The sequence below is a fragment of the Lentzea sp. NBRC 102530 genome, from assembly GCF_030269365.1.
Classification (GTDB): Bacteria; Actinomycetota; Actinomycetes; order Mycobacteriales; family Pseudonocardiaceae; genus Lentzea.
Window position 1 is genome coordinate 169,865 of sequence record NZ_BSTF01000009.1, and the last position, 113,187, is coordinate 283,051.

Sequence of the window (113,187 nt, forward strand, 5' to 3'; positions counted from 1 at the left end):
ACGAGTGCCGGAGCGGGCAGGAGCGCGGCCCAGACGAGGACCGCGTGGGGAGCCCGCCGCACCCTCAGGACATCGGTCCACGCCAAGGCGACGACGCGCGACCGCGGACCGGTCAGCCGCGCCGACCTCACCCGCCCCAGGGCACGTGCACGCCGTTCGGCCAGCACGGCGCCCAGCAGGGCGAGGTCGAACCAGCTGACCGACACCCGCGCCACCCCGGCGAGAGCGGCACCGGCGGCGAGGTCGGCCCGCCGCAGCCGTCCCGCGGACACGACCGCCACCGCCGCCAGTCCGAGCGCCAAGCCGCACGCGACCACCGCCGCCCCAAGCCCACCGGCCCCACCGCTCACCCCCAGCGCGCCACCCAGGTCAGCCCCACCCGGCACCCCACCGACCGCGCTCGGCACCCCGTCCGAGCCCAGCACCTCACCCCGCCCGGCGGGCACCAGCAACGCCACCACCGCCAGTCCCACCACCCCGCTCAGCCACCCCTGCGGCGCGACCCCGACCCGTTGCAGCACCACGGCCCCGGCCACCACCGCCACCCCGGCAGCCGCTCCCAGGACCACCGCGACCACCGGCGGCACGACCGCCCCCACGACCCCGAACACCACGGCGGGCCACACCGCACCCACCGCCGCCCCTCCCACCAGCACCAGCCCCAGCCGAGGCCGCAACACCCCACCCCGCGACACCGGCGTGCTCACCACCCAGAACATCCGGTCGGCCCCCACGAACACCGGCCCGAACGCCAACGCCACCTTCATCAGCACGGCGGCACCCACCACTGACAACCAGAGCGCCGTCCACGCGCTCCCCGCCTGGGGTGTCTTGGCCAGCCCGGCGGACACCAGCCCGTACCCGACCGCGCCGATGATCGAGACGTTCACCAGCCGCGCGTACAGCCGGGTCACCCGCAACCGCCACGGCACCGGCACGGCCAGTCGCCGGGCGACGGCGAACGCGCTCACAGCGTGACGGTCCTGCACGCCACCGCCTCCACGAGACCGGCGTCGTGCGACGCGAACACCACGGCCACCCCTGCCGCCTTCTCCGCCAGCAACCGGTCCCTCAGCCACGCGCGGCCGGCGGCGTCGAGGCGTTGCTCGGGTTCGTCGAGCACGAGCACCGATCGCGGCCGCACGAAACAGGAGGCCAGCCCGAGCCGGTGCCGTTGCCCGGACGACAACGTGGGCGGCAGCTGGTCCGCCACACCCTCCAGCCCGAGTTCCGCCAGCACGCCCCCGACCTCCACCGAGGACCCGTGCAGCCACGCGAGCAACCGCAGGTGCTCCACCACGGACACGTCGGGGAAGTAGTCGGCGTCGTCCAGCAGTGAGGCGACCGCACCCCGGAACGCGGCCGACGACTCGTCCAGCTCGGCACCCTCGAACAGCACCGATCCCGTGTCCAGCACCTCGGCCCCCACCAGGCACCGGAGCAGCGTGGACTTGCCCGAACCGTTCGCGCCCACCACCGCGACGGCCTCGCCGGGACCCGCGACGAACGTCAGACCTGCGAAAACGGGGACTCCGCCGTAGCCGAAGCCGGCGTCCCCCACGCCGAGCGACATGTGATCAGGGTAATGGGAATGGATCCGGCCCCCGTGCGTTACAGTAGATGCAGACGCATTAGTCACCAGTGAGTGACCGAAGACAGAAGGAGGCGGGTGCCGTGCAGTTCGGAATCTTCTCGGTGAGCGACATCACCAGGGACCCGGTGAGCGGCGAGACCCCCAGCGAGGCCGAGCGGATCGACGCGATCGTGCAGATCGCCGAGAAGGCCGAGGAGGTCGGGCTCGACGTGTTCGCGATCGGTGAGCACCACAACCCGCCGTTCTTCTCGTCCTCGCCGACCACGCTGCTCAGCCACATCGCGGCGAAGACCAAGAAGCTCACGGTCAGCACCGCGACGACGCTGATCACCACGAACGACCCGGTGCGCATCGCCGAGGAGTACGCGATGCTCCAGCACCTGGCGAAGGGCCGCATGGACCTGATGCTGGGCCGCGGCAACACCGCGCCGGTCTACCCGTGGTTCGGCGCGGACATCCGGCAGAGCCTGCCGCTCGCGCTGGAGAACTACAACCTGCTGCACCGGTTGTGGCGCGAGGACGTCGTGGACTGGGAGGGCAAGTTCCGCACGCCGTTGCAGGGCTTCACCAGCACGCCGCGGCCGTTGGACGACCTGCCGCCGTTCGTGTGGCACGGCTCGATCCGCACGCCGGAGATCGCGGAGCAGGCCGCCTACTACGGTGACGGGTTCTTCGCGAACAACATCTTCTGGCCCAAAGAGCACTACATGCGGCTCATCAAGTTCTACCGCCAGCGGTACGCGCACTACGGCCACGGCACGGAGAAGCAGGCCATCGTCGGTCTCGGCGGCCAGGCGTACATCGCGAAGCGGTCGCAGGACGCGCTGAACGAGTTCCGCCCGTACTTCAACGAGGCCCCCGTTTACGGTCACGGGCCGCGGATGGAGGACTTCATGGAGCAGACGCCGCTGTCGGTCGGCAGCCCGCAGGAGGTCATCGACAAGACGCTGACGTTCCGCGAGCACTTCGGCGACTACCAGCGCCAGATGTTCCTGATGGACCACGCCGGTCTGCCGCTCAAGACCGTGCTGAACCAGCTCGACCTGCTCGGCGAGGAGGTGGTTCCGGTGCTGCGCAAGGAGATCGAGGCGCGTCAGGACCCGGAGACCGCGAAGCCGCCGACGCACGCCAAGCGACTGAAGGACAAGTACGGCGACGGCCCGGCCCGCCAGCCGAAGCCCAACGCCAACCGGGGTGACAACGTCACGGGCGGATCGCCCTACCAGGATTCGGAATGACCAGGGCGAACGAGGCGTGGGAGTCCCTGATGAGGGCGTACTCGGTGTTGATGAAGCAGTTCAACGCCGAGGACATCTGGGGCGACCTGACCATGCGGGAGTACGACGTGCTCTACCAGCTGTCCAAATGCGACGGTCCACTCCGGATGAGCGAGCTGAACCGCCACGTGCTGCTGAGCCAGCCGGCGTTGTCCCGCATGGTCGAACGCCTCGTCGAACGCGGCTACGTGGAACGCTGCCCCGACCTCGGCGACCGCAGGGGTGTGCGCCTGTCGCTCACCCCCGCGGGCCGGGAGACCCAGCGCCGCATCGGCTCTCCACACGCCCGCAGCGTCACGCGCGCCCTGGGCGTGCTGACACCGCAGGAACTAGACCAGCTCGCCGCGATCACCGGCAAGCTCAGCCAGAGCGAGGAGTAATGGGCCAGAACTTCCAGCTGGTGGTGGTGTCCGCCGGCACCAGCGACCCGTCGTCCACCAGGCTGCTCGCCGACCGCGTGGCAGGCCGCGTCACCACCCTCGCCGGCAAGAAGGCGCAGACCGTGGGCACGTCCGTCGTCGAACTGCGCGAACTGGCCTCCGAGATCGCGAACGCGCTGGTGTCCAACCACATCGGCCCCAAGCTGCAGAAGGCGATCGCCACCCTGCAACGCGCGGACGCGATCGTCGCGAGCACCCCGGTCTACAAGGCGGGCGCGAGCGGCCTGTTCACGTCGTTCTTCCAGATCCTCGACAACGACCTGCTGATCGCGAAGCCCGTGGTGCTGGCCGCGACCGCCGGCACCGCCCGGCACGCGCTGGTGGTGGACGACCAGATGCGCGGCCTGTTCGCCTACCTGCGCACCGTGGTCGTCCCGACCTCGCTCTTCGCGTCCACCGAGGACTGGCAGGACAACGGCCTCAACAAGCGCATCGACCGCGCGGCGCTGGAACTCGTGGCGCTGATGACCTCGGGTTTCGAGAAGAGCGTCCGCGACGAGTCGTGGGGCTCCTACCAGCACGAGTACGGCAGCGCGGGCGGCACCGAACTGTCGATCGACCTGGACTCGGACCTGATGAAGCTGGCCGCGGGCGGCTCGGCCGGCCAGAAGTCGGCCGGCTAGCGGTCCGCGCCCGCGAGCACTCCTCGTTCACGCGGCGCCCCTCTGGACGTGCCTGGCCCGCTGACCGGGCCAGGCACGTCCTGCGGGACTACCGGGCCAGGTGGGCCTCGACGTCCTCGAACTCGACGACCTGCCGCACCTCGATCGAGATCTCCTCGACGCCGGCGAAGCAGGTGACGTACTCCTCCGCCACCGCCGTGGCCGCGGCCAGGTCATCGGCGCCGATCAGCAGGAACCCGCCGACGACCTCCTTGGCCTCGGCGAACGGGCCGTCGGTCGACCTGACCGCCGTCCCGCGCCTGCGCACCACCGCGCCCGTCGGCTGGACGCCCTCGGCGCCGAGCATCACCCCGTTCGCGGTGAGCTTCTCGACGAACGCGTTCATCCGTTCGACCAGCTCGGGCGTGGGCTCCCACGAAGCCGGGTCGTCCTGCTGGACCCGGTGGATGAGCATGAACCGCATGGTCTCTCCTCGTTGTCGACTGGCGGCGTGCATCACCGCCACCCCTGCGTCGATCGACGTCACGGAGCTTTCGACATTTTCGCCACGACTGCCACACGAGTTCTTCGCGGCCATTCACGCCCCTGCTCCTGCGTCCCGCGCGTACCCGCTCAGGTGACGAGGTGGTGCGCGGTGCGCAGGGCGAGCGCGGCCATCGTGATCGACGGGTTGGACGTGCCGAGCGACGGCATGCTGCCGCAGCCCACCGCGTACAGGTTCGGGTGGTCCCAGCAGCGTTGCCACTGGTCGACGACGGACGTGCGCGGCGAGGTGCCCATGACGTGCGTGCCGCCGCTGTGGCCCGCACCCCAGTACCGCAGCGGCTCGCCTTCGTGCTCGAAGTACCTCTCGTCGTCCGGTTTGTAGGACGTGTGGTCGTCGGCGTTCAGCAGTTCGAAGAGGCGGTCCGAGGTGCGTTTCGCCGCGCTCAGGCCGTCTTTCACGTAGTCCGACAGTCCGTAGTGGAGGGACGGGCGCGGGTTGCCCAGCGCGTCCCGTTCGGCCGCCAGCGTGACGCGGTTGCGCGGGTCGGCCTCCTGCTCGATCTCGAACTGGAGGGTGAACTGGCGGCTCACGCGCTCCGCCACCGCTTCCCGCAACGCCCTGCCGCGCAGGCCCGCCGCCACGAACTCGGCCGTGTCGGAGTCGGGGCTGCCGGCCGACCAGCCCCAGCCCCAGTTGCCGATCTCGATGCGGAACGGCGCGCGAACAGCGCGTTCCGGACCGCCGCGGAACGCCTCGATGCCCGTCGTGGAGCCGGGCCCGCGGAACGGGCCGATCGCCTGCGGCATCAACGCCCAGGTGAGCAGCACGGGGTGGTCCATGAGGTTGCGGCCGACCTGGTCGCTGCTGTTGGCGAGCCCGGACATGAGCAGCAGCTTGGCGTTCTCGATGGCGTGCGCGGCCAGCACCACCACGTCGGCTTCCGCCACGTGCTCCGTGTGCCGCGCCGACGTGTCGTCCTGGTAGCGCTGGTAGCTGACCTTGGTGACGCGCCCGAACTCGTCCGCGTGCACCCGGTTCACGACGCACCGGGTGCGCAGTTCGACGTTCGCCGGCCAGGTGCTCTGGGTCTTGTGCGGCGTGTACTTGGCGTTCTCGGGACAGATCGGCACGCAGCTCGCGAAGCCGGCACACCGGTGGCCCGCCGGCTCGTAGCCCGCGACCGGGACGCCGTTGCGGGCCTGGGGTGTGCCGGTGACGCGCAGCACCCGCCCGCCGATCCGCTGACCGTCCACAACGGACGCCACGGCGTGGTCGAGGAACGTGCGCGGCAGGGCGTGCATCGGGTAGCGGTAGTCGTCCGGGACGGGCAGGTGCTGCCGCTGCTCGTCGGCGTCGGCCGCGATCCCGATCGCCCACTCGGCCGCGCGGTAGTGCGGTTCCAGCTCGGCGTAGGTGATCGGCCAGCTGCGGCCGCGGCCGAGGTCGCCGGTGTGGAAGTCCTCCGGCAGCATGCGGGGCGTGATGCCGGTCCAGGCCGTGCCGGTGCCGCCGTTGATCCGCAGGTAGGGGCTCGGGTAGTCGAACGGCCCGGTGTTGATCAGGTAGTCGCTCGACGGCGCGGCCGCGGTCGTGCGGTACGGCCGGAGCGGCGTTTTCGCGGTGGCGGTGCGGAACCGGGTGACCGCGTCGGCGTTGACCTCGGTGCCCGCCTCCAGGACCAGCACGGTGAACCCGTTGTCCCCCAGCACTTTCGCGACGAGGGAACCGGCGAACCCCGCGCCGACGACCACGGCCCTCATCGTCTGGGCCTGGGTCTCTGCTCCCAGCTGCCGAAGCCCGGTGGCCGCGTGCCGGGCGGAGCCACGCCCACCGCCTTCCAGGCGAGGCCCTCGGCGTAGGCGCGCTCGTCCGGGATCACCCCGCGCCAGACCCCGGTGTACCAGAGCTGGATGATCTCCTCGTCGGGCGCGCCGTCGGCCAGTGCGCGGTAGGGCTCGACCAGTCCGGTCGACCTCAGCTCCTCCACCGAGAACCCGGTCAGCTCGGCGGACAACTCCACGAAGGCGTCCATCGCGCCATCCTCGGGCGGCGCCACCGCCCGCACCAACCGATGCGGGCGAGGCTCACCCGCGTGGCGCAACGGGTTCAGCCCCGCGGCGGGACCTGCATCTCGCCGAGCTCGGACCAGTCGTCCTGGTCGACCGACTGGCTGACGATGCGCGGGGTCTCGGCCAGGTACTGCGGGAGTTCCCGCTGGGCGGTCTTGAAGTGCTGCGAGTTCACGTGGGCGCCGCCCGCGTCGCCGTCGCGGAACGCCTCCACCAGGACGTACTCGTTCGGGTCGTCGAGGCTGCGGGACCAGTCGAACCAGAGGCAGCCGGGTTCGGCGCGGGTGGCCTCGGTGAACGGCCCGCTGATCCGCGGCCACGCCTCGGCGTGCTCGGGCAGGACGCGGAACTTGGCGGTGATGAAGATCAAGGCAGCCTCCTCGGTGGTGCGTTCGGAGTCGACCCTAGTCCGCGACGACCTGTGGGCCGGGTGCGGTCTCAGGCGCGCGGGACCCACGAGCCGTCCGGTCCCAGGGTGAGGCGTTGCGGGCCCTGCGCCGCCATCTGCGCGACGATCGCCGCCATCTCGGCCTCGCGCTCGGCCTGGTCCGGCCGGATCACCCGGAACCCGTGCATCAGCAGGTCGGGCGACGATTCGGCGGTGAACCCGAACAGGTGGAGGGCGATCGACTCGGCGAGTTCGCCGGAGTCCTGGGACTCGGCGCTGTGCGAGCGGAGCAACGTGCCGTCGGCAGTCCATTCGGCGTAGGCGAGCCAGCCCGAACCCGAGTGCTGGGCGAAGACGGTCAGCGGCCGGTTGTCCGCGTAGTCGAGGACGTGCTCCGGCGCGGGGACCGTGGCCAGGTCCTGGTCGCACACGATCGTGGCATCCGGGAGGACGGCGACGTAGGCGTGGCCGTCGGGCGGGTAGATGTCGTCCGCCAGGTCGCCGTCGTCCACCGGTTCGACGACGCGGTCCGGGTGCAGTGCCCGGATCACGGCTTCCGCCACCGAACGGTCCGGGTCACCGCCGTGCCGCAGTGCTCGTGCGTCACCGAACACCACCATCGCCGCCTTGGCACCCACCTGTGTTCCTCCCCCTGCGAGGTCGTCCAACCTGCGCGATCATCCCCTGCGTGCCCGAGATGATCGACACCCGCAGGCGGAACCTGGTCGTTGCGGCCGTGCTGCTCGCCATGTTGCTGGCCGCCCTTGATCAGACCATCGTGTCCACGGCCCTGCCCACGATGGTGGCCGATCTCGGTGGTGGCGCGCACCTTTCGTGGGTGGTGACGTCGTACCTGCTCGCCGAGACGATCATGACGGTGCTGATCGGCAAGTTCGGCGACCTGTACGGGCGCAAGAACACGTTCGTCATCAGCGTGGCGTTGTTCCTGGTGGGGTCGTTCTTCGCCGGGTGGTCGGAGTCGATGGGGACGCTCATCGCGTTCCGGGCCGTGCAGGGGCTCGGGGCCGGCGGGCTGATGGTGACGTCCACGGCGATCATCGCGGACGTGGTGCCGCTCAAGGAACGCGGGAAGTTCCAGGGGTTCGCCGGGGCCGTGTTCGGCATCGCGACGGTGGCCGGGCCGTTGCTGGGCGGGCTGTTCGTCGACCACCTGAGCTGGCGGTGGGCGTTCTACGTGAACATCCCGCTCGGGATCGCGGTCGTGCTGGTGGCGCTCGCGGCGTTGCCGACGATCAGGACCGACGGCAAACCGAAGATCGACTACGCCGGCATCGCGCTGATCGCGCTGGCGGCCACCGGGTTGACGCTCGTCACGAGCTGGGGCGGGACCGAGTACGCGTGGACCTCGCCGACGATCCTGTGGATGGCGGCCGGGTCGGTGGTGCTGCTCGTGGCGTTCGTGCTGGTGGAACAGCGGGCGGCCGAGCCGATGCTGCCGATGCGGTTGTTCCGCGGCCGGGTGTTCACGGTGTCGGGGATCCTGAGCTTCGTGGTCGGGTTCGCGATGCTCGGCGGCATCACCTACCTGCCGATCTACCTGCAGTACGTGCGCGGCGAGTCGGCCACCGCGTCCGGGTTGTGGATGCTGCCGTTGATCGCCGGGCTGATGGCCACGGCGCTGCTGACGGGCAACACGATCAGCCGGACCGGGCAGTACCGGCTGTTCCCCATCATCGGGTCGGTCGTGCTGACGGCCGGGTTGTTCCTGCTGTCCCTTCTGGACGCCGGGACGAGCTACTGGGAGATGGGCGCGTTCATGGTCGTGCTCGGTGCGGGCATCGGCCTGGTGATGCAGGTGCCGGTGATCGTCGTGCAGAGCACCACGAACTACAGCGACCTCGGCGTGGCCACGTCCGGCATCAGCTTCCTGCGGACGATGGGCAGCTCGTTCGGCGTGGCGATCTTCGGCACGATCTACGCCAACCAGCTCCCGAAGCACTTGGTGGTGCCGCAGGGGGTCGACCCGCGGGCCATCGCGAGCCCCGCCGCGGTGCACGCGCTGCCGGACGCGCTGCGGGCTCCGATCGTCGCCGGGTACGCGGAGACCGTGCAGATGATGTTCCTCATCGCCGCGCCGATCGGGCTGGTGGCGTTGCTGGTGGCGTTCTTCCTGCCGCAGGTGCAGCTGCGTGACACGTCCCGGGCCGCGGCCGCCGGCAACAGCGGGGTCGGCGAGAGCTTCGCGGCACCGCCGTCGAACTCCTACGACGAGCTGCGCAAGCTGGTGTCGACCGTGGTCGCGAGGTCCGGCGAGGACCCCGGACCGGCGGTGCTGCGGCGGTCCGGAGTGGACCTGCCGCTCGAACAGGCGTGGCTGCTGGGCCGCGTGTACAAGGCGTCGACCGACGACGGCGTGGCCACGCTCGACGAGATCGCCGAGATGACGCACGTGCCCGGCGGCATCTTCGCCCCGACCGCGCAGGAGCTGGTGCGGTCCGGGCTGCTCGCGTTCACCGACGACGGGTACCGGTTCACCGACCGGGGCGCCGGGGTGTTCGAGCAGCTCGTGCGGGCGTGGCGGCGCTGGCTGATCGACCAGCTGCGGGACTGGCACGAACCGGACCAGCGCGACTTCGCCCAGGCACTCGACTCCTTCACCGACGAGCTGATCGAGAGCGGCCGGCAGCTCAGCCGGGTCTAACGCCGGGCGAGCAGGGCCGTGGCGTCCGCGTCACGGCCCTGCTCCCGGTACAGCTCCAGCGCCTGGTCCCAGGTCTCCCGCGCCTGCTCCGCCTCCCCCGCCGCCGCGTGCACGTCGCCCAGGTGTTCCAGGACGGTGGCCAGCTCGGCCGAGTTGTCCAGCTCCCGGTACAGCGCCACGGCCTCGCGGTAGTGCGCGACGGCGTCGGCGTGCCGGCCGTCGTGGTGGGCGATGTGCGCGAGACTGTCCAAAGTGGCCGCCGACCCCTCGGCGTGGCCGAGCCTGCGGTTGAGCCGCATGGCGTCCTCGCAGAACGTGCGGGCCTCCGCGTACCGGCCGAGGCAGGCGTAGCGCCAGCCGACCTCGTTCAACGACTCGGCCACGCGGATCTCCTTGTCCACCAGGCGGAACTTCTCCAGCCCCGCGAGCGAGTGCGCCAGCGCCTTCTCCAGGTCGCCCTCGAACTCGGCCGCCCAGGCGATGGCCCGGTGCGCGCCGCCGTGCGCCTCGTGGTCGTCGGTCTCCTCGAACATCTCCAGGCTGCGCTCGAAGTGGCTGTGCCCGAGCGGGGACTGGCCCACCTCGACGTAGTTGGCGCCCAGGCACATGTGGGCGGTGCCCTGCTTGAGCGAGTCACCCAGCGCCTCCGCGGCGCTCAACGCCACCAGCCACGCCTCGGTGTCGTCGTGGGTGCGGCCGCGGCGGAGGTGGTAGTTGTTCAGCGCCCGGCCGATCAGCCAGGCCACGTCGAACTCCTTGCGCTCCAGCGCGTGCCGTTGCTCGGTGAGCAGGCAGGCGTGTTCGGCGTCGAACCACGCCATCGCCGCCGCGTTGCCGCCGAACGCCAGCGCGTGGTCGCTTTCGTGTTCCGGCAACACCTTGTGCGGTTCCAGGGCGAGCGCGGCGGCACGGGTGGTGGCGGCGTAGAAGTCGGCGAGCCGGGTGCCGGCGTCGGCGGGCAGGTCCGCCGCGTACAGGCGGACGAGGTCGTGCATGCGGTAGCGGCCCGGCACGTGCTGCTGCACGAGGTGCGCGTTCTCCAGCTCCCGCACCAGCATCCGGGTGCGTGAGGCCGGCCGGTCCAGCAGGGCGGCCGTGGCGGCGAGGCTCACGTCGGCGGTCCGCACGGTGCCGAGCAGCCCGAACGCCCGCGCCGCCTCGTCCGACAGCGCCGCCACGGACCACGAGAACACCGCGCGCAGGTTCGTGCCGATCTCCCCCGCGTCGAGGGCGTCCAGCGGCTGGTCGCGCAGTTCCTCGGCGAACGCGGCCAGCGGGAAGTCCGGTTCCATCGCGGCGCGGGCGGCGACGATCGACAACGCGAGCGGCAGCCCTCCGCACCAGGTCACCAGGTCGGTGACGACGGCGGGTTCGGCCGTCACCCGGGCGGCACCGAGTCGCGCGACGAGGAACTCGTGGGCCTCGGCGGGGTGCAGGACGTCCAGCGAGACGGATCGGGCGCCGTGCGCGGCGACCAGGCCTGCGAGCTTGAGCCGGCTGGTGACCAGCACCGTCGCGTCCGAGCCCGGCAGCAGCGGCACGACCTGCTCGGTGGACCGGGCGTTGTCGAGCACCACCAGCAGACGCCTGCCCGCGGCGACGCTGCGGAACCGGGCCGCCCGCGCGTCCAGCCCGGCCGGGACCGTCTCCTCCCCCAGCGCCTCCAGGAACTCGCGCAGCACCGTCTCCGGTGCCGTCGGCGGGGCGGACGGGTCGAAGCCGCGCAGGTTCACGTACAGCTGGCCGTCGGGGAACTCGCCGAGGTGCCGGTGGGCCCAGTGCAGTGCCAGGGCGGTCTTGCCCATGCCGCCGGAGCCGCCGATCGCGGTGATCACGACGGTTCCGGACGGGCCGAGCGCGGCCAGTTCACCCGCGCGCCCGGTGAACCACGGGTGCGGCGCGGGCAGCTGACGCGGGCCGGACGGACGTTCCTCCTCGCTGCCCGCGAGGATCCGCTGGTGCAGGTCCTGCAACGGCTTGCTCGGGTCCGCACCGAGTTCGTCGGCGAGGCGGCAGCGCACGACCTCGTAGTGCCGCAACGCCTCCGCGTCGTTGCCCGTGCGGTGCAGCGCCAGCATCAGTTGCGCGGCAAGGCGTTCGTCGTGCGGCAGCTCGTCGGCACGCAGCCGCAACGACGGCAGCAGCTCGGTGTGCCTGCCCCGGGCCAGGGCAGCGTCGTTGCGGTCGAGCTCGGCGGCGAGGCGTTCGGCGTGCAGGCTTTCGCGGTACGCGTCGAACCACGGGGAGTCCAGCCCGTCGAGCGCCTCGCCCCTCCACAACGCGAGCGCGGAGTCGAACTCGCGCTCCCGCACCGATGCCCGGAAGCGGAACAGATCCACCCTCGATGGATCCACCTCGAGGCGATATCCGGCGGGTGAGCGTTCGATGTCCAGGTCGAGCACCTTGCGCAGCTTCGACACGTACCCGTAGAGCGTCTCGCGTGCCCGCAGAGGTGCCCGGTCGCCCCAGACCCGGTCGAGCAACCGGTCGACCGGGACCGGCCGTCCCTCCTCCAGCAGCAGCGCTACCAGCACGGATCGTTGCCGGACGTGGCCGATCTCGACCGACTCGCCCCCGTGGCGCACCTCGACGGCGCCGAGCAGCCCGAACTCCAAGATCACCCCTCAGCCAGTGGATTCAAGGTTCATCCTAGGTTCGTCCTTGATCAAAAGGGCAACGTCGGCGGCGGCGGGCCACCCGGCCCGCCGGGACATCTCCCGGAATTGAAGATCGAGGGGTATTTCGTGAAGTCTCGCAACCTGATCCTGGCCGCCGCGGGTCTGGGGCTCGCGCTCACCGGCATCGCACCGGTGGTGGCCGGCGCGGAGACCTCCGGTGACGTGTCCGTCCAGGCGACCCACCGCAAGTCGGCCGCCTGCGCCTCGCCGAGCGGCCAGAAGATCAACATCTCCTGGGGCGACGGCAGCGTCACCACGACGGTCTACTACAACAACCACTGCAACCAGAACCGCGCGATCGAGCTGGAGTTCGTGCGCGAGAGCGGTGAGCGCTTCAACAAGTGCTTCGTCGCGCCCGCCAAGACGAAGAGCAGCAAGAAGATCGACAACAGCAACCCGAACAAGGTGTCGATCCTGAGCCGCTCCACCTGCCCGTGATCGGCAGGTAGCAGGGGGATGGAGGGCCCCGCGAACAATCCGTTCCGGCAGCCCGGCCACACGGGGCCCTCCACCATCGGCGCAGCGAAAGATCACCCGAGCGGACCAGGGCGAACCCGTTCCTCCACATGCGACCCTGAAGTCGTGAGGACCACGCGAATCGGGTCGTTCAACGTGGAGAACATGTTCGAACGCCCCAAAGTGATGGGCCGCAACGCCACCAAGCACGCGGCTCCGATCCTGGCCGCCCACGCCCGTTTCAACGAACTCATCGCCGCCGAGACCTACACCCCGGAAGTCAAGGAAGAGCTCAAGGAACACCTGGCGACGCTCGAGTTGCTCAGGGGTGACCGGAGCAGGTACGCGATCCTGCGGCGCATCCGCGGCCGGTTCCTCGCGCGCCACCGCACCGGCGAAACCTCAGTCGTGGCAAGCGGTCGCGAGTCCTGGGTCGGCTGGGTGGAGCTGACCACCGAACCCATCAGCGAACTCGCCACCCGCCACACCGCGCAGGTGATGCGCGACGTCGGCGCGGACGTCCTCGGCGTCGTCGAGGCCGAGTCGCGCGAACTGCTGCACATGTTCTCCGCCAGCATGCTCAAGCACGTCGGCTGGACCCCGTACGAGGAGGTCCACCTGATCGACGGCAACGACGAGCGCGGCATCAACGTCGGATTGCTGACCAGGGAAGAACATCAGGTCATCACGATCCGGACGCACGTGTACGCGCGCGACAACTCGGGCGTCATCTTCTCCCGCGACTGCGCCGAGTACCACGTCCGCACGCCCGCGGGCCCCGAGGTCGTCGTGCTCGTGAACCACCTGAAGTCCAAGGGCTACGGCTCCCCCGGCGACCCGATCGGCGCCCGCCGCCGGTTCCGCCAGGCCGTCCGGATCGCCCGCATCGTCAACCGGCTGCGCGACGAGGGCCACGAGCACATCGCTGTCGTCGGCGACCTCAACGACACCGCCGACAGCGAGTGCCTGCGGCCGTTGTTCCAGCGCACCGGCCTGCGCGACATCAGCGAGCACCCGAACTTCGACTGGGACCACCGGCTCGGCACGTACCGGGGCGTGGGCGAGAAGGGCAAGATCGACTACGTCCTGCTCACCCCGGAACTGTTCGCCAAGGCCACCGGCGGCGGTGTCTTCCGCAAGGGCGTGTGGCGCGGCCCGCGCACCAAGAACCGTTGGGACGTCTACGAAACCATGACCGCCGAGGTGCATGCGGCGAGCGACCACGCCGCCATCTACGCCGACATCGACTGGAACCTCTGAGCGCTCGGCCGGAAGCCCTGTCCGTGGTCGCGCTCGCTTCACGAGCACGCTTCACGAGCGCGTTTCACGTTGTTGGAGTGCACGCGGGGAGCTTTCGTTCGCACTGAGCGCACGCGAGGTCCCCGCGTGCGGCCGGAAACGTGAGGGTGGCTCGGGTGGGTGTGCACAGGACTTCCGGGCAGTCGCTCAGAGGAGCTCGACCGTCACCTTGACGGTGTCGCCAGGCCCGACGTCGTTCTTCTTGCGCACGGCGGCTTTCACCGGCAGCACGTAGCAGCCCGACTGCTTGTCCGGGAACACCGACGTCGACCACGTGCTCGCCCCGAGCCCGGCGCGGACCTTCACCGCGCCGAAGCCGGGGCCGGGCGCGGCGACGTCGCGGATCTGGTCCGAGACGTCCTCGGGCAGCGTCACGAACGTCCAGGTCTCGGTGCGGCGCGCGTCCCAGATCCAGAGTTCCGCGTCGAAGACGAACATCGGCCCATTCTTCACAGGGGTGCGCTGATCCGGAACTCGGCGTCGAACCGTGCGGCGAGGCGGTCGCCGAGTCCGTCCGGCGCCCACTGCCGCACGAGGCCGAGGAACCCGGCCAGGTCGCGCTGGACGCCCTCCAGGTGCGCGGGGACATCGGCGAGCGGGATCTCGCAGGCGGGCCCGTCCGTGTGTTCGACGTCCTGCCACAACCGCGCCACGCCGTCGCGGAACTCCAGACCTGGATCCGGGCTGTGCCCGAGCCACGGCTGCTCGCCGTCCACGAGGCACGACCAGCCACGCCACTCCTCGAGCCCCGCGCAGCAGCCGGGCTCCACCTGGACGCCCGCCGCGGTGTCCCGCACGCGCAGTCCTCCCGCCATGATCAGGCATTCCTGCTCCAGCAGCCCGGCGTACGGCTGCGAGGCGCGGTTGTACTCGCCGATGGCCGCGAGCGCCGCGTCGAACGCCGCGCGCGACATCTCTCCGGACAACTCGATGTGACTCCCGGTCACCTCGATCACTGGGCGAAACTCAATCACTCACCCATTATGGTGACGAAGGCCACCGACCATTTCGGTCGGTAAACCTACCGAATCGGTTGGTGAACGCCGTAAAGTCGGTTGCATGCCACGACAGCCCAGGACCGGGGTCGACGAGAAGATCCTCGACGCCGCCGCCGCGCTCTTCGCGCGGCACGGCTTCGAGCAGACCTCGTTGAAGTCCCTCGCGGACGCCGTCGGCCTGTCCAAGGCGGGCCTCCTGCACCACTTCCCGAGCAAGGAAGCTCTCTTCGAAGCGGCGTGGGAGCAGAGCCACATCCTCACGCGACACGTCCTGGACCTGGTCAAAGACATGCCCGCGGGACCGCAGAGGGACCGCAGGGCGCTGGAGTTGCTGACCGACTACGCGCTCGACCGGCCGGGCATGGTCGCCCTGCTGTTCCGGACGATGACGGCACCGGGCGAGGACCCGCAGCAGGCGCAGGACGAGCTGCTCCTCAACGAGATGTTCGTCATCGACCCCGCTCAGGAACTCCCCCGCGCGATCCGCATCGTCGGCGCGCTCAGCTCCATGGCCGTGCTCACCCTCTTGGCCAACCAAGAGGGTGACAAGACGACGTGGCGCCCCTTGATCCTCGCTACCTGTTACGACGCACTCGGGCACCAGGAGGCCTGACCATCATGGCGAAACTGCTCTACAAACTGGGAATGGGCACCCACCGGCGCCGCGTTCCGGTCGTCCTGATCTGGCTGCTCGTGCTGATCGGCTCCGGCGTCGGCGCGTTCACGCTCGGCGGTGAGACGTCCAACTCGATGTCGATCCCCGGCCAGGAGTCCACGACCGCCCTGGAGCGCATCCAGGAGACGTTCGGCTCCGGCGAGACCGCGCAGGCCAAGGTCGTCGTGCAGGCTCCGGACGGCCAGAAGCTGCCGCAGCACGTCAAGGCGATCACCGACCTGGTGGCCGACGAGGCGGCGCTCAAGGGCGTCACGTCCGCGACGAACCCGCTGGACCCGGCCGCGCCGAGCGTCAACCGCGACCTCAACGTCGGCTACAGCACCGTCACCTACGACGTGAAGCCCGGCGAGGTCACCGACGAGCAGCGCGCCGAGCTCACCAAGGCCGTCGACAAGGCGCGCGCGGCGGGGCTGACCGTCGAGCTCACCGGCACCGCGATGCAGGAGACGCCGCACGTCGGCGGCATCACCGAGGCCATCGGTGTCGTGCTCGCGCTGGTCGTGCTCGCGCTGACCTACGGCTCGCTCGTGACCGCCGGCATGAACCTGCTGAGTGCCGGCATCGGCGTCGGCATCGGCACGCTCGGCATCACCATCGCGACCGGGTTCATGGACCTGCAGTCGACCACGCCGATCCTCGCCTCGATGCTGGGTCTCGCGGTCGGCATCGACTACGCGTTGTTCATCATCAACCGCTACCGCCAGGAACTGCGCCGCGGCTCGGACGTCGGCCACGCCGTCGCGACCGCCGTGGGCACCGCCGGGTCGGCCGTCGTCACCGCCGGTCTGACCGTCGTCATCGCGCTGGTGGGCCTCGCGATCGCGGGCATCCCGTTCCTCACGCAGATGGGCGTCTCGGCCGCCGCCACGATCGTCGTCGCGGTCCTGATCGCGATCACGCTCGTGCCCGCGGTGCTGAGCATGCTCGGCCGCCGCGTGCTGACCCGCAAGGAGCGCGCCGCCACCGCCGAGAACCCGGTGGAGCCGAAGGACCGCGGTGTCATCCGCGGCTGGGCCGGTGCGATCACCCGCAACCGCGTCGTCGCGCTGCTGCTGTCGGTCGTCGCGCTCGGCATCGTCGCGATCCCGGTGGCGTCCATGGACACCACGCTCATCCAGAAGCCGCCGGCCGGCTCCACCCAGGAACGCGCGGACCAGATCCTCGCGAAGGGCTTCGGCGAGGGCTTCAACGGCCCGATCATCGTCCTGTTCGAGGGTGACGGCGCCGCCGCGACGGCCACCAAGGCGTCCGAGCCGATCGCGAAGCTGTCCGACGTCGCCCTGGTGACGCCCGCCCAGCCGAGCCAGGACGGCCGCTCCGCGCTCGTCACCGTGATCCCGAAGTCCGGCCCGGACACCGTGGAGACCGAGAAGCTCGTCGCCGACCTGCGCGCCGAACTGTCCGGTGTGGAGGGCGGCAAGGCCTACGTCACCGGTGCCACCGCCGTCAGCGTCGACGTGGCCACCTCGCTCGACAAGGCGCTGCCGATCTACCTCGCGGTCGTCGTCGGCCTCGCCCTGGTGCTGCTCATCCTGGTGTTCCGCTCGCTGCTGGTGCCGCTGGTCGGCGTCCTCGGCTTCCTGCTGACGATCGGCGCGTCGCTCGGCGCCACGGTCGCGGTGTTCCAGTGGGGCTGGCTCGCGTCCGCGGTCAACCTCGACGGCACCGGCCCGTTGATCAGCCTCACGCCGATCCTGGTGATCGGCATCCTGTTCGGCCTCGCCATGGACTACCAGATCTTCCTGGTGTCCCGGATGCACGAGGCGCACCACCGCGGCGCCAAGCCGATGGAGGCCATCACCACGGGCTTCCGCCAGGCGGCACCGGTCGTCGTGGCCGCGGCGCTGATCATGTTCTCGGTGTTCGCGGGCTTCGTCCCGGCGGGCGAGCCGACCGTGAAGTCGATCGCGTTCGCCCTGGCCGTCGGCATCTTCGTGGACGCGTTCGTGGTCCGCATGGTGCTGGTGCCCGCGGCGCTCGCCCTGCTCGGTGAGCGCGCCTGGTGGCTGCCGAAGTTCCTGCGCTGGCTGCCGGAACTCGACGTCGAGGGCACCGCGCTCGACGAGCTGGACGACAGGAAGAAGCAGGAGCCGGTCTCGGTCGGCTAACCCGCTCGCAAAGGCCGGTCCACGTCGTGGGCCGGCCTTTGTGCTGTCAGCTGGTCGCGCACCCAGCGCGCGACCGTGCGCGGGGGAGGTTCGACGGCACCGGCGAGACGCGCCACGACCGTCAGGTCAGCGCCCTCCTCGACGGCGATCGCCCAGCCGCGGCCCTCGGTCCACAGCAGAGCGACGTCACCGGAGTGGCCGGGTACGGAGCCGTCGACGGCGACGTACACCCGCAGCGGTTTGACGTCCTCGACGCACGAGGACTCCCCGCTCAACCCGAGCTCCCGCGTGACCCTCAGTGCGTAATCAAGCGCTTCCACGTCGCCCTCCGTCCAACCGGGGTAGCAACGCCGACTGCTTGACGCAGAGCGCGGTTACCCCGGTGGGCGGAACGCAAACTCAGTCCGCGGCCTTGACCTCGTTCTTCACGTACGTGCCGTGCAGCTCGACCGGCTTGGCGTTGCGCCGGGCGCGCATGCGCAGGTTCAGGAACTCCACGAACACCGAGAACGCGATCGGCCCGTACACGTACCCCTTCGGGATGTGCTGGTCGAAGCCCTCGGCGATCAGGCTGCCACCGATCAGCAGCAGGAACGACAGCGCGAGCATCTTCACCGTCGGGTGGCGGTTCACGAACTCCGAGATCGCCTTGGCGGAGAACAGCATCACGACCATCGCGACGACCACGGCCGCGATCATGATGCCCAGCTCGTCGACCATGCCGACCGCGGTGATCACCGAGTCGAGCGAGAAGACGATGTCCAGCACCAGGATCTGCGCGATCACCCCGGCGAACGAGACGACCTTGCGCTCCTTGGCGTGGTCCGCGCCTTCCAGCTGCTCGTGGATCTCGAACGTGGCCTTGCCGAGCAGGAAGAGCCCGCCCAGCAGCAGGATCAGGTCACGTCCCGATATCTCCTGGCCGAACACCGTGAACAACGGTGCCGTCAGCCCGATCACCCACGCCAGCGAGGCGAGCAGGATCAGGCGCGTGACGAGGGCCAGCGAGAGGCCCACGACCTGGGCCTTGCGCCGCTGCTCCTCCGGCAGGCGCCCGGCCAGGATCGAGATGAAGATGACGTTGTCGATGCCCAGAACGATTTCGAGCAGCAGCAGCGTCGCGAACGCGACCCACAGCTCCGGGCTCGTCATCCACTCCATCAACGGGTCCTTTCAGGTCGTGGGCTGCGCGGGAACCGCTACTCGCCTTCGAACTCGCCGAAGTCCTCGAACGCGTCGTCCATCATCTCGCCGACGACCATGCCGCCGACGACACCGGCGGCACCGGCCGCGATGACCGTGCCCATGCCAGGACCGCTGCGGTGGTGGCCGCCGTGGTGCCCATGGTGGCCGTGCTGGTCGTAGCCGTGCTGCTGGCCGTACCCGGGCTGACCGCCGAACGCGGGGTTGTGCCCGCCGAACGCCGGGTTCGCGTGGCCGCGCTGCGCGATCTGGGCCAGCCAGCCGTTGATCGCCGACGCCCAGTCGGTGCCCTGCGCCTCCTGGTGCGAGGCGCGGAAGTGACCGAACGAGTCACCGCCCGACGAGAACATGCCGCCGCGCTTGTCGGCCTCGAGGATCACGTACAGCTCGTGCGGGTTCGCCACGAACGTGAGCTCGACCTGCTGGATCTGCCCCGCGAACTGCCCCGGCGGGAAGAACTCGATCTCCTGGTAGAAACCCAGCTCCTGCGGCACGCCGTGCAGGCGGCCGGCCTCGACGTCCGCGCTGCGGAACGAGAAGCCGAGCTGCCCGAACGCGTTGAGCACCGCGTCCTGCGACGGCAGCGGGTGCACCAGGATCGGGTCGAGGTCACCCTTGTCCGGCGCGCCCGCGATCACGAGCTCGGTCCGCACGCCCACCGTCATGCCGGGCAGCTGGCCACCGCCGACCGCCGTGATCGGGGTCTCCCACGGGATCGGCAGCTGGAACGGCACCGAGACGGGCTGGCCCGCCGCGACCCGCACGCCCTGCGCCACGACGACCCGCAGGAACTCGGACACGCCGCCGTACTCGTGGTCACCGTGCTCGACCTCGACGCGGGTGACGAGCGACAGCACGACCTGGCCGATCTCGGCGTCCGCGCTGCCGCCCTGGATGCGCACCTGCCCGGTGACGACCTGACCGGGCGTGGCGTGCGGCGAGTCCAGGACGGTGTCGACAGACGGGCCGCCGACGCCGAACGCGCTGAGCATCCGCTTGAACATGGTGCGTTTCCTCTCTAGGAAACTCCGGTCAGCGGACGCTGACCGGACGGGTGTCGGTTTCGTCCTCGAAGTCGCCGATCAGCTCTTCGAGGAGGTCTTCGAGTGCGGCAATACCGGTGTTTGACGGCCGCTCCTCCGGAGACGGCGGCTCGTTCGCCGGGAAGTCGGCCGTCCGGCGCGAACTCGCATCCGTGTCTTCGGCCACCATGGCGAGCTGGGCGCGGGCTTCTCGCATTGCCGTTACCGCCTGGGCCACCGGCATCGACGCCGGAAGCGTGAGCACTGGGCCCATCAGCTCACGGGCCGAGGGATTCTCGCCGCGAGCCGTGGCGCGCATGGCCTCGCGGATGTGCACGAGGCCCACGTAGGCGCCGCTCGCATCGGTGACCGGGAAGCGCGACCGTCCACACTGGAGGCTGCGCTGCTCGATCTCGCGGGCGGTGACGTCCTCGGTGACCGTCGACGTGTCGGCGATCGGCACCATCACCTCGCGCACGGTCGTGCGCTGGACCTGGAGCATCCTGGTCAGCAGCCGCTGCTCGGCCTCGGGGATGAGGCCGTGCTCGGCGGACTGGCGCAGCAGCATCCGCAGGTCGTCCGGCCGGTGCGCCTGCGCCAGCTCGTCCTGCGGCTCCACCTTCAGCAGGCGCAGCAGGGCGTTCGACACCGCGTTCAGCCCGCTGAGGAGCCAGCGGACCGAGCGGGCGAACGCGCGGAACGGCAGCGCCAGGATCAGCGCGGAGCGCTCGGGGTGCGCGATGGCCCACGACTTGGGCGCCATCTCGCCGACGACCATGTGCAGGAACACCACCAGCACCAGGCTGATCGCGAAGGCGATGCCGTAGGCGAACGCCTCGGGCAGGCCGGTCCACGCCAGCGCCGGTTCGAGCAGGTCCGCGACGGCCGGCTTCGCCAGCGCGCCGAGACCCAGGGTGCACAGCGTGATGCCGAGCTGCGCGCCCGCGAGCATCAGCGAGAGTTCGCGGACGCCGGCCACGGCGGCACGGGCCGCGCGGGAGGTTTCGGCGGCCTGCTCCAGCCGGTGCCGCTTCGCCGCGATCAACGCGAACTCGGCGGCCACGAAGAAGCCGTTCAACGCCAGCAACAACACGGAGATCGCGATGCTCATCGGGACAACACCACCGTGTCGGGGACGTTGCGCGCGACGGTGGTGACCACCAGGCGCACTCCGTTCATCTCGATCTCGTCACCGGCCTCGGCCACGCGGCCGAGCTGGTGCAGCACCAGGCCGGACACCGTGTCGTAGGCGTCGTCGGCGGGCAGTTCCACGCCGGTGGCGTCCTCGACCTCGTCGAGGCGCATGCGGCCGGGCACGCGCCAGTCCTCGCCGACCTTCTCGATCATGGCGGGCACCTGGTCGTCCTCGTCGTGGATCTCGCCGACGAGTTCCTCGGCCAGGTCCTCCAGCGAGATCACGCCGGCGAACCCGCCGAACTCGTCGACCACGCAGGCGAGCTGGCGGCGTTCGGTGCGCAGCCGTTCGAGCACGGCGGGCAGCGGCAGCGTCGCCGGGACCACGAGCGCGGGCGAGGCGATCTTCTCGATCGCCGTCGTGGACCGCTGCTCGGGCTCCAGGGTCAGCACCTCGGCGAGCCCCACGACGCCACGCAGGTCGTCGAGGTCCTCACCGACCACGGGGAACCGCGAGTTACCGGTGTCCAGCAACGAGACCACGCGCGAGGCGGGCTCGTCGAACCGCACGGTGTGGACGTTCACGCGGGGCGTCATCGCCTGTTCCGCGACGAGTCCGCGGAACCCGATGCCGTGCTCCAGCAGCCGGGTCAGCTCGGGGTCCAGGTGCCCCTGCTCCCCCGCGTCCTCCACGATCTGGCGGAAGTCCTCCGGCGTCGCGCCCTGCGGCAACTCCTCGACGGGCTCGATGCCGATCGCGCGCAGCAGCCGGTTCGCGGCCGCGTCGAACAACCGGATCACCGGTCCGGCGATCTTGAGGTACACGAGGGTCGACCCGCTCAACGCGAGCGCGAGCTGCTCGGGCCGGGCGATCGCGAGGTTCTTCGGCAGCAGCTCACCGAGCACCATCTGCACGAACGTCGCGAACGCCAGCGCGATCACCATGGAGCCGGGGATGCCGAGGCCGGCACCGAGCAGCGGCTCGGCCACGTACCCCACGAGCAGCGCCGTCACCGTGATGCCGAACTGGGCACCGGACAGCATGAACGAGAGCTTCTGCGTCACGCGATAGGCACGTTCGGCGGCCTTCGAGCCGCCCTCGGCCATCTGCTGCAAACGGCCGCGATCGACCGCCATGTACGCGAACTCCTGGGCAACGAAGTACCCGGTGGCCACCGTCAGCACCACGATGGCGAGCAAGCCGGATGCGATCAACAAGGCGCACCCGGCCCAGTACTACAGCCGTCTACATCGGCTTCTTCAGGCATGTTTCCAACAGTAGCACGTAGCACTGTATGGTTGCGGGGACGGGAGGTGATCGCTGTGTCGGAAGCGCTGCTGAAGATCGGCGAACTCGCCGCACGGGCGGGCGTGAGCATCCGCACCGTCGACTACTACACGACGCTGGGCCTGATCAGCCCCGCCCAGCGCACCGCCTCCAACTACCGCCTTTACCGCGCGGACGACGTGGAACGCATCCATCTCGTACAACGCCTGGAGGTCCACGGTCTTCCCCTGGAGGACATCGCCCGCGCGTTCGCCGCGGGTCCGGCCGACACGGCGGCGGTGCTGGGGCAGATCGACACGGACCTGCGCACGCTGCAGGAGTGCGCGGACGCGGCCTCGCCGGAGATGCACGGACTGCTGTCGGTGATCGCCAACCGGGTGCACTCGCTGATCACCATCGCCTTGCAACTCCCGCCGGACCTCCCGATGTAGCTAGGGTCGGAGTGACCACCGAGCAGGAGGCGCCTGTGGGACTTCGCAGCGAGCAGTGGTACGCCGGTGACGACCGCAACGCCTACATCCACCGCGCCTGGATGCGCCGCGGCACCCCCGACGACGCGTTCCGAAGGCCGCAGATCGCCATCGCCAACAGCGCCTCCGACCTCACGCCGTGCAACGCGCATCTGAACGAGGTCGCGCAGTCCGTCTCCAACGGCGTCTACGAGGCGGGTGGTAACCCGCTCAACCTGCCCGTCGTGTCGCTGGGCGAGACCAACGTCCGCCCCACCGCGATGCTGTGGCGCAACATGGCCGCGATGGCCGCCGAGGAGATGCTGCGCGCCAACCCCGTGGACGGAGTGGTGCTGCTCGGCGGGTGCGACAAGACGATCCCGGCGCTGCTGATGGCCGCCGCGTCCGTCGACGTTCCCGCCGTGGTGCTGCCGGGCGGGCCGATGCTGACCGGCACGTTCCGCGGCACTCCCCTGGGCTGCGGCACGGACGTGTGGCGGCTGTCGGAGGAGGTGCGGGCGGGCACGTTGTCGCAGGAGGCCTTCAACCGCTCCGAGTCGGCGATGATCCGCAGCCGCGGCCACTGCAACACGATGGGCACGGCGTCGACGATGGCGTTGGTGGCGGAAGCCCTCGGCACGGTGGTCCCCGGAGTGGCGGGCACGCCGGCGCCGGACAGCCGGCTCCTCGAAGCCTCGCACGGCACCGGGAAGCTCGTCGTGGAACTGGTCGAGAAGGACCGCAGGCCCAGCACGTTCCTCACGAAGGCGAGCTTCCACAACGCGATCGTGGCGCTGGCGGCGATCGGCGGGTCGACCAACGCCGTGGTGCACCTGCTCGCCATCGCCGGACGCCTCGGCGTCGACCTGACGCTGGACGACTTCGACCGCGTCGGCTCCGGTGTGCCGCTCCTGGTGGACCTCCAGCCCGCCGGCCGGTTCCTGATGGAGGACTTCCACCGCGCGGGCGGACTCCTGGCGGTGCTGCGGGAGGTGCGCGACCTGCTCGACCCCGAGGGCGTCACGGTGACCGGACGGCCGCTCGTCGAGCACCTCGACGACGCGCCGATCTGGGACCCCGAGGTGATCCGCACCAGGACCGAGCCGATCATCACCGAGGGCGGGATCGCGGTGCTGCGCGGCAACCTCGCGCCGTCCGGGGCGTTGATCAAACCGGCGGCCGCGTCCGCGCACCTGTTGCAGCACCGCGGCAGGGCCGTGGTGTTCGACAGCATCGAGGACTTCCACGCCCGCGTGGACGATCCCGACCTCGACGTGGACGCGGACTCCGTGCTGGTGCTGCGCGGGTGCGGGCCGCGCGGCTATCCGGGCATGCCGGAGGTGTCGAACATGCCGTTGCCGAAGAAGCTGCTGGAGCAGGGCGTGCGCGACATGGTCCGCATCTGCGACGGGCGCATGAGCGGCACCGCGTACGGCACGGTGGTCCTGCACGTGGCACCGGAAGCGGCGGCGGGCGGGCCACTCGGGCTCGTCCGGACCGGCGACGTCATCGTGCTGGACGTGGCGAACCGGCGGATCGACGTGGAGGCGCCGGACTTCCTCCAGCGCTCCCCCAGCACGGCGATGGCCGAGGCGTTCGCGGCACCGAAGCGCGGCTGGGAACGGCTCTACGTCGACCACGTGCTGGGCGCGGACACCGGAGCCGACCTGGACTTCCTGCTCGGCTCCAGCGGCAGCGAGGTAACGCGCGAATCGCACTGAGCAACCGCCCGAACCCACCCTCACGTTTTCCTGCCGCACGCGGGGCCCTCGCGTGCGGGCAGCGCGAACGAAAGCTCCCCGCGTGCACTCCGGCAACGTGAAACGCGCTCGTGAAGCGAGTGCGACCACCCGGCAACGTGAAACGCGCTCGTGAGGCGAGTGCGCTCACGGACAGGACGTTCGGCCGAGTGCTTAGTGCGAGTGGTCGTGCTCCTCGACGTGTCCCGCGTCGTGCACATGCGTGTGTGAGTGCGTCGAACCGCCGTGCGCGTGGGTGTGCTCGTGCTCCACGTGATCGTGGGCGTGCTCGCCATGCGGGTGCGTGTGAGTTACGTCGCCGTGGGTGTGTTCGTGAGTGTGTACGCCGCTGGTCATGGCGGAGATGCTGGCACGCCCCTGACCTGCGCGCAGTGGTGCCAGGTATTGCTTGTTGCAAGTTTCTTGCTGTTAGCTGCTCCCGGCAAGACGGACTTCCGGGGAGGAACTGCATGCGGCGAGTGGCTTGGGTGGCCCTGGTTCTGCTGGCGGGGTGCACCTCACCCGACGGCGAGACGACCGCTTCGGCCACGTCGATCGTGATCGGCGCGGGCGGTGAACCGGAGAACCTCAACCCCGTGCTCGGCTACGCCCCCGACGGCGCGGCCAAGATCTTCGACGGGCTCGTGACGCGCGACGCGTCGCTGGCGCTGAAACCCGCACTGGCGACCGAACTGCCGACGGCCTCGGCGGACGGTCTGAAGTGGACCGCGAAGCTGCGCGAGGACGTCACGTTCTCCGACGGCACCCCGCTCACCGCCGAGGACGTCGTGTTCACCTACCGGTCCGTGGTGGACAAGAAGGTCAACTCCACGATCGCCTCCCGGTTCGACGCACTGGCCGACGTCAAAGCCGTCGACCCGGCCACCGTCGAGTTCACGCTCTCCTACCCGTACGCGCCTTTCGCCCAGCAACTCGCGCTCGGCATCGTGCCCGCCGCGAAGCTCACCGGGCAGGACATCAACACCGCCGCGTTCAACACCGCACCGGTCGGCACCGGCCCGTACACCGTCGCCGAGTGGCGCAAGGGTGACCGGATGGTGTTGCAGGCCAACGAGAAGTACTGGGGCGGCGCGCCCGCGATCAAGTCCGTGACCGTCGTGTTCGTGCCCGACGACAACGCGCGCGCGACCCGCATGGCCGCCGGAGAGTTCGACGGCACGGTGCTGCCGCCCAAGCTCGCCCAGACCTACCGCGACCGGTCCGGGTACAAGATCGTGCAGAACCCGTCGGCCGACTACCGCGGTCTCGGCATCCCGTCCGAGCTGCCGCTCACGTCGTCGCCGCAGGTCCGGCGCGCGATCAACCTCGGCATCAACCGCCAGGCCATGATCGACGCCGTGCTGGCCGGGTCCGGCAAGCCCGCCTCCACGCCGATCTCGCCGTACCTGAAGGACTGGTACGACGAGGGTTCGGCGTTCACCTACGACGTCGCCGAGGCGGAGAGGCTGCTCGACGAGGCCGGCTGGCGCAAGGGCGCGGACGGCAAGCGCGCCAAGGACGGTCAGCCCGCCCGGTTGCCGGTGCTCTACCCCGCCCCGGACGTGCTGCGCAAGGAACTCGCGCTGGCCACGGCGTCCGACATCGCGAAGCTCGGCATCGACGCGCCCGTCGAGGCCACGACGTTCGAGATCATGCTGCAACGCCGGAAGGAAGCGGCTTCGGTCTGGGGTGGCGGCGACCCGTACGACCCCGACACCGCCGCGTACACGTTGCTGCACTCGCGTTACGCGGGCCAGCAGGGTTACGTGAACATGACGCTGTACAAGAACTCCACTGTGGACACCGCACTCGACACCGCGCGCCGCAGCCTCGACCCGGCCGCCCGCAAGAAGGCCTACGACGAGTTCCAGCAGGCGTACTCGGCCGACCCCGCGTGGGCGTTCCTGGTGTTCCTCGACCACACGTACGTCGTGCGGGACAAGTGGAACGGCCAGGAGACCCAGGTCGAGCCGCACGACCACGGCCTGGTGCACGCGGTGTGGTGGAACCTCGAGCGCTGGACCCCGAAGCCGTGACGCGGGGCAGGGCGATCGGCCGGCTCGCGCTGCGGCGGCTGGCCTTCGCGGTCCCGGTGCTGCTGGTGGTGAGCTTCGCGTTGTTCGTGCTCGCGAAGCTCAGCCCGTTCGACCCGATCGAACGCTACTTCGGCGTGCGGATCATCGGCGCCTCGCCGGAACGCGTGGCGCAGCTGCGCGAGAACTGGGGTGTCGACGAACCCGTCGTCGCGCAGTACTGGGCCTGGTTGCGGCACGCCGTCGCGGGTGACCTCGGTGACTCGTTGTCGTTGCAGCAGCCCGTGTCCGCGGTGATCGGCGACCGTCTCGGGTGGACGGTGCTGCTGGTGTCGGTCGGGTTCACGCTGGCGCTGGTGCTCGGCCTGCTGCTCGGCACGCTCGCGGCGTGGCGGCAGGGCTCCTGGCTCGACCGGTCGATCACCGGCGGCTGCTACGCCCTGGAGGCCGCGCCGGTGTTCTGGCTCGGGCTCGCGGTGCTCTACGTCTTCGCGTTGCAGCTGCGGTGGTTGCCCGGCGGTGGCGTGACCACGGGTTCCGCACCGCCGTCCGCCGGCGGGGTCGCGCTCCACATGGTGCTGCCGGTGACCGTGCTGGCGATCTCGCAGGCGCCGTGGTTCGTGCTGTTCGTGCGGCAGAACCTGCTCGAGTCGTTCACGCAGGACCACGTGATCGGGGCGCGGGCGCGCGGCCTGCCGGACCACCTGGTGGTGTCCGGGCACGCGCTGCGCACCTCGCTGCTGCCGTTCCTGACGCTGCTCGGCGCCCGGCTGCCCGAGCTGATCACCGGGGCGTTGCTGGTGGAGACCGTGTTCTCGTGGCCGGGCATCGCGCGGGCGACCGTGGAGGCGGCGCTGAACGTCGACTTCGCCCTGCTCGGCGCGCTGACCGTGATGGCGACCGGTGTGGTGCTGCTGGGCAACCTGCTGGCCGACGTCCTGTACGCCCTGGCCGACCCGAGGGTGGCGCTCGATGGCTGACCTGACCTGGCGTCCTGCCCCGCGCAGCCGCCTCACCGCCGCGTCTCCCCCGCGTTCGCCGAAGTGGCGGCTGCTGCCGTCCGCGATCGTCCTCGGGATCGTCGCGGTGGTCGTCCTGGTCGTGCCGTTGTTCGTGCAGCTCAACGAGCAGTACGTCGACCTCGCGATCGCCAACCGGCCACCGTCGGCCGCGCACCTGTTCGGCACCGACGAACTCGGCCGCGACGTCTTGCTGCGCTGCGTTTACGCGCTGCGGGTCTCGTTGACGGTCGGGGTGGTCGCGGCGGTGATCTCGGCGGTCGTCGGCACGGCGGTCGGCGCGCTGGCGGGCTCGATCGGTGGCTGGTTCGACCGCGTGCTCATGCGGGTGGTCGACGCGATCGCCTCGGTACCGCACCTGTTGCTGGGCATCGTGATCGTCGCGATCCTGCGGCCGAGCCTGCACGCCGTGATCATCTCGATCGCGCTGACGCACTGGCTCACGGCCGCCCGGATCGTGCGCTCCGAGGTGTTGTCGTTGCGCACCAGGCCGTTCATCGACGCGGCGATCGTCGGCGGTGCCACCCGGTTGCAGGTGCTCACGCGGCACCTGCTGCCGAACGTCGCCCCGCAGGTGCTGCTCGCGACGACGTTGATGGTGCCGCACGCGGTGTGGCACGAGACGGCGTTGTCGTTCCTGGGCCTCGGGCTCCCGCCGCACGCGGCCAGCATCGGCAACATGATCAACGACGCCCAGCGCTCGTTGCTGCTCGGCGGCTGGTGGATGTCGCTGGCACCGGGCCTGATGCTGATCATCACGACGCTCGCGGTGTCCGGCGTGAGCGGCGTGTGGCGGGATCGGCTGAACCCCAAGCGGCGCACGGAGTTGACGTGGTGAACCTGGAGATCGACCGGGTGTCGGTGCGGTTCGCGCTCAAAGGCGCGACCGTGCAGGCCGTGAACGACGTGTCGTTGCGGATCAGGCCGGGCGAGTGCGTGGCGCTGGTCGGCGAGAGCGGCTGCGGCAAGACCGTGCTGGCGTCGGCACTGCTCGGGTTCCTGCCCGGCAACGCGGAGACCTCCGGCAGCGCACGGCTCGGCGACGTCGACCTGCTCGCGGCGACCGACCACGAGCTGGCGACCAAGGTGCGTGGGCGGCAGATCGGTCTCATCCCGCAGAGCCCGGCGAGCCACCTGACGCCCGTGCGCACCGCCCGGTCCCAACTCGAAGAGGCCGCCCGGATTCTCGGCGGCGACGCGGACCAGGCCGCCGAACGCGCCGGTCTGCTGCCCGAACACCTCGACCGCTACCCCCACGAGCTGTCCGGCGGCATGGCCCAGCGCGTCGCGAACGCCCTGGCCCTCGTCGGCAACCCGCCGTTGCTGATCGCCGACGAACCCACCACCGGCCTCGACCGCGACCTCGTCGACGGGCTTCTGCAGGAGTTCCGCCGGCTCGTGGACGAGGGGCACGCCGTCCTGCTGATCACGCACGACCTGGCGGCGGCCCACCAGGTCGCCGACCGGATCGCGGTGATGTACGCGGGCCGGATCGTCGAGGTCGGCCCGGCGCACGAGGTGCTCGACCACGCGCGGCACCCGTACGCGCGCGGGCTCGCCAACGCGTTGCCGGAACGGGACTTCGTGCCGGTGCCCGGCCAGCCTCCCCTGCTCACCGACCTGCCGGCGGGGTGCGCGTTCGCCCCGCGTTGCGAGCAGGCCACCGCGATCTGCGAGGACCGCCCCGTGCTGACCGACGACCCGCACGCCGTCGCGTGCCACCTGCCGTGCTGAGCGGCACCGGCATCACCGCCGGCTACCGCGGCCCGGTGATCACCGACGTCAGCCTCACCGTCCACCCGGGACGGACCGTCGGGCTGGCCGGGCCGAGCGGGTCCGGCAAGTCCACTTTGGCGCGTGTGCTCGCGTTGCTGCACAAGCCGTTCGCGGGGACCGTGGAGATCGACGGCGAGACCGTCACCGGGTTCCGCTTCCGGGCCCGGCAGCGCACGAAGATCGGTGTGCTGTTCCAGCAGCCCCGGCTGTCGGTCGACCCGCGGTTCACGCTGCGCCAGGCCATCGCGGAACCGGGCGGCGACCGGGTGGACGAGCTCGCGGAGCTGGTGATGCTCACCGACGACCTGCTGGGCCGCCGTCCGCACGAGGTCAGCGACGGCCAGCTGCAACGCGCCTGCCTCGCGCGGGCGCTGGCGCTGAACCCGCGCTACCTGATCTGCGACGAGATGACGACGATGCTGGACGCCTCCACGACAGCCGCGCTGGTCGGCGTGATCCGCGACTACCAGACCCGTTCCGGCGCCGGGGTGCTCGCGATCTCGCACGACGCCACGCTGCTCGGCCGGTGGGCGGACGAGACCGTCAGACTTTGAGCACCGCGTCCACGATGACGTTGTCCCGGTAGCTGCCCGCGGCCCGGTCGAAGTCGCCGCCGCACGTCACGAGCCGCAGCTCGGACAACGACGTCGGCCCGTACACGGCCTCGGTCGGGAACGCCGTCTTGTCCGTGGTGTGCGTGCCGCTGACGACGAACGTGAGCTTGCTGCCGTCCTCGCGCTCCACCAGCACCTCGGCGCCGGGCTGCAACTCGGGCAGCCGGAAGAACACCCCCGGCCCGGTCTTCGAGTCGACGTGCCCGGCGATCACCGCGGGCCCGGCGTCCCCCGGCGCGACGCCCTTGGCGTACCACCCGGCCTTGTCCGCGCGCGTCGGCGGCTCCAGCGCCCCGGCCGAGTCGACCTCCAACGCCTCCAGCGTGGTCTCGACCCCGATCGACGGGATCGACACCGTCACCGGCTCCGGCACCTCGTCACCGCCGGGTCCCTTGACCACGTAGATCAGCGTGACCAGGACCGCCACGCCCATCAGCAGCTTGCCCTTGGCCATGTCAGCCGAACCGGAACAACCGGCCGCGCACCGAGTACATCGCCACGCCCACGATCAACGTGATGACCAGCGCGGTCAGCCAGTCCCAGCCGCCCGCCATGCCGCCGAACCCGGTCTCCTGCCCGCCGCTCGGCACGACCTCGGCGCCCTTGGCGTCGGTCCGCAGCTCGATCCGCCGCGCGTTGACCAGCAGCGAGTAGACACCGCCCGCTTCGAGCGGGGTGTCGAGCTTCGTCGAGTCCTTGCCGCGCTGGAGCACCTCCAGGGCGTCCGGGCCGGCCGGCACGAGGACGTAGCCGGTCGACGAGGTCGGCTGCACGCCGCGGTGCACCATCGTGGTGCCGCGCTGCAGGTCCGTCTCCGCGTCGCCCGCGTTGATCACCCGGATCCGCGCCTGGCCGTTCGGCGGCTGGCTGACGTCGTCCTCCAGCGTCCGCATCGAGGACGCCATGTCGATGACCGTGTACGCCTGCCCGGCGGTCGCCCGGACCGTCACGGACCGCAGCAGCGGGCTCCCCGGTTCCGACATGCGGAACTCGACGACGTGCTCGCCCGGCTCGACCCGGCGGTAGTCCCAGAGCTCGGCGAAGTCGAGGGTGCCGAGCTTCTCCCCGTCGAGGACGGCGTCGACCCGCGCCTGGTCCATCGAGAAGTGCCCGAGCCGCACGTACGTACCCGTCGCGGCCTGCGCGGGCGTGGCGCTGAGCAGCAACAACAGCACAACGGCGAGCACTCGCACGCGGACCCCTCCCCTCACCGGACGCGCTCCAACGATAACCCGCCTGATCACCGTCCGGTGAGCCTCGTGCGCCCTCCGGCGTGCGACACGGCGGCCGCGGAGGCCTCGACCGCGAGCCCGGCCGCCTCCTCCGGCCCGTCCCCACGCGTGAGGGCGAACGTCAGGGCGGCCACGAACGCGTCCCCGCCGCCGGTCGTGTCGACGACCTCGACGTCTCCCAGGGGCACGACCAGCTCTCCCCCGTCCCACACGAACACGTTGCCCACGTCGTCCACGGCGAACGCCACGAGCTCCTTGGGCATCAGCTCACGGGCGGCGCTGATCGCGTCGTCGGCCGTCCTGATGGTGCGCCCGGTCAGCAGTTCGGCCTCGCGGTGGTCGGCCCTGACGACGTCCGCGCAGGCCAGCAGCTCGTCCCTCAGCTGTTCGGACGCACCGTCGAGCACCACGCGCCCCTGGGCCGCCCGTGCCGCCGCGAGTGCCACCTCAGGCCGTTGCTGCAACTGCACCACCACGGCGCGCGCACGTTCGATGAGGTCCAACGGCAGGTCTTCCTCCCGCAGCAGCACGCCGTCCGGGAGGTCCTCCAGATAGCGCCAGCCGTCCGCGACGACGTCCACGATCAGCCCGGTGGCGCAGTCCGGCCGCACGACCACGTTGCGGGTCGCGATGCCGTCGGCGGCGGCACGGGCGATCAGCCGCGTGCCCACGTCGTCGTCCCCGACCACGCCCACCAGCGCGACGGGCGCACCGAGCTGCGCCAGCCCGGACGCGATGTTCGCGCCCTTGCCGCCGAGCACCTCCCGGCGTTGCCTCACGGGCGCCGTGCCACCGGGGCCCGGCACCTCGTCCACGACGAGCACCAGGTCCCGTGCCACCTGTCCGACCACCACGATCTCGTCCACCCAGGGGGACTACCCGCGCGAGAACCGATCCGTAACGTCCTCGCCGTCCGGCAGCACCGCGAACAGGTCCACCGGCGTCCGCTGGGACACCATCTCGCTGCGGTGCAGCCGCTTGAGCCGGTCCCTGGCCACGACGACCTGCTGGCCCGGCGCGGACAGCACGAGCACCGGCACCGCGCCCTGGGCGACGTGCGCGCCCACCCGGTCGGCGTGCCCGCGCCCGAACTTGAGCACCCTGCCGTACCGCACGAGGTAGAGCAGCGTCGTGTCGCCGCGCAGCCGCCTGAGCCTCGCCACCTCGCCCGTCTCGTCGTCGCGGCCCCAGGTGCCGTGCGACCTCGTCAGCCACCGGTACCCGGTCCAGGGCAGGCCGTGCACGTCCGTCGCGAGCACCGTCCACCCCGGCCTGGAATACTTCGCCAGGCGGATCTTCACGGTCGTCGCGGCGAGGAACTCCGAGTTCTCCCGCCAGGTGCCGTCGAGCTCCAGCCGGTGCGCGATCCTCTGCACCGCCGGGTCCGGCACCGACCTGTCGTCCAGGCACACCAGGCACCTCGTGCGCCAGCCGGCGCCGCACGACCGCGCGACCCCGCACCAGCCGCACTGCTGGATCTGCACCTCGGCACCGCCCGGCCGGTCGTGCAGGACCTTCATCTGGTCCTCCACGAGCCGCAGGCACGGCCCGCACAAAGCACACCACGCGACCTCGGTGACCTCTTTGCGCGGCAACCGGGTCATGCAGTTGATGCACTGCTTCACTGTTCACTCTCCCCCTTGCGGGAAAGCCTATTCCAGCGCCCTTCGCAGGCGCGAGGAGACGAGCGCGTGACGGGGATCGGCCACCGGGAGCAGCACGCGCAGGCGTTCGAGCACCTCGACGTCGTCCCCGCTGTCCGCGAACGACAGCAACGCGTCGAGATCTCCCCGCTCCAGCACACCCCTGCGCACCGCGGCGGCGAGGTCCACCCGTTCCTCGCGGACCACGGGCGCGTCCGACCGGGGCAGCAGATCGCCGCTGTAGTGCCGGGTGGCCCGGCCCGCGTCACCGGAGCGCAGCGCCGTCCGCACGTCCAGGAAGTCGCCGCGCACCACCGCGTCGAGCCGGTACGGCCTCGTCAACAGGACACCACCGAGCTGCGCACGCAGCCTGTGCAGCTCCGCGCGGACCGTGGTCGGGTTCCCGCGTTCACCATAGAGCAACAACGCGAGTTGTTCCGCCGTGAGTCCCTTGGGGTGCAACGCGAGCGCCGTGAGCACCTCGGCGTTGCGCAGGGTCAGGGCGAGCGGCCGCCCGTCGAGGTCGGCGTGCAGCCCGTTGAGGAAGTTCAACGTCAGCACGTGCTGCCTCGGTGCGAACTGCTTGAGGTGGTGCGTGGCGAGCTGGGCGGCGGCGGACACGAGCTGCGCGACGGCCGGGTGCATCGTCTTGAGCGGCCCGCTGACGTCGACCACGCCCAGCAGCACGCCCGTGTGGGGGTCGAGGATCGGGCTCGCCGCGCACGTCCAGCCGTGGTAGGTGCGCACGAGGTGTTCACGCGAGTGCACGGTGACGGGGCGGCCGGTCGCGAGCGCCGTGCCCATCGCGTTCGTGCCGATGACGTCCTCGCTCCAGCGCGAGCCCTCGGTGAGGTGGACGCGTTCGGCGCTGTGCCGCACCCCGTTGTCGCCCTCGCACCAGAGGATGGTGCCGCGGGTGTCGGTGACGATCATGATCGTGTCGTCCATCGACAGCGTGGCCTTCAGCAGCGGCACGGTGTGGGCGAGCGGGTGCGCGCCGCGCAGGTCCGCGATCTCGTCGCGCGCGTAGACCACCGGAGCCTCGTGCCGGTCCGGGTCGACGCGCGCGGCCAGGGAGCGCCGCCACGACTCGAAGATCACCGGACGCGCGGCACCCAGCTCGACTGGGTCCATCGGTCCAGGATGCAGGCCGCTCCGCCGCCTGAGCAAGCCTGCGGTTAGTCCGATCGGATGCAACGTGGGTGAAACGTTGCCGGTTCTACGTTCGCCGCCTGTTCGCAACGACGCGGGAGGCAGGGCGCATGGCGAAGTACGCGGCTCCAGGACAACCGGACAGCGTGGTCACGTTCCGCGACCGGTACGACCACTTCATCGGAGGCGAGTACGTGCCGCCCGCCAAGGGCCAGTACTTCGCGAACCCGACGCCGGTCACCGGTGAGGACTTCACCGAGATCGCCCGCGGCACCGCCGAGGACGTCGAACGCGCGCTGGACGCGGCCCACGGCGCCGCCCGCGCGTGGGGCAGGACGTCGGTCGCCGACCGCGCGAACGTGCTGAACAAGATCGCCGACCGGATCGAGGCCAACCTCGAGAAGCTCGCGGTCGCCGAGACCTGGGAGAACGGCAAGGCGGTGCGTGAGACGCTGGCCGCCGACCTGCCGCTCGCGGTCGACCACTTCCGCTACTTCGCGGGCGCGATCCGCGCCCAGGAGGGCGGCATCTCGCAGATCGACGAGGACCTGATCGCCTACCACTTCCACGAGCCGCTCGGCGTCGTCGGGCAGATCATCCCGTGGAACTTCCCGATCCTGATGGCGGTCTGGAAGCTCGCGCCCGCGCTGGCGGCGGGCAACGCCGTGGTGCTCAAGCCGGCCGAGCAGACCCCGGCGTCGATCCACGTCCTGATGGAACTGATCGCGGACCTGCTGCCACCGGGCGTGGTCAACATCGTCAACGGTTTCGGCGTCGAGGCGGGCAAGCCGCTCGCGTCGTCGCGGCGCGTCGCGAAGGTGGCGTTCACCGGCGAGACGACCACCGGCCGGTTGATCATGCAGTACGCCAGCGAGAACATCATCCCGGTGACGCTGGAGCTCGGCGGCAAGTCGCCCAACGTGTTCTTCGCCGACGTCGCGGCGCAGCGGGATGCCTTCTACGACAAGGCGCTCGAGGGCTTCACGATGTTCGCGCTGAACCAGGGCGAGGTCTGCACGTGCCCGTCGCGGGCGTTGGTGCAGGACGACATCTACGACTCGTTCATGGCCGACGCGGTGGAACGCACGAAGGCCATCAAGCAGGGGCACCCGCTCGACACCGAGACGATGATCGGCGCGCAGGCGTCCAACGACCAGCTCGAGAAGATCCTGTCCTACATCGACATCGGCAAGCAGGAAGGCGCGCGCGTGCTGACCGGCGGCGACCGCGCGGACCTCGGCGGCGAGCTGTCGGGCGGGTACTACGTGAACCCGACGATCTTCGAGGGCGACAACAAGATGCGGGTCTTCCAGGAGGAGATCTTCGGCCCGGTCGTCTCCGTCGCCCGCTTCTCCGACTACGACGACGCGTTGAAGACCGCCAACGACACGTTGTACGGCCTGGGCGCGGGTGTGTGGTCGCGCGACGGTTCCGTGGCGTACCGCGCGGGCCGCGACATCCAGGCGGGCCGCGTGTGGGTGAACAACTACCACGCCTACCCGGCGCACGCGGCGTTCGGCGGCTACAAGCAGTCCGGCATCGGCCGCGAGAACCACCGGATGATGCTCGACCACTACCAGCAGACCAAGAACCTGCTCGTCAGCTACTCCCAGAACGCCCTGGGCTTCTTCTGATGCCCCGCGTCGACCTGACCCCTGAGGCCGCGGACGTGCTCCGCGGCCTCAGGGCCGACCACGGCGAGTTGATGTTCCACCAGTCCGGCGGCTGCTGCGACGGCTCCGCCCCGATGTGCTACCCGCTCGGGGAGTTCCGCACCGGCGGCTCGGACGTGCACCTCGGTGATCTCTCCGTGGACGAGTTCGTCGTTCCTGTGTGGATGTCCGCGGCGCAGTTCGAGTACTGGAGCCACACGCACCTGACGATCGACGTGGTGCCCGGTCGTGGGAGCGGTTTCTCGCTGGAAGCACCGCTGGGAGTGCGTTTTCTGGTGCGCTCTCGACTGCTGACCGACGAGGAGCTCTAGTCTCTCCCGCATGACCGTCCAATGCGGATGCTGCGGAGCCGAGATCACCTCTACGGACCGCATCGACTACAGGTTGAACCGTCCGGAGCAACTGCTCGGCGTGCCGGCCGGCCGACTCGGCGCGCCCACCGGCGGCCTGCTCGTCGGACCGGACGGTGCCTCCTACCTCCGTTGCCTGCTCCCGGTTCGGCTGACCGGCGGAACCGAGATCGTGTTCGGCGCCTGGACGCAGATCAGCAAAGTCGACGCGATGTACGCGCACGCCGTGTGGGACAACGACGAGCAGTACGCGAACCTCCGCGTCTCCGGCACGTTCGCGAACGTCATCAAGCCGTGGAACGTGCTGGGCGTGGCCGTCGAGGCCGCCGTGCTCAACACCGACGAGCTGCCCTACTTCACCTCGCACCCGTTGCTGGAACGGGAATGGGACCGCGACGAGGTGCTGTGCCGCATCCGGCACCCGTTGCCCGTGCCCGTCCGCGAGACCCTCGGTGAGGTCTGGTCCATCGAACGCACCGAGGGCATGCGCTGCGTCGTGGACGGCCGCACGGTCAGGTTCACGAGCCCGGACCGCCGCGTCGCCCTCGACGTCTACGCCGACCTCACCGGCGGCAGCGTGAGCGACTTCCTCGGCGCGGTCCTCGACGGCTACCCCGCGAGCGCCGAGCACTCCGTCACGCACGACGGCCCGGAGTTGCGGCACGCGTTCTGGCTGAGCGAGGTGATCGACGGCCACGAGGAACAGGTCTTCCACGCGCACGTCGTCCGCCCTGGCACGATGATCTCCGTGAGGTGCGTCCACCGCTATCCGGCCGACCGTTCCTGGGCCCAGCACGTGCTCAACAGCGTCCGGTACGTCGGGTGACGGCCTGCGCCTGCTGCGGCGCTCTCGTGGACGAGTCCGGTGCCATCGACCTGGACCTGGGCCTGCCACCCGGTGTCACGTCGCCCTCGCTCGCGGCCGGCGGCAACGTCCTGTTCGACGGTTCCGACGCCTACGTCCGCTGCGTCCTGCCCGTGGAACTGACCGGTGACCTCGAGCTGTGGTTCGGCGCCTGGATGCAGGTGTCCCCGGACCAGGCCGAGCACGCGGCTGCCGTGTGGGACGCCCCCGGTTACGCGTCGCTGAAGTTCACCGGCACGTTCGCCCACGACCTCAAACCGTGGGACGGCCTGCGCGGCGCTCCCGTCACCGCCGAGGTCCACGAGCCGGAAGACCTCCCCGAATACGTCACCCACCCGCTGCTCGGCACGGTCGCGGACCGCGACGAGGTGCTCAGCGGGTACCTGGTGGCGTTGCCGATCTCGATCCGCCAGAGGCTGCCCGGCACGTGGAGCATCGAACGCACCGCGGGCCTCACCCCGCACGTGCTGGAGGAGGGCCTGCGCTTCGCCGGCCCGGGCCGCGCGGTCTTCGTGGACGTCCGCCGCGCGCAGGGCACCCCCGCTCAGCAGTTCCTGGAGATGGCTCTCGACGGCGCACCGGCCGTGCCTTCGTCGCAGCGGTTCCAGGAGCAGGACGGCGTGGAGCTGAGGCACGCCTTGTGGCTCGAGTCCGCGACGGGGCAGCACGAGTTCCACGGGCACGTGGCGCGATTCGGTGAGATGCTCGTCGTGACGTGCGTGCACGACGACCCCGCTGACCACGCGTGGGCGCGGCACGTGCTCAACAGCGCCCGCTTCCGGCGCGTGACGCGCTCGTAACGTCAGGGAAATCCCAAGTTTGTGCGAGTGAACTGGACCACTTATCCGGGCCGACTGACTATTCCCGCCATGAACGTCCTGCTGGCATTCGCACTCACCGCGAGTCTCACGTCGCCGGTGCACCTCCCCCCGACCGCACCGTGCCCGGAGAACGTCCCCGCCGGCACCACCTGTTACGAGGGCCGGGACCCGAACGGCGCGTACTACACGATCGCCGTGCCGAAGAAGTGGAACAAGACGCTCGTCGTGCACTCGCACGGTGGCCCCGACCTCGGCGACCCCACCCCGGAGCGCACCCGTGACGACCTGAACCGGTGGGCCGTCATGGTGAAGGAGGGCTACGCGTGGGCGGGCACCTCGTACCGGCGCGGCGGCTACGGCACGCGGATGGCCGCCGAGGACACCGACAACCTGCGCAAGATGGTCGTCGGCATGCTCAAGCCGCACAGGACGTACATCCACGGGCAGTCGTGGGGCGGCAACGTCGCGGCCAAGACCATCGAGCTGTACAAGGGTTATGACGCCGCTCTGCTGACGAGCGGTGTGATGGCGGGCGGTTCGCGTGGTTACGACTACCGCGTCGACCTGCGCGTGGTCTACCAGTACTACTGCGGCAACCACCCGCGGCCGTCCGAGGTGCAGTACCCGCTGTGGCAGGGCCTGCGTCCCGGTTCCACGATGACGACCGCCGGGCTGCGCGGCCGCATCGAGGAATGCCTTGGCGTGGCAGGCAGTCGCACCGCCGAGCAGCAGCAGAAGCTGAACGACATCCTCGCGGTCACCAAGATCCCCGAGGAAACCCTGAACTCGCACCTGAACTTCGCGACGTTCACGTTCCGCGACATCGTCCACAACCGACTGGGCGACCGGAACCCCTGGAGCAACACGGGTGTCGTCTACCAGGGCTCGCACGACGACGCCGCGCTGAACGAGGGCGTCGAACGCTTCGCCGCCGACCCCGCCGCGCGCGCCGAACTCGCGTACGACAGCGACCTGACCGGCAAGATCGACATCCCGGTCCTGTCCGTCCACGCGATCGGTGACCCGACGGCGTTCGTCGAGCACGAGTCGGCCTACCGCGACACCGTCCTGAAGGCGGGCCGCTGGTACAACCTGGTGCAGACCTTCACGACCGAGGCCACGCACAGCGCGTTCAGCGACTCCGAGTACGCCGCGGCGATGCAGTCGCTGTCGGCGTGGGAGAAGTTCGGCCTGCGTTCCAACCCGTTCCTGATCTCGGCGGCCTGCCCGAGCCACGACCGCACGTACGGCACAGGCTGCTTCTTCAACCCCTGGTACAAGCCCGCGTCCTACGAGTCCAGGGTCGCACCCCGCAAGTGACCCTTCCCGTGGTCCGGCTCGCGCAACGCCTCCTCCTGACGGTGCGCGAGCCGGACCTCGCCGACGTTCCGCGTCACCCCACCCGAGCAACTGCCCGGAAGCCCTGTCAGCACCACCCCGAGCCACCCTCACGTTTCCCCGCCGCACGCGGGGCCCTCACGTGCGCTCAGCGCGAACGAAAGCTCCCCGCGTGCACTCCGGCAACGTGAAACGCGCTCGTGAAACGAGCGCGACCACGGTCAGGACTCCTGGCCAAGCGCTCAGCGGCCCTGCAACGACTTCACCTTGTCGCCGAAGGTCCAGTTCTTGGAGCCGTCCCAGTTGATCGACCAGGTCATGAGCCCCTTGAGCTGACCGCCGAAGCTGTTCCAGGCCTGCCCGACCAGCGTCGGGTTCATGTACCCGCCGCCGGCGCCGGGCTGCGCGGGCAACCCGGGAACCTGCTTGTCGTACGGCACCTTGATCGTGGTTCCCTGCACGACCAGCCCCTTGTTCAGGCACTGGGTCTGCGCCACGAACCCCTGCACGGTCCCGGCCGAGTAGCTGTCACCGCTGCAGCCGTACATGGACCCGTTGTAGTACTGCATGTTCAGCCACCACAACCGGCCGTTGTCCGCGTACTTCTTGATGATGGGCAGGTACGCGCCCCAGATCGACCCGTACACGACACTGCCGCCCGTCACGTACGCCGTCTCCGGCGCCATCGTGAGCCCGAACCCGGCCGGCATCGCCGCCAGCACACCGTCGATGATGCGGATCAGGTTGGCCTGCGACGCCGACAACTGGGTGATGTTGCCGCTGCCCACCAGCCCGGTCTCGATGTCGATGTCGATGCCGTCGAAGTTGTACTTCTTGAGGATCGGCACCACCGTGGCGACGAACCGGTCGGCCACCGCAGCCGAACTCAGGTCGATCCCCGCCGCGGCCCCGCCGATGGACAGCAGGATGGTGGCACCGTTCGCCTTGGCCGCGCACATCTCGGCCGGCGTCGCCACCTTCACGCCCGCGTCCATGCCGTCTTCCCACAGCACGGTGCCGTCGGACCGGATCACCGGGAACGCCGCGTTGATGACGTTGTAGCCGTGCTGCTTGATGCGGCTGTCCGTGATCGGCGTCCAGCCGAACGGCGGGTGCACGCCGTTGGCCGCGCCGTCCCAGTTCTCCCAGTAGCCGTGCAGGACCTTGCCGGCGGGGCGGGGTTTGAGAGCGCAGGTGTCGGCCGCCTGGGCGGTGGCCGGGACGAGCAGGGTGCTCATGAGCAGAATCAGGGCGGTCATTGCCCTCAGCAGGTTGCGGGCAGACATTCGCTCACCTTTCGCTTACAGGCGGCGACCCTCGGTCATTGAACCACGAAATGGTCCAGACCTCTAGCGGCGGCGTGGAGTGCTGGGGTGGGCGGTCTGCGGGGAGGCGGATGGGCTGTGCAGGAGCGCACGGCGGGCGGCAACGGCGGGGGTCGGGGCCGGCAGGAGCGCACGGCGGGAGTCTGGGCCGGCAGGAGCGCAACGGCAGCAGACGAGACCTGGTGGCGGCTGGTGGCGGCTGGTGGCGGCTGGTGGCTGATGGCTGATGGCGGCTGGTGGCTTGCAGCGGATGCGAAGCGACGCACCGCATGGCTCGGATGCGGAACGCGACAACCCCCACCCGTAGCGATGAAACGGGCGACTCGGAGCACAGCGCGCTGCGGGTGGATGTGGTTGCCGGCGGCAGAGGAGGCGGGTTGACGCGGAGACAGGTGGTGCCTTCGCGCCAACCTGCCTCCGCGTCCCACTACCTCACCCCTTCCGGCCGTGCTCAGGCGTGGGCGAGAGCCCAGAGGGTTTCCTCGGTGTGCTTCCAGAGGGTGGCGGCCGACTCCGGGTCCTGGGCGTAGGCGGCCAGGCCCCGCACGTGGTTGTCGCCGGTGGACGGCTCCGCCTCGTTGCAGTCCTCGAAGTACCTGCCCGAGATGCCGTCGAGCAGTGGGGTCGTCGCGACCACGAGGGTGGTCGCGGCACCCTGTTCCGGGGTCTTGCGGCGGCGGGTGGTGGATCCGCTGCGGCGGATCGCGGCCTGGAGTTCGTCCTCGGTCAGGTGGCGCTGGAGGTTGGTGGCGATGCTGCCCGGCATCAGGGCGTTCATGGTGATGCCCTCGGACAGCCAGCGCTTGCCCGCCTCGACGCCGAAGAGGATGTTGGTTCTCTTCGCTGACACTGTGAATAGCTATGTCAACCGAACGAAGCAATCGACTTGCGCTTTCAGTCAAGCCTGATCCATCACGCACGGTAATTTACTACAGGTCGTCGTGTGACCTTTGTTGTGGCGAATTCTCCGTGAGTACGCAAGCGCGAGTGAGCGCAAGTCGTTATGCGCCGCGCGCGACCAGTCAGCGAGAGATCTCCGTGGCGGACTTGCCGCAGCTCGTGGCAGAGTTGGGTATGACGACTGGGGGTGTCCGATGACTGGTTTTCCATCAGCTCTGGCCGGTCCGAAAAGGGTTCGGTATGACCTGACGGGAATTCCCGTGATCCTGTACTTGCGCGCGTCGCAAGACAGGTGGGGAAACAGTATTTCCGTGGACTCGCAGTACGACGAAGGGCACGAGTTCTGCACCGAAGCAGGTGCAACGATCGTTGCCGTCTACAGCGACAACGATTTGAGCGGATCGACCTATGCGACGGAGGCCCGAGGGGGTTACGAGCAGGCTCTCAGCGACCTGATCGCAGGTCGCGGAAAGATGCTGTGGACGTTCGACCACTCCCGCGCGCAACGCGACATCGAGGTGTACGGACGTCTGCGGCGGATCTGCATGGAGACCGGGGCTCTGTGGGCCTACGGCGGGCGTGTCTACGACATGAGCGATCCGGTTGACCGCGCCGCGACGCTTCGTGACGCGGTCGAGGCCGAGGGCGCGGCGCTCAACATCTCGATCCACTCGACGCGCGGTATCCGGGCACGGGCAAAGCGTGGCGATCACCCCGGCCCGAAGGCCTACGGCTACAAGCCGTACTACTGCCAGGAGACGGGTAAGTCACTGGGCTGGTACGTCGTGGAGGAGGAGAAGCGCGTCATCCGGATGATCGTGGACTGGTTGCTGGGCGAGAAGCCCAGGACGTTGAACTGGATCGCGCGCGAACTCAACCGGCTGGGCATCCCGACGCCCCGTGATCGGCAGTGGGACCGGCGCAAGGTGTCGAACCTGGTCGACACGAGCAAGCACGAGAAGGAATGGGACGCGTTCCTGGCCTCGCTCACGCCGGAGGACCGGGAATGGGCGTACACGGTTGTGGAGCGCGTGACGGTCGGTGCGACACCGAAGGACGTCGCGAAGTACTACAACGTGAACAAGGTCCCCTACTTCCACCCGAGCAAGTGGTGTGGGACGAAGGTCAAGAACATCGCCCTGTCTCCGCCCTCGGCCGGTCTGCGCCGGTACAAGAAACAGATCATGATGCGTCAGGAGCCGGACCCGAACGCACCCGAGGGGTTCCGGTTGGTGCCGATCGATACCAACTGGGACGAGATCAAGACATACGAGGAACACCTCAAGCTCAAGGCCCTGTTGGAGGACAAGGATCGCCGCGCCTCCGAACCCCATCCCGAGCGGGTCAAGCACCTGTGGACGGGCATCGCCACGTGCGGGGAGTGCGGGGACAAGATCTGTTCAGTGTTCGACAAGGGCATGTTGCGGTATCGGTGCGCGGTGAAGTCCTGTGTGCTGCGCCGTCAGGACCTGACGGATGCGTGGCTGACCGAACAGGCGCTGTTGTTGCTCGAACGTGAGGACGCGGCGCAGATATTCCGTATGCACGACGAGAAGGGCGAGGCGGGCAAGGCACAGGACGACCTGGACGCCCTGCGGGCGCAGTTGGCGGACTTCCGCAGGCAGGCTGTCCAGAAGAAGATTTCGGCGGAGTCGTTCGCGTACTTCGAGGCCGAGTTGCTGCCCGAGATCGAGAAGGCGGAAGAGCGGTTGCGGCGGGCGCTGCTGCCTGCGGTCCTGGAAACGGTCGTCGGCAAGGTCGACGTCCGCGCGGCGTTTCTGTCCCTCGACGTCGTGCAGCAGCGCAAGATCCTGCGGGCGATCATGGCCCCGAAGATCTACAAGACGAAGAAGAAGGTACGCGGGAAGCTCGACACGACGACGATCGACCCCGGTTTCCGGTACGTCGTGCCCCCGACGATGCCGGGCGACGAGCACCAGGAGTCCGGCGCGGACCTGGTCGGCGCGGCCTGACCGCTGAAACGACACAACGGCCCCCAGCATCCCGGTTCGTCCGGGTGCTGGGGGCCGTTTGCTGTTACGGGCTAGCGCCCGAGGGTCGCGCGCAGTTGGGGGCTGAGCACGCGCGAGACGAGATCGAGCTGAGTTTGGGTGAGCCGGGGTGCCTGCGCGACGTTCGCGCGGGCTGAGTCCAGCTCATCCTGTGACAGGACCGTCCTGGGGTCCGGGATGCGGTACCGGGTCACCAGGTGTCCCCCTCGCGCTCAGCGGGCGTGAGAGCCCGTCCGGCGCTGTCTCGGGGGTCTGCCAGCGGGGTCACCTTGCGCTCGGCGGTGAGGACGAATCCGAGCGTGCCCAGCAGGACGACAACGGCGTTGATCACGCCGGTGATCGCGCTGCCCTGGTCGGTGGTGAGCAGGCCGGAGCCGACCAGGCCGGACACCAGGGCGGTGAGACCACCGACGACGGAGGCGATGGTGCGCAGTGGACGCGGGCGGGAAGAGATGGTGGACACGAGCGTTGTTCTCCTTGATGGGTATCAGTATCCGACGTAGCCGCGCCCGTTGCGGACGTTGACGACGCCGGGGACGCGGCTCTCGGAGCCGTATCGGTTTCGGGCGTAGCGCACTCCGGCGATGATCGAGTCCACCGGGTGATAGATGTCCGGGTAGCCGGGGAGCTGCCACGCCTGGAACGTGGGGTCGATCGCCTGAATCAGGCCCTTGGATGGGATACCGGCCCGCCAGTTGCTGTCCCATTCGTTGATGGCACAGGGGTTTCCGCTGGACTCGTAGGCGATGATCAGGTGCACGGCGGCCCGGTCGGTGATCGGGGCGTGTCCGTGCCAGACCAGCGCGGCGGAGGCCTGGTCTATCCACCGGTCGAGCTGGGCGGCGGTCGCGACGCCACACGCCGGCATCGGGTCGCGCGGCGGTGGCGTCGGAGTCGGCGGGCTGGGCGGGTCGGGCGGTGCGGCCGTCGTGGTCGTGGCGACCACGGAGGCCGGTGACGAGGCGGAAGTGAGCCGCGGAGCCTCGGCATCGGGTGGCGGTCTCGGCGCGATGAACAGTGGAACCGTTGTGCCGCCGAGAAGAACGGCGATGAGCAGTAGCGCCGCGGAGCGGCGGCGGGTCACCGGAACAGGATCGCCCAGTCGTCCCACCACACCTCACCGAAGCGGGTGGTACCCGGCACCTTCGCGCGCTGCCACGCGGCAACGGCATTGGTGGTCTCCTGCTGGTAGATGCCGTCCGCCCAGCCGGGGTAGTTGGGCGCGTAGCCGAACTGCTGCATCCGCTGCTGGATCAGCCGCACGTAGTAGGCCTCGTTCGGGATGCCGCCCTGCGACACGGGCGCGCCGCCGTGCGACTCGTTCGGACCGGTGATCAGTCCGAAGTAGTGGTCACGTGGCAACGGAAACGTCGGATACGTCGGCGGCCGGGGCGGCGGGGTGCTGCCTCCTCCGAGCATCGGGAGGTTCCACGGCCGGGTGTCGTCGCACGCGGGGTTGTCGACCACGCTGATGTGCACGTGGCTGGTGTGCGGGTTGGAGCCGTTGTAGGGCATCCACCGCCACGGGTTGTACTGCGGCCGCGAGTCGAGGATGAGGCGGTTCGCGATCAGGTACTTGATCCTGGAATCGCGACTCGCGGCGAGTTCGTCGGTGAACCGGTCGATGTCCACGCCGTTCGCGGGGTCGTGGGTGATGTCGAGTGCGGTCACGATTCCCGGCCCGTACCAGGGATTGTGGTCGCTCGTGGTGTTCTGGTGGTTGGTGTCGCCGATCGTTCCGTCACTCGCACGGCGGCGGTTCGGGAAACGGGCGTCGATCTGGTCTCGCAGGGTGAGCAGGGAGCGTGCTACACGCCAGGCCATGCGTTCTCTTTCTGTTGGTGGGCATGACAAAGCGCCCGTCACCGGGGTTGTGGTGACGGGCGCTGGTCTGTGGGGTTAGAAGGTGGGGACGCGGACGCCTTCGCGGAGCAGGACGTCACGCGCGCCGGGGTCCAGCGGCGGGTCCGGCGACAGGCCCACGTCGGTGGGCGGGCCTGGGCTGTTGGTGGCGCGCAGGCTCAGGACCTGGCGGACGTTGCCGGAGTCGTCGCCGCTGGTGCGGATTCCGACGATCCAGGCCGGTGTGGACAGGCTCGCGCCCACCGTGTCCTGGACCAGCACGAGGTCTCCGAGCTGCAACCGGGGATCGGGCAGGATCTCGACGTCACCGAGGATCGGCAGTGGCGACGCGGCGACGGCCAGGAGGTAGTCCGCCACCCGGCCGGCTGCGTCCGGGGTCTGCAACCACGGCGTGGCGGGGACCTGGTAGACCTGCGAGCCGTAGCGGGCGCGGCTGGTCTCGTTGTAGCGGCGGATGGAGAACCGTTGCGGGTAGCCGGTGGCGAGCTTGATCGCGGCGATGGACACCGACGGCGCGCCGGTCGAGGTGACCAGGAACAGATCGTTCCCGCCTCGGTTCTTGAACGTGATGATGAGCTGGTTTCCGTCGCGTTCCGTGGTGGAGTCCACGAGTCCGTGAACGCCGCTGGTGCCGTTGGACTGGAACGCGAACCGAACACGGCTGGTGCTGGTGTCGGGGGTGGTGACGTAGACGATGGGCGGCGGGCTGTCGTACTCGCTGGTGTCGTAGTCGTAGGTGATCCGCAGGGTTCCGAACGCCGGTATCCAGCGTCCTTCGCTGTCGCTGAACCGTGTCGTCTTCGGCCCGGCCGCATACGTGCTGTACGGGACGTCGACGACGTTGCGCACGTTGTCGATCGCCTCGGACACGCGCATGGAGGCGATCTCCCGCGCGCTGGTGACGGTCGCGACCGTCGCACCAGGACTGACGAACCGCTTGTTGCCACGCCACCGGAAGATCCCGAACTCGTCGAACTCGGCCGTCGCCTGCTCGGCGCGGGCCACGGCGGTGATGACGTCCCACGCGGAGCCTTCGGTGGGCGGGATGGCGACGAGCTGGGAGACGACGTCGTCCAGGACCGCGCCCCGCTGCCACGGCGGATCGAACACCGCGTCCGTGTCGATCAGCGTCGGCTGGGTGGAGACCTGCACCGCCTCGACGGGCAGGGCCGCGTCCAGCTGGATGTAGTTCAGCTGAGTCCGTGGCATCACGGGGAAGCTGCCCGCGTCATCGCGTAGGAACGGCTCGAACACGCCGGGGCCGTCGAGGTAGTAATACGCGCGCGGAGCGCCACCGGTCCCGAAAATCCAGAACACGCCGATGTGGAACCGGCCCCGTCCGAGTGTCCGACCCAGCGTGATTTCAATGCTGCTGGTGTCGGTGCCCAAAGTGACCTTGTCCCGCCAGAAGTCCACTTGGAACCGCACGTTGTTGAACGCGTTGTCCGCCTGGAAGTTCAGCCCGATCTGGACCGTGGCGTTGGTGGAGGACATGTTGGTGGTGTCCACCCAGCACTCGGCGAACAGCAGTTCACCGGGCGCGGTCGTGCGGGTACGCGGGTCCCAGCGCACCCAGTACGGCGCAAATCCGGGGCTGGGTGCCATCTCCCAGGCGGCACGGTCGCGCCGGTAGGTCAGATCGTTCGCGGCGTGGTCACGGTAGAACCCGATGTCCGGCGTGAGGCCGCCGTGCATCGAGGCGTAGAGGATCGCTGTCGGCCGGGGCGGCGGGGCCGTGTGGATGCCCGCGTTGCGCAACAGGTGGTCCACCACCCACACGCCGCTGCTGATCGGTGACCAGGACTGGGTGGACACGCACGCGGGTAGCCGGGCGGCGTCGCGGAGGCGCTCGGCTCCGTCCAGGGCGGACAGGGCCAGGGTGCCCGCGCCGGAGTCGGCCGCGCGGTCGCGCACGGTGCCCCGGAACGCCGGGAGCGCGTCGTCTCCCAGTCCCCACCCGTGCAGGACCGATTGCCGGGGCCGGGCTACGTCGCTGGTGAGGTGCGGGGCGTATGGGCTGTAGAGCTGGGCGGCGGTCTGCTCGTTGTTCCCGGAGAGGTTCAGCCGGAGTTCGGAGGCGGCGGAGCCGTTGACCGAGCGCATGGGCGCGGGGAGGTCTGTGGCGTAGGCGCGGTCCAGCGCCCAGGAGGTGACCTGTTCGGTGACCTCCTTGCCGCCGAGGCGGGTCAGCGCCGTGTACTGGCGTTCCGGCTCGGCGAGCGCGGCGGTGAGGTCGGGGTCAGCTTGCTGTACGGCGCACCTCCGTGAGGTCCACGCTCATGTCTCGGCTGAGCGGTTGGGGACGGTCGGTGTAGGCGGTGACCACCATTGCCGGGCATCCGTCGCCCAGAGGGGCGCTCAGGCCCGTTGCCGGGGCCGTGCCGAAGGACAACCAGGCCGGGCCGACCAGGCGGGGTGTGGTGCTCGCGGTGAGCTGGACGACGGGCCGGACGAACACGGTCCCGGCCGGGGGCACGACGAACGGGGCGGCGGCCGGGTCGGTGGTGCCGTTGGCGGCGCCGGTCGCGGTGAACCACTCCAGCACGCACGCCCCTGCGGCGGGCGCGAGAGCGCTCGCGAACCCGACCGGGACGCCGGGCACCACGGGCCACCCGATCCAGTGTGGGTGCCGCCACCGCAGAAAGGCCGGCGCGGACGGGGTCGCCACGGTGACGCGGCGGTCTGCCTGTGTGGCGAGCGTGCCCCCGCCGGTGAGCTGGTAGCCGCTGGGCGGGCCGTAGCCTTGCGACTGTGGCCCGTCCAGCAGGTTGAGCGCGGCAGGGTCGAGCACGGCCAGCGGGAGCGGACCGAACACCCTGCGCGCCAACGCTTCCAGCCAGCGAGCGTCATCCTCGGCCAGTCCGGTGAACGAGAACCGCAGGCGACGCGGCGGGGTCGCGAGGCTGGTCGCGGTGACGCTTCCGGACAGGGCGCGGAACTCCGTGACGCCGAGCTCCACGGTTCGTTCGTAGTCGCGGGCGGCGTCGGGGAACTCCCGCATCCGGTCCGGTGGCCCGATCCACAACGAACCCACGCGTCACCTCCGTGCGAGCACTCGTGCCCCGTCCGCTGTGGCGCGGGCTATCTCGGTGGAGTCGACCTGCACGACGATGGGCCGGTTGGCCAGTCGCGTCACGGCGTCGAGGAACACCGACAGCTCCGCCGTCCCGTTGCCAGCCGACGCACCGGGGGCGGCGCTCTGCGCGCCCGTGGTGATGGCGGTACCTGTCGCCGCGGGCGTGGCGACCTGCGCCGGGATAGCGCCGGTCAGATCGGACAGGTAGCGGCGCACCCTGGGTTCCTCACGCTCGAACCCGGCGACGAGTCCGCGCATGATGAGAACACCGTTGTCACGCAACAAGATTCGGTCTCGTGCGGGCGGCCCCTTCCAGCTGGGCAGCAGGTTCGTGAGCTGAGTCAGCTTCGCTTTCACGGCCGACAGCATCGACTCGATGCCGCGAATCAGGCCCCGGATCAGGTTGCGGCCCGCCTCGGTCAGCAGGCCGCCGAGGTCGCCGAGCGCGCCGAGCAGGCGGCCCGGCAACGACCCGATGAGCGTGATCAGTCCGCCTGTGGCGAGGTCGGCCGCGCCCCGGATGAGCGCGAACGCGCCGGAGACGATGTCACGCAGGCCGGACCACGCACGTGACCAGTCACCGGACAGGATGCCCATCGCCACGGACACGATGCCCTGGAGCAGACGCAGCGCGCCGGACACAGTGGACACGACGCTTCCGAAGATCGGAATCACGACGTCGTAGAGCAGGAACCGCAGGACGGGGAACAGGTCGTCCTGGAACCGGGCGGTGAGTACGGCGATCATGCCGCCCCAGGTCGCCAGGACCCCGGCCGCCTGCACGACCAGCGGCACCACTGCGGTGATCATCTGGATGAGGGCGGGCAGGACCTCGACGGCCAGGCGCAGCAGCAGGGGGTAGTTCGGGAGCAGGCCCTCGGACCACAGCGTCATCCACGCCTGGGCGAGTTGCGGCAGGATCGGCAAGAGTCCTTGCAGGGCAATGAGAAGCGTCTCACCGAGCAGGCGGCCCAGCTCGACCAGGTGGGGTGTCGCGGTCGCGAGACCCGTGCTCAGGACGCCTGCGAGCTGGCGCACGACCTCGACCACGACCGGCAGGACCGGTAGCGCGGCCTGGAGTCCGGCCAGCATGACCTGAGCCCAGATTTCGGCGAGCTGACCGACCAGGGGCAGGGCGGCGGCGAGCGCGTCGAGCAGCGTTCCGCCGATCGCGGCCGCGACGGGGGTCAGGACCCGCAGCAGCGAGGCAAGGGCGGGTGCCGCGATGCGGAGCGCTTGGACCAGGAGCTGTCCGAACTGGACGATCAGCGGTGCCGCCGCGCGTGCGAGTTCGAGCAGGCTCGGTGTCAGGGTGCGGATCGCCTCACCGATGCCGCCGCCGACGACCTCGGAGACCAGTTCGGCGACGGCCGGGGCCAGCTCGGCGGCGATCCCGGACACGGCGGTGAGCGCGGGGACGAGCAGCGAGGCGAGAGCCTGCGCCGCGACGCCGGCAAGTGGCGCGAGAGCCGCGAGGATCTGCCCGGCCGGGGCGGCGGCCGAGGCCAGGATGCCGAACGCCACGCCGACGACGGGGCCGAGCTGCTCGATCGCCGGGGCGACGTAGCGGACGATCGCGTCACCGACCGCCGTCAGCAACGGAAGAAACGCGGACGTCACGGCCTGTAGCCCGGAGAAGATCTGTTGTAGGGCAACGCTTCCCGCGCCGGTGGACAGGAACGCGGCGAGAGAGCCGGTCAGGGCGTTGAGGTTGCCGAGCAGGCTCACGCCGCCGGTGTTCGCGGCGGCGAAGACGGCCCCGATGATCCGGACGATGTTGCCCAGCAGCGTTGCCAGCTCGCCGAGAGCCGAGAGGCCACCGGAGATCCATCCGGCGAGTTCGCCGGTCTGGCGTGCGTTGGCGATGAACGCGCCGAAGCTCGTCGCACCTTCGGCGAGTCCTTCGGACAGCGCGGGCAGGAAGTCCGAGCCCACGGCGGCGATGTCGCGCAGGCCCGACAGGACCGGCGCGACGCCTCCGGACAGGGCGGACATCGAGCGTGCGGAGTTGTCGAGGATCAGCCCGACGTCGGAGACCGTGCGTGCTTCCCGGCCCCAGGAGGCGAAGCCGCGCGCGGAGGAGTTGAGCGCGTCGGCCATCTCCCCGAGCCCGGTCCGCACGGCGGGCAGGTGCAGCGCACCGAGCGCGGAGACCTCACGCCCCAGACCGGCGAACAACCGGCCCTGGACGTCGAGGCGCAGTTGCCCGAACTCGGTCTGGATCTCGCGGGCGGCGCGGGCGGTCGCCTGCATCTCGGGCGGCATCTTCGCGATGGCCTCGGCGAACGCGGCCGGGTCGGCGGCGGCGAAGGCCTCGGACATGCCGCTGGTGCCCAGGCGCAGCACGGCGAGCGCAGCAGCGGCGGCCAGGCCTGCGGCGGGGAGCAGCAGCAGCGAGCCGGAGGCGGCGACGGCCGCGCCGCCGAGGCCGGACAGGACGGTGACCATCTGGCCGGCTGCGGCGGCCAGCGCCGCGTAGCGCAGGGTCGAGGTGCCCACGGCCGCGGAGTGGCGGGTGATGCTCGCCGTGGATCGGGTGAAACCCTGCCCGACCTGGCCGAGAGCCCCGATCGAGGCACCGAGCCCCGATACACCGGTTGTGGTGCGCGTGACGGCCTGGTCCAGCGAGCCGAGCGACCGCACGGTGTCGCCCAGGCTCCGGTCCAGCGAGACCCGCAGACCGATGTCCCGGCCGGACTCCTCGCGCCGGAACCGCTCGACCTCCAGCGCGGCCAGCCGGGTGTCTACGTTGGCGGGCAACATGATCCGCTGTCGCTCGATCTCGCGAACGACGAAGCGGATGTCACGCAGCAGCTCGGTGAACTGGAACTCGACGCGCAGGCGCACCGGGGGCGCGGCTCGCTCGACGTCGCGGACTTCCTTGACCACCGTGCGGTAGAGACCGGTCAGCGACGGCAGGATCTTGAGATAGGCGCGGCCGACAGCCGTCACGGGAGACTCACGCCTCCCTCGTCATCATCATCGCGATCTCACGCAACGGCCGCGCGGCCGTGCTCTCGCCCTCCCCTCCCTTCGCGGGAGAGGACTGGACGGGGCCGGGCGGGTCGAGGACGTCGAGCGGGGAGGCGAGCTGGTCGTCTGTCGGTTCGTGCCCGAGCAGCGCGACGACGGCGGCCCACAGGGCGGTGAGCCGCCGTTCGGTGGCGGCGGCGAGCACGTCGGCCCGTGTCCACCTGCCTTCGGGGCTCAGCGCCCGCCACAGCGCCGAATCCGGGGGCAGGTGGGTGACCAGGGCGCAGACGCGCCGATAGGACAGAGCGCCCGTGTAGAGGTCGAGCAGGTCGACCCCGTGGCGCAACAGGTCGACTTCGAGTGCGTCGGCGGTGTGGTCGTCGCTCAGGAGCTGAGCGACGGTCAGCGGTTTCCCGCGCCCAACTCCTGCATGACCACGGCGGAGAACTCCTCCGCGTCGGCGGCCGTGCGCGCGAGCGCCCGCCATGCCTTGTACTGCTCCGCGCCCAGGATCACGCGCAGGGCGGCCAGGTGCCGCCCCTCCTCTTCCGCCTCCAACGCCTCCAGCGGGAAGTCCTCGGCGGTGGGAAGGGTGAACGTGGTCTCGCGCCACTGCACGGTCACGTCCTTGGACGCGCGGGCGGTCTTGGTCTTGGTCGCGGCGGCGCGCTGCCGGGTGCTCACGGGAAGGTCCTCCTACGGGTTCGAGTCGACGGGGGTCAGGACTTGTCGGCGGCGGCGAGCGCGGGCGGCGCGCCGAGTCCGTTGATCACGGCCGGGTCGTCGGTCAGCCACACGGCCAGCGTCGTGGACGAGCCGGGCGGAGCGAGCGCGGAAAAGCTCATGCCCCAACGCGCTTCCTGCGATCGGCTCCACTGCGCGTCGTCGGTCTCGGAGACCTCGGCGCGCGGGATGTAGAGCCGGTGGTGGTAGATCTCGGTCTCGCTGATCGCGTCCGTCCAGTCGATACACAGCGCCCGGACGTCGCTCTTGGGAACCGTCGAGATCTCGGCCCGGTACTTCTTCGAGCCGGTCGCCGTCTCGGCGAACACCAGGCCACCGAAGTACGCGGAGAGGACCTGGGCCTTGGTCTCCTGGAACGTGGACTTCACGCTGAGTTCGTGGGACTTGATGATGTAGCGGGCGGGGGTGATCCGCTGCCAGTGCGCGGTCCCTTCCTTCTCGACCTTGCGGGCCAGCGTCACGCCGTCCTCGGTCGTCAGACCGAGTCCGGTCCAGGCAGCGGCTAGCGCGGTGGTCGCGTCCGGGGGCTCGGGGGTGCCGGGTGTGGCGATGGAGAGTTCGCCTGTTCCGGCGACGCGGACCAGGCTTGTGTTTACGGCCAAGGGAAACGGTCTCCAAACTGGACGCGGTCAGCGCGTCGAGGTGCGGGCGGTGACGGTCACGACCGCGAACGCCAGCGGCGCGGAGGTGTGCGGGTCGAGACCGGAGAGAGGGGCGGTGTCGGGCTCGGCGGCGATGAACGCGCCGGTCGCGCGGCGGGCGCACAGAAGGCCCATCGCCAGTGCTACCAACGCTTTCGCGGTGTGCTCGGTGCGGTGCCAGCAGGTGAGCCGGATCGAGGCGATTTGCAGCGCGGGCCATTGCCATTCGTGGTCGTCCACGGCGACCAGCAGCCACGGCAGAGACGGTGGACCGCCGTCCTTGCCGCGTCCGGTCTCCGTGGCGACCTGAGCGCCGCGGACGTGCTCGCCGGCCTGTTCAGCCAGCAGGCGGCGGAGCAGCCGCACCACGAGTTCGGCGACGTCGACCGGCACCGGAACGCCGGAGGCGGTCACGTCCGCCTCCGCTTCCTCTTGCGCTTGCGCTTGCGGGAACGGCGTGGCTTGCGGAACCCCTTGGCGCTCATGCCGTTCTCGGCGGCGGCGCGCTTGAGGAGTCCGTACTTGGCTTCCATGCCGACGCCCGACGGGTGCGGGATCACCACGCTCACGCCTGCGCGGTCGGTGTTGCGCTCGTCCTGCACCTCGACCGGGAGCGGGCTCCCGTCCTCGACGATGTGGCCCTGCGCCCGGACGTCGGCCGCGACCAGGTGAGCCGCCAGGCGCAGCAGGTCGCGGACATCGTCACTCTTGAGGATCTCCGCGATACCGGCGGAGTCGCGGTAGAACTCGACCACGGGAGTCACCTCCCGTGGCGGTCGTCAGCCCCGGTTCGGCCGGAGGCTGGGAGGAGGGAGCAGCCGGAGCGACTCCAGGAAGTCCAGCGCGGACCGGCGCGTGTCCGGTCCGCTCGCGGCGTCGAGCAGTGCGAGCAGCTTCAGCAGCGGGTCGTGACGCACGTGTTCGAAGTACCGCACCAGGTTCGGAGCCCACGGCCCGCACGGCCGGAAGATCTCAGTCTCGAACAGACTGTCCACGATCTGTGGCTGACCGTCCGGTCCTTCGCGGACATCCCAGCGAGGGATGCCGTTGACCAGACGCCGGAACTCGGTCACCAGCGCCTCGTAGCGCTCGCGTTCCTGCGGCGTCATCCTGTTCGCCATGCCGACACCATCGCACACGCGTTCGAATAGCCGTCAAGTCGGCCGCCGCAAACGGCGACTTTCGATGGGCCGTTAGGCGTAATTGCGTGTGTGACATCGAGAATTCCCCCGGCAAGGGGGCTTACGCGCTGCGCCCCCGTGGTCTAAATGGAAGCGGTGTCCTTTGAACTCGCGGCGCCAATCGCCGCAGCCGCCGTGGTGGCGAGCGTCCCTGTGTGGATGTTGGTTGTCGCTCTTCGGGGCGCGAAGCCAACCGAGCGCCCAGCCATCATTCGCGCGTTGACGGGATTCGTCCGTGCGAACCGGCGCGTGTTACCTATCCGTCAACGCGGGACAGGTTCGTCTCGTAGTGCACTCGACCAGGCCGGGGCTCCCAGCGTTCGGGCTCGCCCTCGACCTGGTAGACGCGGCCGTCGTACTCGACGCGCTCGCGCGCGGCGATCGGCTCGGCGGTGAACAGCCACCACGTGCCGGTGACGGCCTGGCGGCCGGGCTCGTTCTCGGTGTTGCTGGTGCGGGGTTGCAGCATCCCGTCCACGGCGCGACGGGAGGCCGCGGGGCCGTAGTCGAGGCGGGGAACGGGGTTGTCGTACTCGTCGGGAAGTTCAGCCGGGGTGACGATCGTCAGCCGGTGTGGCAGGTACAGGCGGCGGCACCTCCTCGGCGTACTCGGTGTCCTCGACGAACCGCCACGGCATCGGCTCCCCCGCCCGGCCGTCCGCGTACACGACGGGGACGGTGTCGGGCAGGTCGGCGTGGTCGCCTGCGGTGTAGGGCATCCGGGTAGAGCGCAGGCCCGAGCGGCGCGCGAGACGGCGCAGGATCTTCCGTTCCACCTCGGTGAGGTAGACGGCGATGTCGTCGTCGTTGCGGCGCGTGCCGTACTGGCCGATCTGCTCGGAGGCGTAGCCCTCGGGGTTGCGCACGGACCGCCAGGCCGCTTCGCACACGATCGTCACGACGACCGGGGGCACCGGAACGAGCAGCGCGGCCGGGACCTCGACGCGGACCAGGCCCGAGGCGTCCGCGAGCTTCGCGGCGGCCCTGGTCTCGGCCGGGGTCCCGATGATCGGCTGGTGGACTCGGGCCTGGAGGTCGTTCAGGGTCGCGAGCGCAGCGGCCGGGGCGGTCACGAACCTGCGGCGGTGGTCAGCCGGACGGCACGCTTGACGGCGTTCTCGTCCTTCGTGGTCTCGGCACCGGCCAGAGTGGACACAACGGAGCGGTCCTGCTGGAAACCGGGGTCGTAGTCACGGATAAGACGCAGCGCAAACCCGTTGTAGGTGATGCTCTCGCCGAACGTCGCACCGGCCGGGACGTCGAGGGACCTCGTCACGAGCGGGAAAGCGGTGCGGTGGTAGGCGACGGCGGAACCGTCCGCGAGGTAGTTCGTCGGAATGACGGTGAAGCCGTACATCCGGCCGATGATCGCTTCCCGCAACGCGGCCGGGGAACCGGAAGCGTCCACGGGGATCAGCTTGTTGCGGGGGTCGTTGAGCAACATGGCCTCGACCTCGGCACTGACCGCGAAGAACCGATCCTCGATCGGGACGCCTGCCTTGTTCAGGCGCTTGCGGGCCTCGATCAGCATCGTGTGAACGTCGGTGCCGTCCGCCTTGAGCGCGAGCGAGGACGTGAGCGCGTTCATCTGCGCGGCCACGAGGGACTCGACTCCGCGCGCGACGCTCTTCGCCTGCGGGGTGGCGATCTGCGACGTGAAGTCCCGGACGTTCAACGTCAGTTGCTCGTCGGGGAGGTTGATTCCCTTGTACAGGTAAGTGTTCAGCTTGACGTCAACGCCGACTTCCTTCACGTCGTCGACGACGATCGGCTGACCGGCCGCGCGGTTGAACGTGCGCGCCTCACCGACCACGGTGTCGGTCCGCACGGTGACGGTGTCACCCTGCTTGCCGGAGAACGAGCTTTCCGCGTCGCGCCAGGCGGTCGCGGCCAGCACGGTCTGGTTCTCCAGTGCCGCGATGGCGGCGGAGGCGATCTGCTTCGGGGTAAGGAACTGGTTCGGAATGGGCGTGTCTCCTTAGGACAGCAACGCTCTTAGGGCGTGGTGGGCTTGCCGAACACCAACCGCGCGATCGCGGCCGGGTCGTCGTCGGTGCTCTCAGCGGGCGGGGCAGCCGACGCGGGACGCAGCGCCTCGACCGGTCGGCGACCGGGCGGCAGTGGCGCGGCGGGCGCAGAGGCCGGCGCGGAGCCGGGCGGGGTGGCGGCCTGAGTGGCGGGGCCGACGCGGGTCGCCGCGAGCAGCTCGGCGAGCGCGGTCGCGTCGGCGGTCAGCTCGGACTCGTCGCCGCCGCGCAGGCGCTCGGCGAACGTGTCGTCCAGCCCGGCCGCGCGGGTCACCCGCAGGCGGGTCAGCAGGTCCTCGGCGGACGCGGCGCGCTGTTCCAGCTCGGGCACGCGGGCGGCGAGCGCCTGCGCGTCGGCGAGCTGGGCGCGCAGCGCCGCGCCGGGGTCCTCGGCGGGCGGCTGGGCCGGGGCGGCGGGCGGTGCGGGCTGCTGCTCGACGGCCGGGGGCTGCTCGGCGGTGCCGGGCGCGGCGGGGTCGGGTGCGGTCACGACGGACCTCCTCAGGTCACGGAGTGGCAGGTGGGAACGCCACCGGGAATTGGTGGCGTGCGAGGGGAAGCCGCGGAACCGGGTGCGCGGCGGATCGATAGGCCGGCGAGCAGCTCGGCCGCGCGGCGCGACGGCAGGCCGCGGAGCCGGGTCAGGTGGCGCGCAACTGCGCTTCGTGCGCACGACGGAAGGCGTTGCGGGCCTCTTTGCCGGACAGGCCGTTCTCTACGACCACCGACTCCCACAGGTCCGCGAAGCGCTGCGAAGAGGCGGGGAGGTCGGTGGCGACGTCGTAGACGGGCTCCGCTGTGCAGCCGCATCCGTCGTGGTAGTCGTCGGGCTTGCCGCCGCGCATCGTCGTGGAGCCGGATGTGCTGCTGCTGTAGATGGGTCCGCGAGACGCCAACATCGCGCAGAACGCGCACGGCTTCGGTCCCGTGACGCGCTGGTAGCCCAGCGCGAGCCGGTCGGCGTTGATCGCCTGGTCCAGTGCGCCACGGCCGCCGCCTGCAGCGTGTCGCAGCGCCGCAGCGGCAACGCCCGGACCTGCGCGTTCGGCGGCGTCGCTCGGGTCGAGCCCAGCAGCGCTCAAGCGTTTGACCGTGCTCGGGCCGGTCACGAGCAACGAAACCTCGGCGGCGTCGCGCCACGGGTTCTCGAGTATTTCCGTCACGGGCGGCACGCGTTGGCCGCCGAGATCGGGACCGAGCTCGGCGCGGCGGAACTCAGTGAAGTAGTCCAGCGCGAGGCGCTCGGACTTCGAGCGGTGACGGCCGATGAGGTCCAGGACCCGTTGCGCCCAGGTCGGCCGGGTGGCGTCGAGCCGGTACGGGTCGAGCAACCGCCACAGGCCGAGCACGTCGCGTACCAGGGCGACGCTGACGCGGGCCTGGGCGCGGCGGTGCTCGGCGGTGAGCCGGGTCCCCTCGGCGGTGAGCGCCAACGCGTCACCTCCGAGCAGGCTCAGGAACCGAACGCGTCTTGACGGCCGAGCACGTCGGCCAGCAGGGCGTGACCGTCGACAGCCGCAGGCATGGACGACCAGCGCGCAACGTCGGTGTCGGTGACGCCGGGCAGGCGGTCCCACGTCGCGCGGGCCGGGACGCCCAGCATGGTGACCGCCTTGCCCCAGGCGTCGACCACGGACGCGAGCGAGCGGGACTGTGTGTTGCGCCAGCGGACTTGGGCGCTGGTGTCGTTCCATCCGGCTAGGTCGCCGTCGAGCAGGCAGCACAGCCGAAGGACCTGTTCCCAGGACTCCCCGTAGGACGTGCGGCGTTCGCCTACTCGGCGCTGTAGTCCGTCCTCGGCGGCGTCGAGCGCGTCGGCCGCGAGGTTGGTCAGGTTCGCGAGCAGGGTGTGAGGCGGGGTCTGGGTGATCGCGGCCAGGTGCCGCAACACCTGTTCGAGGACCTCCACGTACCCGTTGAGCGGGGTGGCGTCGAAGCTTCCGAACCGGGTTTCCGGGCTGTCGGAGTGCAACAGCCGGTCCGGCCCGATCGGTGGCTCTTCGCCCTCTTCCAGTTCCAGGCCCGCCGCCCAGCGCTGACGATGCGCGCCGTTCTGGCTCGCCATCATCAGCAGGAACGTCTGGAAGTTCACGCGGTCCTGGACGTCGAGGATCGGGGCCACGACTCCGGGCACTTCGCCGTCTAGGTCGTCCTCGTCGAGGAACCGCACGACCGGGCAGACTCCCGCGCCGTGCGTGCGGTGCTCGACATAGGACAGAGCCCCGTCCTCGTCTGGTGCGAGGAAGTAGACGGCCTGGTCGTCGTACAGCCGGTACAGCGTCCGTACCCCGGCCGGGGTGAACGAGCGGGCTTTCTGCACCGCGTAGACGGGCCACTCGTCGGCGTCGTCGTCGTAGTAGGCGCTCATGTCCCGAGGCGAGTGGCCCCGGATCACCGGCGACGGATCACCGGGAAGGACCGTGGCGAACGCCCGGCCGTACTTCAGCGTGGCGCGGTGGACACCGGCCTGGCGGCGCGCCATGCGGTTGCTCGTCCAGTGGCGCCACCCGGCCGAATCGCCGGCAGTGGCGTCCGTGGCGCGGTATCCGTCCACGAACAGGTTCTGTGCCATGAGCTGCAACAGCAGCGAGCACCAGTTGGTCCGGGACTTGCGCAGCATCCACAGGTAGTGGGCTTTGGCCTTGCGTGGCGCGAAGGGGAGATCGTGGTCTCCCTTGACGTACCGGTTGATCTTGTCGTTGCGGGCCTGGTCAGGCCAGCGGCCGATCAGGCGTTGCGCCACATCCGCGGCCTCGGTGCGCGACAGCGCCACCGTCCACCCCCTCACGGTTGTTGTTGGGGCGTCAGGTGAAGACGCGGAGTTTGCCGCCGCGCTTGCGCTGTCGCTTCGCCCAGGCCGGGGACGCGAGCACCAGGCGGCGGATGTGCCGGGCGATGATCAGGCAGACGGCAAGGTCGATCTTGTGCGGGGACTCCCGCGACTCCTTCGAAATGCCTACGCCGTATCGGTTTGGTGACCGGCGCGCGTTGAGAACGTGCCGCCGCAGCCTCAGATCTCCGTCATGGGTCAGGGTGCGGTCGCGTATGTCGATCAACGCGCGGCCGGTGGCTTGTGTGGTGTCCTGGATTCGGCCGCGCATGTCGTAGGCGACGGCGTGCCGGTTGCGTCCGGTGCTGGCCTCGACCAGGAGATCGTCTCCGAACTCCAGCGCCCAGCCGTCCACGTAGGACTCGAACTCGCGGACGTCGGCGAAGAAGCCGACGACCTCGAAGCGCTCGAACGCCGAGCGCACCGCGAGGTCTGCCGCGTCGCGGTCGACTTCCCAGCCCTGTTCGGCCGGAAGGTCCTCGGGGCGTTCCTGGACGTGCAGGACACCGGCGTGTCCGTCCGACATGCGCACGGCGACAAGGCCTGTGGCGTCGTCGCTCTTGGAGCCGTCGAACATCATCACGATGGCGTCGCCGTCGTCGAGGGGCGGGACGTTCTCGTCGTGGCAGCCGTCCCACTCGGGCACGGTCGCCCAGGCGGTAGCGGCGGTCCCGGCCAGGTTGAAGAAGTACCGTTTGGACTCTTCGGTGTCCTTCGCCAGGTCCCAGAACTCGTTCTCGACGATGCCGGGCAGATCCATCCAGGCGGCGGCCGGGCCGTAGACCTCGGTCAGGGCGGCGACCATCGCGTCCAGGTCGGTGAGGTCGACCTCGGCCGGGGCGTGCCGGTGGTCCCACAGCAGCCGGGACGCGCGCGTGCGTCCTTCGCGAATCGCGTTGGCCTGCTTGTGGACCGTCTCCAGCGTGGAGTCCTGGCCGCCCTGGTACATCGTGGACGTGAGCAGCCCCCACGGCTCCGCCGCCTTGCGCTTGCGAAGGTTGCGGTCCACGGTCTTGAACATCCTGCGCAGCTCTGGCGTGATGTAGAGGTGCGGCTCGTCATAGATGGCAAGGGATTCCTTGCCGCCGTCCTTGGCCGAGCTGCTCGCCGTCGAGGGGATGATCTCGCCGCCCTCGGGCAGCAAGATCCGGGTCAGCCCGGCCGCGCCGCGCGGAAGATCCTCACCGAGCGGCCCCTCCGCCAGGTTGAAGTGGATGACGTCGAACGTGTTGCCCGTCTGCGACTCTTCCGTTGCCAGGCAACGAATGTAGGGGTAGGTGATCGGGCGTCCCATCGGTTCGCCCGGAGCGTAGGTGTAGACGAAGTCACGCCAGACGAACGTCTCCCCGCCTTGCGCCCACCCTGCGAACCGGGCGGGGCCGCGCGCCTCGAACAAGCCGACGAAACCGGCCAGCTCGCTTTTCGCGCGGCCCTTCGCGCGCACCAGGGCGGCACGGGAGTAGAGGCGGCGTCCCTGCCGGTTCAGCGCGTAGGCGTCGGTGATGAACCCCGCGAACTCGTCGTCCAGCTCGACCGGGTCACCCTGGACGTCACCAGGACCGTGTACCGCCCAGTGTTCGATCCACGCGGAGGCCAGCCACCCGAGCGAGCGTGTCCGGTCGTGGTCGGGGGCGCGGACAAGCTCACGGGGCACCGGACAGCCTCTTGCGGCGGTCGTCCAGACGAGCCACGCCGGCCGGATCGGCCGCGGAAGTGGCGGAGTCGTCCTGCGGCTCGACGTAGCGGATGCGGAGCTTGAGGCGGTCCTCGTGCGTCAGGCCGAGCTTGGCCGAGCGCAACCGAAGCTCGGCCGCACGGTTCAGCTCGCCGCGCCAGAACTCCTCCACAAGGCGGGCGGTCTCCACGGCGAACCGCCAGTCTGTCTCTGTCCACAACCGGCAGTGCGGCATCCGGCGCACCGCATCCCACCACGCCCGTGTCTCGACGTGCCAGCGCTGACGGCCGCGCGACGGCAGATCAGGTGACCGCCCTGTGAAGGGCGTGTTCTCAACGGTGGTCCAGTCGTAGGCCTTGGCGTTGCGGTTGCGCGGGTTCTCGCTCGGCGGGCGGCCGGTGATCGCCACGGCCACCTCCCGAGCGCGTCACGCGCACGCTCAGGCGATGCGCTTCGGGTAGGGCTGGTGCATCCGGCGCAGCGCCCGCCGCGTGGTCTTGTTCAGCGGCAGGATGTACCGGTGTTTCACCGGAAGGTTGCGCATCCGGTACGCGTCCGGGTCGAGTGTGCGGCGCACGTAGTCCAGGCTCGTCTCGTCCGCACGCTTGCGGGAGCGGGCGAAGTTGGACAGCGTGCGCCCGTGGGTCTTCACGCCCTGCACGAGGTAGTAGGCGTCCGAGCTGCCACGCGCGCCGGTGTAGAGCCAGTTCGCGGCCTGGTAGACGCCGCCGTGGTGACCTTGCGCGGTGTCGGCGTAGGACACGATCAGGCGTAGGCCGGGGCACGCGGCGCGGAGTTGGCGCAGGCTCGCGGCGATCATCTGCGTGACCGGGGCGGCGTGCTCGGTGAGCGCGATCCGCACCAGCTCGACGCACTCGGTTTGCCCGAGCGCGAACGGGCTCGACATGTGGTTGTTCGCGCCCCGGCCGAAGACGATCGCGCCCACGAAGACGCCGTTCTCCCAGACACCGAAACAGGCGATCTTGCCGTTGGGCAGGGTGCCCGAGTAGTGCCAGCGCTGCGCCGCGTACTTCGCGGCGGCACGCGTGCACGGGGCCACCAGGAGGTCAGTCGTGCTGATCACCTCCTCCGGCCGGGTCGACTCGCTTGCGCCTGCGCGGCGGGGACAGCAGGTCGAGACGCGGGATCTCGGTGACGGGGTTGAAGTCGATCAGCTCGACCTCGGCGGCGTCGGCCGGGTCGTGGGCAGGCTTCAACGGCGGCCTCCTGTAGGCGGTCGTGGCGGAGCGCCACGCCGCACCGTGGAAAGGCCGGCGTGACGGGGAGGTGGCGCGGCGCGAGGAAGTGCCGGCGCGGTGGCGCTGGGTAACGCCGCGGAGCTGCTGCGCCGCGCGGCGAAATCGCCCGAGTTTCGTACAGATCGCGAGGTGCTATGACGTACCGGTGCCGCCGCGGAAGCGGCGGGGGTCACCCCCCACCCCTAGCCGCGTGGCGCAGGCCGGGCACGCCGCGAGGGCTTTTCCGCAGGCTGAGCGCCCTTCTGTGGGACTGTCGGTGCGGTCTTGCCCTGGTCGGCAGGGTCGGCCGGTTCGGCGAACCCAGCGTTGATCAGAGCCTCCGCGCCCTGCTGGTCGTGCTCGAACACGGCACCGATGGCACGGCCACCCAGCGCGGCGAGCAGGCGGATTCGCACGGGCTGTCACCTTTCGATCAGGCCGGGATGCGGCGCAGGCAGACGGGACGCGGAAGCACGACGGGCGGCGGCGGCCCGCCCTCCCTCACTCGCGCTCTTCGTGCGGTGACAGGGGACGCAGATCCCTTGCAGGTTGCTGTCCGCGTGGTCGTCGCCCGGTTCGATGTGATCGACCTCGGCGGACAGCCGGAGTCCGCACACGCGGCATAGCGGGTCTCGGCGCAGAATGCGCGCCCGGATTCGGGGCCAGTCGGCAGGCAGACGGGCGGAGCGAGTACTACCGGTCCAGGGCACGCGTGGTGCCCCCTCAACGCCTTGTAGGCGCGTGAGGACACGCGGGCCGGAGCAGGGGGAAGGGTGCAGACGCGGGAGCGCCCCAGCACCGGGGGGAACCGTAGTGCTGGGGCGCTCAACCGCTGGGGGGCGTTGGGAGTCCGGTGGGGGCAGACCTCACCAACATGATCAACGCTACGTTCGCCGCAGGTCAGGGCGCAACGCAATTAATCCTGCGCTTGCCTGATCGCCTTCACGTGCCTTGCGGCGGTCGAGTACACGACTCCGACGCGTTCGGCGATCTTGGCTACGTTCGTCTCGCCAGCATCGACCAGTTCGCGAATCTGTCGAGCGACCTCGGCGCGCGGCTTGGACTCGGTGCGTCCAGGTGGACGTCCGCCTGGACGATGAGCCTGCGCGCGTTCCTCGCGCTCGGCCTTGAAGTACTCGACAACGCGGCGGGGCCAGAACAGCCGACCACAGATCTCCACGCTTCCCGCAACCTTGTAGTCGGTCCAGGTCTTCGTCTCGATCCCGGCGAACGCGGCGCACTCGTTACGGTCGAACAGGTCGCCCGGATTACCTGGCGAACCGAGCGGGACACTGGGAGGAAGGTCGGGGATCGGCCGCCGGTCGGCGTAGGCCTGGGCCTGTGCGAAGTCCCAGAGGTCCGGCTGTCCCTTGCCCCGCCCGCCGCTGGTGATCTTGTCGGGGTGACCGGTCTGTGCCCAGGGCCGGACGCGCCGCGCCTTGTCGGGACTGAGCCCGTGCAGTTTCGCGATGCCCGCCGTATCGACGGCGTCACGTCCGACGTGGATCACCCTTGCTCCCTTCCGCTGATCGGGTCTTCAGTGTGCCAAGGCCCCGGCCCCTTGGAGGGGCCGGGGCTGTGCCGGGTTACTACTTCGTGGCGGTCTTGCCGCTCTTCAGCTTGCTCTGTCCCGTGTCGGCGGTGCGACCGGCGCGGAAGCCGTCAGCCCGGCCGTCAAGGCTGACCTTGTCCGGCGCCACCGTCTTGAGGTTCGATCCGTACAACTTCTCGAACTTCGCCGCGACGCGCTCGGCTTCACTGGCCAGAACCAGCGCGCCGGAGGTCTCGGCGACTTCCTCGGCCAGGTCGGTCCGGAACTCCGTGATCTTGTAGGCGACCCCCGCGCCGAACGCGGCGAGGTAGCTCCGGAAGTACACGCGGCGAGCCCGGTTGAGTTCCTGCTCGGTCTCGTAGTCCGCCTTGACCTCCTGACGGTAGGCCGTTGCCTCCACGCGGCCCCGCAACTCGGCCTGGTCGAGGATCGACGGCAAGAGCACCTCCAGTGCAGACAGGGCGGATGCGGTGCCGACGATGAGGACCCAACGCGTCTTGCTGTTCATGATGTTGCCCTCGAACGCGACGCTGCATCCGTAGGCCTCTGCGACTGCGGCGGCGCATTCGGCGCGGCCCTTGCCGTGGTAGCCCTGGCCGGAGATCTCGAAGCGGAGCAGCTTGATCACGTCGGGCCGCTTGTCGTTCTCGGCCTTGAAGATCGCCGCGTCAAGCGCGTGGCGCGTCATCAGCTCTGCGGCCTTCGCGGCGAACGCCTGCGCCTCCTCCTTGGTGACGCCGGAGTCCTTAGCCTGGTTCAGCAGCGCCTGAACCTTCGCGATCATCTTGGCCTTGTCGTCGCGGGCGTTGCTGGTCTTCGTGGCCATGATCAGTTCCTGTTCTTCGCGGTGGATTCTTGTTGCGGGAGAGGGGTTCCAGTTCCCCTCCCGACAAGAACAACTATACCGCGAACACTGCGCAGTCGCAACCACGAGGTGAGGCGGGTCACCACGCAAACGGGGCCGGACGAATCGCCCGGCCCCGCACGCGCAGATCTCTGGTTGCCGTCAGGATGCGACGGCGTAGGTAGCTCCGGCCCGGATCTGGCGCAGGACTTCCGCTTTCAGGTCCTGGGACGACAGATCGAAGGGCACGAAGAACATGCCGATTTCCATTTCATACCAACGAAACTTGACTTGAATGCGCGACAGAGCGTGCTTGGCGTGCTCCAGCGGCCCAGGGCAGGCGTGCCGCACCTCGCGCTCAAGGTCGTCAATCCCGTCCGGCACGTGCTCGGTCAGAGCGTCGGAGACGGGCCAGTCTTTGCAGTAGGGACAGACCTCCTGTGCGCACTGCTCTTCCGAGAGCACCCAGACGACCTCCAGCCCGTCCCTGTCACTCGGCACCACCTCGCGCACATAGTCGGAGTACTCCCCGCCGATCGCGGTGTACTCGGAGGGTTCGCGGTAGAAGTAGATGCCATAGGCAAGACATCCTTGCGGGGCTTGATCTTCCACGTCGGTCAGGTCGGTCATTCGAGTTCGTTTCCTTACTGGTCGCGGTGAGACCGTCGCCGGACGGGGTTCCAGGTCCGTCCGGCGACAGCGGATCTCGTTAGTAGCAAGCGGCGATGCGTGCGGCGCAGGTCGAGCGCAGGACCGCGAGTACCTCGACACGGTTCGCGGCGGTGGTCTCCCAGAGGCGCCCCGGCTTGACCGTGATCACGTCAGTTCCGACGTAGAGATGAACCTCGGCGTGAGGGTTCTCGGTCAGCACGACCGTGGCGACGCGTTGCGCGTAGCGCCATCCATCCGACTCGATGCGGGCGCGGCCCTCATCGGCGATGCCCTCTCGCGTCTCGACATACCAGGAGTGCCACGTTTCCTTCAACGGATTCTCCGATCGCAGTGCACGCGCCAGACGCTGAGGGCGTCGGGCGGCGCGAAGTGTGCTGGGGGATAAGGGGTGTGCCCTTTAGGTGGGCACACCCTCGCGTCACTCGGCTAACGCGGGTCCACGGCGTCGTATGCGTTGATCGCGTTCGTCAAGGCGGTCACGCAGTCGCGCCAGGCCATGTAGTCGGTGACTTCCCAGGCGATCGGGCCGAACTGAATCCGCAGGTGCGCCGGAGAGTGAGAGGTCTTGGGAATCCGCGTGCAGGTCCGAGTAGGCACGCCCGGAAGATCCACGAGAACGTGTGCGCGGTGCAGGCCGGGGTTCCCGCCTGCGTGCACGTCCTCGTAGTAGCCCGGCAGGCCGGACATCTCGTCCTCTGCGACCGCCCAGACGTAGTGAAGCTCGTTCAGTGCCTCAAGCTCGTGCACTCGAACAGTGACGTCCCCCAGGCGCACGCTCACGCCCATGTTCGGGTTGCCGACGTTGTACAGGTCGACCCGGCACAGCACTTCCCCAGAGGTCCGAACCCTGATTTCGGACACGTTGCTACCAGTCGGGTTGCTCACCCTGACAGCTCCTTAGCTCGTACTTCGCGGTGGATGTCAGGACCGGGGTTCCAGGTCCGTTCCCAACGAGAAAAACTCTACCGCGAACAGTGCGCAGTGGTCAACACCGGATGTCCCGCTACACTCGTGGCTGCTCCTTACCTTCGCGGTGGAGCAACTGGCGGGGCTCGAAGGTTCCAGCCTTCTGAGCTTGCTCGGAAGGTCTTCGGCCCCGCCGCCCACCATCTACGCTGCTCGCGCCGGTCCGCGCCTGCGCTGCCACGAGGCGAGCACATCGGGCCGTGCGAACAGCGGCCGGGACTTCGAACCGTGGTTGATCCACTGGTCCTCATGCCGCCAGCGCCGCAACGTTCCATTCGGGACGGTCAGCCACGCCGACAACGATGCGAAGTCCGACAGCGGCGTTCCGAGAGCGTCGCCGAGCATGTCCCAGAACGCGCGGGGCCAGCTGGTCCCGCACGAGCGGCAAGTGATCGACTCACCGCCCAGACGGGCACGTAGGCTCGCGCCGCACGGGCGGACAACGCCGTTGTCCCGGATCTTGATCGGGCAGGCCCCGACGGGGACGGATCGTTCGTGCAGGCCGAGCACGCCGCGCAACTGGTGGCGCAGCTCGCCGGCCTCTTGGTTGAGGTCCGCCACCCAGTACTGCCGCGTGATCCAGTCCTGCCACTGCAACAGAAAGTGCGCCTCACCGGACACGGTCCGCTCGGCGATGCCGAGCGTGACCGAGATGGCCTTACGCGCCTCGGTGAGCTTGTCCAGGATGCCGACCGCCCACACCTGGTTCGCGGTGTAGTCGAGCCACCCGGCCAGCAACCCGCCCTCGCGGCGCACGCCCTCGGGGATCTCGCGCGGGACCAGGCCGACGTCCTCGCGGACGTTGTCGGCCCACGAGCCGAGAACGTCGAGCACGGGCAGCGGATCGCCCTCGTCCTCGGCGTGGCTGCGCGGATCGGTCATCGCAAGCACGCTGTCCCGCGCCGGAGAACGAGACCCGTACCCAGGGCTGCCCCGTGTGCCGCCATCGGAGACACCAGGCAGCAGCGCGTCGTCCAGCAGGGCGTACAGCTCCACGATTTCCAGCAGCGTGGAACGCAGCTCGGCGGCGCACGGGTCGCACGTGAGGTAGCCCGACTGGGCGGGCCACGGGTCGCCCCCAGGTGCCCGGCACCCGAGCACGCACAGGGTGTCGGTGTTGGTGATGGTCGTGCTCATGCGGGGATCTCCTTGTGTGGCAGCGTGTCTGCTCGCCGCTCGGCCTGGCACTGCTCGGCTCGTTCGGTGCGCGAGGCGTGTACGCCCTTGTGCAGGTCGACGGTGTCCGGGCGGCCCTTGCGCCGTGCTCCGGTGCGTCGGCAGGGCGTCCCGGCCGCCGCGAGGCACTCCGGAACCGGGCACGCGACGGACAGGGCGGAGATGTGCGCGTCCGGGCGCTTCCAGCCCATCGCGGCGCGGATCTTCGACATGTGGGCTTCTGCGGCGTTCGCGGCCTCGGCCGGGTCGACCTTCGCCGCGGACGCGGCGAGCACCTGCGCATCGAGCGTTTTCCGTCGTGCGGCGCGGATGTGGACGATGAGGTCATGGGCGAGCGGCGGGTGGTTGCTGTGCTGGGTGTGGATCACCAGCGCGGCGAGGCACTCGCCGAGCGAGTAGCCGGTGAGCGCCGCGCCCCAGGCCGCGACGGCTTCACGACCGACGCTGATGCGGTGCCCGGCTGAGAGGATCATCCCGAGCAGGGTCGTGACCTCCGCGCGGCTCATGCGCACGTTGGTGACGGGAACGACCTCGGTCATGCCGCCGCCCCGGACAGAAGCGCGCCCATCCCGGACGCTCCGGTGCCAGCTGCAGCGCGCAGCAGGCGGCCCAGCTCGGTGTCGTCGCCGTCCTCGGTCGCGTACTGGGCAGCCAGCGCGAACGCATTGGCGACGCGCTCGTCCGGACCACGTGGCGGCCTCGAGTTCGCGGCGGCGTCGATCTGGGGTGCGCGCATCGCTTCGCCGACCAGCTCGGCCAGCAGCCCGACGCCGAGGCTCTTCCCAGCCCACAGGCGCAAGCCCGCCTCGACGTCCTGGGCCTCGATGCCCTCGGCCAGCAACGCGGCGACCTCGGTCACAAGCCGTGTGGCGACCTTCGCGGGTTGTCCGGGCAGGACCTCGGCGACGAGCTGGGCGGCGTCCTCGCGCGTAGGCGCGCTCTCGCGTGTGCGCGCGACGCCGCCCTGAACTGAGGAAGCACTCAACAGGACGGGAACAACGCAACCCTTCCCCCTACCCCCTTCCCCCTGAGCCTGCGCGGAAGGGTCGCCGGAGGGGTTCCCGGCAGGGTTCGCCGTGACGGCCCCGACGAGCTCGCGCGGGTCGAGCTCGGGGACGGCGGGCCGGGCCTCGGACTGCTTGACCGCCTCGGCGGCGGGCGCGGCGGCAGGGCGCGCCGGCCTCGTGGCCCGCCGCGCCACCGGAGCCGTCGAACCGGCCTTCGTGGCGGCCGGGGTCTTCGTGGACTTCTCGCGGCGGTGCTGCTCCATCGCGGCCTTGACGACCGGAGGAAGCTCCCGCGCGCCGGACAGCAGCGCCTCGGCCGCCATCGCCGGGGCCGGGCCGGTCACCTCGACCGGCAGGCGACGCAGCTCGGCCGCGAGCGCGCCGCGCACGACCGCAGACGACGCGGCGAACGCGGCCCGCAGGGCAGCCGCGAGGATCTGCGGCTGCTTGTAGATGCCGTCACGGCGGATCAGCGACCGGACAAGGACCTCTTCGGCGTCGTGGTCGACCACGACGAACCGGCGCGCGTCCAGCTCGGCCAGCGCCGCCGTGACGGCCTCCACGGAACCGGCGTTCATCTTCGACGTCCAGCGCCGCAGGCGCAGGGGCAGCAGACCCGCGTAGGTCAGCTCCCGTTGCATCGTCAGGAAGAAGTAGAGCAGCTTCGCGGAGTCGGACAGGGCAAGGAAATCGGTGTCGTCCTCCCACATCGAGCAGTAGTGAACGGCGTGGTCACGCGCCACGGGAAACAACCTCCTGTAGGGGGTTCACGGGCAGGCACAGACGCGCGCGGATACGCGCGGCCGTGTAGGTGGACAGGCCGAGTCGGATCGCGATCTCGGCATCGGACAGGCTGCGACGGTGCAGCCAGGTGACCGCAAGTTCGCGGGCACGCGTGCTCAGCTCGTCGGCGAGCAGGTCACCGTTCAGACAGCGGCGGGCGTTCTCCGCGTCGGCGTGCAGCTGCGGCGTCACGACGCGGCGCGACGCTCCGCACCGTGGCGGACCTCGCCGCGGACCTCACCAACGCCGGCAGTGGCGCTCTCCTCCGCCGCGTCGGTGATGCGTTCCAACGCGGCCGGGTCGACCTCGTAGACCGGCTGAGGCTTGCCGCCGTTGCGAGCCTCAACGTCCGTGCACCGCACGTACACGCCGGTGTGCCGCAACAGCTTCACGGCGATGAGGCGTTGCACGGTCGCACCGACCACGCCTGGACGAACCCAGTCGGGCAGCAGCGGACGCCACCCGTTCGCGGTCGTGCGCCACAGCGGATCGGTCCCCGCGTCATGCAGGACGGCCGAGACGACCGCCTCAACGTGCTTGCGGTTGCTCGGGTCGATCACCAGCAGCGAGCACACCGCCGCGACCGCGTCGGCCGGAGCGGGGCTCTGGGCGATCGCCTGACGGGCGACGACCTGCACCGCTTCGCCGAGGTCGTGCCGCGTCCACTCGATCTCGTCCAGCTCCGCGCACAGCGGGTGCGCGGTCCGGCCGGACCCCTCGGCCAGCGAGTACCCGCAGACCCGGCACGGCCGGGACCTGCGGGCGAACGTCGCGCGGCGGCTCATGACGCCTTCAGCAGCACGAACCGCCGCGTCTCGGTGATGTCGAGGCACTGTTCCGCCACGTCGGGGAAGTTCTTCTTCAGGATCGACTGGTCCAGCGCGATCGACGTGACGTGCTTGTAGGACACGACCGGGACACCGGCCACCGTGCCGACCTCCGTCTTACCCAACGCGGCCTTGACCTTGCCTTGCAGCTTCGTGCGCAGGCTCTTGAGCTTCGACAGCTGTTCGTCCACCTGGCGCAGCAACACCAGCTCGGCCGCCAGCTCGTCCAGTGCGGCAGTGGAACCGTCCAATTCAGACGGAACGGGCGTTGCGGTGTGTGACTTTGACATGTGACGGCCGCCTCCCGGACGGCCGGGGAACTACTCGGGAACGAGGGACTCGGCGAGCGCGCCGCCGGACACCACGCCTCGGTGTCCGGCGCGGCCTCTCCCGGCCAACCAGCAGGCCAGAAGCGCCAGCGCGTGTGGTGGGACCCGTCTTCGAGCAGCGCAAAGACTGCGCATGTCACCCCCCAGTGAACAGACGCTCATGTCACCCGGACGGGCGACTAGCTTCGTGACGTTCTGTCACCCACCTTGATCACCCATTGCGGCTGTGTCAAGTTTCTTACACAAATGCGCGCATTTGTGGCGCAGGAGGCCACACGACGAAGGTCACTGAGTCAACCGACTCCGGTCGGTAGTAAGAAGCCGAACGATGCGCCATGATCAGCGCCGCAAGGGGAACGCGGCCAGAATGGCCCGAGGACGTTCGATCGCTGACGGGTGCAAACGGCGGCGATCAGGGAGGGCACCACATGATCGCCGCCGACGAGACCGGTCAGCAGCCCCCGGCAAGAGGCGCGACCACGCGCCAAGAGGACGGCGTGCCCCCCGAGGCGGGCGAACCCACACCGGGATCGGCCGTCGACGCACTGATAGCCGATGCGCTCAAAGCGATGGGCACGCCGGACCTGAGCATCCGCAAGCTAGAGGCCCAGAACGGGATGCCTGAGGGCTCACTCTCCACCCCGCTCAAGAAGGCCAACCGGGGCAAGTGGCCGACCCTTCAGACCCTGCAACGCTTCGCGCAGGCGCTCAAGCTCGACATCCACCCGGTCTCCCGCGCGTTCTCTGCTGACGCCATCGGCGACGCGCTCACCGACAGACAACGGCGGTGCCTCGCGATGCTCGCGCAGCTTCCTGAGTCCTATCAGGACACTGCGCTAGAGCAGGTAGGCGCACTGCTTGAACTGGCACGCCGTACCGGGAACCTTGTCATTGACAACCAATCGGTCACCGACTGATTAGCGGTCCTACCTGAGCATCTCCGCCGCGATTCGCCGTGTGCGGGAAATCTCGTGCGGCAACTTCCCCAACTCGCTGGACGTACCTGGGGTAGTAGTTGAAGGTGGAAAGATCAGACGAACGGATCGCCGCGCGTCGCCCTGGGGAGGGTCCGCCGCGTGGCATGGGGGCACGCCCGGCGCACCGCAACGCGTCATCTGGGGGGCGCGCGGAGAGGCAGCCGTGGAGGAAGTCAGATACCCACTGGTGCAGGCGATCGAGGGACTGACGGTCGACTTCGAGCTACACACGAACCCGGACGGTTCCTACACCGTCCACTTCCGCCACGGACTGCCCTTCGGCCACCAGGCAGCGGCGATGATCAACGAACTCGCGGTCCATCGCGATGAACACTGTCCGATCTGTACGGCGGTCCTGCTGAAGTCCGCCTCGCACAGTCCCGGCAGCGACGCCGATCTAGCGGACCTCATCCGCAAGGCGGTTCACCACAACTGGCACTTGACCCATGGCCCCGAACGAGTCGTTCGCCAGCGCACCGACTCGCCAGACGTAGAGCGCCGCGTTTGTTGAACAGCGATTCGGTCCGCGCCTCGCGCCGGCCTCTTCGTCCGGCCGCGAGGCGGACCGCCACGATGGCTAGCAGGAGGTCACAGAAGCAACGTCCTATCACGCCATGCGATGCGCAGTAGCGTCAACGCACTCGCTGATAGCCGCGGATTCAATCGCTCTATCGCCTCGCCCGAGAACGGCATGTCCGTTCGACCGTTGCCACCAACGATCTTTCCCTCATCGTTGGTGCGCACGAGGTTCGCAAACAGCTCATCGAACACGAGGTCATCGAGCACCGCCACCGTGAGCTGCATCGCGCCCAACTCCAAGGGCTCAATGACGAGTCCGTAATGCCACAACCGGAATCCCCCGCCGTCGCGGAATCGCTCAAACGACCTGAACGGCTCCTCAGTGGCGTAGTCGATCGGTTGAGGGCTGTTGCCGTCGTGCTCAGGATTCCCGAGGAACTCCTCTGAGAACTCGCGCATGATGTTGCGCCACAGGGAAAAGTCGTTGTAGACGTCCGTCGGGTCGACGGAGGACGGTTGAAACTCACCCGCTGGCATGACATGGCAGAGTCCGCCCCCGTCAGCGACTTTGCCGCCGTCGCGCTCGTGCAGCACGAACCGGTGATCACCATCGTGGCCTCGACGGATCGTCAGCGTGTTGATCCCAGGAGACATCAGCAGACGATCGGGATCGAACGGATCACCGATGGACCTGCGCAACGGCAAAGCGTCCCAGTCCGGCACCGAACGCTCTGCCGCAAGCCACGCTGACTTGAACTCGTGGGCTACTGATTGCTTCACGTCGAACGTCTCAAAGAAGGACGTCGTACCGAACGTGAGTTCCAGGCCTCGACGGCTGTCGAGGCCGAGCAACCTGTAGCTCAGACGATTTTCCAGCAGACGCGGGCGGACGAGGTCGCGCACCGCACGGCTGTAGTTCGTATACCGATGTCCACGGTCAGTGAGCGGAAGGACATGGTCAACCGGCGCTAGCGACGGAACGGGGTGCTGCGATTCGCTCCATAGCAACCGGACGTCATCAAGTTCGACAGGTTCGTCCAGCAACCAGCCAGGTCCAGTCAGAACGTGTCCGCCAGGTCCACGGGAAGACTCTGGATAGAGCCACGCAGCCAACTCGGTCAGTTCGCGGCCCCGGACTCCTGGAGCGTTCCTGACCTCCAACCACTGGTCTTGGCTGGCCCGAACCTGGTGGCTTGGTGCCACCTCGGGTGTGGTCGGTGGCGCTGTCGAGGCCGGCGAGTCCGTCAAGCGGGCGCGCAGCCGCATCTGCTCGTCTTTCGCTTCGGCTCGCAGCGCGACGAGGACGCCGTCGGCGTCGAGCACATTGTCGAGGGCCTTCACGAGTTCCCGCGACGGAAGGTTCTTGCCGACCTTCTGGGCGGAGGCTATGTACTGCCTGCTGTACCCAGCCCTGATCGCGACCTCGTTGTCGCTGAGCTTCGCGAGCTTCCGCAACTCTTTGACCTTCTTAGCCAACCGCACGGCTGCCGGTTCTGGCTGCTTGTCAGCGGCGAGTCGATCGTTCGTCACGGCGTCTCCGAGTCCATCAAGGGGGGAGGCAAATACGCGCGCAGCTTGATTTGCCTCCTTACGTGATCTTAGCCGCGCTGGTCACATAGCAGCAGGCCGCCGACGAGGCGGCATGACGGGGAGGTCAAGGTGGCGGGTTCCTGCAAGAACGACTCGGACGTCGTCGGGGCGGTGGTGGCGTCGTCGCGCCTGCTGCCGCTCGTGACGGACTCTGTCCGATCGACGCTCCGGCCCGAGTTGCTCGACGTGATCGAGTACCGCAAGTCCGGGCTCAGCGTGAACTGGATCATCGGCTGCCCTCTGGACTGCTCGTACTGCGTCCGCCACCTGTTCGACAACTTCGAGATGAGGGTTCCTCGCGCCTTGATGCGTGAGGAGGAGGCAGTTGACCGCCTGATCACGCATCCGCACTTCGAGCCGGGCGTGACCCCGATTCAGCTTCTCAACCGCGCGACCGACCCGATGTTGCAGGCGGTCAAGCCGCACCTGTTCAACATGCTGCGCCTCCTCGACGAGCGCGGGTTGACCAACCACGTGCTGGTGATCAGTAGGTGGCACGTGAAGCCGGAAGACTGCGCGGTACTGAACTCTTTCCAGAACATCAAGGTCACTCTCTTGATCACGCACTCTGGGATCAATGACGAGCGGGTTGAACCGGTTGACTCCAACATCGCGGCGACGTCGTTGCGCACGGCGTTCGAACACGCCGCCAGGTACCGCACGGTCTTGTACTGGCGACCGATCGTGCCTGGCCTGAACGACAGCGATGAGCACATCAGTCAAGCGCTCGAACTCAGCAGGTACGCCCACGCAACGGTGTTCACCGGTCTGTTCTACAAGGACCAGATCCGGGAGTACTACGTCTCCAACGGTTTGCCGGAGCCCTACGAGGACGGCGCACGGCGCAAGGTGTTCCCCGAGGAACTGGAGCGGCGCATCCTCGCCGCGGCGAAGGCTAGGCCGGCGGGTGGGTCGCCACTGTTCCGCAAGACCTCCTGCGGCGTGACCTACGCCCACGGCGTCGCCGACTACAACGGGCACTTCGGCATCCGCGAGTTGTGCGACATCTGCCCCGCTTCACAGTTGGCGCGGTGCGCAAAAGCGTGGACTCCGCCCAACACGCCGGAAGTCGCAGCGATGGCTGAGGCTCTGGGCGGCAAGCTGGTGACCATCAACGAACGCGCCGTGGTCGTCGCTGGGTTGGACGAGCAGCGCCGCTACCGACTTCAACACCACTTCGGCTACCAGATCCACGACATCAACAAGCCGCACCTCGTTCAACGGCACGGACGCGCCGAGACCGGGTGGCCCGCTCCTCAGGAGGTCTCGTGACCAGCACCCTTCCCGCCGCTCTGCGCGACCGCGCCCTGGTGGTCGCCGACGTCGAGGGCAACGGGCAGCAGCCGCCCGACATCGTGGAACTCGCAATGCTCACGGTGGACGGCCCCGGCGACCAGTCGGACTTCAAGTCGTGGCTCGTGCGCCCCACGCGCCGGATCTCTCCCATCGTCCAGCGCATCCACGGAATCAGCAACGCGGACGTCGAGAACTGCCCGCCGTGGTCCGCCATCGAGCAGGAGGTCTCAACTCTCCTGGCCGGTCGCACCTTGATCGCGCACAGCGCCTCGGTCGAGTACAAGGTGATTGGCTCCCACCTGCCGCAATGGGCGCCCCCGATGGTCCTCGACACTCTCAAGCTCGCCAAGCACGTGTGGCCAGATCTGGAGAGCTACAAACTCACCGACCTGATCGCACACGCCGAGATCGACACGACGGAGTTCAGCGAGCAGCGACCACACCGAGCGGGATACGACACGTGGTGCGCGTGGCTGCTCCTGTGCGCGCTTCTCGGCGATCAGGAGATGACCTGGGAGCAGTTGGTCAAGGTGGCGCACCTGAAGGGCTTCGAACCGTCTGCCGAACCTGACGGTGGGCTGTGGTGAACAGTTCCGTTGAACGACCGGTCACCGTCGCGGTCGCTGGCACGCACTCGACGGGCAAGACGACGTTCATCGCGCGCCTCGCGCATGAACTGCGCCGCGACAAGATCACCGTTGCACATGTGGCCGACCTCGGCGAGACCGCCATGAGTCTCGGGCTGCCCCTTCTCGACAACCACACCTGGGCCTCAACTCTGTGGTTCATCACCAAGGGAATCAGCAGCGAGATCGAGGCGTGGAATCGGGCTGACGTTGTTCTTATCGACCGGCCGGTCGCGGACGCGATTGGCTACTACCGGGCCGCGCTTGCCTACCGGAGTGAGCAACCAGAGCCTGACCGCATGACCATGCTCGAATCACTCGCACGGCATCACAGCAGCAACTACGACCTGATGTTCAGAACCACGCTTGATCCCACTATCCCGTTGGGTGACAACAAGGAGCGAGACTCCAACGCGCGGTTCCGACACCTCGCGGATCTTCATGTCGCTAGCGTTCTTGACGACCTGGATCTTCCGCACGAGTTGTTGCCGGTGGACGGCCACGATGCCGCCTTGTCACACGCCATCCGCTTCATCGACGGCTACCTGAGCGGCGTTACCGGCAATTCCTGATCCCCCAAGCTGGCGGCAAGGGCCGGGTGACTTCCCCGACCCCCGACCCTTGCCGCCGACCCAACACCCAAAGGCGTTTGCAAATGACAATGTCTGCGGTGAAGTCGCGGCGGAAGTCATCTGTCCAAGAAGGTGACGAGCTAGACGCAACCATATCGCTTTGCGGCGAACTGCTTGGCTGGCCGATCGCGGTCAACACCGAAGGTGTTTTCCTGCCGGTCAGCAAGGAGATCGGCGGTCTCACAGTGCCTGCTGGACTTGCAGGCGAAGTCAACACGGAGATCATCCGTCGCGAGATCCGAGTCCCGATCATCGCAGCACCAGGGGTGGGAGGCCGGTGGGTATTCCTCGTTCAGATGCCGCCCTCGCTCCCCGGTCTTCCGGTGGGAGTAGGGCTGATAAGCGGAACTACTCGAATCCCGCTTCCGCCGACGAAGGTCGGCGATGAGCCTTCACGATGGATCTCTCGGCCGTCGGACATGTACCGGGTCGTCGTTCCTCCAGCGAGCCAGGTACTCCAGGCCATTCGTTACACCCTGAACCCGAAACCCATCTAGTGGGGCCATCGGTGAACGATCTATGCATCTGCGGCTGGCCGCTCTTAATCGTGCTCGTTGAAGCACACGTTGGATTCGTGGTCTTTCTGTTGATTCCGACCAACGGCCGGACCGCAAAGAAGATCGGCCGATGGGGACGGCAACACGGCCCCGAACGCGGCGGTCGTACCGTGGCTGATCTGATCGAGGACCGAGAGCGAGACAACGTTTCGTTGGGCAACTAGATCGACTGGACGAGGGGCGCCTCCTGTCTCGTCCAGTCAGCGACGGAGCCGGTTGAAGACCGGTCGTCCACCTGCACCTGCGGCTCCTGGCTCCGTCGCACTTCTGAGGAGATTACCTGTGGCACTTGGGAAATTTCGGTACATCCAGGGGTGTCGAGCAGATCAGCTCGGACCCCAAAGGCTTCAAGCCGAACCGGACGAACTCGCCGCGCGTGTGGCTGTCAACTACAGCTGCCCACAGGGGCATGTCTTCGACGTGCTGTTCGCCGCCGAGGCCGAAGAGTTGCCGCCTGTTTTGAGCTGTCGGCGGCACGGCGTTGAGTGCAGGCGGGTGGATGCGGCACCGCCTCAAAGGAAAGCACCGAAGGTGCGGACGCACTGGGACATGTTGCTTGAACGTCGGTCACTCCCTGAATTGGAAAAGCTCCTCGACGAACGCATCAGGCTCTTGCGCGCCACACGCGCGGAGATCTAAGCACAACAGGACGGATCAGGTAGAACGTGCGAAGAAAAGGACGCCGGGGCAACGCAGGACTCCGGCGCGGCGCTACGGCTCCTATCGACTACGGCCCAGATGGGATGTCGCGGTGGCGGCCATGCCCGGTGTGCTGGAAGGTCGGCTGGATCGAAGAACACTTTGCAAAGCAGGCCTTGACGCTGTTGCGTGAGGAATACGCGAGCAGAGCGCGCCAGACCGGACTGGATCACCGCACGGTAAAACGCGTGTTTCAGTGCGACCCTACGGGGCATGGCTTGTGGCACACCACAAGCCAGGAAGAGTTCCGATTCACGGCGCTGGTACTTCCGCCGCCTCCGGAGCCTGTGACGCCGAACCTGCCGGAGTACTGGGAATCGGTTCGCCTCTTGATTATAGGGCGAATAAAGACGTCAAGTCCGGGTTATCTTCCTCGTTTGGCCGTTATAGCAAGCCACTTCGGTACACACCAGGCAAATCGTCAGGTCAAGGAAATGATTCAGCAACTGGTTGCATCTGGTTTTGTCGAGCTGCGTGACGACATTCCTGGTTGCGGGAAGGTCTACGCCACGCGATTCGCTGGGGTTACCACTGGCGGAGGCTCCTGCTCGCCAAGATCCTCGGACTGAGCCAGCAGCCACCGAAGATGGAACTTGCAGGGCGCACCCTGACGTCACAGATTGTGATCTTTGCCCTATCGTCTAGGACGCGGCTGAATGTTGGCGGACGCGCGCGGAACTGGTCGCTGATCGTTTCCACTGAGCCTGAATCGGCACGATCAGGTCCTTAGGCTCGGCAGCAAGCCACGACTAGGCAGCGCTGACCTGCGGATATGTATTCCCAGTATGAGCGAAGTTGACGTTCGCCGTCTTCGACTGGCCGTACGCCTGCCAGCGGTCGTACTCGCGGTGCGCGTAGTGGATGTCGTCGAAGACGACGTCGCTCATCAGGTGGGCCGAGGAGCTCACGTTGACCACTCGGGCGCCTTCGGCTCGCAGGGAGTTGAAGAGGCCCGTGGTGAGGGCGAAGTGGCCGTAGTGGTTGGTGGCGAACTGGAGTTCCCAGCCCTCCGCCGTGCGCGTCAGCGGCGTGGCCATGACGCCCGCGTTGTTGATGAGCAGGTGCAACGGGCCGTCCCAGTTGCGGGCGAACGCCTTGACCGAGGCCGGTGAGGCCAGGTCCAGGTGGGCCGTGGAGATGGTCTTGTTGCCGGTGGCCTTGACCAGGGCGGTGGCCACGCGCTGGGCCGCGTCCTGGTCGCGGGCGGCGATCGTGACCTCGGCGCCCGCGGCGGCGAGGGCGCGGACGGTTTCCACGCCGATGCCCGACGCTCCGCCGGTGACGACGGCGCGGCGGCCCGTCAGGTCGTGCTGGGCCGCCACTTCGAGGGCGGTCGTGTCGAAGCCGTAGCCGGTGGTGATCATGCTTGCACCTTCAGGGTTTCCTCGGAGAGCTTCCACAGCTGGGCGGCGTTCTCCGGATCGGTGGCGTAGGAGGCCAGGCCGTTGGTCATGCCCGGCTCGTTCGGGAGGGCCTCGTTGCAGTCCTCGAAGTAGAGGCCCGAACGGCCTTCCACGAGAGGCGAGACGGCGAGGACCAGGGTGGTCGCGGCGCCTTGTTCAGGCGTCTTGAGCTGCAGCGGGTTGTCTCCGCCGCGCAGGCGGATGCGCGCCTGCAGTTCCTCCTGCGAGATGTGGCGCTGCAGGGCGGTGAGGATGCCGCCGGGCATCAGGGCGTTCATGGTGATGCCCTCGGACGCCCAGCGCTTGCCCGCCTCGACGCCGAAGAGGATGTTCGCCGTCTTCGACTGGCCGTACGCCTGCCAGCGGTCGTACTCGCGGTGCGCGTAGTGGACGTCCTCGAAGACGACCGGGCTCGAGAGGTGGCCCGCCGAGCTCACGTTCACCACGCGGGCGCCCTCCGCGCGCAGGGCCTCGAAGAGCCCGAGCGTCAGCGTGAAGTGGCCGAAGTGGTTCGTGGCGAACTGGAGCTCCCAGCCCTCCGCCGTGTGCGTCAGCGGCGTGGCCATGACGCCCGCGTTGTTGATCAGCAGGTGCACCGGGCCGTCCCAGGCGGCGGCGAAGGCCTTCACCGACTCCTGCGAGGTCAGCTCCAGCGGCGCGACGCGCACCGCCTCGTTGCCCGTGGACGCCGTGACGTCCGCGGCCACTTTCCGGCCCGCCTCGACGTCGCGGGCGGCGATGGTGACCTCGGCCCCGGCGGCGGCGAGAGCCCGCACGGTCTCGACGCCGATGCCCGACGCCCCACCGGTGACCACGGCGCGACGGCCGGACAGGTCGACGCCCTCGACGACCTCGAGAGCGGTGCTCCCGAACCCGAACGGGGTGGTGATGCGCTCACTCATCTGATTTCCCCAACCTCTGTCGTACACTGAAACGGAGGTTCCTCCGGTTCGAGTTCCACCGTAAACGGAGGGTCCTCCGTTTTGCAAGTGACGTACCCCATAGGAGTGATGAACGTGCGTGCCGACGCGGTCCGGAACCGGGGGCTGCTGATCGAGGTGGCGCGTGACGCGTTCACCCACCACAAAGACGCGACGCTCGGCGCCATCGCGAAGGAGGCGGGCGTCGGCATCGGCACCCTCTACCGGCACTTCCCCACCCGCGAAGCGCTGATCGAGGCCGTCTACCGCACCGAACTCGAGAAGCTCTGCGACGCCGCGCCCGAACTCCTGCGGACCCACTCCCCCGAGGACGCGCTGCGGGAGTGGATGAACCACTTCATCGGCTACATCAACGCGAAGCACGACCTGAAGGACGCACTGCAGGCGGTGTTCGCGCTGGGCATCAACCCGTTCGAGCACAGCCGCGCGAAGCTGGTCGAGGCCATCACCCTGCTGCTCACGCCACTGGGGGCCACCGCGGAGCCGCTCGACGTGATGACGCTGGTCGTCGCCGTCTCCCAGAACGACGACGAGGATCAGGCGGGCAGGCTGCTCGACCTGATCATGGCCGGGATCCTCCACGGCGCTGAGACTCGGCACGCTGGGCTTCGAAGCGCTCCACCAGCACCGGCGCCTCGTTGAGCAGGAACGCGTAGAAGTCCCGCATGTACTCGAGCCGGTCGCGCGCGCGACCGGCCCCGACCGCGTCGACCCCCTCGTCCACGGCGCGCAGCACCTCGTCGACCACCGAGTGCTGCCGGGTGTAGAGCGTCGTCCAGGCGTTGTCGCGCATGCGGAAGTGCTCCCGGCGGCTGCCGGCGACGTGCACCCGCTCGATCAGCCCCATCTGCGCGACCATCCGGACCGCACCGGACACCGACCCCGCGCTCACCCCGAGCTCGGACGCCAGGTCGGCCGCGGTCAGCGTCTCCTGCTCGGAGAACAGGAACGCCGCCAGCGCGCGTGCGCCCATCCGCTGCATCCCGACGCCGACCAGCGTGAGCGCCAGCCGCTCGGCAGCCTCCCTGCGCTCTGTCTCGCCCGTCACAGCCACCCTGTCTTCAGAAATTTCTGAACGTTCGCTAGCCTCAATCCTAGGGGAAGGGGCTGGTCATGGCCACAGGACTCAGCGGCAGGGTGCTCGTCGTCGGAGCCGGGATCGCAGGGCTCGCCACCGCGCTGAGGTTCGCGCGCAGCAAGTGGGACGTCGTCGTCCTCGACCACGGCACCCACCCGCCGATCCCGATCGCCGGCCCCGACCGCCACGCCGCCCGCCGGCTCGCCGCACTCCCCCACGGCCTGCGCTACGAGACCCGCACGAGCCGGGTCACCGGCCTGCACCCCGACAGGTTCGGCGTCACGGTCACCTTCCACGACCACGAGGACGAGTGGTTCGACGTCGTCGTGTGCGCCCACCCCTGCTGCGAGGCGGAACGATTACCCGGTCTCTGCGTGGAAACGTGGTCGCGCGACCACATCGCCCTGCTCCACCGCGCCGTCCGCGACACCGGCCTGCCGCTGTCCGCCGCCGAACTCCTCGCTGACGCGTTCGACATCCACACCGACGACCGCACGGCTTTTGCTTGGTGGGAAACCACTCTGAAGCCACACACGATTAGGCGGGCCTTTACCCGCGTTCGGTAAGCCTGCTTGTCATGACCACGTTACGGAGACGCACGTTCATCGTGGGCGGCCTCGCGGGCGCGAGCGCCGGGGTCCTCGCCCCCAGTCTCGCCAACGCGATCGGCTACCCCTTCACCCTGGGTGTCGCGTCCGGCGAACCGGCAGCGGACGGGTTCGTGATCTGGACCCGGCTCGCCCCCAACCCCCTCAACGCCGACGGCCTCGGCGGCATGCCGAACACGAACACGGCAGTCGAGTGGCAGGTCGCCACCGACGAGCGCTTCACCGCGATCGCCCGCACCGGCACGTTCACCACCGCCCAGGCGAGCGCCCACTCCGTGCACGTCACCCTCACCGGCCTGGAGCCGGGACGCGAGTACTGGTACCGCTTCCGCGCCGACGGCCACATCTCCCCCGTCGGCCGGGCGCTCACCGCGCCGGCCGTCGGCACCCAGCCCGCGCTGACCATGCTCTTCGCCTCGTGCTCGCACTACGAGGAGGGCTACTTCACGGCCTACCGCCGGATGGCCGAGGAGCACCCCGACCTGATCCTGCACCTCGGCGACTACATCTACGAGGGCGCCGCCACCACCACGAAGGTCCGCAAGTTCGCCCCCGCCACGGAGATCAGCACGCTCGCGAACTACCGGGTCCGGCACGCCCAGTACAAGACCGACCCGGACCTGCAGGCCGCGCACGCCACCGCACCGTGGATGGTCGTCTGGGACGACCACGAGGTGGAGAACAACTACGCCAACCTGGTCCGCAACGACAGCAGCCCGGCCGGTGACTTCAAGGCCCGCCGCGCCGCCGCGTACAAGGCCTACTACGAGCACATGCCGCTGCGCAGCGCCCAGGCCCCGACGGCCGAGAACATGCTGCTGCACCGCAGGGTCCGCTGGGGCAGCCTCGCCACGTTCCACCTGCTCGACACCCGCCAGTACCGCGACGACCAGGCGTGCGGCGACGGCACCAAGGTCTGCCCGGAGGCCGACGCCTCGGCCCGCACGCTCACCGGCAATTCGCAGGAGACGTGGCTGGTCGACGGCCTGCGCCAGAAGCTCGGCACGTGGGACCTCCTCGGCCAGCAGGTGTTCTTCGCGCAACGCCTCGCCGCCGCCGACGGGTCCAAGAGCATGGACGCGTGGGACGGCTACACCGCCAACCGCGCGCGCATCCAGAACGCCTGGGACACCAACGGCAACAAGGGCACGGTCGTGCTCACCGGCGACGTGCACCGCAGCTGGGCCGCCAACCTCATGCAGAACTACGGCACCCAGAACCGCGTCATCGGCACCGAGCTCGTCACGACGTCGATCACGTCCGGCGGTGACGGCAACGCCGCCGACAACAGCCTCAACCCGACGCTGAACCCGCACGTCAAGTACTTCAAGAACCTGCGCGGCTACGTCAGGACCCGCACCACCTCGACGCAGATGAACGTCGACTTCCGCGCCGTCGACAAGGTCACCGTGCGCGACTACCCGGTCAAGACCGTCGGCAGCTACGTGGTCGAGGCCGCCAACCCCGGATTGCAGGCACCGTGAAGACACTCCTGATCGCGAGCCTCCTGCTGGCACCCGCCCCCATGACGTGGTCCACGGTCAACAGCGACTCGACCGGCGACCAGGACAACGCGTCCGTCTCGGTCTCCCGCAACGGTTACACGGCCGTCGTGTGGGAGGACGACCGCGACACCACCGCCCCCGAGGACCCGGTGCACTCCGACGTCTGGCTCCGCCTCTACAAGGAGGGCGCGCCGGTCTACGAGAAGAAGATCTCCACCGGTGGCACCGGCACGTGGCGGCACTGGCAGCCGGACGTGTCGGTGCGCGAGGACGGCAGCGCCGTCGTCGTGTGGTCGGAGGACCCGGACGGCAACGGCTACTACAACATCGCCGTCCGCAACGTCAGCGCGTCCGGCACCGTCTCGGGCACCGGCACGGCCAACGCCAACTCCGACGGCCAGCAGTACTTCCCCAGCGTGGCGGCGGATCCGGACGGCCCGGGCTTCGCGGTCACGTGGGAGGACAAGCAGGGCACCGCCGCCCCCACCGTGCGCGTCAGCATGTTCGCGTCGATCAGCTCGAAGTCCTACGAGGCGCTGGTCAACAACGCCGGGGGCACGCACGCCAAGCCGCAGGTGGCGATGGGCGCGGCGGGCAACGCCGTGATCGTGTGGGAGGCGGACGCGAACGTCGCCCGCAAGACCGTCACCCCCGCCGGCACCGTGAAGCAGGCGCAAACCACGACGGGGCAGGGACAGCGCCCCGCCGTGGCGGCCAACTTCAACGGCGACTTCGCGGTCGCCTGGGAGCAGTCGGGCGTGCGCGTCCAGTCGTTCACCGCCGCCGGGGTCTCGCGCGGCGCCGTGGCGAGCACGACCGGCGCGGACCCGCAGGTCGGCATCGACGACCAGCTCGGCGTCGCGGTGACCACGGCCGAGGCGCAGGACGTCCACACGAGCGTCTACAACCCCGACGGCTCCACGACCGGCCGTCCCGCCCGGCAGCTCACGGTCTCGAACGCCACCGGCAGGCAGGACGAACCCGCCGTCGGCGTCGACCCGTGGGGCCGCGTCACCGTCGTCTACACCGACGACAACGACGGCAACGCGTTCGACCAGATCTACCTGGGCACCGGCCTGAGCACCCAGCAGTGGTGAGCGCTCAGCGCTGATTGAGCGGCCTGCGCCGCTGGTGGACCTCCGTCAGCGGCGCGGGCTTCCAGAACCCGTTGGGGTCGTAGGTGTCCACGCCCGGCGGCACGATCTCGTCGATCCGGTCCAGCACGTCGTCGGTCAGCACCAGCGACGCGCCCTCCAGCAACGACTCCAGCTGCTCCATCGTGCGCGGCCCGGTGATCGCCGACGTGACACCGGGGTGCGTCGTCACGAACGCGATCGCGAGCGCCGGCAACGACACGCCCATCTCGTCGGCGAGCTTCGCGAACTGCTCCACCGCCTCGAACTTGGCCGCGTTGCGCTGCAACGACTCGTCGAACCGCTCGGGGTTGAGCGACGCCCGGAACGCCTCCGGTGACGCCCCCTTGCGGTGCTTGCCCGTCAGGAACCCGCCCGCGAGCGGGCTCCACACCAGCACCCCCATACCGAGCCGTTGCGCGGTCGGCAGCACGGCCCGTTCGATCCCCCGCGCCAGCAACGAGTACGGCGGCTGCTCGGTGCGGAACCGCATCAGCCCGCGGTTCAGCGCCACGTGGTGCGCCTCGACGAGCTCCTCGGCCCCGAACGTCGAGCAGCCGAACGCCCGGATCTTGCCTTCCCGCACCAGGTCCGTGAGCGCGGACAACGTCTCCTCGACGTCGGTCCTCGAGTCCGGCCGGTGCACCTGGTAGAGGTCGATCCAGTCGGTGCCGAGCCGCTTCAGGCTGGCCTCGACCGCCCGCACGACGTACCGGCGCGAGTTGCCGCTGCGGTTGAGGCCCTCCCCCAGCGGGAAGTGGAACTTGGTGGCCAGCACGACGTCGTCGCGCCGGTCCTTCAGCGCCTTGCCGACGATCACCTCGGAGTCGCCCGCCGAGTACATGTCGGCGGTGTCGACGAAGTTGATGCCCGCGTCGAGCGCGCGGTGGATGATCCGCACGCCCTCCTCGTGGTCGGCGTTGGCGACGGAGCCGAACATCATGGCGCCGAGGCAGTGGTGACTGACCTCGATGCCGGTTCCCCCGAGAACGCGATAGCGCATGTTCATGCGGCGAACCTATGAAGTAGAGCCGACTCTAGGTCAAGCCTATGCTCGCGGGCATGGGGTTGAGCATCGGACAGGTCGCGGAACGCACCGGGCTGAGCGTGCACGCGCTGCGCTTCTACGAGAAGGAAGGCATCCTCGCGCACCAGGTCCACAGAGGACCGGGCGGTCGCCGCGTCTACCAGCAGCAGGACGTCGACTGGCTGCGCATGTGCATCATGCTGCGGATGTCCGGGATGCCCGTGCCGGAGATCCGCCGCTACACCGAGCTGGTGCGCCAGGGCGACGGCAACGAGTTGCAGCGCCTCGACATCCTCAAGGAGCACCAGGAACGCGTCCAGCAGCAGATGGTGCAACTGCAGGAATGCCTGGACCTCATCACCTACAAGGTGGGCAAGTACCAGGACTACGTCAATTCGATCGCGACCAGGGCCGTCGGCCAATAGCCTCGGGAGCATGCCCGTCGTGCTCTCGTTGAACGTCGCCCAGAAGACGATGCCGGTCGACTACGCCCGCGCCGGCGTCACCGGCATCGACAAACGCCCCGTGGACGGGCCGTTGCTGGTCAGCCCCGTCCAACCGCGGGGTGAGGAGGGCAGCGGGGTCGCGGGCGACTCGATCGGCGACTGGACCGTGCACGGCGGCGAGTACCAGGCGGTGTACGCCTACGCGCGCGAAGACCTCGACTGGTGGCAGTCCGAGCTCGGCGCCGAGCTGCACGCCGGCCAGTTCGGCGAGAACCTCACCACGCAGGGCATCGACCACACGAACGCCGTGGTCGGCGAGCACTGGCGGATCGGCACGGCGTTGCTGGAGGTCACCGGGCCGCGCATCCCGTGCCGGACGTTCGCGGAGTTCCTCGGTCAGCGCGGCTGGGTCAAGCGGTTCACCCAGCAGGTGCGGCCGGGCGCGTACTTCCGCGTCCTCGAGGAGGGCCTGATCGGGCCGGGCGACGAGATCACCGTCGTGCACCGGCCCGACCACGACGTCACGGTCGCGCTGTTCTTCCGCGCGGTGACCACGGAGGCCGCCCTGCTGCCCCGGCTGCTCGCCGCCGGCGACTCGCTGCCGCCGGAGGTCGTCGAGCTGGTGCACAAGCGGTCCGTGGTCGAACTCGACCCCCAGGCCTAGATCCTCAGGCCTAGGCCGGGAAGTTCCGCACCCAGCGCTTCTGCCACGGCGTCTCGACCGCGCGCTTGTGGTAGTTGGCGCGCGTCCACGCCACCGCGTCGGCCGCCGGGACGCCCGCCAGCACGGCCAGGCACGAGATCACCGTGCCGGTCCTGCCGACGCCGCCGCTGCACGCCACCTCGACCCGTTCGCCGGACAACGCGCGGGCGTGCAGCGAGCGGATCAGCGCGATCGCGGCCTCGTGATCACGCGGAAGGCGGAAATCCGGCCAGTCGATCCAGTCGTGCGGCCACGGCACGTCCACGGGCTTCGGCTGGAGGTACACCCCGTACTGGGGGTGCGGCTCCACGATCCTGCCGTCGCGCAGGCCGCGCCCGGTGACCACGGCGCCGTCCGGTAGTTCGATGGTCTTCACGAAAAACGTTCCCCCATGTCATCGCTAGGCGAACAGGAGCACGACCAGCGGCGGAATCCCTTCCGCCGCAACGCCTCCCCACGCCGAGTTGCGCTTGCGGCTCAACGCCAGCTGGTCGGCCACGGCCAGCACGACGCTGCCGGCGAGCATGAACCACGAGATGTAGAAGATCAGCGTACGCCCGACCAGTTCCTGACCGGTGTGCAACGCCACCAGCCCGGCGACCAGGCCGCAGGCCAGGAACAGGTTGTAGAACCCGACCCCGAACGCCCACAGCCGGATCGCCGGGACGTCCTGCGCCGGTTGCCCGAACATCGACTGGTGGACGCGCCCGATCAGGAACGCCTCGCAGATCCACACGACGACGTGCACCAGGGCCGCCACCACGACGGCGACCTGGGCGACGACGCTCACCGCGTCACCCCGTGCCGGGCCAGCGACTCCAGGCCGTTCGAGGAGAGGTCCGCGAAGAACGCACCCATGACCTCCCCCACCGCGAACGCCAGGAACTGCACCGACGGCGTGTGCACGGTGAACGTGTGGGACGCGTTGGGCGCGATGGTGATGGCGTCGCCCGGTGAGAGGTCGAACAGCTCTCCGTCGAGGAACACCGCCATGCGTCCGTGCAGCACGTAGTAGGCCTTGGGCCACGGTGTGCGGTGCGGTGGTGCGGCCTCGCCACGAGGCGCGTCCACCTCGAACACCTCGTAGGCGCCTCCGGTGTCCTTCCCGGAGATCCGGACGGTGATGGTCGCGTCGGGCACGGTCAGCACCGCGCCCTCGCCTGCGGTCGTCAACATGCGCACCAGCCTGCGCAGGCCCGCCCGCGCGCCACATCCCGGAAAACTGGGATCCCGGACCGCCGCGGGCGGGCGCATACTGCCGACCATGTGGGAGGGTCGGGCGCTCGGCGTGCGACGCGACGTCACGGCACTGGCGAGCGCGGGGCTCGACGTCGCCCAGCTGCACGAGGCGGCCATCGCACTGGTGGACCGGATGGTCCCGTGCGAGCTCACCTGCTGGGCGTCGATGGACCCGGACACCACCGTGATCAGCACGATGACCAGTGGCGCCAACCGCATCCCCCAGCAGTACGAACCGGTCCTGGCGGCCTGCGAGTACACGCCGGGAGAACCGCACACGTTCGCGTCGCTCGCCCGGCGCGGCGACACCGTGGCGCGGCTCGAGGACCAGGGGTCGGCGCGGTTGAACGAGGTCTGGCGGCCGCTCGGCCTCAGTCACGAGCTGCGGGCGTTGTTCCGCGCCGACGGCACCTGCTGGGGCGCGGCGGGCATGGTCCGCGCCGGTGAGTTCAGCGACCGCGAACTGGAGTTCCTGGCGTCGGTGGCCCCCGCGCTGGGTGCCGCCACCAGGGTGGCGGCCCGCGTCTCCACGCGCGGCACCGGCGACCCCGCCATCGTCGTGGTCGCCAGGGACGGCACCGTGCGGGCCTCGACCGCGTCCGCCGCGCGGTGGCGCGACGAACTGGAGGACGTCGCACCCGGCCGGTTCGCGGTGATGCTGCGGGCGGCGGCGGCCGGAGCGCGGTCCGGCACGTTCCGGGCGCGCGTCCGCGACGCGCACGGCGGCTGGATCCTGCTGGAGGCGAGTGCTCTCGTGAGCGACGACGGCGACGGCGAGACCGCCGTGACGATCAGCAGGGCGACCGGCGCCGACCTGCTCGGCCTGCTGGTCAAGGCGCACGGTGTGACCAGCAGGGAGGAGGACGTCTGCCGCGGTGTGCTGGCCGGGCGGCCGACGGCCGAGATCGCGGCCGGGCTGGGCATCTCGCCCTACACCGTGCAGGACCACCTCAAGTCGCTCTTCGCCAAGTTCGGGGTGCACAGCCGGGCGGAGCTCGCCGCCAGGCTGTCCTGACCGGCGTGCCCCGCCCGCGCGTTCAGCGGACCGCCCGGTCGTGCTCGGCCACGACCGAGAGGTAGTGGACGTTCGTCATGACGCCCAGGATGTTGCCGAACGGGTCGACGACCGACGCCGTCACGAAGCCCTCACCACGCACACGCGGTTCGTCGTGCGGCTTCGCGCCCAGCTCCAGCAGCCGGGCGAGCGTCGCGTCCAGGTCGTCCACGGCCCAGTAGAGGATCTGGCCCGCCGGGCCGTCGGACGGCGTCACCTCGAAGCGGCGCTGCACGATGCCGAGCTCCGCCTGGAAGTCGCCCAGCCGGAACTCGACGTAGGCGAGCACTCCGTCCGGGGTGCTCCGCGCGAAGTAGGCGTCGACGCCGAGGAACGCCGCGTACCAGTCACGTGCTTCGGCCACGTCGTCGGCGAAGTAGGACACGGTCGACATGCCTCGCAACATTGCTTCCTCCAGGGTTTTTCGGGCGGTGTGGGTCCAGCTTCGGCCGCAAAGTGCTCATCTGGTGAGCACTTTTCCTGGCAACCTGGAGACATGCGCGCAGACCGTCTGGTGGCCACCCTGTTGCTGATGCAGGCGAGGGGCCGGGTGACCGCCGCCGAACTCGCCGCGGAGCTCGAGGTCTCCACCGCGACCGCCCGGCGTGACCTGGAGGCCCTGTCGGCGGCGGGGGTACCCGTGTACCCCCAACCGGGGCGAGGTGGGGGCTGGTCGCTCGTCGGTGGTGCCCGCACGGATCTGAGCGGGCTGACCTCGGCGGAGGCGCAGGCGTTGTTCCTGGTCGCGGGACCCGCGGCGACGGTGGCGCCGGAGATCAAGTCGGCGCTGCGCAAGCTGGTCCGCGCGCTGCCGCGGACGTTCCGGGCGGAGGCCGAGGCCGCCGCCGACTCGACGCTCGTCGACACCGCCGCGTGGGGCGAGGACGTCCAGGACCGGCCCGCACTGGTCAGGGGACTGCAGCGCGCCGTCGTCGACCAGGTGCGGGTGCGGTTGACCTACCGGAAACGGGGCCAGGAACCGGAGGGGCGCGAGGTCGACCCGTGGGGGCTCGTCGACAAGGACGGCACCTGGTACCTCGTCGCCGGCACCCCGGACGGCCGGCGGACGTTCCGGCTCGATCGGATTCTGGGCATGACCCCCACCGGCACCCCGTCCAGCCGGCCGGCGGACTTCACCCTGGCCGGGGCGTGGGACGAGATCGTCACCGCCGTCGAGGGCAAGCGGTCGGAGACGGTGGCGTCCCTGCTCGTGCCGACGAGGTTCCTGGAGGTCTTCCAGCACATGCACGGCCGCCACTGCACCGTCGTCGAGGACCTGGGCGAGCAGACGTCGGTCGAGCTGACGGCACCGACGGCGCTCGACATCGCCCGCAACGTCGCCGGGTGGGGCGGGACGATCGTGGTCGAGTCGCCGGACGTCCAGGAGCACCTGGCGCGCATCGGCGCCGAGCTCGTCAGGCGATACCCGCCTGCTGCTCCAGCCGCGTCAGCCGAGCCATGATCATCTTCAGCACCTCGGCCGAGTCCTGGCCTGCCTTGTGCTGCCTCTGCAGGTGGACGATGCCCGCGAGAGCCGCCTGGACGGCCCGGCGCGCGCCCTTGAGATCGGCGCCCTGGTCGCGCAGTTCCCGGCCGCCGGCGCCGTTCGGTTCGGCGAGGATGCCCAGCAGCAGGTGCTCGCAGCCCAGGTAGTTGTGGCCGAGCGCGATCGACTCGGTGACCGCGAGTTCCAGCGCGGCGGCCGCGTCGTCGTCGATGCCGGTTTTCCGGCCGAGGTCCACGGGAATGAAAGTGGCGAGGCCGTCCGGGTCGATGTCGATCGCGCGGAGCACGTCGAGCGCCAGGTTCCCCTCCTCCCGGACGATGCCCGCCAGGAGGTGCGTGGTGCCGATCTTGACGCCTTGGGCGAGTTCGCCGGCTGTCTGGAGCGCTTTCCAGGCTCGTTCGGTGAACTGCGGGAACTTCTCCCGTCTGAGATCGGCGACCGTGAGCCCCCTGATCGCGGTGATCCGCTTCACGGAGCCTTCGAGGGCGCGCTGGCAGATCGCCGAGACGGGGATGTTCATGTCCTTCACGGACTCCGCCAGCTCGTCAGGGAGGTACACGTTGATTTTAGGCATAACCCCATCCCTACCCCCATATAGGGTTACAGTCAACGCCCAACGCCACAACCGTCACACTTGTGAGTGATCAGAGGGGACGGGTGCACAACCGTGGAGGAGAGCAGCAGGCTCATCGGGAGCCGCTACCAGTTGAAGCAGAAGGTCGGCCAAGGCGCGATGGGAGTCGTCTGGCAGGCCTACGACGAGCAGCTCCACCGCGTCGTCGCCGCCAAGGAACTGCTCGGGCTGGACGGTCTCGACGACGCCAGAGTGGATCGCGCGAAGGCCAGAGCCATGCGCGAGGCCCGCCTCGCCGCCCGCCTGGAACACCCGAACGCCATCCGCGTCTACGACGTCGTGGAGGAGGACGGCAGGCCCTGGCTGATCATGGAGTACCTCCCCTCCCGCAGCCTCGCCGCCGTGATCACCGAGCAGGGCACGCTGCCGCCGCGCGAGGTGGCCCGCATCGGCTGCTACACCGCCGCCGCACTGGCGGCCGCGCACCGCCACGGCATCCAGCACCGCGACGTGAAGCCCGGCAACGTGCTGATCGGCGACCAGGAAGTCAAGATCACCGACTTCGGCATCTCCCGCGCCACCGGTGACTCCACGGCCACCGCGACCGGCACCGTCGGCACCCCCGCCTTCTTCTCCCCCGAGGTGGCCCGCGGCGAGGACGCGGGCCTGCCCTCCGACGTGTTCTCGCTCGGCGCCACGCTCTACAACGCCGTCGAGGGCGGCCCGCCCTTCGGCACCGCCGACAACCACCTCGCGATGCTGCACCGCGTCGCCGGTGGCTCGATCATGCCGCCCGCCAACGCGGGCCCCCTGCTGTCCCCGGTGCTGTTCCGCCTGCTCGCCACGGACCCCGCGCGCCGGCCGACCATGCAGGAGGCGGTGCACCTGCTGGCGGCCGTGGTCAACGAGACGCCGCAGGTGTCCGAGGCGACGGTGATCATCCCGGCGACCGTGCAGCTGCCGGTCGAGGCCCAGCCGGAGGAGAAGGCCAAGCAGGAGTCGGCGGCCGCGGCGGCGGGTCTGGTCGCGGGTGCCGCGTCGGCCGAGGCTGCCGGGTTGGTCAGCACGCCGGGGCCGGGAACGGCACCGGCGGCCGGTGCGACGGACACGGCGGCGAGCGCCGCAGACACGCCGGACGCGGCGGCCGGAGCGGCTGGGGCCGCGAAGGGTGCCGAGCAGGGGGCGGATGCGGGAGTCGCTCCGGACGACGCCGCGCAGTCCGCCGGACCGGCAGCGGAGAACGCGGCCGCGGAGAACGCGGCGGCGGAGCAGGCAGCGGCGGTCAAGGCCGCCACCGACAAGGCGGCCGCCGAGAAAGCCGCCGCGGACAAGGCAGCCGCGGACAAGATTGCGGCCGACAAGGCAGCCGCGGACAAGATTGCGGCCGACAAGGCGGCAGCCGAGCGGGCAGCCGCGGAGTCCGCGAAGGCCGCCGCCGCCACGAAGGTCGCCGCGGCGGCACCGACCGCCGTCGCCTCGCCCGTGACCCCGGTCAGCACCCCACCCGGTCCCCCGGGCCAGGAGGAGGAGCGGCGCAAGTTCCCGCTCGTCCCCATCCTCATCGTGCTGCTGGTGATCGCGGTCGGCGTCGGCTCGTTCCTGTTGTGGCCCAAGGGCGGCAGTGACAACAACGCCCAGCCGCCGGCGAGCGACGGCCAGACCGGCTCCACCACCACGGGCCAGACCACCGGGCAAACGACCGAGCAGTCCCAGCCCCAGCAGCCGGGCAGCAGCCAGACGCAGCCCCCGGCGACCGGCGAGACGCAGCCGCCCGCCAACGCCCCGAGCCAGCCACAGGCCCCCGCCGGCCCGAAGAACGCGCAGGAGGCGATCACCGCCTACTACGCGCTCATCCCCGGCAACCTGCAGGAGGGCTACTCGCTGCTGACGGACCGGTTCAAGGCGTCCAAGGCGGGGCCCTACGAGTCGTACCGGCAGTGGTGGGGCCAGTACTCCGGCGTGCAGGTCTCGAACCCCGTGCCGCAGGGCGACAACGGCATCACCGTGACGCTCACGTACCTGAGGAACGGGGTCGTCGACCAGACGGAGACGTCGACGTTCACGTTCGTGCAGCAGAACGGCAAGTGGTTGATCGACAGTCAGGCATGATCGTGGCATGACCCGACGCGCACTCGTCACCGGAGCATCCCGCGGCATCGGCGCCGCGATCGCCCACGCACTCGCGGACAGCGGCCACCGGGTCGCCGTCCACTACCGTTCCGGGGCCGACGAGGCGCAGCGGGTCAGCGAGAGCCTGCAGGGCGACGGGCACGTCACCGTGCAGGGCGACCTCGGCGCGAACCAGGCCGAGCAGGTCGTGAACGAGACCGTCGAGAAGCTCGGCGGTCTCGACGTCCTCGTGAACAACGCGGGCCTGTACTTCTTCCACCCCATCTCGACGACGAGCTTCGAGGAGTGGCAGGAGGCGTGGCGGCGCACCATCGAGCTCAACCTGTACGGGCCGGCCGACCTCGCCTGGCACGCCGTGCGGCACATGGGGCCGGGGGCGAGGATCATCAACGTGGGGTCGCGGGGTGCCTACCGGGGTGAGCCCGACGCCCCCGCGTACGGGGCGGCGAAGGCGGGGCTGCACGCGATGACGCAGTCGCTCGCGCAGTCGTTGGCACCGCAGGGGATCGCGGTCGCGGGCGTGGCCCCGGGGTTCGTCAACACCGAGATGGTCACCGAACTCATGGCGGGACCGGCGGGGGACGCCATCCGCGCGCAGAGCCCGTTCGGGCGCGTGGCGGAGCCCGAAGAGGTCGCGTCGGCCGTGGCGTGGCTGGCTTCGGAGAAGGCGACCTGGGCCAGCGGCACGATCATGGATGTGAACGGGGCCTCTCACCTGCGCTGACGGGGAAACCGCCGACCGGAACGAGTTCCGGTCGCTTGTTGATCTTCCAGCAACCGGTCTAGACCACTAACGTCGCGGTGGGCGCTCGACGAAGTGGAAGGCCTCCCCTGCAATGCGTTCATTCCGCTCACGCCTCGGTGCCGCCGGCCTCGCGCTGGCCGCCGCCGCGGCGACACTGACAGTCATGGCGCCTGCCGCGCAGGCCGCCTACCCGGCCGGGTTCAAGAGCGTCGGCTACATGCCGTCGTGGTCCGGCGATGTGAACACGCTTCCGTACAACAAGCTGACGCACATCAACTACTCGTTCGTGCTGCCGAACGGCAACGGCACGCTCCAGGGCGTGCCGGACCCCGGGAAGCTGCAGACGCTCGTGAGCCGCGGTCACGCCGCCGGCGTGAAGGTCTCGATCGCGATCGGTGGCTGGAACAACGGCAACGACTCGGCGTTCGAGCAGCTGGCCGGCAACGCCGGCGCGCGGACGACGTTCGTGAACAGCCTCATCAACCTCGTCAACCAGTACAACCTCGACGGCGTCGACATGGACTGGGAGTACCCGGACCCCGGCACGTCGGCGACGAACTACACGACGATGATGCGGCAGCTCGGCACCGAGCTGCACAACCGCGGCAAGCTCCTCACCGCCGCGGTCGTCAGCGAGGGCGGCACGGCCAACGGCGTCCAGCCCGAGGTCTTCGGCATCGTCGACTGGCTGAACATCATGGCCTACGACGGTGGCAGCCCCCACGCGAACTACGACTGGTCGATCAACTCGGTGAACTTCTGGAAGGGCCGCGGGCTTCCCGCGAGCAAGGCCGTTCTGGGCGTTCCGTTCTACAGCCGGCCGACCTACATCTCCTACCGCGACATCGTCGCGGCGGACCCGGCCAACGCCAACCGCGACACCTACAACGGCAACTCCTACAACGGCCTGCCGACGATCCGCCGCAAGACGCAGTGGGCGCTGGCGAATGCGGGCGGCATCATGAACTGGGAGCTCTCCCAGGACACGACCGGGAGCACCAGCCTGCTCAACGCCATCTGGGAGACCGCCGGCGGCGGTACCCAGAACCCGCCCACCGGTGGCACCATCACCGGCTTCGGCGGCAAGTGCGTCGACGTGGCGGCGGCGAGTTCCGCCAACGGCACCGCCGTGCAGCTCTACACGTGCAACGGCACCAACGCGCAGCAGTGGACCCGCAACGGCAACACGTTGCGCGCCTTGGGCAAGTGCCTCGACGCGTCCGGCACCGCCAACGGCGCCGTGACGCAGCTGTGGGACTGCACGGGTTCCGGCAACCAGAACTGGACGCTGGAGTCCAACGGCCAGCTGCGCAACGCGGCGTCAGGACGTTGTCTCGACGCCACCGGCAACAGCTCCGCCGACGGCACCCGGCTCCAGGTCTGGGACTGCTTCGCCAGCGCCAACCAGCGCTGGACCATCAACGCCTGATCTCAGGAACTTCAGGCCGATGACGCAGGCGATGATCCCGGTGAGGAACACGATCTTCCACGCGGAGACCACCTCCTCACCGGTGATCATCGCCCACGTCACCGTCAGCGCGGCACCGATGCCGACCCACACCGCGTAGGCGGTCCCGATGGGAATGCGTTTCATGCCGTAGGACAGCCCGATCATGCTCAGCACCATGGCGACCACGAAGAGCACATAGGCCTCTTTGGACAGAGCCGTCGCCCACACCGCTTCGAGCACCGCGCTTCCCAGCAACACGGCCCAGTACACCTAGCTCACCACCTTCAGGCCCACGACGCAGCCGACCAGGGCCGTCAACACGAGTGCGCGCTTGACGTCGAGCTCCTCCTCGCGGCGCAGCACCGCGACGAGCACCGTGAGCACGGCTCCCACGCCGACCCACACCGCGTACGCCGTGCCGACCGGGATCCCCCGCATCGCCCACGCGAGTCCGACGACGCTCAACGTCATGGACACGGCGAACACCACCACCGGCCAAGGCCGGCGGAAACCTTTCGACGCGGCCAAAGCCGTCGCCCACACGGCCTCCAGCACCCCGGAGGCGATCAGCACCACCCAGTACATTGGTACGACCGTACCAGAAAAACCGGCCACCGGCCGCTACGATCCCGTGACGTGGCTCCCAGCCTGGAAGACCTGCTGGTCGTAGGCGTCGCGTCCAGCGCCTTGTTCGACCTCACCGAGTCCGACGCCGTGTTCGCGTCCGAGGGCAAAGAGGCCTACCGGGCCCATCAGGAAGCGCACCTGGCCGACCCGTTCGCGCCCGGCGTCGCGTTCCCGTTCCTGCGCCGCCTGCTCGGCCTGAACGAGCTGGCGCCGCTGGTCGAGGTGATCGTGCTGTCGCGCAACTCCCCCGACACCGGCCTGCGGATCCTGCGGTCGGCCGCCCACCACGGCCTGAGGATCAGCAGGGCGATCTTCACCGAGGGCCGCGCGCCGCACGAGTTCATGCCGGCGCTGAACATGTCGCTCTTCCTGTCCGCCAACGAGAACGACGTCCGCAGGGCCACCCTCGCCGGGATGCCCGCCGGCCAGGTGCTCACGTCGTCGTTCCAGGACGACGACGATCCGGCGCTGCGGATCGCGTTCGACTTCGACGGCGTGCTGGCCGACGACGCGTCCGAACGCATCTACCAGGCGGGCGGGCTCGACGAGTTCCAGCAGCACGAGGCGTCGAACCTCGTCACGCCGCTGGACCCGGGGCCGTTGCGGAACTTCCTCGCGGGCGTGAACAGGATCCAGCGGGTGGCCGAGGACCGCGTGCGCGTGTCGGTGGTGACCGCGCGGTCGGCTCCGGCGCACGAGCGGGCGATCAACAGCCTCAAGGCGTGGGGGCTGACGGTGAACGACGCCTTCTTCTTGGGAGGCTTGAAGAAGGCGCCGATCCTGGACGTGCTGAAGCCGCACATCTTCTTCGACGACCAGCGCGGGCATCTGACGCGGACGGTGCCGTGCGTGCACGTGCCGTTCGGCGCGATCAACGAGAAGAGCCCGGCCACCGAGGGGTGACCGGGCTCTGTCCCAGCAGAACTACTTCGCGAGACCGTCCTCGATCGCCTTGATGATCGCGGGACGCAGCTCGGCGGCCGAGATGATCGCGTCGACCGCGCCCACCTCCACCGCGCGCTGCACGCTGTGCACGCGGTCGAACTCGGCGGCCATCTCGTTCAGCTTCTCGGTCCGCACGGACTGACGCGTCGAGGCGAGCTCGGCGGTCAGGGCCGCGCGTTCGGCACCGGAGGCCTCGGAGACCGCGGACTCCAGCTTCTTCACGCGCGGGTCGTTGGCCGTGCGGCCGTCGACCTCGCGGGCGAACACCACGGCCGCGGCGGGGGCGCCGCCGATGACCGAGGCGAAGGAGCCCTCGACCGCGAGCACGGTCATGGACGGGTTCAGGGCCTTCGAGAAGACCACGAACGCGCCGCCGTGGTAGCGCGAGATCACGGTGAAGACGATCGGGCCGCGGAAGTTGACGATCGCGCGGCCGATCTCGGCGCCGTACTCGAGCTGCAGTTCGCGCATCGACTCCGGGGAGCCGTCGAAGCCGGACAGGTTCGCCAGCACCACGAGAGGCCGGTTGCCGGAGGCCGCGTTGATGGCGCGGGCCGCCTTCTTCGACGACTTCGGGAACAACGTGCCGGCGGTGTAGGTGTCCGGGCCGTCGGTGGGCGGGAAGCCGGTGCGGGCGACGCCGCGCGACTCGACGCCCAGCAGCGTCACGGGGATGCCGCCGAGGTGCACGTCCTGGACGACGGCCGTGTCGGCGTCCGCCATGCCCGCCCAGCGCTCCAGCACCTCGTGGTCCTGGTCGGACAACGCGCGCATCACGGTGCGGATGTCGAACGGCTTCTTGCGGTCCGGGTTCGACTCCAGCGAGAAGATCTCGCCGACCGTGGTGAACGGGCTGTCGCCGACCACGTGCGGGAACGACGACACGTCGCGCGACGACGGGTCCGAAGTGGACACCCGGCGCGGGCCGGCCTCCCCGGGAGCGATGTAGCTGTGCTCGTAGTGGGCCAGCAGGACGTCGAACGCCGACCGCAGGTTCGGGGCCCAGTACTGCGCCTGGCCGTTCGGGCCCATGACGCGGTCGTAGCCGCCGATGCCGTAGTTGTCCTCCGCCGAGACACCGCCGGAGAAGTCCAGGGCCTGCTTGCCGGTCAGCACCATCGCCGAGTCCGGGGTCATGACCAGGATGCCCTTGGTGTGCATGAGCATCGTGGCCTCGGCGTTCCAGTACGGCTGGGCGCCGACGTTGATGCCGTTGACGACGACGTTGATCTCGCCACCGTCCTGCGTGAACTCGACGATCCGCTTGAGAGCGGCGGCCACCCAGTCCATGTTCTCGACACCGGAGCTCATCGAGATCTTCGCGCCGGACGAGAGCGAGAACCACTCCAGCGGCACGGACAACGACTCGGCCAGGTCGATCGCGTGGATCACCCGCGAGCACTCGGGCTCGGCCAGCGCGCCCAGTGACTTCGTCGGGTCGCCCAGCAGCACCACGCGCTTCATGCCCTCGGGGTACGCCGGGGTCGGCGTGGTCACCACACCGACGACGATGCCCGCCTTGTTGCCACCACGCGGGCGGTCGACCGGCACCAGGGCGCCGTCGACGAGGTCGTGCTCCACGAAGGACCCGCCGTCGCCGACGAGCATGTCGACCAGCTCGTACGGGTAGATCGTGCCGCGGGACTGCGCGCGCAGCACGTTCTGCCGGTAGTCGTCGAGCGGCTGGATCGGCTCGGTCGGCGGCTGCACGAACGAGAAGCGCACGCCGGCGCCCGCGTCGTTGGCGATCCGCACACCGATGTCGGAGAGCTCACCGGTCACCGGGTCGCGGCGGCGCGCCAGGAACAGGACCTCTTCCAGGTCGAGTCCGGCGGTCGTCGGCAGCACGCGCTGGCCGATCGCGTCCAGGTCCTTCGACCCGAGCTCGGTCGGCGGCCACGCGTAGAGCACCACGCGGTTCGTGGCGAGACGCGTGCGCCCACCGGACTGCGCCCGGGCCCGGCGGATGCCGTCCAGGCAGGTCGCCAGCACGTCCTCGGCGGCGGGCAGGGCGACGATGCGGCCCTCGTCGTCGCGCAACGGCGTCAGGTCGCGGACCTGACCCAGCGCGACGAGGCGCTCGTCGGACTTGTTCGCCTTGGCCACGGCGCGGAACAGGTACACGTCCTCGTCCACGGACTTGAGGCGCGTGAGGTCGAACTCGCGCAGCCGTTCGAGCTGCATGCGTTCGGCGATGCGCGGGTGGAGCCCGCGCACCAGCCTCTCCTCCGCGAACCCGTTGGAAGACGGGCGGAACGTGAAGTGGTGGTGCATCGACTCGCCGAGCCGGCCCGCCACCGTGGTGGTGACGCGGGTGATCGTCGGCGGCAGCTGGTGCGCCGCCAGCACCGACCCCAGGGCGGCCGCCATCTCGTCCTGGTCGGACGGTCCGCCGGTCCACTTGACGTAGAGGTCCGCGACGACGGCGCTGCCGCTGCCGTGCTTGACGACCTCGCCGACGGCCTCGGTCAGCGACGCGAACTCCACCGCGGTCGAGATCAGGCGGGTCTGCTCCGGCGCGTTCTCCGCGATGAAGAACGCGCCTTCGACGCGGGGGTTCTCCAGCGCCTTCTTGGTGTAGTAGCGGCGGGCCAGCACCTCCAGCAACGGGGTGTTGTCCGCGCCGGCCTTGCCGATGCGCTGACCGAGCAGGCGCACCAGCGGTTCGGCCGACGCCACCATCGCCACGATCCGCTCCTCGCGGTCGGCGGCGTCGGGCTGCCCGTCGAGGTAGATCAGGTGCTTGCGGACCTCGGTGTGCACGCGGGCACGGGTGCGGCGCACCAGCGGCTGCGCGAACCAGGTGAACACGACGCTGCGGGCGAGGTCGGCGACCGCCGGGTAGCGGACCTGCGTCGCGGCGATGATGTGCTCCAGCACCAGGCCGATCTGGACCCGCTCGGCCTCGACCGGCGGCGCCTCCTGCACCCACTGGCGCAGCAGGGTCGTCGCGACGGCCGCGTCGAACACACCGCGGCGCAGCGCCACGAAGATCCGGAAGACGGCCTGCTCCAGCTCCGGCGTGCGGTCGAGCTCGGTGATGCCGTAGTGGCCGATCACGTTCTGCAGGCGGGCCCGGAAGCCGTCCGGCAGCGCCGCGCGGTCCGCGTCCAGCGTCTTGAGGTAGGTGTGGAAGTGCTCGCGCGGAGAGTGGATGTGGTTCTCCGGCTTGGTCTCCTCACCGGCCGGGCGGTTGCGCGAGAGGTCGCACAGGTCGGCGAAGATGCCGAGCAGCTTCGCCTCCTGCACGAGCGGCCGCTCCGGCAGGTCCTGCCGCGCGTCCATGTAGTTCTTGAGGACGCGTTCGGTCTCGCCCGCGGTGGTGTCGAAGCCCAGCAGCAGGTTGCGCAGGTCGTCGACGCCCTCGGCGACGAGTTCCTCCGGCCGCACCCCGGTGCGCGGCGCGGGCAGTTCCAGCTCGACCGCGGACTCGGGCTTCGCGACCTCGGCGGCGCCGGCCTCGTCCTCGATCTCCTCCAGCTTGAGCAGCGCTCCACCGGCGGGGACCTGGGTGCCGACGACGACGTTGAGTTCCTTCAGGCGAGCACGGAACGGCGCGCGCAGCACCGTCTCCATCTTCATCGCCTCGAGCACCAGCACGGGTGCGCCGGCCTCGACCTCGGCACCGACCGCGAGCGGCGTGGCGACGACGAGCGCGGGCATCGGCGAGCGCAGGACACCGCCCTCGTCGCGGGTGACGCGGTGCGTGACGCCGTCGACCTCGACCTGGTGGACGGGGCCGTGCGTGCCGGTGACGACGCGGAACCGGCTGCCGTTGACGGTGATCTGGCCGACGTGGTGGTCGAACCGCTCGACGTCGACGTCCGCGGTCAGCACGGTCGCGGAGTCCGCGGCGGACACGCCGACGCGGTAGCTCGTGGCACCGACGCGGGCGACGTTCACGACGTAGGGCTGGCCGCGCAGCACGAACTCGAGCTTGACCGCGCCCTCGTGGTTCGTGCGCGGCTGACCGCCACGAGCGGAGGCGAGCAGCTCGGAGCGGTTGATCTGCTCCTCGTCCTCGTAGACCTCGATGCCGGCCGCGGCCAGCGCGATCGCGGAGTGGCGGTGCGAGATCAGGCCGCCGTCGGCACGCACGCGGTCGATCCACGACGTGTCGGCGCTGCCGTCGATCACGGCGGGCTCGTCGAGCAGGTCGAGCACGAAGCTCTTGTTGGTCGTGCCGCCCTCGATGATGACCGTGGTCTCGGCCATCGCGCGGCGCAGCTTGCCGAGCGCCTCGTCGCGGTCGCGGCCGTACGCGATGATCTTCGCGATCATCGAGTCGAAGTCGGCCGGGATCTGCGAGCCCTCGGCGACACCGGTGTCGACGCGGATACCGGGGCCTGCGGGCAGTTCGAGACGAACGATCGTGCCGGGGCACGGCGCGAAGTCGCGGTCCGGGTCCTCGGCGTTCAGGCGCGCCTCGACGGCGTGGCCGAGCTCGACGGGCTTCTCGCCCTCGAGCCTGCCGCCACCGGCGACGTGCAGCTGTGCCTTGACCAGGTCGAAGCTCGTGGTGATCTCGGTGATCGGGTGCTCGACCTGCAGGCGGGTGTTGACCTCGAGGAACGCGAAGAGCTTCTCACCGGGGTGGTAGAGGAACTCGACGGTGCACGCGCCGCGGTAGCCCACGGCGTTCGCGAGCCGTTCGGCCGAGGCCTTCAGCTCGTCGACCTGGTGCTGTTCCAGCACGCACGAGGCCGACTCCTCGATGATCTTCTGGTTGCGCCGCTGCACCGAGCAGTCGCGCACGCCGAGCGCCCACGCCGTGCCCTGGCCGTCGGCGATGACCTGCACCTCGACGTGCCGGGCGCCGGTGACGAGGCGCTCCAGGAACATCACGCCGGAGCCGAACGCGCGTGCGGCCTCCAGGCTGGTGCGCTCGAAGTTCTCCTCCATCTCCTCGGGAGACGTGATCTTCCGGATGCCGCGCCCGCCACCACCGGCGGTCGCCTTGAGCATCAACGGGTAGGTGACCTCCTCGGCCACCTTCAGGGCGTGCTCGAGGTTGTCGACGGCACCGCGCGACCACGGTGCGACCGGGACCCCGACCTCCTCGGCGATCAGCTTGGAGCCGATCTTGTCACCGAGTTTGCGCATGGCCTCGGCGGACGGGCCGACGAACGTGACGCCGACCTTCTCGCAGAGTTCGGCGAACTCGGGGATCTCGGCGACGAAGCCCCAGCCGACCCACGCGGCGTCGGCCTTCGTCTCGACGAGGGCGGTCTCGAGCACCTCCAGGTTGAGGTACGGACGATCCGCCGCCAGACCGAGGTTGTAGGCGAGGTCGGCTTCCCTCACGAAGGGGGCCGACTTGTCGACATCGGTGTACAGGGCAACGGTCTCGATCCGTTCCCCTGACTCGGCGGCGAGCTCACGGACGGCGTGGATCAGCCGCATTGCGGCTTCCCCGCGGTTGACGATCGCTACACGACTGAACAACGACTTGGCTCCTCGCGGACATACGACCTCAGCGGCAAACGCCGCCCAATCGGTGTACACACTCTCGTCTACTACCCGGTAGGAAAACCGCTAGATCGAAGCGAGTTGAGCAGCGTGGTTTGTATAGAACCAACAAGCCACCAGGTCTTCGGCACAGTCTCGCTTGAGCCCCGTGGCACAGCTCACCACGCGCGGTGGCGGAGCGCTCACGAGGGCGTTCGGGCGGGTCCTCCCCCGTGTCCGCTTCGGGAGGGGACCGCACGGCCCAAGATCAGGACTGGGGATCCCGATCACGGTCCCCGGCGAGTGGTGGAGGTCGGAGTCGAACCGACTGTGCGCGAGGCTCCCGTTTTACAGACGGGCGGGGCTCCACAGCCCCGTCTCCACCATTGTTCGATCACTTTTCGAGTGCACGAAAAAGCCGCCCTGCCCGTTCTGCACGGGAGGGCGGCTCTCGACGTCGGTGACGCGTCAGAGCGTCACGACGGAGAGCCTGAGCTGGGCGGATAGCTGCGATAGCGGCGCATGCGAACCACCTTGCCCGATCTGGTGAAAGCGTGCGAACGATTTATCGGGAAACGTGCTCGGCGGTTTGCGCGATATCCAGGCGTGCAGGTCGTGGGACGCACTCGGGAACTCGCCGCGGCACGGTCGTGGCTCGCCTCGGACACCGGACGGCTGGTGCTCTGCGGCGGCGAGCCGGGCATCGGCAAGACGCGCCTGGCCCAGGAACTCGCCGGGCACGCCCTGGCGCTGGGCCGCCAGGTGGTGTGGGGGCACTGCGTCGAGACCGCCGGGGCGCCGGCGTTCTGGCCGTGGCGGCAGGTGCTCAAGGCCGTGGGAGCCGACCCCGACGTGGTGCTCGCGCACGACGCCGAGGTGCCGCAGGACCGGTTCCGGGTGTTCGACGCCGTCGCGGCCGCGCTGGACCGCGACGGGCTGGTGGTCGTGGTCGAGGACGTGCACTGGGCCGACGAGGCGTCACTGCTGGTGCTCGCGCACCTCGCCACCCGGCCGCGCGGGCTGCTGTTCGCGACGTTCCGCGACCCGTGCCCCGCCGTCGCGGACCTGATGCGTTCGGCCGAGCGGATCGACCTGCACGGCCTGTCCGCCGACGACGTCGCGCGGCTCGCCGGGGACGAGCACGCGGCCACGATCATGGAGCTGACCGGCGGGAACCCGTTGTTCGTCACGGAGATCGCCCGCGCGATCTCCGACGGCACGTGGCGCGCGGACCAGCCACCGCGCAGCGTCCGCGACATCGTCACGGCCCGCCTCGCGCGGCTGCCCGCCGACGCCGGCGAGCTGGTCAGGACGGCGGCGCTGATCGGCCGCGACTTCGACCTCGACCTGGCGGCGGCGGCCTCGGGAGTGCCGATCAGCGCGCTGGACGAGGCGGGGACGCTCCTCGACGCGACCGGGCACCGGTTCGCGCACGCGCTGACCAGGGACGCCGTCGAGGCGTCCCTCTCCCCCGCCGAACGCCGCGCGCGGCACCGCCGGATCGCCGAGGAGATGGCGGACAGCACGCACTACGCCGACGTGGCCCGGCACTGGCAGGCGTGCGGTGAGAACGAGCAGGCCCGTGCGTGGACCATCCGGGCCGCGCGGGACGCCGTGACGCGCCTGGCCTACGAGGAGGGCGTGCGCCTCTACCGGGCGGCGGCCGCCCTCGGCGACAGCCACGAGGTCCAGGTGGCGCTGGGCCGGGCGGCCTACTTCGCCGGGGACCTCCCGGGGTGCGTCGCCGCCGCGCAACGCGCCGCCGAGCTCGCCGGGACGCCCGAGCAGGTCGCGGAGGCGGCGCTGGTCCTCGAGGCGGCGCCGGGCGCGGGCGTCAACGCGGTTGCGACCCCGTTGTGCGACCACGCGCTGAGCCAGGAGGTCAGCCCACCGACCAGGGCCCGCCTGCTCGCCCAGCGCAGCCACCTGGCGTTCTACCGGGGCGAACAGCACCGGCTCGACGCGCTGAGCCGGGAGGCGCTCGCCCTCGCCCGTGGCGACGACCGCGCGCTCGCGGAGGCGTTGCACGCGAGGCAGGAGGCGTGCCCCGGCCCTGCGGGGAGGGCCGAACGCCTCGAACTGGCCGCGGAGATGATCGCGCTCGCCCACCGCACGCACAGCCCGCGCGGCGCGATGTGGGGTTCGCTGTGGAGGGTCCACGCGTTGCTCGAGAGCGGCGAACTCGCGGCCGCACAGGAAGAGCTCCCGGCCCTCGCGAGAGCCTGCGAACGGGTCGGCGGCCAGGTTCCGTGGTGGCACCTCGACGTCGTGACGGCGTGCCTCGCGCAGGCGCAGGGCCGTTTCGCGGAGGCCAAGGCGACGGGCCGGCGCGCCTACGACCGGATGCGGGTGGTCGAACGCGAACCGGCCTCCGGCGCCTACTTCGCCCTCCAGTGCGGGCTCGCCTGCCACCTGACCCCCACCGAGGACGGTCTCGCGCTGGCCCGGCACTTCCACGACCCGCCCCCGCGGTTCCGGCTGATGTCGAAGCTCACCCGCGCGTTCCTCCTGCTGCGCGCGGGTCTGCGCGATGAGGCCCTGGAGTGCTACCGCGGCGCCGGACCGGTCGAGCAGTGGGACCTGCCCGCGTTCTTCGTGCTGCCGGGCCTGGTCGACGCCGTCCTCGTGACGTCGGGTCTCGGCCTCGCCGACGACCTGCGGCTCGTCCTGCCCCGGCTCGCGGAGTTCCGGGGCGAGCACGCGGCGGGCAACGGTGTCGCGTACATGGGTCCGGTGACGCTCGCGCTGGGCCGCGGCCACCTCGCCCTGGGGGAACACGACCAGGCCGTCACCGACCTCACCAGCGCCGCCGACGAGGCCTCACGCGCGGGCGCGCCCGCGTTCGCCGCCGAGGCGCGCTGGCACCTCGCGGCCGCGCTGCGCGCCGTGGGCCGGGACGCCGACGCCGTGCAACGCGCCGCCGACCACACGATCCGGTCGCTGGGCATGACCGCGTTCAGCACGACCGAACTCAGCAGCCGGGAGCACGAGGTAGCCACGCTCGTCGCCGAGGGTCTGACGAACCGCGAGATCGCCCGCCGGCTGGTGATCTCCGAACGCACCGCCCAGAACCACGTGCAACACGTCCTCACCAAGCTCGGCTTCCGCACCCGCAGCCAGATCGCGGCGTGGATGAGTACCGCACCGAGTACTCCGGCGGATGGCTGACCAGCGCGAACTCCCTACCTTCGGACGCAACGACCTGAAGGAGGACCCCATGTGGCTCACCATCGCGACCCCGCCGACCGACTCCCTCGACAAGCTCGACCAGGCGATGGGCGCGCTCGTCCCGGACGGCCTGCGCGCCCGCTACGCCTGCCGGGCGGACGGCGAGTTCCGGGTCATCGCCGTCTGGGAGTCGAAGGAGCACGCCGACCGCTTCTTCCGCGAGGTCCTCGGCCCGGTCCTGGCCCGCGTGCTCGGCCCCGAACCGGCCGGAGCGCCCACGATGACGGGCATGGAGGTGCTGCGGGAGTTCGTGCCGAGCCAAGTGAACGGTGTCAGTTGAGGACGGCGATCGACAGGTTCAGGGCCGCCGCGAAGCTCACCCACGCCAGGTAGGGCACGAGGAGCAGACCGGCGGCCTTGTTCCGCCTCCAGAACACCACGATCAGGACGGCGATCGAGGCCCACAGCACGATGATCTCGGCGAACGCCGGCCAGAACCAGCCCAGCCCGAAGAACAACGGCGTCCAGGCCGCGTTGAGCACCAGCTGCGCGCCGAACAACGTCAGCTCGCCCCGCGTCGCCCCGGACCGCCACGCGAGCCACCCGGCGGCCGCGATCATCACGTAGAGCGTCGTCCACACCGGACCGAACAACCACGCGGGCGGCGCCCAGGAGGGCTGCTCCAGCATCGCGTAGGTCGACCCGGCGGACACGGAGAACAGCGACCCCACCACGGCGGTGACCAGCACGGCCGCCGCGAAGAGCCCGAGGGCGCGGACCGGGTGCCGTTGGGAAACGAGCGTCATGGCACTCACATACCCGTTCAGCGGCCCGGCAATGCACGCACGATGCCGAGCACGGCCGCGCGACTGGGCCGCTCACCCTGCGCGGGCCCGAGCAGGGTGAGCTCGTCGACCAGCACGGCCTCGCGGATCGCCGCGTCGTGGCCCGGCAGCTCGGCGCGCAACGCCTCCACCAGCCGTCCGCGCAACGCCCGGCCCAGCGGGTCGTCGGTCGGCAGCAGCCGCCAGTGCGTGCTCAGGACACGGGATGCCACGTCCTCACCGCCGACCGCCCAGAGCAGGCGGATCATCCGGTCGGCGAGGCCCATGCGTCACACAGTGCGGTCCGGCGGTCGCGCTCGCAACCGCCGGACACGCCGACCGCCGCTACTTCTTCTTGCCGGTGAACAGCGCCTTCACCTGGTTGCCGCGCCTGCGCAGGCCCCACTTCGTCACGCGGATGAGTGCCTCGCGGACGATGTTGCCGCTCATCTTCGACTCGCCGAACTCGCGCTCGAGGAAGGTGATCGGCACCTCGCGGACCCGGAAGCCCAGCTCGATCGTGCGCCACAGCAGGTCGATCTGGAAGCAGTACCCGGCGGACGCGACCGAGGCGAGGTTCAGCTTGCGCAGGGTGTCCGCGCGAAACGCCCGGAAGCCGCCGGTCATGTCGCGCACGTTCGCGCCCAGCGCCAGCCGCGAGTAGAGCGATCCGCCCAGTGAGAGGAACTTGCGCTGCGCGGGCCAGTTCACGACCTCGCCACCCGGCACCCAGCGCGAGCCGAGCACGAGGTCGGCCTGCGGCAGCGCGTCGAGCAGCCGGTGCAGCTGCTCCGGCGCGTGCGACCCGTCGGCGTCCATCTCGCAGATGACGCCGTAGTCCCGCGCGAGAGCCCACTGGAAGCCCGCGACGTACGCGGCGCCCAGCCCGGCCTTCTCGGTGCGGTGCATCACGTGGACCCGGTCGTCAGCGGCCGCCATCTCGTCGGCGAGCTGGCCGGTGCCATCGGGGCTGCCGTCGTCGACGACCAGGACGTGCACGTCGGGCAGCGCCGCGTGCAGCCTCTTGACGATCTTTCCGATGTTGTCCCGCTCGTTGTAGGTCGGGATCACCACCAGCACCTGCCCGAGTTCCTGGTCAGGCTGCCGCGCCATTCGAGTCCTTCCGTCGTCGGGTGAAGCCCAGCGCCAACGCCACGAGGCCCGCAGCGGAAATCACCCACTCGGGCCAGGCTCCTAGCCAAGTCGCCAGCGTAGTCTGCGTCCGCAGCGGCAGTGTCGCGACCAGGGCACCCGGTTCGAAAAGCCCAGTCTTCTGAGTGACGGAACCGTCAGGTTGCACGATCCCGCTGACCCCGGAGGTGGCGGCCACGACCACCGCTCGCCCGTGCTCCACGGCCCTCACCCTGGACATGGAAAGCTGCTGGTAGGTCATCTCCGTGTACCCGAACGTGGCGTTGTTCGTCGGGATCGCGATGATCGTCGCGCCGGCCGTCACCGTGTCGCGCACCACTGAGTCGAACGCCACTTCGTAACACGTGTCAATCGCGACCTTCGCGGGCCCCATGACGAAACCCTCGGGGTCGGTGCCGGGCTGGAAGACGCCCGCCCGGTCCACGGTCGAGGAGAAGAGCCGGAAGAACGACCGCATCGGCATCGTCTCGCCGAACGGCTGGAGCTTGCGCTTGGTGTAGGTGTCCGTCGGCCCCTTCTCCGGGTCCCAGAGCACCACCTGGTTGCGCGGCAGCCCGTCGTTCTTGTCCACGACGACGGCGCCCACCGCGATCGGGGCCTTGATCGCCTTCGCGGCCTGGTCGATCCGCGCGGCGGCGTCGGGGTTGCGGAACGGGTCGATGTCGGAGGAGTTCTCCGGCCAGATGACGACGTCGGGCTGCTTCTGCTCGACCGCCTTCACGTCGTTCGCGAGCTCGATGGTCCGGTTGACGTGGTTGTCGAGCACCGCGCGGCGCTGGGAGTTGAAGTCGAGCCCGGCGCGCGGCACGTTGCCCTGGATCGCGGCGACGGTGACGGTCCCGGCGGAGGCGTCCACCCCCACGGGCACCACGAGCCCTGCCACGAGCGGTACGGCGACCAGCGGCAGGCCGAGCTTCCAGTTCCTGACCAGCCAGAACAGCCCGAACCCGGTGAGCACCACCCCGAACGTCAGCAGCGGCGCGCCGCCCAGCGACGCGAGCGGCAGGAACCACCCCTCCGGCTGCCCGAACGCGATCTTGCCCCAGGTGAACCCGCCGAACGGCACCAGCCCGCGCACCCACTCGTCGGCCACCCACAGGCACGCGGCCCACAGCGGCCACCCCGGCACGCGCGAGACGAACGCCATCGCGGCCGTGCCGAGCGAGATCATCAACGCGCACACGAGCGCCAGCGGCAGCCACGCGATGAGCCCGACGAACTCACCCGTCCACCGCAGCAACGGCACCATGAACCCGAGTCCGAACAGCAGCCCGTACCCGAACCCGGCGCGCGCACGCTTGTCGTAGATCACATGGGCGAGGAGCGCGAAGCCCACCGGCGCCAGGAACCACAGCGGCCGCGGCGGAAAGCTCAGGTAGACCAGCACACCGCCGACGACGGCGAGTGCCATGCGCGTGAGAACCGGAACGCTCAGCTTTCGCCTGCGCACGGGCGATTCCGGCGATTCCGGCGCGATGGGGGGTGCGACCACCCGATCAGCGTACGAGGCCAGGAGTACACAGAACGTCATGACCTACGTCGACCTGGTGCTCGAGCGACTGTCCACAGAAGACGAACGCGAGGCGTTGATCGGCGGCGACACCAGACTCACCCGCGCCCAGGCCCGTGACCTGCTGTTCCGGCTCGCCGACGGCCTCGTGCGCCGCGGCATCGGCCCCGGCGACGGCGTGGCGGCGTTCGTCGGCAACACCCCCGAGGCCGTCCTGCTCGGCGTCGCCGTGCACCTGCTCGGCGGCCGCCTCGTCCACGTGCCACCGGAGCCGGGCACGAACGAGCTGAAGGCGTTGCTCGAACGGGCCGAGGTGAAGGGCGTCGTGGTCGACCCGGCGTTCAGCGACCGGCTCGACGGCTGGGACCTGGACGACCTCCCCGGCGAGCCGGTCGAACGCACACCGGCGCCGAGCTTCACGACGGTCATGTACACCGGCGGCACCACCGGGCTGCCGAAGCTCGCGGTCCACCGCGCCGACCGCCGCTGGGAGGCGTTCCGGGGCATGCCGCCGATGAGCGTGCTGTGCACCACCCTGATCACCCACGGCAGCGGTGCCGCGGCCTGTCAGATGGCGCTGACCACCGGCTCGAAGCTGGTGCTGGGGCCGTCGGTGTTCGACGCGGGCACCTTCTGCCGCCTGGTCCGCGAGGAGCGGATCACCTCGACCGTGCTCGTGCCGCCGATGCTGTACGAGGTCCTCGACCACCCGGACCGCCCCGGACCGCAGTTCGGCGCCGTGATCGTGGGCGGGTCCGCGCTCGCCCCGCGCCGGCTGCGGCAGGCGATCGAGGCGTGGGGCCCGGTCGTGCACCAGACCTACGGCCTGACGGAGGCCCTCTCGATCACGACCATGCCCGCCACGTCCGTCGACTTCGACCGGCCGGACACGATGCGGACCGTCGGCAAGGTCAACCCCGCGCTGGAGGTCGAGACCCGCGACGGCGACATCTGGGTGCGCGGGCCGTTCGTCATGGAGGGCTATTGGGGCGAGCCGTCTCTGAGCGAGACGGCGGAGGGCTGGTTCAACACCGGCGACATGGGTTACTTCGACGACGAGGGCTACCTCTACCTCAACGACCGCAGCAAGGACGTCATCGTCACCGGCAGGACGTCCGACAACGTCTACTCCCGGCTGCTCGACGACTTCCTGGTGACGTTGCCCGGCATCAGGCAGGCCGCGGCCGTCGCGCAGCCCGACGAGGAGCTGGGCGAAGTGGTGCACGTTTTCCTGGTCGCCGAAGGACCGGATGTCGATGTCGACAGGATTCGTGCTTCGGTCGTGGCCGAACTGGGTGAGCTCTACCAGCCCAGCGGGGTGACGGTGGTGTCGAAACTTCCGCTGACGAGGATCGGAAAGGTCGACAAGCGCAAGCTTCGTTCCCTGTTTCGGTAAGGTCTGGCCAAACCCAGGAGGTGACGGATGCCCCGTCCAAGCGTGGAAGCCGAACGCAAGGCGCAGATCCTCGCGTCCACCTGCAAGGTGATCGCGGCCGAGGGCTTCCGGCATCTCCGGGTCTCCGACGTGGCCAAGGACGCCGGTGTCTCCGGCGGCACGGTGCACTACTACTTCGAGACCAAGCGCGAACTCACCGACGCGGCGTTCGAGCACTGCTTCGAGATCTCCGTGACGCGGCGCCGCTGGATCCTCGAGTCCGACGAGCCGCCGCTGTCACGCCTGCGCATGGTGGTCGAGTCGTACCTGCCCGAGGGCGCGGAGACCGTCGAGGCGTGGAAGGTCTGGGCCGAGCTGTGGGTCGAGGCGATCCGCAACCCGGAGCTGCAGGAGCTCAACGAGCGCTTCTACGGCGAGTGGCGCGACATCGTGGCGAGCATCTTCCGCGACGGTCAGGCGTCCGGCGACCTCGTCGCGTCCGGTGACCCGCTGGAGCTGGCGAACATGATGGTCAGCATGCTCGACGGCCTCGCACTGCAGGTGCTGGCGGGCTCGAAGGCGATGACGGTCGACACGATGCGCACGACGTGCCTGCGGTTCGTAGACCAGCTGTCGACCGCGTCCGTCTGACCAACTGCCCGGAAGCCCCGTCCGCCCCAACGAAGCTCTCCGCGTGCACTCCGGCAACGTGAGACGCGCTCGTGAAACAGGACTTCCGGCGAAGCGCTCAGACGTCCGGCGTGCGCGTTCTGTTGAACGGGAAATCCCCGGTCTCGCGTGACGTCGATCATCGGGGTTCAACCAGGGTTCGACCCCGATGCAACAAATGCCCGAAACTGGGCATCCTTGGTACATGACCACGACAGTTGCTTTGAGCAGGCCCAGGACCAACCGGATGATCGCGGGTGTCTGCGCGGGGCTCGCCCAGCGCTGGGGGATGAAGGCCGGCACGGTGCGCCTTCTGTTCCTGCTGTCCTGCCTTCTGCCCGGACCGCAGTTCGTCGTCTACATCATCCTCTGGGTGATGATGCCCGACCGCGGCTACTGATCGGCTCGCCGCCGGACTTCTCGAACAGGACGGCCTCGGGCAATCCCACGCGGGTGCCGTCGCCGAGGCTCCTGTTCGACGTCCACAGCTGAGCCCTCAGGGACTCGTTCTCGACGGACAGGACGTCGGCGTTGTGCCGCATCGGCTCTCCGGTGCCGCGCCGCCAGTGCGCGACGTCCGTCCAGAACCGCTCCACCTCGTCCCACACGTCGAGGGTGCGCGGCCCGAGGGCCATGCGGATCTCCTGCGGGGAGCGGACCTGCTCGAGGCCGTGCGAGGCGAGGTTCTGGAAGTCCTCGACCAGCTCGGCCACGAGCCCGTGGTTGGCGTCGTCGGCGAGCAGCTTCTCCGCGACCCGCGCGACCGTGGGCAGCACGTCGTCGGGCGCCGACCGTTGCGCGGCCACGTAGGCCGTGACCATGGCGGCGCTCGACTCGCTGCGGTCGGTCAGGTGCTTCCAGCCGAACCCCGACGCGTCGACCAGCTTCTGCGGCGCGGACCTGCGTCCCCACATGTGCTTCTCCCCCGGGCTTTGTCCGGTTGGGATCATCTCATCCGGACTCGCGGTGTTCGTCGCCGAGGGTGTCTGAGTGCTCGCACGCTGTTCAAACGTTGTTGCCGAGCACGTGGACGCGCTCTCGCAACCAGCGGGTCTCGTGCGCCGGCCAGGAGTCCGGCCGAAGTCGAACGCCGCCGTGCACCCGGCGGCTGCCGGACCGCGCGCTGTTCAGCGGTTCTCGTCGATCGGGATCGCGGCCAGCTCCTCCGACAGGCTCGTGAACGACTCCGGTTCCACCCGGAACCACCCGTCGAACGGCTGGGTCATCCCCAGGCACAGCACGCAGACGAAGGCGAGCACCGCCGAGGTCAGGCACATCTGCAGGATGTGGCGTTTGCGCGCGGTGAAGCCGATCAGCAGCGGGAACACGATCATCGCGACGGCGCCCGCGATCGTGCCGATCAGCATGATCCGGCCGGTGTTGTCGAGGCCGCTCGCCGAGTCCAGCCGGTCGCGCCGCAGGTCGGTGACCTCGCGCAGGCGTTCCAGCGACCGTTCGCGGGCGCTCTTCACGGCGTCCGGGGACGACGGCAGGGACAGGACGTCGGCGTGCAGCGAGTTGAGCGCCGCGGTGGTGGCGTCGTCGGACTCGCCGACGGCCAGCTTCGGCCATTCCTGGTCCGCCACCAGTTTCGGGTAGTCGGTGAGCAGCGTGCGGATCTGGTCGCGTTGCGGCTGCGGCATGACGGCGGTCTGCCAGTAGACGTCGGCGACGGCGGCGGCCTCCTTCGCGGCGTTGTCCTCGGCGGCGCCGCCCTCCTCCCAGACGATCACCATGTAGAACGCCAGTGCCACGATGAACAGGCCGCTGATCACCGCGCCGAGGAAGCCGCGCGAGTCGGCGTCCCTGTCGTCGGCCTGCTCGTGCGCGCGGGAACGCCCGAACAGCAGGAAGGCGATCGCCGTGACGACCACCGACGCGAGCACGATGACAACACCGGTCCACATGGCCTCCATCTCCCCACAGCGGACAGCGTTTGACCACCGGCACCACGCTTCCCGGCACTCTTCCCCGCCCATCAAGAGCAACGTGGTGTTGATCAAGCACACAGCAGGTCCACATCGGAGGGTGTGCCGCGAAGTCGTTGACACGAACAGGAGAACCGGTCACGGCCGTCCTCAACGGAGAGTGATCACGGCCTGAACCGCGTGCGGTGACAACCACCCGCGGGCGTGCCAACCTGTGCCGACCCCGACCGGAAGGCGTGGCATGCGTGTCCCGATCCTCATCGCCGTCGTGCTGCTGGTTCCGCTGTTCACGCCGGGGCCGCCGGTGGCCGCGGCCGAGGTGTGGCACACCCAGTTCGACGAGGCGGTGTACGGGGACGTCGCGGTCGTGGGCAACTCCGTCGTCACGTGCCCGACGGCCGAGCAGGCGGGGCCGCACCCGAAGTTCCCGCCGCGGTCCTGTGTGGACGCCTTGGACCGCAAGGGTTCCGGGCTGTCCGCGCTGAACAACGGCCACCGCATGTCGTGGCTCGACGAGGACACCGATCCGGCGACGTACAACTCGTCGACCGCCCGGCTCACGATCCCGGACGGCGCGACCGTCGCCCACGCCAAGCTCGGCTGGGCGGGCAGCGCGACCTGCCGGGACGGGGTGACCCCACCCGGCACCCCGAGGGATCCCGTCACGTTCAACGGCACCCGCGTCTCCCCCGCCACGTTCGTGGTCGACGAGCCGGACGACCTGACGCACACCGACAACGCCTTCTACAGCGCCGAGGCCGACGTCACGCGGGCGTTGACCAGCGGCACCGTGACGGTCGGCAACGTCTGGGCGCCGCAGGGGTTCGACTGCTTCGGCGGCTGGTCGCTCACGGTCGTGTGGAAGTTCGCGGGTGCCACCGCCGCCGCACCCGCCAAACGGCACGTGGCGGTGCACGGCGGGCACGTCCGGCTGCCCACCCGGAAGCCCGTGCTGACCACGCCGATCGCACCGACGCACCCCACCGGCGGGGTCGTCCGGATGGGAATCACGGCGTACGAGGGCGACTGGGCCACCGACGGCGACCAGATGCTGGTCAACGGATTCCAGGTCGGCGGGCGCAACGCGTTCACGTCGTTCGCGCAGGGAGCCGCGCACCCCAACAACATGAGCGTCGACGCACGGGTCGTGACCGTCGGCGAGAACGTCCTCAAACCCGGCACGAGGAGCGCCGAGCTGGGGTTCAAGCGGGCGGACGACGCGTTCCTCGTGCAGAGCGTCGCCTGGTCGTTCCCGCTGCCCGAGCTCACCCTCGCGGTCGCTCCCGAGAACCCGGCCGCGCACGCGAAGGAGACCGTCACGCAGACCGCGACCGTCACGAACGCCGGGGACGCTC

General features: G+C 69.7%; 121 protein-coding genes and 1 tRNA gene (2 of these 122 only partly in view). 45 read left to right on the forward strand and 77 right to left on the reverse strand.

Features of this window, described 5'->3' with window-relative positions; translation table 11 throughout:
- Window positions 1–971, reverse strand: the 5' portion of a protein-coding gene (locus QSK25_RS24565; protein WP_285641588.1) for a DUF6297 family protein. It extends 421 nt beyond the left edge of the window; only the first 971 of its 1,392 coding nucleotides appear in the window; the start codon lies at window positions 969–971; its stop codon lies off the left edge, out of view.
- Window positions 968–1,573, reverse strand: coding sequence for an ABC transporter ATP-binding protein (locus QSK25_RS24570; protein WP_285641590.1), 606 nt, complete (start codon window positions 1,571–1,573; stop codon window positions 968–970). Before QSK25_RS24570 ends, QSK25_RS24565 begins: the two co-directional genes overlap by 4 nt.
- Window positions 1,574–1,674: 101 nt before the next feature.
- On the opposite strand from QSK25_RS24570, the gene QSK25_RS24575 reads away from it, so the two are divergent.
- From QSK25_RS24575 to QSK25_RS24585, 3 genes are read left to right on the forward strand one after another with little or no spacing between them, the layout of a single operon-like run.
- Complete coding sequence (locus QSK25_RS24575) at window positions 1,675–2,832, forward strand: LLM class flavin-dependent oxidoreductase (RefSeq protein ID WP_285641593.1); 1,158 nt, start codon at window positions 1,675–1,677, stop codon at window positions 2,830–2,832.
- Window positions 2,829–3,251 carry a MarR family winged helix-turn-helix transcriptional regulator gene (locus QSK25_RS24580; RefSeq protein ID WP_285641596.1) on the forward strand — a complete coding sequence of 141 codons (423 nt, stop codon included), beginning with the start codon at window positions 2,829–2,831 and terminating at the stop codon, window positions 3,249–3,251. Before QSK25_RS24575 ends, QSK25_RS24580 begins: the two co-directional genes overlap by 4 nt.
- A complete protein-coding gene (locus QSK25_RS24585; protein WP_285641598.1) occupies window positions 3,251–3,934 on the forward strand; it encodes a CE1759 family FMN reductase in 684 nt (227 codons plus the stop codon). The genes QSK25_RS24580 and QSK25_RS24585 overlap by 1 nt, the downstream gene beginning before the upstream one ends.
- A gap of 88 nt (window positions 3,935–4,022) precedes the next feature.
- Here the strand turns inward: QSK25_RS24585 and QSK25_RS24590 are convergent, their stop codons facing one another.
- The 5 genes from QSK25_RS24590 to QSK25_RS24610 form a co-directional block, all read right to left on the reverse strand.
- Window positions 4,023–4,397 carry a YciI family protein gene (locus QSK25_RS24590; protein ID WP_285641601.1) on the reverse strand — a complete coding sequence of 125 codons (375 nt, stop codon included), beginning with the start codon at window positions 4,395–4,397 and terminating at the stop codon, window positions 4,023–4,025.
- A 149-nt stretch (window positions 4,398–4,546) separates the two neighbouring features.
- Entirely contained in the window at window positions 4,547–6,181 is a 1,635-nt protein-coding gene (locus tag QSK25_RS24595; protein WP_285641602.1) for a GMC family oxidoreductase, read from the reverse strand.
- Window positions 6,178–6,453, reverse strand: a complete 276-nt coding sequence (locus QSK25_RS24600) for a hypothetical protein (protein ID WP_285641604.1) — start codon at window positions 6,451–6,453, stop codon at window positions 6,178–6,180. The genes QSK25_RS24595 and QSK25_RS24600 overlap by 4 nt, the downstream gene beginning before the upstream one ends.
- A 74-nt stretch (window positions 6,454–6,527) precedes the next feature.
- Entirely contained in the window at window positions 6,528–6,860 is a 333-nt protein-coding gene (locus tag QSK25_RS24605; protein WP_285641606.1) for a putative quinol monooxygenase, read from the reverse strand.
- Window positions 6,861–6,928: 68 nt separating this feature from the next.
- On the reverse strand, window positions 6,929–7,516 hold the full coding sequence (locus tag QSK25_RS24610) for a DUF6928 family protein (protein ID WP_285641608.1): 588 nt from the start codon (window positions 7,514–7,516) through the stop codon (window positions 6,929–6,931).
- Window positions 7,517–7,575: 59 nt separating this feature from the next.
- Between QSK25_RS24610 and QSK25_RS24615 the strand changes: the two genes are divergently transcribed.
- Window positions 7,576–9,540, forward strand: coding sequence for an MDR family MFS transporter (locus tag QSK25_RS24615; RefSeq protein WP_285641887.1), 1,965 nt, complete (start codon window positions 7,576–7,578; stop codon window positions 9,538–9,540).
- Here QSK25_RS24615 and QSK25_RS24620 read toward each other — a convergent pair.
- A complete protein-coding gene (locus QSK25_RS24620) occupies window positions 9,537–12,155 on the reverse strand; it encodes an AfsR/SARP family transcriptional regulator (protein ID WP_285641610.1) in 2,619 nt (872 codons plus the stop codon). The two genes, QSK25_RS24615 and QSK25_RS24620, sit on opposite strands and share 4 nt — an antisense overlap.
- 129 nt (window positions 12,156–12,284) lie before the next feature.
- On the opposite strand from QSK25_RS24620, the gene QSK25_RS24625 reads away from it, so the two are divergent.
- Both QSK25_RS24625 and QSK25_RS24630 read left to right on the forward strand, forming a co-directional pair.
- Window positions 12,285–12,656, forward strand: a complete 372-nt coding sequence (locus tag QSK25_RS24625) for a hypothetical protein (protein WP_285641612.1) — start codon at window positions 12,285–12,287, stop codon at window positions 12,654–12,656.
- Between the two features lie 144 nt (window positions 12,657–12,800).
- Window positions 12,801–13,934 (forward strand): endonuclease/exonuclease/phosphatase family protein, encoded by a 1,134-nt coding sequence (locus tag QSK25_RS24630; protein ID WP_285641614.1) that lies wholly within the window; start codon window positions 12,801–12,803, stop codon window positions 13,932–13,934.
- Window positions 13,935–14,120: 186 nt separating this feature from the next.
- Here the strand turns inward: QSK25_RS24630 and QSK25_RS24635 are convergent, their stop codons facing one another.
- Both QSK25_RS24635 and QSK25_RS24640 read right to left on the reverse strand, forming a co-directional pair.
- The gene (locus QSK25_RS24635; protein WP_285641618.1) at window positions 14,121–14,411 is read right to left on the reverse strand and encodes a DUF1905 domain-containing protein; all 291 of its coding nucleotides are present in this window, start codon (window positions 14,409–14,411) and stop codon (window positions 14,121–14,123) included.
- An 11-nt stretch (window positions 14,412–14,422) separates the two neighbouring features.
- Window positions 14,423–14,929, reverse strand: a complete 507-nt coding sequence (locus QSK25_RS24640) for a hypothetical protein (RefSeq protein WP_285641621.1) — start codon at window positions 14,927–14,929, stop codon at window positions 14,423–14,425.
- Between the two features lie 103 nt (window positions 14,930–15,032).
- On the opposite strand from QSK25_RS24640, the gene QSK25_RS24645 reads away from it, so the two are divergent.
- Together QSK25_RS24645 and QSK25_RS24650 are read left to right on the forward strand one after the other, a co-directional pair.
- Window positions 15,033–15,584, forward strand: coding sequence for a TetR/AcrR family transcriptional regulator (locus tag QSK25_RS24645; RefSeq protein ID WP_285641623.1), 552 nt, complete (start codon window positions 15,033–15,035; stop codon window positions 15,582–15,584).
- 5 nt (window positions 15,585–15,589) lie between these two features.
- Window positions 15,590–17,755 (forward strand): MMPL family transporter, encoded by a 2,166-nt coding sequence (locus QSK25_RS24650; RefSeq protein ID WP_285641625.1) that lies wholly within the window; start codon window positions 15,590–15,592, stop codon window positions 17,753–17,755.
- Here the strand turns inward: QSK25_RS24650 and QSK25_RS24655 are convergent.
- The 5 genes from QSK25_RS24655 to QSK25_RS24675 form a co-directional block, all read right to left on the reverse strand.
- Window positions 17,752–18,075 (reverse strand): DUF6292 family protein, encoded by a 324-nt coding sequence (locus QSK25_RS24655; protein WP_285641626.1) that lies wholly within the window; start codon window positions 18,073–18,075, stop codon window positions 17,752–17,754. The two genes, QSK25_RS24650 and QSK25_RS24655, sit on opposite strands and share 4 nt — an antisense overlap.
- 79 nt (window positions 18,076–18,154) lie before the next feature.
- The gene (locus tag QSK25_RS24660) at window positions 18,155–18,916 is read right to left on the reverse strand and encodes a TerC family protein (RefSeq protein WP_285641628.1); all 762 of its coding nucleotides are present in this window, start codon (window positions 18,914–18,916) and stop codon (window positions 18,155–18,157) included.
- Between the two features lie 38 nt (window positions 18,917–18,954).
- Entirely contained in the window at window positions 18,955–19,962 is a 1,008-nt protein-coding gene (locus tag QSK25_RS24665; protein WP_285641631.1) for a sporulation protein, read from the reverse strand.
- A 28-nt stretch (window positions 19,963–19,990) separates the two neighbouring features.
- Entirely contained in the window at window positions 19,991–21,091 is a 1,101-nt protein-coding gene (locus tag QSK25_RS24670; protein WP_285641633.1) for a hemolysin family protein, read from the reverse strand.
- Window positions 21,088–22,329 (reverse strand): hemolysin family protein, encoded by a 1,242-nt coding sequence (locus tag QSK25_RS24675; RefSeq protein WP_285641635.1) that lies wholly within the window; start codon window positions 22,327–22,329, stop codon window positions 21,088–21,090. The genes QSK25_RS24670 and QSK25_RS24675 overlap by 4 nt, the downstream gene beginning before the upstream one ends.
- A 99-nt stretch (window positions 22,330–22,428) precedes the next feature.
- Here QSK25_RS24675 and QSK25_RS24680 point away from each other — a divergent pair, with 99 nt between their 5' ends.
- The 7 genes from QSK25_RS24680 to QSK25_RS24710 all read left to right on the forward strand — a co-directional run bounded on the left by QSK25_RS24680 (window position 22,429) and on the right by QSK25_RS24710 (window position 29,972).
- Window positions 22,429–22,833, forward strand: coding sequence for a helix-turn-helix domain-containing protein (locus QSK25_RS24680; RefSeq protein WP_285641637.1), 405 nt, complete (start codon window positions 22,429–22,431; stop codon window positions 22,831–22,833).
- A gap of 11 nt (window positions 22,834–22,844) precedes the next feature.
- Window positions 22,845–24,572 (forward strand): dihydroxy-acid dehydratase, encoded by a 1,728-nt coding sequence (locus tag QSK25_RS24685; RefSeq protein ID WP_285641639.1) that lies wholly within the window; start codon window positions 22,845–22,847, stop codon window positions 24,570–24,572.
- Between the two features lie 488 nt (window positions 24,573–25,060).
- Complete coding sequence (locus QSK25_RS24690; RefSeq protein WP_285641641.1) at window positions 25,061–26,626, forward strand: ABC transporter substrate-binding protein; 1,566 nt, start codon at window positions 25,061–25,063, stop codon at window positions 26,624–26,626.
- On the forward strand, window positions 26,590–27,603 hold the full coding sequence (locus QSK25_RS24695; RefSeq protein WP_285641642.1) for an ABC transporter permease: 1,014 nt from the start codon (window positions 26,590–26,592) through the stop codon (window positions 27,601–27,603). Before QSK25_RS24690 ends, QSK25_RS24695 begins: the two co-directional genes overlap by 37 nt.
- Entirely contained in the window at window positions 27,596–28,480 is an 885-nt protein-coding gene (locus QSK25_RS24700; RefSeq protein ID WP_285641644.1) for an ABC transporter permease, read from the forward strand. Before QSK25_RS24695 ends, QSK25_RS24700 begins: the two co-directional genes overlap by 8 nt.
- Window positions 28,474–29,376: an ABC transporter ATP-binding protein gene (locus tag QSK25_RS24705; protein ID WP_285641645.1), complete on the forward strand. Its 903-nt coding sequence runs from the start codon at window positions 28,474–28,476 to the stop codon at window positions 29,374–29,376. Before QSK25_RS24700 ends, QSK25_RS24705 begins: the two co-directional genes overlap by 7 nt.
- Entirely contained in the window at window positions 29,358–29,972 is a 615-nt protein-coding gene (locus QSK25_RS24710) for an ABC transporter ATP-binding protein (protein WP_285641646.1), read from the forward strand. The genes QSK25_RS24705 and QSK25_RS24710 overlap by 19 nt, the downstream gene beginning before the upstream one ends.
- Here the strand turns inward: QSK25_RS24710 and QSK25_RS24715 are convergent.
- From QSK25_RS24715 to QSK25_RS24735, 5 genes are read right to left on the reverse strand one after another with little or no spacing between them, the layout of a single operon-like run.
- Entirely contained in the window at window positions 29,962–30,486 is a 525-nt protein-coding gene (locus QSK25_RS24715; RefSeq protein ID WP_285641647.1) for a class F sortase, read from the reverse strand. The genes QSK25_RS24710 and QSK25_RS24715 overlap by 11 nt on opposite strands.
- A 1-nt stretch (window position 30,487) precedes the next feature.
- Window positions 30,488–31,225, reverse strand: a complete 738-nt coding sequence (locus QSK25_RS24720) for a DUF4397 domain-containing protein (protein ID WP_285641648.1) — start codon at window positions 31,223–31,225, stop codon at window positions 30,488–30,490.
- 47 nt (window positions 31,226–31,272) lie between these two features.
- A complete protein-coding gene (locus QSK25_RS24725) occupies window positions 31,273–32,130 on the reverse strand; it encodes a PfkB family carbohydrate kinase (protein ID WP_285641649.1) in 858 nt (285 codons plus the stop codon).
- Window positions 32,131–32,139: 9 nt separating this feature from the next.
- Window positions 32,140–32,889: a hypothetical protein gene (locus tag QSK25_RS24730; protein ID WP_285641650.1), complete on the reverse strand. Its 750-nt coding sequence runs from the start codon at window positions 32,887–32,889 to the stop codon at window positions 32,140–32,142.
- Between the two features lie 27 nt (window positions 32,890–32,916).
- Window positions 32,917–34,041 (reverse strand): GAF domain-containing protein, encoded by a 1,125-nt coding sequence (locus QSK25_RS24735; protein ID WP_285641651.1) that lies wholly within the window; start codon window positions 34,039–34,041, stop codon window positions 32,917–32,919.
- Between the two features lie 128 nt (window positions 34,042–34,169).
- Here QSK25_RS24735 and adh point away from each other — a divergent pair, with 128 nt between their 5' ends.
- From adh to QSK25_RS24760, 5 genes are all read left to right on the forward strand, one after another.
- Window positions 34,170–35,693, forward strand: a complete 1,524-nt coding sequence (gene adh, locus QSK25_RS24740) for an aldehyde dehydrogenase (RefSeq protein ID WP_285641652.1) — start codon at window positions 34,170–34,172, stop codon at window positions 35,691–35,693.
- Window positions 35,693–36,043, forward strand: a complete 351-nt coding sequence (locus QSK25_RS24745; protein ID WP_285641653.1) for a DUF779 domain-containing protein — start codon at window positions 35,693–35,695, stop codon at window positions 36,041–36,043. The genes adh and QSK25_RS24745 overlap by 1 nt, the downstream gene beginning before the upstream one ends.
- 10 nt (window positions 36,044–36,053) lie before the next feature.
- Window positions 36,054–36,908: a hypothetical protein gene (locus QSK25_RS24750; protein ID WP_285641654.1), complete on the forward strand. Its 855-nt coding sequence runs from the start codon at window positions 36,054–36,056 to the stop codon at window positions 36,906–36,908.
- On the forward strand, window positions 36,905–37,747 hold the full coding sequence (locus QSK25_RS24755) for a hypothetical protein (protein ID WP_285641655.1): 843 nt from the start codon (window positions 36,905–36,907) through the stop codon (window positions 37,745–37,747). The genes QSK25_RS24750 and QSK25_RS24755 overlap by 4 nt, the downstream gene beginning before the upstream one ends.
- Before the next feature lie 69 nt (window positions 37,748–37,816).
- Window positions 37,817–39,088, forward strand: coding sequence for an alpha/beta hydrolase (locus QSK25_RS24760; protein WP_285641656.1), 1,272 nt, complete (start codon window positions 37,817–37,819; stop codon window positions 39,086–39,088).
- Window positions 39,089–39,348: 260 nt separating this feature from the next.
- On the opposite strand, the gene QSK25_RS24765 is transcribed toward QSK25_RS24760, so the two are convergent.
- Together QSK25_RS24765 and QSK25_RS24770 are read right to left on the reverse strand one after the other, a co-directional pair.
- Window positions 39,349–40,392 (reverse strand): chitinase, encoded by a 1,044-nt coding sequence (locus QSK25_RS24765; RefSeq protein WP_285641657.1) that lies wholly within the window; start codon window positions 40,390–40,392, stop codon window positions 39,349–39,351.
- Window positions 40,393–40,882: 490 nt separating this feature from the next.
- Complete coding sequence (locus QSK25_RS24770) at window positions 40,883–41,281, reverse strand: SDR family NAD(P)-dependent oxidoreductase (protein WP_285641658.1); 399 nt, start codon at window positions 41,279–41,281, stop codon at window positions 40,883–40,885.
- 244 nt (window positions 41,282–41,525) lie between these two features.
- Between QSK25_RS24770 and QSK25_RS24775 the strand changes: the two genes are divergently transcribed.
- The gene (locus QSK25_RS24775; RefSeq protein ID WP_285641659.1) at window positions 41,526–43,304 is read left to right on the forward strand and encodes a recombinase family protein; all 1,779 of its coding nucleotides are present in this window, start codon (window positions 41,526–41,528) and stop codon (window positions 43,302–43,304) included.
- Window positions 43,305–43,533: 229 nt separating this feature from the next.
- On the opposite strand, the gene QSK25_RS24780 is transcribed toward QSK25_RS24775, so the two are convergent.
- The 35 genes from QSK25_RS24780 to QSK25_RS24950 all read right to left on the reverse strand — a co-directional run bounded on the left by QSK25_RS24780 (window position 43,534) and on the right by QSK25_RS24950 (window position 69,669).
- Window positions 43,534–43,806 (reverse strand): hypothetical protein, encoded by a 273-nt coding sequence (locus QSK25_RS24780; RefSeq protein WP_285641660.1) that lies wholly within the window; start codon window positions 43,804–43,806, stop codon window positions 43,534–43,536.
- 24 nt (window positions 43,807–43,830) lie between these two features.
- A complete protein-coding gene (locus QSK25_RS24785; RefSeq protein ID WP_285641661.1) occupies window positions 43,831–44,427 on the reverse strand; it encodes a transglycosylase SLT domain-containing protein in 597 nt (198 codons plus the stop codon).
- Window positions 44,424–45,167, reverse strand: coding sequence for a peptidoglycan-binding domain-containing protein (locus tag QSK25_RS24790; RefSeq protein ID WP_285641662.1), 744 nt, complete (start codon window positions 45,165–45,167; stop codon window positions 44,424–44,426). The genes QSK25_RS24785 and QSK25_RS24790 overlap by 4 nt, the downstream gene beginning before the upstream one ends.
- 75 nt (window positions 45,168–45,242) lie before the next feature.
- A complete protein-coding gene (locus tag QSK25_RS24795; protein WP_285641663.1) occupies window positions 45,243–47,309 on the reverse strand; it encodes a hypothetical protein in 2,067 nt (688 codons plus the stop codon).
- A gap of 136 nt (window positions 47,310–47,445) precedes the next feature.
- Complete coding sequence (locus QSK25_RS24800; RefSeq protein ID WP_285641664.1) at window positions 47,446–48,240, reverse strand: hypothetical protein; 795 nt, start codon at window positions 48,238–48,240, stop codon at window positions 47,446–47,448.
- A 3-nt stretch (window positions 48,241–48,243) separates the two neighbouring features.
- Window positions 48,244–51,234, reverse strand: a complete 2,991-nt coding sequence (locus tag QSK25_RS24805) for a hypothetical protein (protein ID WP_285641665.1) — start codon at window positions 51,232–51,234, stop codon at window positions 48,244–48,246.
- A 7-nt stretch (window positions 51,235–51,241) separates the two neighbouring features.
- The gene (locus QSK25_RS24810; protein WP_285641666.1) at window positions 51,242–51,601 is read right to left on the reverse strand and encodes a hypothetical protein; all 360 of its coding nucleotides are present in this window, start codon (window positions 51,599–51,601) and stop codon (window positions 51,242–51,244) included.
- Window positions 51,602–51,657: 56 nt separating this feature from the next.
- Window positions 51,658–51,939, reverse strand: a complete 282-nt coding sequence (locus QSK25_RS24815) for a hypothetical protein (RefSeq protein WP_285641667.1) — start codon at window positions 51,937–51,939, stop codon at window positions 51,658–51,660.
- Window positions 51,940–51,974: 35 nt separating this feature from the next.
- The gene (locus tag QSK25_RS24820; RefSeq protein ID WP_285641669.1) at window positions 51,975–52,601 is read right to left on the reverse strand and encodes a phage tail tube protein; all 627 of its coding nucleotides are present in this window, start codon (window positions 52,599–52,601) and stop codon (window positions 51,975–51,977) included.
- Between the two features lie 27 nt (window positions 52,602–52,628).
- Window positions 52,629–53,054 carry a hypothetical protein gene (locus QSK25_RS24825; protein WP_285641671.1) on the reverse strand — a complete coding sequence of 142 codons (426 nt, stop codon included), beginning with the start codon at window positions 53,052–53,054 and terminating at the stop codon, window positions 52,629–52,631.
- Window positions 53,051–53,395 (reverse strand): hypothetical protein, encoded by a 345-nt coding sequence (locus QSK25_RS24830; protein WP_285641673.1) that lies wholly within the window; start codon window positions 53,393–53,395, stop codon window positions 53,051–53,053. The genes QSK25_RS24825 and QSK25_RS24830 overlap by 4 nt, the downstream gene beginning before the upstream one ends.
- 24 nt (window positions 53,396–53,419) lie before the next feature.
- On the reverse strand, window positions 53,420–53,761 hold the full coding sequence (locus QSK25_RS24835; RefSeq protein ID WP_285641674.1) for a hypothetical protein: 342 nt from the start codon (window positions 53,759–53,761) through the stop codon (window positions 53,420–53,422).
- Window positions 53,762–54,077: 316 nt separating this feature from the next.
- Window positions 54,078–54,299, reverse strand: a complete 222-nt coding sequence (locus tag QSK25_RS24840) for a hypothetical protein (protein WP_285641675.1) — start codon at window positions 54,297–54,299, stop codon at window positions 54,078–54,080.
- 67 nt (window positions 54,300–54,366) lie between these two features.
- Entirely contained in the window at window positions 54,367–54,894 is a 528-nt protein-coding gene (locus QSK25_RS24845) for a hypothetical protein (RefSeq protein ID WP_285641676.1), read from the reverse strand.
- Window positions 54,891–55,718 carry a phage major capsid protein gene (locus QSK25_RS24850; protein ID WP_352236303.1) on the reverse strand — a complete coding sequence of 276 codons (828 nt, stop codon included), beginning with the start codon at window positions 55,716–55,718 and terminating at the stop codon, window positions 54,891–54,893. The genes QSK25_RS24845 and QSK25_RS24850 overlap by 4 nt, the downstream gene beginning before the upstream one ends.
- Before the next feature lie 98 nt (window positions 55,719–55,816).
- Window positions 55,817–56,338 carry a hypothetical protein gene (locus tag QSK25_RS24855; RefSeq protein ID WP_285641677.1) on the reverse strand — a complete coding sequence of 174 codons (522 nt, stop codon included), beginning with the start codon at window positions 56,336–56,338 and terminating at the stop codon, window positions 55,817–55,819.
- A gap of 151 nt (window positions 56,339–56,489) precedes the next feature.
- On the reverse strand, window positions 56,490–57,281 hold the full coding sequence (locus tag QSK25_RS24860; protein WP_285641679.1) for a VG15 protein: 792 nt from the start codon (window positions 57,279–57,281) through the stop codon (window positions 56,490–56,492).
- A gap of 20 nt (window positions 57,282–57,301) precedes the next feature.
- On the reverse strand, window positions 57,302–58,621 hold the full coding sequence (locus tag QSK25_RS24865) for a phage portal protein (RefSeq protein ID WP_285641680.1): 1,320 nt from the start codon (window positions 58,619–58,621) through the stop codon (window positions 57,302–57,304).
- A gap of 31 nt (window positions 58,622–58,652) precedes the next feature.
- Window positions 58,653–60,332, reverse strand: coding sequence for a terminase large subunit domain-containing protein (locus tag QSK25_RS24870; RefSeq protein WP_285641681.1), 1,680 nt, complete (start codon window positions 60,330–60,332; stop codon window positions 58,653–58,655).
- Complete coding sequence (locus tag QSK25_RS24875) at window positions 60,322–60,762, reverse strand: phage terminase small subunit (RefSeq protein WP_285641682.1); 441 nt, start codon at window positions 60,760–60,762, stop codon at window positions 60,322–60,324. Before QSK25_RS24875 ends, QSK25_RS24870 begins: the two co-directional genes overlap by 11 nt.
- A 30-nt stretch (window positions 60,763–60,792) precedes the next feature.
- Window positions 60,793–61,437 carry a Mom family adenine methylcarbamoylation protein gene (locus tag QSK25_RS24880; RefSeq protein WP_285641684.1) on the reverse strand — a complete coding sequence of 215 codons (645 nt, stop codon included), beginning with the start codon at window positions 61,435–61,437 and terminating at the stop codon, window positions 60,793–60,795.
- On the reverse strand, window positions 61,421–61,570 hold the full coding sequence (locus QSK25_RS24885; protein ID WP_285641687.1) for a hypothetical protein: 150 nt from the start codon (window positions 61,568–61,570) through the stop codon (window positions 61,421–61,423). The genes QSK25_RS24880 and QSK25_RS24885 overlap by 17 nt, the downstream gene beginning before the upstream one ends.
- Window positions 61,571–61,794: 224 nt before the next feature.
- Complete coding sequence (locus tag QSK25_RS24890; protein ID WP_285641688.1) at window positions 61,795–62,007, reverse strand: hypothetical protein; 213 nt, start codon at window positions 62,005–62,007, stop codon at window positions 61,795–61,797.
- A gap of 6 nt (window positions 62,008–62,013) precedes the next feature.
- Complete coding sequence (locus QSK25_RS24895; RefSeq protein WP_352236305.1) at window positions 62,014–62,301, reverse strand: HNH endonuclease; 288 nt, start codon at window positions 62,299–62,301, stop codon at window positions 62,014–62,016.
- 206 nt (window positions 62,302–62,507) lie between these two features.
- Window positions 62,508–63,101 carry a hypothetical protein gene (locus QSK25_RS24900; protein WP_285641690.1) on the reverse strand — a complete coding sequence of 198 codons (594 nt, stop codon included), beginning with the start codon at window positions 63,099–63,101 and terminating at the stop codon, window positions 62,508–62,510.
- Between the two features lie 79 nt (window positions 63,102–63,180).
- Entirely contained in the window at window positions 63,181–63,969 is a 789-nt protein-coding gene (locus tag QSK25_RS24905) for a DUF2786 domain-containing protein (RefSeq protein ID WP_285641692.1), read from the reverse strand.
- Window positions 63,970–64,149: 180 nt separating this feature from the next.
- On the reverse strand, window positions 64,150–64,617 hold the full coding sequence (locus QSK25_RS24910; protein ID WP_285641693.1) for a hypothetical protein: 468 nt from the start codon (window positions 64,615–64,617) through the stop codon (window positions 64,150–64,152).
- A gap of 79 nt (window positions 64,618–64,696) precedes the next feature.
- Window positions 64,697–64,972 carry a hypothetical protein gene (locus QSK25_RS24915; RefSeq protein WP_285641695.1) on the reverse strand — a complete coding sequence of 92 codons (276 nt, stop codon included), beginning with the start codon at window positions 64,970–64,972 and terminating at the stop codon, window positions 64,697–64,699.
- Between the two features lie 113 nt (window positions 64,973–65,085).
- Window positions 65,086–65,544, reverse strand: a complete 459-nt coding sequence (locus tag QSK25_RS24920; protein ID WP_285641697.1) for a hypothetical protein — start codon at window positions 65,542–65,544, stop codon at window positions 65,086–65,088.
- A gap of 225 nt (window positions 65,545–65,769) precedes the next feature.
- On the reverse strand, window positions 65,770–66,762 hold the full coding sequence (locus QSK25_RS24925) for a hypothetical protein (RefSeq protein ID WP_285641698.1): 993 nt from the start codon (window positions 66,760–66,762) through the stop codon (window positions 65,770–65,772).
- A complete protein-coding gene (locus QSK25_RS24930) occupies window positions 66,759–67,340 on the reverse strand; it encodes a zinc finger domain-containing protein (RefSeq protein ID WP_285641699.1) in 582 nt (193 codons plus the stop codon). The genes QSK25_RS24925 and QSK25_RS24930 overlap by 4 nt, the downstream gene beginning before the upstream one ends.
- Complete coding sequence (locus tag QSK25_RS24935; protein WP_285641700.1) at window positions 67,337–68,551, reverse strand: hypothetical protein; 1,215 nt, start codon at window positions 68,549–68,551, stop codon at window positions 67,337–67,339. Before QSK25_RS24935 ends, QSK25_RS24930 begins: the two co-directional genes overlap by 4 nt.
- The gene (locus QSK25_RS24940; protein ID WP_285641701.1) at window positions 68,541–68,783 is read right to left on the reverse strand and encodes a hypothetical protein; all 243 of its coding nucleotides are present in this window, start codon (window positions 68,781–68,783) and stop codon (window positions 68,541–68,543) included. Before QSK25_RS24940 ends, QSK25_RS24935 begins: the two co-directional genes overlap by 11 nt.
- Window positions 68,780–69,376 (reverse strand): hypothetical protein, encoded by a 597-nt coding sequence (locus QSK25_RS24945; RefSeq protein ID WP_285641702.1) that lies wholly within the window; start codon window positions 69,374–69,376, stop codon window positions 68,780–68,782. The genes QSK25_RS24940 and QSK25_RS24945 overlap by 4 nt, the downstream gene beginning before the upstream one ends.
- On the reverse strand, window positions 69,373–69,669 hold the full coding sequence (locus QSK25_RS24950; RefSeq protein ID WP_285641703.1) for a hypothetical protein: 297 nt from the start codon (window positions 69,667–69,669) through the stop codon (window positions 69,373–69,375). Before QSK25_RS24950 ends, QSK25_RS24945 begins: the two co-directional genes overlap by 4 nt.
- Before the next feature lie 506 nt (window positions 69,670–70,175).
- On the opposite strand from QSK25_RS24950, the gene QSK25_RS24955 reads away from it, so the two are divergent.
- Both QSK25_RS24955 and QSK25_RS24960 read left to right on the forward strand, forming a co-directional pair.
- Window positions 70,176–70,664 (forward strand): hypothetical protein, encoded by a 489-nt coding sequence (locus tag QSK25_RS24955; protein WP_285641704.1) that lies wholly within the window; start codon window positions 70,176–70,178, stop codon window positions 70,662–70,664.
- A gap of 247 nt (window positions 70,665–70,911) precedes the next feature.
- Window positions 70,912–71,235, forward strand: a complete 324-nt coding sequence (locus QSK25_RS24960; RefSeq protein ID WP_285641705.1) for a hypothetical protein — start codon at window positions 70,912–70,914, stop codon at window positions 71,233–71,235.
- A gap of 77 nt (window positions 71,236–71,312) precedes the next feature.
- Here QSK25_RS24960 and QSK25_RS24965 read toward each other — a convergent pair whose 3' ends face one another.
- Entirely contained in the window at window positions 71,313–72,773 is a 1,461-nt protein-coding gene (locus tag QSK25_RS24965) for a helix-turn-helix transcriptional regulator (RefSeq protein WP_285641707.1), read from the reverse strand.
- Between the two features lie 129 nt (window positions 72,774–72,902).
- Here QSK25_RS24965 and QSK25_RS24970 point away from each other — a divergent pair, with 129 nt between their 5' ends.
- The 4 genes from QSK25_RS24970 to QSK25_RS24985 all read left to right on the forward strand — a co-directional run bounded on the left by QSK25_RS24970 (window position 72,903) and on the right by QSK25_RS24985 (window position 76,583).
- Window positions 72,903–74,105, forward strand: coding sequence for a radical SAM protein (locus QSK25_RS24970; RefSeq protein ID WP_285641708.1), 1,203 nt, complete (start codon window positions 72,903–72,905; stop codon window positions 74,103–74,105).
- Entirely contained in the window at window positions 74,102–74,716 is a 615-nt protein-coding gene (locus QSK25_RS24975) for a 3'-5' exonuclease (RefSeq protein ID WP_285641709.1), read from the forward strand. The genes QSK25_RS24970 and QSK25_RS24975 overlap by 4 nt, the downstream gene beginning before the upstream one ends.
- Window positions 74,713–75,327, forward strand: coding sequence for an AAA family ATPase (locus QSK25_RS24980; protein ID WP_285641710.1), 615 nt, complete (start codon window positions 74,713–74,715; stop codon window positions 75,325–75,327). The genes QSK25_RS24975 and QSK25_RS24980 overlap by 4 nt, the downstream gene beginning before the upstream one ends.
- Before the next feature lie 899 nt (window positions 75,328–76,226).
- Window positions 76,227–76,583 (forward strand): RNA polymerase-binding protein RbpA, encoded by a 357-nt coding sequence (locus QSK25_RS24985; protein ID WP_352236310.1) that lies wholly within the window; start codon window positions 76,227–76,229, stop codon window positions 76,581–76,583.
- Window positions 76,584–77,392: 809 nt separating this feature from the next.
- Here QSK25_RS24985 and QSK25_RS24990 read toward each other — a convergent pair.
- Together QSK25_RS24990 and QSK25_RS24995 are read right to left on the reverse strand one after the other, a co-directional pair.
- Window positions 77,393–78,007, reverse strand: coding sequence for an SDR family NAD(P)-dependent oxidoreductase (locus tag QSK25_RS24990; protein WP_285641711.1), 615 nt, complete (start codon window positions 78,005–78,007; stop codon window positions 77,393–77,395).
- Window positions 78,004–78,948 carry an SDR family NAD(P)-dependent oxidoreductase gene (locus QSK25_RS24995; protein WP_285641712.1) on the reverse strand — a complete coding sequence of 315 codons (945 nt, stop codon included), beginning with the start codon at window positions 78,946–78,948 and terminating at the stop codon, window positions 78,004–78,006. Before QSK25_RS24995 ends, QSK25_RS24990 begins: the two co-directional genes overlap by 4 nt.
- 108 nt (window positions 78,949–79,056) lie before the next feature.
- Between QSK25_RS24995 and QSK25_RS25000 the strand changes: the two genes are divergently transcribed.
- The gene (locus tag QSK25_RS25000) at window positions 79,057–79,629 is read left to right on the forward strand and encodes a TetR/AcrR family transcriptional regulator (protein WP_285641713.1); all 573 of its coding nucleotides are present in this window, start codon (window positions 79,057–79,059) and stop codon (window positions 79,627–79,629) included.
- Here the strand turns inward: QSK25_RS25000 and QSK25_RS25005 are convergent.
- Window positions 79,550–80,035: a GbsR/MarR family transcriptional regulator gene (locus QSK25_RS25005; RefSeq protein WP_285641714.1), complete on the reverse strand. Its 486-nt coding sequence runs from the start codon at window positions 80,033–80,035 to the stop codon at window positions 79,550–79,552. The two genes, QSK25_RS25000 and QSK25_RS25005, sit on opposite strands and share 80 nt — an antisense overlap.
- Window positions 80,036–80,100: 65 nt before the next feature.
- Here QSK25_RS25005 and QSK25_RS25010 point away from each other — a divergent pair, with 65 nt between their 5' ends.
- Genes QSK25_RS25010 through QSK25_RS25020 form a run of 3 tightly spaced genes read left to right on the forward strand, consistent with a single transcriptional unit; the run spans window position 80,101 to window position 83,275 of the window.
- Complete coding sequence (locus QSK25_RS25010; RefSeq protein ID WP_285641716.1) at window positions 80,101–80,631, forward strand: FAD-dependent oxidoreductase; 531 nt, start codon at window positions 80,101–80,103, stop codon at window positions 80,629–80,631.
- Window positions 80,632–80,642: 11 nt separating this feature from the next.
- The gene (locus tag QSK25_RS25015; RefSeq protein WP_285641717.1) at window positions 80,643–82,157 is read left to right on the forward strand and encodes an alkaline phosphatase D family protein; all 1,515 of its coding nucleotides are present in this window, start codon (window positions 80,643–80,645) and stop codon (window positions 82,155–82,157) included.
- Window positions 82,154–83,275, forward strand: coding sequence for a hypothetical protein (locus QSK25_RS25020; protein ID WP_285641718.1), 1,122 nt, complete (start codon window positions 82,154–82,156; stop codon window positions 83,273–83,275). Before QSK25_RS25015 ends, QSK25_RS25020 begins: the two co-directional genes overlap by 4 nt.
- Window positions 83,276–83,279: 4 nt before the next feature.
- On the opposite strand, the gene QSK25_RS25025 is transcribed toward QSK25_RS25020, so the two are convergent.
- A complete protein-coding gene (locus QSK25_RS25025) occupies window positions 83,280–84,314 on the reverse strand; it encodes an aldo/keto reductase (RefSeq protein ID WP_285641892.1) in 1,035 nt (344 codons plus the stop codon).
- A 59-nt stretch (window positions 84,315–84,373) separates the two neighbouring features.
- On the opposite strand from QSK25_RS25025, the gene QSK25_RS25030 reads away from it, so the two are divergent.
- The gene (locus QSK25_RS25030; RefSeq protein ID WP_285641719.1) at window positions 84,374–84,763 is read left to right on the forward strand and encodes a MerR family transcriptional regulator; all 390 of its coding nucleotides are present in this window, start codon (window positions 84,374–84,376) and stop codon (window positions 84,761–84,763) included.
- Between the two features lie 10 nt (window positions 84,764–84,773).
- Window positions 84,774–85,448: an MOSC domain-containing protein gene (locus tag QSK25_RS25035; RefSeq protein ID WP_285641720.1), complete on the forward strand. Its 675-nt coding sequence runs from the start codon at window positions 84,774–84,776 to the stop codon at window positions 85,446–85,448.
- A 10-nt stretch (window positions 85,449–85,458) separates the two neighbouring features.
- Here the strand turns inward: QSK25_RS25035 and QSK25_RS25040 are convergent, their stop codons facing one another.
- Genes QSK25_RS25040 through QSK25_RS25050 form a run of 3 tightly spaced genes read right to left on the reverse strand, consistent with a single transcriptional unit; the run spans window position 85,459 to window position 86,663 of the window.
- On the reverse strand, window positions 85,459–85,863 hold the full coding sequence (locus QSK25_RS25040) for a protein-tyrosine phosphatase family protein (RefSeq protein ID WP_285641721.1): 405 nt from the start codon (window positions 85,861–85,863) through the stop codon (window positions 85,459–85,461).
- Window positions 85,864–85,887: 24 nt separating this feature from the next.
- The gene (locus QSK25_RS25045; RefSeq protein ID WP_285641722.1) at window positions 85,888–86,277 is read right to left on the reverse strand and encodes a DUF1304 family protein; all 390 of its coding nucleotides are present in this window, start codon (window positions 86,275–86,277) and stop codon (window positions 85,888–85,890) included.
- The gene (locus QSK25_RS25050; protein WP_285641723.1) at window positions 86,274–86,663 is read right to left on the reverse strand and encodes a cupin domain-containing protein; all 390 of its coding nucleotides are present in this window, start codon (window positions 86,661–86,663) and stop codon (window positions 86,274–86,276) included. Before QSK25_RS25050 ends, QSK25_RS25045 begins: the two co-directional genes overlap by 4 nt.
- Before the next feature lie 88 nt (window positions 86,664–86,751).
- Between QSK25_RS25050 and QSK25_RS25055 the strand changes: the two genes are divergently transcribed.
- Window positions 86,752–87,741, forward strand: a complete 990-nt coding sequence (locus tag QSK25_RS25055) for a helix-turn-helix transcriptional regulator (RefSeq protein ID WP_285641726.1) — start codon at window positions 86,752–86,754, stop codon at window positions 87,739–87,741.
- Window positions 87,742–87,763: 22 nt separating this feature from the next.
- Here the strand turns inward: QSK25_RS25055 and QSK25_RS25060 are convergent, their stop codons facing one another.
- Window positions 87,764–88,174, reverse strand: a complete 411-nt coding sequence (locus tag QSK25_RS25060; protein ID WP_285641728.1) for a VOC family protein — start codon at window positions 88,172–88,174, stop codon at window positions 87,764–87,766.
- 102 nt (window positions 88,175–88,276) lie between these two features.
- On the opposite strand from QSK25_RS25060, the gene QSK25_RS25065 reads away from it, so the two are divergent.
- Entirely contained in the window at window positions 88,277–89,242 is a 966-nt protein-coding gene (locus QSK25_RS25065) for a helix-turn-helix transcriptional regulator (protein WP_285641729.1), read from the forward strand.
- On the opposite strand, the gene QSK25_RS25070 is transcribed toward QSK25_RS25065, so the two are convergent.
- The gene (locus tag QSK25_RS25070; RefSeq protein ID WP_285641730.1) at window positions 89,196–89,861 is read right to left on the reverse strand and encodes a Clp protease N-terminal domain-containing protein; all 666 of its coding nucleotides are present in this window, start codon (window positions 89,859–89,861) and stop codon (window positions 89,196–89,198) included. The two genes, QSK25_RS25065 and QSK25_RS25070, sit on opposite strands and share 47 nt — an antisense overlap.
- Window positions 89,862–89,954: 93 nt before the next feature.
- Between QSK25_RS25070 and QSK25_RS45440 the strand changes: the two genes are divergently transcribed.
- The 3 genes from QSK25_RS45440 to QSK25_RS25085 all read left to right on the forward strand — a co-directional run bounded on the left by QSK25_RS45440 (window position 89,955) and on the right by QSK25_RS25085 (window position 94,165).
- Window positions 89,955–91,970: a serine/threonine protein kinase gene (locus QSK25_RS45440; RefSeq protein WP_352236315.1), complete on the forward strand. Its 2,016-nt coding sequence runs from the start codon at window positions 89,955–89,957 to the stop codon at window positions 91,968–91,970.
- Window positions 91,971–91,977: 7 nt separating this feature from the next.
- Entirely contained in the window at window positions 91,978–92,715 is a 738-nt protein-coding gene (locus QSK25_RS25080) for an SDR family NAD(P)-dependent oxidoreductase (protein ID WP_285641731.1), read from the forward strand.
- Between the two features lie 184 nt (window positions 92,716–92,899).
- On the forward strand, window positions 92,900–94,165 hold the full coding sequence (locus QSK25_RS25085) for a glycosyl hydrolase family 18 protein (RefSeq protein WP_285641733.1): 1,266 nt from the start codon (window positions 92,900–92,902) through the stop codon (window positions 94,163–94,165).
- Here the strand turns inward: QSK25_RS25085 and QSK25_RS25090 are convergent.
- Complete coding sequence (locus QSK25_RS25090; protein WP_285641734.1) at window positions 94,058–94,456, reverse strand: DMT family transporter; 399 nt, start codon at window positions 94,454–94,456, stop codon at window positions 94,058–94,060. The two genes, QSK25_RS25085 and QSK25_RS25090, sit on opposite strands and share 108 nt — an antisense overlap.
- Window positions 94,457–94,771 carry a DMT family transporter gene (locus QSK25_RS25095; protein WP_285641735.1) on the reverse strand — a complete coding sequence of 105 codons (315 nt, stop codon included), beginning with the start codon at window positions 94,769–94,771 and terminating at the stop codon, window positions 94,457–94,459.
- Between the two features lie 51 nt (window positions 94,772–94,822).
- Here QSK25_RS25095 and QSK25_RS25100 point away from each other — a divergent pair, with 51 nt between their 5' ends.
- Window positions 94,823–95,716, forward strand: coding sequence for a 5'-nucleotidase (locus tag QSK25_RS25100; RefSeq protein WP_285641736.1), 894 nt, complete (start codon window positions 94,823–94,825; stop codon window positions 95,714–95,716).
- 21 nt (window positions 95,717–95,737) lie between these two features.
- On the opposite strand, the gene QSK25_RS25105 is transcribed toward QSK25_RS25100, so the two are convergent.
- Entirely contained in the window at window positions 95,738–101,203 is a 5,466-nt protein-coding gene (locus QSK25_RS25105; protein ID WP_285641737.1) for an ATP-binding protein, read from the reverse strand.
- A gap of 307 nt (window positions 101,204–101,510) precedes the next feature.
- Window positions 101,511–101,591 (reverse strand) — tRNA-Tyr (locus QSK25_RS25110).
- A 230-nt stretch (window positions 101,592–101,821) separates the two neighbouring features.
- Here QSK25_RS25110 and QSK25_RS25115 point away from each other — a divergent pair.
- Together QSK25_RS25115 and QSK25_RS25120 are read left to right on the forward strand one after the other, a co-directional pair.
- Window positions 101,822–104,374, forward strand: a complete 2,553-nt coding sequence (locus QSK25_RS25115) for an ATP-binding protein (protein ID WP_285641738.1) — start codon at window positions 101,822–101,824, stop codon at window positions 104,372–104,374.
- A gap of 49 nt (window positions 104,375–104,423) precedes the next feature.
- Window positions 104,424–104,714 carry a hypothetical protein gene (locus QSK25_RS25120; protein ID WP_285641740.1) on the forward strand — a complete coding sequence of 97 codons (291 nt, stop codon included), beginning with the start codon at window positions 104,424–104,426 and terminating at the stop codon, window positions 104,712–104,714.
- On the opposite strand, the gene QSK25_RS25125 is transcribed toward QSK25_RS25120, so the two are convergent.
- The 4 genes from QSK25_RS25125 to lnt are packed head-to-tail and all read right to left on the reverse strand — an operon-like array spanning window position 104,707 to window position 107,842.
- Window positions 104,707–105,180, reverse strand: coding sequence for a TspO/MBR family protein (locus QSK25_RS25125; protein ID WP_285641742.1), 474 nt, complete (start codon window positions 105,178–105,180; stop codon window positions 104,707–104,709). The genes QSK25_RS25120 and QSK25_RS25125 overlap by 8 nt on opposite strands.
- Window positions 105,181–105,197: 17 nt before the next feature.
- On the reverse strand, window positions 105,198–105,485 hold the full coding sequence (locus QSK25_RS25130; protein ID WP_285641743.1) for a hypothetical protein: 288 nt from the start codon (window positions 105,483–105,485) through the stop codon (window positions 105,198–105,200).
- A 58-nt stretch (window positions 105,486–105,543) separates the two neighbouring features.
- Entirely contained in the window at window positions 105,544–106,311 is a 768-nt protein-coding gene (locus QSK25_RS25135) for a polyprenol monophosphomannose synthase (RefSeq protein ID WP_285641744.1), read from the reverse strand.
- The gene (gene lnt, locus QSK25_RS25140; protein ID WP_285641745.1) at window positions 106,295–107,842 is read right to left on the reverse strand and encodes an apolipoprotein N-acyltransferase; all 1,548 of its coding nucleotides are present in this window, start codon (window positions 107,840–107,842) and stop codon (window positions 106,295–106,297) included. Before lnt ends, QSK25_RS25135 begins: the two co-directional genes overlap by 17 nt.
- A gap of 37 nt (window positions 107,843–107,879) precedes the next feature.
- On the opposite strand from lnt, the gene QSK25_RS25145 reads away from it, so the two are divergent.
- From QSK25_RS25145 to QSK25_RS25155, 3 genes are all read left to right on the forward strand, one after another.
- On the forward strand, window positions 107,880–109,256 hold the full coding sequence (locus QSK25_RS25145; protein ID WP_285641746.1) for a class I adenylate-forming enzyme family protein: 1,377 nt from the start codon (window positions 107,880–107,882) through the stop codon (window positions 109,254–109,256).
- A 27-nt stretch (window positions 109,257–109,283) separates the two neighbouring features.
- Complete coding sequence (locus QSK25_RS25150) at window positions 109,284–109,886, forward strand: TetR/AcrR family transcriptional regulator (protein ID WP_285641748.1); 603 nt, start codon at window positions 109,284–109,286, stop codon at window positions 109,884–109,886.
- A gap of 223 nt (window positions 109,887–110,109) precedes the next feature.
- Entirely contained in the window at window positions 110,110–110,304 is a 195-nt protein-coding gene (locus tag QSK25_RS25155) for a PspC domain-containing protein (RefSeq protein WP_285641751.1), read from the forward strand.
- Here QSK25_RS25155 and QSK25_RS25160 read toward each other — a convergent pair.
- Complete coding sequence (locus tag QSK25_RS25160) at window positions 110,267–110,818, reverse strand: hypothetical protein (protein WP_285641754.1); 552 nt, start codon at window positions 110,816–110,818, stop codon at window positions 110,267–110,269. The two genes, QSK25_RS25155 and QSK25_RS25160, sit on opposite strands and share 38 nt — an antisense overlap.
- A 213-nt stretch (window positions 110,819–111,031) precedes the next feature.
- Complete coding sequence (locus QSK25_RS25165; RefSeq protein WP_285641755.1) at window positions 111,032–111,811, reverse strand: bestrophin-like domain; 780 nt, start codon at window positions 111,809–111,811, stop codon at window positions 111,032–111,034.
- 262 nt (window positions 111,812–112,073) lie between these two features.
- Between QSK25_RS25165 and QSK25_RS25170 the strand changes: the two genes are divergently transcribed.
- On the forward strand, window positions 112,074–113,187 hold the 5' portion of the coding sequence (locus QSK25_RS25170; protein ID WP_285641756.1) for a hypothetical protein. It continues 944 nt past the right edge of the window; the window shows 1,114 of its 2,058 coding nt (coding positions 1–1,114); its start codon is at window positions 112,074–112,076; its stop codon lies off the right edge, out of view.

Coding starts and splice junctions, on each gene's coding strand:
- QSK25_RS24570 (WP_285641590.1), bottom strand. CDS start 1,573: ATGTCGCTCGGCGTGGGGGACGCCGGCTTCGGCTACGGCGGAGTCCCC.
- QSK25_RS24580 (WP_285641596.1), top strand. CDS start 2,829: ATGACCAGGGCGAACGAGGCGTGGGAGTCCCTGATGAGGGCGTACTCG.
- QSK25_RS24585 (WP_285641598.1), top strand. CDS start 3,251: ATGGGCCAGAACTTCCAGCTGGTGGTGGTGTCCGCCGGCACCAGCGAC.
- QSK25_RS24590 (WP_285641601.1), bottom strand. CDS start 4,397: ATGCGGTTCATGCTCATCCACCGGGTCCAGCAGGACGACCCGGCTTCG.
- QSK25_RS24595 (WP_285641602.1), bottom strand. CDS start 6,181: ATGAGGGCCGTGGTCGTCGGCGCGGGGTTCGCCGGTTCCCTCGTCGCG.
- QSK25_RS24600 (WP_285641604.1), bottom strand. CDS start 6,453: ATGGACGCCTTCGTGGAGTTGTCCGCCGAGCTGACCGGGTTCTCGGTG.
- QSK25_RS24615 (WP_285641887.1), top strand. CDS start 7,576: ATGATCGACACCCGCAGGCGGAACCTGGTCGTTGCGGCCGTGCTGCTC.
- QSK25_RS24635 (WP_285641618.1), bottom strand. CDS start 14,411: ATGTTCGTCTTCGACGCGGAACTCTGGATCTGGGACGCGCGCCGCACC.
- QSK25_RS24645 (WP_285641623.1), top strand. CDS start 15,033: ATGCCACGACAGCCCAGGACCGGGGTCGACGAGAAGATCCTCGACGCC.
- QSK25_RS24650 (WP_285641625.1), top strand. CDS start 15,590: ATGGCGAAACTGCTCTACAAACTGGGAATGGGCACCCACCGGCGCCGC.
- QSK25_RS24660 (WP_285641628.1), bottom strand. CDS start 18,916: ATGGAGTGGATGACGAGCCCGGAGCTGTGGGTCGCGTTCGCGACGCTG.
- QSK25_RS24665 (WP_285641631.1), bottom strand. CDS start 19,962: ATGTTCAAGCGGATGCTCAGCGCGTTCGGCGTCGGCGGCCCGTCTGTC.
- QSK25_RS24670 (WP_285641633.1), bottom strand. CDS start 21,091: ATGAGCATCGCGATCTCCGTGTTGTTGCTGGCGTTGAACGGCTTCTTC.
- QSK25_RS24690 (WP_285641641.1), top strand. CDS start 25,061: ATGCGGCGAGTGGCTTGGGTGGCCCTGGTTCTGCTGGCGGGGTGCACC.
- QSK25_RS24700 (WP_285641644.1), top strand. CDS start 27,596: ATGGCTGACCTGACCTGGCGTCCTGCCCCGCGCAGCCGCCTCACCGCC.
- QSK25_RS24715 (WP_285641647.1), bottom strand. CDS start 30,486: ATGGCCAAGGGCAAGCTGCTGATGGGCGTGGCGGTCCTGGTCACGCTG.
- QSK25_RS24735 (WP_285641651.1), bottom strand. CDS start 34,041: ATGGACCCAGTCGAGCTGGGTGCCGCGCGTCCGGTGATCTTCGAGTCG.
- adh (WP_285641652.1), top strand. CDS start 34,170: ATGGCGAAGTACGCGGCTCCAGGACAACCGGACAGCGTGGTCACGTTC.
- QSK25_RS24745 (WP_285641653.1), top strand. CDS start 35,693: ATGCCCCGCGTCGACCTGACCCCTGAGGCCGCGGACGTGCTCCGCGGC.
- QSK25_RS24750 (WP_285641654.1), top strand. CDS start 36,054: ATGACCGTCCAATGCGGATGCTGCGGAGCCGAGATCACCTCTACGGAC.
- QSK25_RS24760 (WP_285641656.1), top strand. CDS start 37,817: ATGAACGTCCTGCTGGCATTCGCACTCACCGCGAGTCTCACGTCGCCG.
- QSK25_RS24765 (WP_285641657.1), bottom strand. CDS start 40,392: ATGTCTGCCCGCAACCTGCTGAGGGCAATGACCGCCCTGATTCTGCTC.
- QSK25_RS24775 (WP_285641659.1), top strand. CDS start 41,526: ATGACTGGTTTTCCATCAGCTCTGGCCGGTCCGAAAAGGGTTCGGTAT.
- QSK25_RS24790 (WP_285641662.1), bottom strand. CDS start 45,167: ATGGCCTGGCGTGTAGCACGCTCCCTGCTCACCCTGCGAGACCAGATC.
- QSK25_RS24795 (WP_285641663.1), bottom strand. CDS start 47,309: ATGCGCTCGGTCAACGGCTCCGCCGCCTCCGAACTCCGGCTGAACCTC.
- QSK25_RS24835 (WP_285641674.1), bottom strand. CDS start 53,761: ATGGCGAACAGGATGACGCCGCAGGAACGCGAGCGCTACGAGGCGCTG.
- QSK25_RS24905 (WP_285641692.1), bottom strand. CDS start 63,969: ATGGCCACGAAGACCAGCAACGCCCGCGACGACAAGGCCAAGATGATC.
- QSK25_RS24910 (WP_285641693.1), bottom strand. CDS start 64,617: ATGACCGACCTGACCGACGTGGAAGATCAAGCCCCGCAAGGATGTCTT.
- QSK25_RS24925 (WP_285641698.1), bottom strand. CDS start 66,762: ATGAGCACGACCATCACCAACACCGACACCCTGTGCGTGCTCGGGTGC.
- QSK25_RS24930 (WP_285641699.1), bottom strand. CDS start 67,340: ATGACCGAGGTCGTTCCCGTCACCAACGTGCGCATGAGCCGCGCGGAG.
- QSK25_RS24945 (WP_285641702.1), bottom strand. CDS start 69,376: ATGAGCCGCCGCGCGACGTTCGCCCGCAGGTCCCGGCCGTGCCGGGTC.
- QSK25_RS24955 (WP_285641704.1), top strand. CDS start 70,176: ATGATCGCCGCCGACGAGACCGGTCAGCAGCCCCCGGCAAGAGGCGCG.
- QSK25_RS24990 (WP_285641711.1), bottom strand. CDS start 78,007: ATGATCACCACCGGCTACGGCTTCGACACGACCGCCCTCGAAGTGGCG.
- QSK25_RS24995 (WP_285641712.1), bottom strand. CDS start 78,948: ATGAGTGAGCGCATCACCACCCCGTTCGGGTTCGGGAGCACCGCTCTC.
- QSK25_RS25000 (WP_285641713.1), top strand. CDS start 79,057: ATGAACGTGCGTGCCGACGCGGTCCGGAACCGGGGGCTGCTGATCGAG.
- QSK25_RS25010 (WP_285641716.1), top strand. CDS start 80,101: ATGGCCACAGGACTCAGCGGCAGGGTGCTCGTCGTCGGAGCCGGGATC.
- QSK25_RS25015 (WP_285641717.1), top strand. CDS start 80,643: ATGACCACGTTACGGAGACGCACGTTCATCGTGGGCGGCCTCGCGGGC.
- QSK25_RS25025 (WP_285641892.1), bottom strand. CDS start 84,314: ATGCGCTATCGCGTTCTCGGGGGAACCGGCATCGAGGTCAGTCACCAC.
- QSK25_RS25030 (WP_285641719.1), top strand. CDS start 84,374: ATGGGGTTGAGCATCGGACAGGTCGCGGAACGCACCGGGCTGAGCGTG.
- QSK25_RS25035 (WP_285641720.1), top strand. CDS start 84,774: ATGCCCGTCGTGCTCTCGTTGAACGTCGCCCAGAAGACGATGCCGGTC.
- QSK25_RS25050 (WP_285641723.1), bottom strand. CDS start 86,663: ATGTTGACGACCGCAGGCGAGGGCGCGGTGCTGACCGTGCCCGACGCG.
- QSK25_RS25055 (WP_285641726.1), top strand. CDS start 86,752: ATGTGGGAGGGTCGGGCGCTCGGCGTGCGACGCGACGTCACGGCACTG.
- QSK25_RS25060 (WP_285641728.1), bottom strand. CDS start 88,174: ATGTCGACCGTGTCCTACTTCGCCGACGACGTGGCCGAAGCACGTGAC.
- QSK25_RS25065 (WP_285641729.1), top strand. CDS start 88,277: ATGCGCGCAGACCGTCTGGTGGCCACCCTGTTGCTGATGCAGGCGAGG.
- QSK25_RS25070 (WP_285641730.1), bottom strand. CDS start 89,861: ATGCCTAAAATCAACGTGTACCTCCCTGACGAGCTGGCGGAGTCCGTG.
- QSK25_RS25080 (WP_285641731.1), top strand. CDS start 91,978: ATGACCCGACGCGCACTCGTCACCGGAGCATCCCGCGGCATCGGCGCC.
- QSK25_RS25085 (WP_285641733.1), top strand. CDS start 92,900: ATGGCGCCTGCCGCGCAGGCCGCCTACCCGGCCGGGTTCAAGAGCGTC.
- QSK25_RS25095 (WP_285641735.1), bottom strand. CDS start 94,771: ATGTACTGGGTGGTGCTGATCGCCTCCGGGGTGCTGGAGGCCGTGTGG.
- QSK25_RS25120 (WP_285641740.1), top strand. CDS start 104,424: ATGTGGCTCACCATCGCGACCCCGCCGACCGACTCCCTCGACAAGCTC.
- QSK25_RS25125 (WP_285641742.1), bottom strand. CDS start 105,180: ATGACGCTCGTTTCCCAACGGCACCCGGTCCGCGCCCTCGGGCTCTTC.
- QSK25_RS25130 (WP_285641743.1), bottom strand. CDS start 105,485: ATGGGCCTCGCCGACCGGATGATCCGCCTGCTCTGGGCGGTCGGCGGT.
- QSK25_RS25135 (WP_285641744.1), bottom strand. CDS start 106,311: ATGGCGCGGCAGCCTGACCAGGAACTCGGGCAGGTGCTGGTGGTGATC.
- QSK25_RS25145 (WP_285641746.1), top strand. CDS start 107,880: ATGACCTACGTCGACCTGGTGCTCGAGCGACTGTCCACAGAAGACGAA.
- QSK25_RS25150 (WP_285641748.1), top strand. CDS start 109,284: ATGCCCCGTCCAAGCGTGGAAGCCGAACGCAAGGCGCAGATCCTCGCG.
- QSK25_RS25155 (WP_285641751.1), top strand. CDS start 110,110: ATGACCACGACAGTTGCTTTGAGCAGGCCCAGGACCAACCGGATGATC.
- QSK25_RS25160 (WP_285641754.1), bottom strand. CDS start 110,818: ATGTGGGGACGCAGGTCCGCGCCGCAGAAGCTGGTCGACGCGTCGGGG.
- QSK25_RS25165 (WP_285641755.1), bottom strand. CDS start 111,811: ATGTGGACCGGTGTTGTCATCGTGCTCGCGTCGGTGGTCGTCACGGCG.